The sequence below is a fragment of the Butyrivibrio sp. WCE2006 genome (assembly GCF_000701985.1).
In the GTDB taxonomy this organism is placed as follows: Bacteria; Bacillota; Clostridia; order Lachnospirales; family Lachnospiraceae; genus Butyrivibrio.
The window spans coordinates 115,343-230,685 of the sequence record NZ_JNKH01000002.1 but is presented as its reverse complement, the minus strand read 5'-3'; the positions used below and the strand labels follow the sequence as shown (position 1 = coordinate 230,685).

98 protein-coding genes and 1 pseudogene (2 of these 99 running past the window's edge) are annotated in these 115,343 nt (G+C 37.9%); 8 read left to right on the top strand and 91 right to left on the bottom strand.

All coding sequences use genetic code 11. The features are described 5' to 3' along the window. The 9 genes from T501_RS02930 to T501_RS02885 all read right to left on the bottom strand — a co-directional run. A protein-coding gene (locus tag T501_RS02930; RefSeq protein WP_044913155.1) for a heparinase II/III domain-containing protein crosses the window boundary here: on the bottom strand, positions 1 to 93 show its 5' portion. 1,509 nt of this gene lie to the left of the window's left edge; the window shows 93 of its 1,602 coding nt (coding positions 1–93); the start codon lies at positions 91 to 93; its stop codon lies off the left edge, out of view. Beyond that, the gene (locus T501_RS02925; RefSeq protein ID WP_197027906.1) at positions 90 to 1,241 is read right to left on the bottom strand and encodes a glycosyltransferase family 4 protein; all 1,152 of its coding nucleotides are present in this window, start codon (positions 1,239 to 1,241) and stop codon (positions 90 to 92) included. Before T501_RS02925 ends, T501_RS02930 begins: the two co-directional genes overlap by 4 nt. Positions 1,242 to 1,598: 357 nt before the next feature. Next, positions 1,599 to 2,009: a hypothetical protein gene (locus tag T501_RS02920; protein ID WP_044913153.1), complete on the bottom strand. Its 411-nt coding sequence runs from the start codon at positions 2,007 to 2,009 to the stop codon at positions 1,599 to 1,601. A gap of 15 nt (positions 2,010 to 2,024) precedes the next feature. After that, on the bottom strand, positions 2,025 to 2,240 hold the full coding sequence (locus T501_RS02915; RefSeq protein WP_044913152.1) for a hypothetical protein: 216 nt from the start codon (positions 2,238 to 2,240) through the stop codon (positions 2,025 to 2,027). 206 nt (positions 2,241 to 2,446) lie between these two features. After that, positions 2,447 to 4,201 (bottom strand): AAA family ATPase, encoded by a 1,755-nt coding sequence (locus tag T501_RS02910; protein WP_050008096.1) that lies wholly within the window; start codon positions 4,199 to 4,201, stop codon positions 2,447 to 2,449. A 323-nt stretch (positions 4,202 to 4,524) separates the two neighbouring features. After that, positions 4,525 to 5,004 (bottom strand): hypothetical protein, encoded by a 480-nt coding sequence (locus T501_RS19885; RefSeq protein WP_050008095.1) that lies wholly within the window; start codon positions 5,002 to 5,004, stop codon positions 4,525 to 4,527. Positions 5,005 to 5,063: 59 nt separating this feature from the next. Further along, on the bottom strand, positions 5,064 to 6,014 hold the full coding sequence (locus tag T501_RS02895) for a hypothetical protein (protein WP_044913150.1): 951 nt from the start codon (positions 6,012 to 6,014) through the stop codon (positions 5,064 to 5,066). Positions 6,015 to 6,334: 320 nt separating this feature from the next. Then, entirely contained in the window at positions 6,335 to 7,369 is a 1,035-nt protein-coding gene (locus tag T501_RS02890; RefSeq protein WP_044913148.1) for an aldo/keto reductase, read from the bottom strand. A gap of 326 nt (positions 7,370 to 7,695) precedes the next feature. Beyond that, the gene (locus T501_RS02885) at positions 7,696 to 9,069 is read right to left on the bottom strand and encodes an exopolysaccharide biosynthesis polyprenyl glycosylphosphotransferase (protein WP_050008094.1); all 1,374 of its coding nucleotides are present in this window, start codon (positions 9,067 to 9,069) and stop codon (positions 7,696 to 7,698) included. Positions 9,070 to 9,654: 585 nt separating this feature from the next. Here T501_RS02885 and T501_RS02880 point away from each other — a divergent pair. Beyond that, entirely contained in the window at positions 9,655 to 10,518 is an 864-nt protein-coding gene (locus T501_RS02880) for an Rpn family recombination-promoting nuclease/putative transposase (protein WP_044913146.1), read from the top strand. A 117-nt stretch (positions 10,519 to 10,635) separates the two neighbouring features. Here T501_RS02880 and T501_RS19880 read toward each other — a convergent pair whose 3' ends face one another. The 21 genes from T501_RS19880 to T501_RS19870 form a co-directional block, all read right to left on the bottom strand. Further along, entirely contained in the window at positions 10,636 to 11,568 is a 933-nt protein-coding gene (locus tag T501_RS19880) for a FliH/SctL family protein (RefSeq protein ID WP_050008093.1), read from the bottom strand. 238 nt (positions 11,569 to 11,806) lie between these two features. Beyond that, on the bottom strand, positions 11,807 to 12,562 hold the full coding sequence (locus T501_RS19875; protein ID WP_050008092.1) for a class B sortase: 756 nt from the start codon (positions 12,560 to 12,562) through the stop codon (positions 11,807 to 11,809). 42 nt (positions 12,563 to 12,604) lie between these two features. Next, positions 12,605 to 13,657, bottom strand: a complete 1,053-nt coding sequence (locus T501_RS02865) for an LCP family protein (protein ID WP_044913143.1) — start codon at positions 13,655 to 13,657, stop codon at positions 12,605 to 12,607. Positions 13,658 to 13,660: 3 nt separating this feature from the next. Continuing rightward, positions 13,661 to 14,218 carry a hypothetical protein gene (locus T501_RS02860; RefSeq protein WP_044913141.1) on the bottom strand — a complete coding sequence of 186 codons (558 nt, stop codon included), beginning with the start codon at positions 14,216 to 14,218 and terminating at the stop codon, positions 13,661 to 13,663. An 11-nt stretch (positions 14,219 to 14,229) separates the two neighbouring features. After that, the gene (locus T501_RS02855; RefSeq protein WP_026510613.1) at positions 14,230 to 15,093 is read right to left on the bottom strand and encodes a polysaccharide biosynthesis tyrosine autokinase; all 864 of its coding nucleotides are present in this window, start codon (positions 15,091 to 15,093) and stop codon (positions 14,230 to 14,232) included. Between the two features lie 79 nt (positions 15,094 to 15,172). Beyond that, positions 15,173 to 15,895, bottom strand: a complete 723-nt coding sequence (locus T501_RS02850; protein WP_044913139.1) for a YveK family protein — start codon at positions 15,893 to 15,895, stop codon at positions 15,173 to 15,175. Between the two features lie 54 nt (positions 15,896 to 15,949). Next, entirely contained in the window at positions 15,950 to 16,678 is a 729-nt protein-coding gene (locus tag T501_RS02845) for a CpsB/CapC family capsule biosynthesis tyrosine phosphatase (RefSeq protein ID WP_026510615.1), read from the bottom strand. A 154-nt stretch (positions 16,679 to 16,832) separates the two neighbouring features. Further along, positions 16,833 to 17,015 carry a DUF4250 domain-containing protein gene (locus tag T501_RS02840; RefSeq protein ID WP_026510616.1) on the bottom strand — a complete coding sequence of 61 codons (183 nt, stop codon included), beginning with the start codon at positions 17,013 to 17,015 and terminating at the stop codon, positions 16,833 to 16,835. Positions 17,016 to 17,201: 186 nt separating this feature from the next. After that, the gene (gene clpB / locus T501_RS02835; RefSeq protein ID WP_044913136.1) at positions 17,202 to 19,787 is read right to left on the bottom strand and encodes an ATP-dependent chaperone ClpB; all 2,586 of its coding nucleotides are present in this window, start codon (positions 19,785 to 19,787) and stop codon (positions 17,202 to 17,204) included. A gap of 214 nt (positions 19,788 to 20,001) precedes the next feature. Beyond that, positions 20,002 to 20,640, bottom strand: coding sequence for an HdeD family acid-resistance protein (locus T501_RS02830; protein WP_044913134.1), 639 nt, complete (start codon positions 20,638 to 20,640; stop codon positions 20,002 to 20,004). 105 nt (positions 20,641 to 20,745) lie between these two features. Continuing rightward, positions 20,746 to 21,357, bottom strand: coding sequence for a ribosome biogenesis GTP-binding protein YihA/YsxC (yihA, locus tag T501_RS02825; RefSeq protein WP_026510619.1), 612 nt, complete (start codon positions 21,355 to 21,357; stop codon positions 20,746 to 20,748). 57 nt (positions 21,358 to 21,414) lie between these two features. Then, positions 21,415 to 22,689, bottom strand: coding sequence for an ATP-dependent Clp protease ATP-binding subunit ClpX (gene clpX, locus T501_RS02820; RefSeq protein WP_026510620.1), 1,275 nt, complete (start codon positions 22,687 to 22,689; stop codon positions 21,415 to 21,417). Between the two features lie 32 nt (positions 22,690 to 22,721). Continuing rightward, positions 22,722 to 23,327 (bottom strand): ATP-dependent Clp endopeptidase proteolytic subunit ClpP, encoded by a 606-nt coding sequence (gene clpP / locus T501_RS02815; protein ID WP_026510621.1) that lies wholly within the window; start codon positions 23,325 to 23,327, stop codon positions 22,722 to 22,724. 176 nt (positions 23,328 to 23,503) lie between these two features. Continuing rightward, complete coding sequence (tig, locus tag T501_RS02810; RefSeq protein ID WP_044913132.1) at positions 23,504 to 24,952, bottom strand: trigger factor; 1,449 nt, start codon at positions 24,950 to 24,952, stop codon at positions 23,504 to 23,506. Positions 24,953 to 25,243: 291 nt separating this feature from the next. After that, the gene (locus T501_RS02805) at positions 25,244 to 25,798 is read right to left on the bottom strand and encodes a CYTH domain-containing protein (RefSeq protein WP_044913130.1); all 555 of its coding nucleotides are present in this window, start codon (positions 25,796 to 25,798) and stop codon (positions 25,244 to 25,246) included. A gap of 161 nt (positions 25,799 to 25,959) precedes the next feature. Next, positions 25,960 to 26,511, bottom strand: coding sequence for a DJ-1 family glyoxalase III (locus tag T501_RS02800; RefSeq protein WP_026510624.1), 552 nt, complete (start codon positions 26,509 to 26,511; stop codon positions 25,960 to 25,962). Positions 26,512 to 26,551: 40 nt separating this feature from the next. Further along, positions 26,552 to 28,126, bottom strand: coding sequence for an extracellular solute-binding protein (locus T501_RS02795; protein ID WP_044913128.1), 1,575 nt, complete (start codon positions 28,124 to 28,126; stop codon positions 26,552 to 26,554). Between the two features lie 98 nt (positions 28,127 to 28,224). Next, positions 28,225 to 29,265, bottom strand: coding sequence for a LacI family DNA-binding transcriptional regulator (locus tag T501_RS02790; protein ID WP_026510626.1), 1,041 nt, complete (start codon positions 29,263 to 29,265; stop codon positions 28,225 to 28,227). Then, the gene (gene malQ / locus T501_RS02785; RefSeq protein WP_026510627.1) at positions 29,258 to 30,793 is read right to left on the bottom strand and encodes a 4-alpha-glucanotransferase; all 1,536 of its coding nucleotides are present in this window, start codon (positions 30,791 to 30,793) and stop codon (positions 29,258 to 29,260) included. The genes T501_RS02790 and malQ overlap by 8 nt, the downstream gene beginning before the upstream one ends. 45 nt (positions 30,794 to 30,838) lie before the next feature. Then, entirely contained in the window at positions 30,839 to 31,765 is a 927-nt protein-coding gene (locus T501_RS02780) for a carbohydrate kinase family protein (protein ID WP_044913123.1), read from the bottom strand. A 36-nt stretch (positions 31,766 to 31,801) separates the two neighbouring features. After that, a complete protein-coding gene (locus T501_RS19870) occupies positions 31,802 to 32,404 on the bottom strand; it encodes a TetR/AcrR family transcriptional regulator (protein WP_049945788.1) in 603 nt (200 codons plus the stop codon). Positions 32,405 to 32,590: 186 nt separating this feature from the next. On the opposite strand from T501_RS19870, the gene T501_RS02770 reads away from it, so the two are divergent. After that, positions 32,591 to 32,941: a hypothetical protein gene (locus T501_RS02770; RefSeq protein ID WP_050008091.1), complete on the top strand. Its 351-nt coding sequence runs from the start codon at positions 32,591 to 32,593 to the stop codon at positions 32,939 to 32,941. Positions 32,942 to 33,006: 65 nt separating this feature from the next. On the opposite strand, the gene T501_RS02765 is transcribed toward T501_RS02770, so the two are convergent. From T501_RS02765 to T501_RS02745, 5 genes are all read right to left on the bottom strand, one after another. Then, complete coding sequence (locus T501_RS02765; protein ID WP_044913121.1) at positions 33,007 to 33,873, bottom strand: DUF2225 domain-containing protein; 867 nt, start codon at positions 33,871 to 33,873, stop codon at positions 33,007 to 33,009. A 42-nt stretch (positions 33,874 to 33,915) separates the two neighbouring features. Continuing rightward, positions 33,916 to 35,577 carry a glutamine--tRNA ligase/YqeY domain fusion protein gene (locus T501_RS02760; protein ID WP_044913119.1) on the bottom strand — a complete coding sequence of 554 codons (1,662 nt, stop codon included), beginning with the start codon at positions 35,575 to 35,577 and terminating at the stop codon, positions 33,916 to 33,918. Between the two features lie 118 nt (positions 35,578 to 35,695). After that, positions 35,696 to 38,362 carry a bifunctional diguanylate cyclase/phosphodiesterase gene (locus T501_RS02755; protein WP_044913118.1) on the bottom strand — a complete coding sequence of 889 codons (2,667 nt, stop codon included), beginning with the start codon at positions 38,360 to 38,362 and terminating at the stop codon, positions 35,696 to 35,698. A 265-nt stretch (positions 38,363 to 38,627) separates the two neighbouring features. Beyond that, entirely contained in the window at positions 38,628 to 40,082 is a 1,455-nt protein-coding gene (guaB, locus tag T501_RS02750; protein WP_026511912.1) for an IMP dehydrogenase, read from the bottom strand. A gap of 14 nt (positions 40,083 to 40,096) precedes the next feature. After that, a complete protein-coding gene (locus tag T501_RS02745) occupies positions 40,097 to 40,606 on the bottom strand; it encodes a DUF6106 family protein (protein ID WP_044913116.1) in 510 nt (169 codons plus the stop codon). Between the two features lie 213 nt (positions 40,607 to 40,819). On the opposite strand from T501_RS02745, the gene T501_RS02740 reads away from it, so the two are divergent. Continuing rightward, on the top strand, positions 40,820 to 41,572 hold the full coding sequence (locus T501_RS02740) for a hypothetical protein (protein ID WP_026511910.1): 753 nt from the start codon (positions 40,820 to 40,822) through the stop codon (positions 41,570 to 41,572). A gap of 65 nt (positions 41,573 to 41,637) precedes the next feature. Here T501_RS02740 and T501_RS02735 read toward each other — a convergent pair whose 3' ends face one another. The 17 genes from T501_RS02735 to rpmG all read right to left on the bottom strand — a co-directional run bounded on the left by T501_RS02735 (position 41,638) and on the right by rpmG (position 60,073). Continuing rightward, a complete protein-coding gene (locus T501_RS02735) occupies positions 41,638 to 42,957 on the bottom strand; it encodes an aspartate kinase (protein ID WP_044913114.1) in 1,320 nt (439 codons plus the stop codon). A 51-nt stretch (positions 42,958 to 43,008) separates the two neighbouring features. Beyond that, a complete protein-coding gene (locus T501_RS02730; protein WP_026511908.1) occupies positions 43,009 to 44,214 on the bottom strand; it encodes a homoserine dehydrogenase in 1,206 nt (401 codons plus the stop codon). A gap of 127 nt (positions 44,215 to 44,341) precedes the next feature. Next, positions 44,342 to 44,794 (bottom strand): ACT domain-containing protein, encoded by a 453-nt coding sequence (locus tag T501_RS02725; RefSeq protein ID WP_026511907.1) that lies wholly within the window; start codon positions 44,792 to 44,794, stop codon positions 44,342 to 44,344. Between the two features lie 229 nt (positions 44,795 to 45,023). Beyond that, entirely contained in the window at positions 45,024 to 45,890 is an 867-nt protein-coding gene (gene dapF, locus T501_RS02720) for a diaminopimelate epimerase (RefSeq protein ID WP_044913111.1), read from the bottom strand. A 369-nt stretch (positions 45,891 to 46,259) separates the two neighbouring features. Then, positions 46,260 to 47,621, bottom strand: coding sequence for a hypothetical protein (locus tag T501_RS02715; protein ID WP_044913110.1), 1,362 nt, complete (start codon positions 47,619 to 47,621; stop codon positions 46,260 to 46,262). Between the two features lie 172 nt (positions 47,622 to 47,793). Then, a complete protein-coding gene (locus T501_RS02710) occupies positions 47,794 to 49,917 on the bottom strand; it encodes an NAD(+) synthase (RefSeq protein WP_044913108.1) in 2,124 nt (707 codons plus the stop codon). Between the two features lie 106 nt (positions 49,918 to 50,023). After that, a complete protein-coding gene (locus tag T501_RS02705) occupies positions 50,024 to 50,977 on the bottom strand; it encodes a class I SAM-dependent DNA methyltransferase (protein ID WP_044913106.1) in 954 nt (317 codons plus the stop codon). Between the two features lie 341 nt (positions 50,978 to 51,318). Then, positions 51,319 to 51,813 (bottom strand): COG2426 family protein, encoded by a 495-nt coding sequence (locus tag T501_RS02700; RefSeq protein ID WP_197027909.1) that lies wholly within the window; start codon positions 51,811 to 51,813, stop codon positions 51,319 to 51,321. Between the two features lie 196 nt (positions 51,814 to 52,009). Next, entirely contained in the window at positions 52,010 to 53,068 is a 1,059-nt protein-coding gene (hisC, locus tag T501_RS02695; protein ID WP_044913104.1) for a histidinol-phosphate transaminase, read from the bottom strand. Between the two features lie 268 nt (positions 53,069 to 53,336). After that, positions 53,337 to 54,584, bottom strand: coding sequence for a hypothetical protein (locus T501_RS02690; RefSeq protein WP_050008090.1), 1,248 nt, complete (start codon positions 54,582 to 54,584; stop codon positions 53,337 to 53,339). Positions 54,585 to 54,757: 173 nt separating this feature from the next. Then, positions 54,758 to 55,786: a tetratricopeptide repeat-containing glycosyltransferase family 2 protein gene (locus tag T501_RS02685; protein ID WP_026511783.1), complete on the bottom strand. Its 1,029-nt coding sequence runs from the start codon at positions 55,784 to 55,786 to the stop codon at positions 54,758 to 54,760. A gap of 118 nt (positions 55,787 to 55,904) precedes the next feature. Then, positions 55,905 to 57,329 (bottom strand): CapA family protein, encoded by a 1,425-nt coding sequence (locus T501_RS02680; protein WP_050008089.1) that lies wholly within the window; start codon positions 57,327 to 57,329, stop codon positions 55,905 to 55,907. A 341-nt stretch (positions 57,330 to 57,670) separates the two neighbouring features. Continuing rightward, entirely contained in the window at positions 57,671 to 58,360 is a 690-nt protein-coding gene (gene rplA, locus T501_RS02675) for a 50S ribosomal protein L1 (RefSeq protein WP_026511781.1), read from the bottom strand. 14 nt (positions 58,361 to 58,374) lie between these two features. Further along, on the bottom strand, positions 58,375 to 58,800 hold the full coding sequence (rplK, locus tag T501_RS02670; protein WP_026511780.1) for a 50S ribosomal protein L11: 426 nt from the start codon (positions 58,798 to 58,800) through the stop codon (positions 58,375 to 58,377). A gap of 178 nt (positions 58,801 to 58,978) precedes the next feature. Next, positions 58,979 to 59,524, bottom strand: a complete 546-nt coding sequence (nusG, locus tag T501_RS02665; protein WP_026511779.1) for a transcription termination/antitermination protein NusG — start codon at positions 59,522 to 59,524, stop codon at positions 58,979 to 58,981. 132 nt (positions 59,525 to 59,656) lie between these two features. Continuing rightward, positions 59,657 to 59,875 carry a preprotein translocase subunit SecE gene (gene secE, locus T501_RS02660; RefSeq protein WP_026511778.1) on the bottom strand — a complete coding sequence of 73 codons (219 nt, stop codon included), beginning with the start codon at positions 59,873 to 59,875 and terminating at the stop codon, positions 59,657 to 59,659. A 48-nt stretch (positions 59,876 to 59,923) separates the two neighbouring features. Continuing rightward, on the bottom strand, positions 59,924 to 60,073 hold the full coding sequence (gene rpmG / locus T501_RS02655; RefSeq protein WP_022760828.1) for a 50S ribosomal protein L33: 150 nt from the start codon (positions 60,071 to 60,073) through the stop codon (positions 59,924 to 59,926). 383 nt (positions 60,074 to 60,456) lie between these two features. On the opposite strand from rpmG, the gene fliD reads away from it, so the two are divergent. Then, positions 60,457 to 61,752: a flagellar filament capping protein FliD gene (gene fliD, locus T501_RS02650; RefSeq protein ID WP_044913102.1), complete on the top strand. Its 1,296-nt coding sequence runs from the start codon at positions 60,457 to 60,459 to the stop codon at positions 61,750 to 61,752. Between the two features lie 208 nt (positions 61,753 to 61,960). On the opposite strand, the gene T501_RS02645 is transcribed toward fliD, so the two are convergent. The 3 genes from T501_RS02645 to T501_RS02635 all read right to left on the bottom strand — a co-directional run bounded on the left by T501_RS02645 (position 61,961) and on the right by T501_RS02635 (position 65,979). Then, positions 61,961 to 63,241, bottom strand: coding sequence for a UDP-galactopyranose/dTDP-fucopyranose mutase family protein (locus tag T501_RS02645; RefSeq protein WP_044913100.1), 1,281 nt, complete (start codon positions 63,239 to 63,241; stop codon positions 61,961 to 61,963). 319 nt (positions 63,242 to 63,560) lie between these two features. Beyond that, positions 63,561 to 63,893: a hypothetical protein gene (locus T501_RS02640; protein WP_026511775.1), complete on the bottom strand. Its 333-nt coding sequence runs from the start codon at positions 63,891 to 63,893 to the stop codon at positions 63,561 to 63,563. Positions 63,894 to 64,251: 358 nt separating this feature from the next. Then, a complete protein-coding gene (locus T501_RS02635) occupies positions 64,252 to 65,979 on the bottom strand; it encodes a glycosyltransferase family 2 protein (RefSeq protein WP_044913097.1) in 1,728 nt (575 codons plus the stop codon). 359 nt (positions 65,980 to 66,338) lie between these two features. Here T501_RS02635 and T501_RS02630 point away from each other — a divergent pair, with 359 nt between their 5' ends. After that, on the top strand, positions 66,339 to 67,481 hold the full coding sequence (locus T501_RS02630; protein WP_044913095.1) for a DegT/DnrJ/EryC1/StrS family aminotransferase: 1,143 nt from the start codon (positions 66,339 to 66,341) through the stop codon (positions 67,479 to 67,481). Here T501_RS02630 and T501_RS02625 read toward each other — a convergent pair. The 4 genes from T501_RS02625 to T501_RS02610 all read right to left on the bottom strand — a co-directional run bounded on the left by T501_RS02625 (position 67,478) and on the right by T501_RS02610 (position 72,338). Continuing rightward, entirely contained in the window at positions 67,478 to 68,350 is an 873-nt protein-coding gene (locus tag T501_RS02625; protein WP_044913093.1) for an N-acetylneuraminate synthase family protein, read from the bottom strand. The genes T501_RS02630 and T501_RS02625 overlap by 4 nt on opposite strands. Before the next feature lie 42 nt (positions 68,351 to 68,392). Then, complete coding sequence (locus T501_RS02620) at positions 68,393 to 69,808, bottom strand: acylneuraminate cytidylyltransferase (protein WP_044913092.1); 1,416 nt, start codon at positions 69,806 to 69,808, stop codon at positions 68,393 to 68,395. 2 nt (positions 69,809 to 69,810) lie between these two features. Beyond that, positions 69,811 to 71,274, bottom strand: a complete 1,464-nt coding sequence (locus T501_RS02615; protein WP_050008088.1) for an ATP-grasp domain-containing protein — start codon at positions 71,272 to 71,274, stop codon at positions 69,811 to 69,813. A gap of 191 nt (positions 71,275 to 71,465) precedes the next feature. Then, positions 71,466 to 72,338, bottom strand: coding sequence for a Uma2 family endonuclease (locus T501_RS02610; protein ID WP_044913089.1), 873 nt, complete (start codon positions 72,336 to 72,338; stop codon positions 71,466 to 71,468). Positions 72,339 to 72,634: 296 nt separating this feature from the next. Here T501_RS02610 and T501_RS02605 point away from each other — a divergent pair, with 296 nt between their 5' ends. Further along, a complete protein-coding gene (locus T501_RS02605) occupies positions 72,635 to 72,928 on the top strand; it encodes an AAA family ATPase (RefSeq protein WP_044913088.1) in 294 nt (97 codons plus the stop codon). Positions 72,929 to 73,065: 137 nt separating this feature from the next. Beyond that, positions 73,066 to 74,610, top strand: coding sequence for a glycosyltransferase family protein (locus T501_RS02600; RefSeq protein WP_044913086.1), 1,545 nt, complete (start codon positions 73,066 to 73,068; stop codon positions 74,608 to 74,610). 179 nt (positions 74,611 to 74,789) lie between these two features. Here the strand turns inward: T501_RS02600 and T501_RS02595 are convergent, their stop codons facing one another. From T501_RS02595 to T501_RS02580, 4 genes are all read right to left on the bottom strand, one after another. Beyond that, a complete protein-coding gene (locus tag T501_RS02595) occupies positions 74,790 to 76,628 on the bottom strand; it encodes an AAA family ATPase (protein ID WP_207641175.1) in 1,839 nt (612 codons plus the stop codon). 230 nt (positions 76,629 to 76,858) lie between these two features. Beyond that, the gene (locus tag T501_RS02590; protein ID WP_044913083.1) at positions 76,859 to 77,602 is read right to left on the bottom strand and encodes a glycerophosphodiester phosphodiesterase family protein; all 744 of its coding nucleotides are present in this window, start codon (positions 77,600 to 77,602) and stop codon (positions 76,859 to 76,861) included. 150 nt (positions 77,603 to 77,752) lie between these two features. Continuing rightward, positions 77,753 to 78,763, bottom strand: coding sequence for a metallophosphoesterase family protein (locus T501_RS02585; RefSeq protein ID WP_044913081.1), 1,011 nt, complete (start codon positions 78,761 to 78,763; stop codon positions 77,753 to 77,755). A 242-nt stretch (positions 78,764 to 79,005) separates the two neighbouring features. Next, complete coding sequence (locus tag T501_RS02580) at positions 79,006 to 80,760, bottom strand: AAA family ATPase (protein WP_044913080.1); 1,755 nt, start codon at positions 80,758 to 80,760, stop codon at positions 79,006 to 79,008. 412 nt (positions 80,761 to 81,172) lie between these two features. On the opposite strand from T501_RS02580, the pseudogene T501_RS02575 reads away from it, so the two are divergent. After that, positions 81,173 to 81,625: pseudogene (locus T501_RS02575) on the top strand (transposase); the annotation flags it as partial. Positions 81,626 to 81,659: 34 nt separating this feature from the next. Here T501_RS02575 and T501_RS19865 read toward each other — a convergent pair. The 28 genes from T501_RS19865 to T501_RS19825 form a co-directional block, all read right to left on the bottom strand. Then, on the bottom strand, positions 81,660 to 82,457 hold the full coding sequence (locus tag T501_RS19865) for a hypothetical protein (RefSeq protein ID WP_050008087.1): 798 nt from the start codon (positions 82,455 to 82,457) through the stop codon (positions 81,660 to 81,662). Continuing rightward, positions 82,450 to 83,553: an AAA family ATPase gene (locus T501_RS02565; protein WP_044913079.1), complete on the bottom strand. Its 1,104-nt coding sequence runs from the start codon at positions 83,551 to 83,553 to the stop codon at positions 82,450 to 82,452. The genes T501_RS19865 and T501_RS02565 overlap by 8 nt, the downstream gene beginning before the upstream one ends. A gap of 69 nt (positions 83,554 to 83,622) precedes the next feature. Then, positions 83,623 to 83,961, bottom strand: coding sequence for a hypothetical protein (locus tag T501_RS02560; protein ID WP_044913078.1), 339 nt, complete (start codon positions 83,959 to 83,961; stop codon positions 83,623 to 83,625). An 84-nt stretch (positions 83,962 to 84,045) separates the two neighbouring features. After that, on the bottom strand, positions 84,046 to 84,810 hold the full coding sequence (locus tag T501_RS02555) for a LicD family protein (RefSeq protein ID WP_044913077.1): 765 nt from the start codon (positions 84,808 to 84,810) through the stop codon (positions 84,046 to 84,048). Between the two features lie 14 nt (positions 84,811 to 84,824). Next, a complete protein-coding gene (locus T501_RS02550) occupies positions 84,825 to 85,736 on the bottom strand; it encodes a DUF6270 domain-containing protein (protein ID WP_044913076.1) in 912 nt (303 codons plus the stop codon). A 98-nt stretch (positions 85,737 to 85,834) separates the two neighbouring features. Further along, positions 85,835 to 87,433, bottom strand: coding sequence for an AAA-like domain-containing protein (locus T501_RS02545; RefSeq protein WP_044913075.1), 1,599 nt, complete (start codon positions 87,431 to 87,433; stop codon positions 85,835 to 85,837). A gap of 127 nt (positions 87,434 to 87,560) precedes the next feature. Beyond that, positions 87,561 to 87,695, bottom strand: a complete 135-nt coding sequence (locus tag T501_RS21985) for a hypothetical protein (RefSeq protein WP_442856333.1) — start codon at positions 87,693 to 87,695, stop codon at positions 87,561 to 87,563. Positions 87,696 to 87,739: 44 nt separating this feature from the next. After that, positions 87,740 to 88,750: a LicD family protein gene (locus T501_RS19860; RefSeq protein ID WP_050008086.1), complete on the bottom strand. Its 1,011-nt coding sequence runs from the start codon at positions 88,748 to 88,750 to the stop codon at positions 87,740 to 87,742. A 183-nt stretch (positions 88,751 to 88,933) separates the two neighbouring features. Further along, entirely contained in the window at positions 88,934 to 91,210 is a 2,277-nt protein-coding gene (locus tag T501_RS21980) for an adenylyltransferase/cytidyltransferase family protein (RefSeq protein WP_242845472.1), read from the bottom strand. A 28-nt stretch (positions 91,211 to 91,238) separates the two neighbouring features. Continuing rightward, complete coding sequence (locus T501_RS02525; protein ID WP_044913073.1) at positions 91,239 to 91,535, bottom strand: SGNH/GDSL hydrolase family protein; 297 nt, start codon at positions 91,533 to 91,535, stop codon at positions 91,239 to 91,241. Positions 91,536 to 91,574: 39 nt separating this feature from the next. Continuing rightward, entirely contained in the window at positions 91,575 to 92,744 is a 1,170-nt protein-coding gene (locus T501_RS19855; RefSeq protein ID WP_081843010.1) for an acyltransferase, read from the bottom strand. A 20-nt stretch (positions 92,745 to 92,764) separates the two neighbouring features. Then, positions 92,765 to 94,057 (bottom strand): glycosyltransferase family 2 protein, encoded by a 1,293-nt coding sequence (locus tag T501_RS02515; RefSeq protein ID WP_050008084.1) that lies wholly within the window; start codon positions 94,055 to 94,057, stop codon positions 92,765 to 92,767. A gap of 47 nt (positions 94,058 to 94,104) precedes the next feature. Further along, entirely contained in the window at positions 94,105 to 95,250 is a 1,146-nt protein-coding gene (locus T501_RS19850) for a glycosyltransferase family 2 protein (protein ID WP_050008083.1), read from the bottom strand. Between the two features lie 9 nt (positions 95,251 to 95,259). Further along, positions 95,260 to 96,711: a CDP-glycerol glycerophosphotransferase family protein gene (locus T501_RS02505; protein WP_044913072.1), complete on the bottom strand. Its 1,452-nt coding sequence runs from the start codon at positions 96,709 to 96,711 to the stop codon at positions 95,260 to 95,262. A gap of 116 nt (positions 96,712 to 96,827) precedes the next feature. Continuing rightward, the gene (locus tag T501_RS02500; protein ID WP_044913071.1) at positions 96,828 to 98,300 is read right to left on the bottom strand and encodes a CDP-glycerol glycerophosphotransferase family protein; all 1,473 of its coding nucleotides are present in this window, start codon (positions 98,298 to 98,300) and stop codon (positions 96,828 to 96,830) included. Further along, positions 98,300 to 99,793 carry a glycoside hydrolase family 99-like domain-containing protein gene (locus tag T501_RS02495; RefSeq protein WP_050008082.1) on the bottom strand — a complete coding sequence of 498 codons (1,494 nt, stop codon included), beginning with the start codon at positions 99,791 to 99,793 and terminating at the stop codon, positions 98,300 to 98,302. Before T501_RS02495 ends, T501_RS02500 begins: the two co-directional genes overlap by 1 nt. 57 nt (positions 99,794 to 99,850) lie before the next feature. Further along, entirely contained in the window at positions 99,851 to 101,041 is a 1,191-nt protein-coding gene (locus T501_RS02490) for a glycosyltransferase family 2 protein (protein ID WP_044913070.1), read from the bottom strand. Between the two features lie 10 nt (positions 101,042 to 101,051). Beyond that, positions 101,052 to 103,436 carry a CDP-glycerol glycerophosphotransferase family protein gene (locus tag T501_RS19845; protein WP_081843009.1) on the bottom strand — a complete coding sequence of 795 codons (2,385 nt, stop codon included), beginning with the start codon at positions 103,434 to 103,436 and terminating at the stop codon, positions 101,052 to 101,054. A 20-nt stretch (positions 103,437 to 103,456) separates the two neighbouring features. Next, positions 103,457 to 104,716: a polysaccharide deacetylase family protein gene (locus T501_RS02480; RefSeq protein WP_044913069.1), complete on the bottom strand. Its 1,260-nt coding sequence runs from the start codon at positions 104,714 to 104,716 to the stop codon at positions 103,457 to 103,459. Continuing rightward, on the bottom strand, positions 104,713 to 105,357 hold the full coding sequence (locus T501_RS02475) for a hypothetical protein (RefSeq protein WP_081843008.1): 645 nt from the start codon (positions 105,355 to 105,357) through the stop codon (positions 104,713 to 104,715). Before T501_RS02475 ends, T501_RS02480 begins: the two co-directional genes overlap by 4 nt. Continuing rightward, on the bottom strand, positions 105,354 to 106,610 hold the full coding sequence (locus tag T501_RS02470) for a glycosyltransferase family 4 protein (RefSeq protein WP_044913068.1): 1,257 nt from the start codon (positions 106,608 to 106,610) through the stop codon (positions 105,354 to 105,356). Before T501_RS02470 ends, T501_RS02475 begins: the two co-directional genes overlap by 4 nt. Next, the gene (locus tag T501_RS19840; protein WP_050008080.1) at positions 106,564 to 107,751 is read right to left on the bottom strand and encodes a glycosyltransferase; all 1,188 of its coding nucleotides are present in this window, start codon (positions 107,749 to 107,751) and stop codon (positions 106,564 to 106,566) included. The genes T501_RS02470 and T501_RS19840 overlap by 47 nt, the downstream gene beginning before the upstream one ends. 239 nt (positions 107,752 to 107,990) lie before the next feature. After that, on the bottom strand, positions 107,991 to 109,208 hold the full coding sequence (locus T501_RS19835; RefSeq protein ID WP_050008079.1) for a glycosyltransferase family 2 protein: 1,218 nt from the start codon (positions 109,206 to 109,208) through the stop codon (positions 107,991 to 107,993). A gap of 19 nt (positions 109,209 to 109,227) precedes the next feature. Continuing rightward, a complete protein-coding gene (locus tag T501_RS02455) occupies positions 109,228 to 110,892 on the bottom strand; it encodes a glycosyltransferase family 4 protein (protein WP_044913067.1) in 1,665 nt (554 codons plus the stop codon). 235 nt (positions 110,893 to 111,127) lie between these two features. After that, positions 111,128 to 112,204 carry a glycosyltransferase domain-containing protein gene (locus T501_RS02450; protein ID WP_044913066.1) on the bottom strand — a complete coding sequence of 359 codons (1,077 nt, stop codon included), beginning with the start codon at positions 112,202 to 112,204 and terminating at the stop codon, positions 111,128 to 111,130. Between the two features lie 223 nt (positions 112,205 to 112,427). Then, positions 112,428 to 113,519: an FkbM family methyltransferase gene (locus T501_RS19830; RefSeq protein ID WP_050008078.1), complete on the bottom strand. Its 1,092-nt coding sequence runs from the start codon at positions 113,517 to 113,519 to the stop codon at positions 112,428 to 112,430. 61 nt (positions 113,520 to 113,580) lie between these two features. Further along, positions 113,581 to 114,489 (bottom strand): TylF/MycF/NovP-related O-methyltransferase, encoded by a 909-nt coding sequence (locus T501_RS02440; protein ID WP_044913065.1) that lies wholly within the window; start codon positions 114,487 to 114,489, stop codon positions 113,581 to 113,583. Next, positions 114,486 to 115,343: the 3' portion of a glycosyltransferase family 32 protein gene (locus T501_RS19825; RefSeq protein WP_050008077.1), read on the bottom strand. It continues 234 nt past the right edge of the window; only the last 858 of its 1,092 coding nucleotides appear in the window; its start codon lies beyond the right edge, outside the window; its stop codon occupies positions 114,486 to 114,488. Before T501_RS19825 ends, T501_RS02440 begins: the two co-directional genes overlap by 4 nt.

Sequence of the window (115,343 nt, the reverse complement as noted above, 5' to 3'; positions counted from 1 at the left end):
ATTTTTATATCCCAAAAATCTATATCTCAATTGGTAAATAATTTGTATAGGTTTTAAATATCTTACTGTCCACAAATATCTGTTCAGATTCATTCTTTTGCTATTAATTGCTCCATCTCATCAACTAAAAAGACTGCTGACTTTTGCAATGAATACTCTTTATGAATCATATCCATTGCTTTACCTCTATTTTGCTTAATTTCATCTAACGAAGAATACAACTGCAAAAAGCGATCCCACATGATATCTTTATCATTGGGTGTGACATCCATTCCAAGTTTTACTTCCCTAAGAATGTCTGCCGAATCCCCTTCAGCAACTAAGAATACAGGGCATCCGACGCCCAAAGCTTCATATAACTTAGTTGGTACGCTATCCTTCAAATTAGAATTTACTAATGGTACAAAACTAATGTCAGATGCTTCTAAAACCGTTCTCATGTCTTTGTTAGGTAATCTACCTTCAAACGATATATTGACAAGGCCTTTGTCTATTACATCCTGTCGAAGCTTCTTTTCCTCGACACCAAAGCCATACACAGAAAAAAAAATGGGCAACTTCGATTCTCTACTTTTTTCAGCTAGATAAATAAGTTTATCAATCCCCTGCGCCAGACCTATATTGCCAACATATGAACAAATAACTTTCCCCTTAGACCTTATTCTTTTAAACAATTCTTGATTCATACTTATACTTAGAAAGTTATTATTGAATCCATTAGGTACACAAATCACTCTTTTTTTTGTATAAGTCTCTAGCTTCTTCACCTTCCCGGGGCTTACAGCAGTAACAATGTCTGCCTTTTCCAACATATAATCTCGCATCCATCTAAAAGTTTTTGAATATATACTATTTTCACTAAAACTTCCCATTTCCAGCGCAACATCAGGCCATATATCTCTTACATCATATATAAGTTTTGCATTAAGTTTTTTAGCTATCTTTGCACCAGCTAAATTATTAATTGGTGGAGGACATGTAGTAAACACAATATCAATATCCTTAAGTTTTATTCCATTCCTATAAGAACTCAGTGCCAGACATCCTTGATTCTTTATCCTTTCCCAAGTTGTCTTTTTCTTAAGTTCAGGCGTGCTACAATATATCACCCCTTCTTTCTTTTCTATTCCCGGTGTATCTGGCGCCAAAATTATAGGTTCATGCCCACGTTTTTTTAGTTCTTCATATAGTACATTTATTCTTTTTGAACATGGATTTTCCATAGTATATGGATCACCCATATGTAATATTATTCGCATAAGTCTGCCCTATACTATTTTCTATAAGAATGGTTCTTGTCACATTAGCATTATATTTTTTGTTCACAAGCAATTTCTATCACAATAATTTTTTCAAATACTCACAAATAAAACAACGGCAGCCACGTCATGAAGCATCACAACGCGCTGCCGCCCAATTAATCGTTATTTATGCTCCCCAATATAAACTCTTTTCATAAAGTTTATGCACTTATCCTTTCAAGTGCTTCTCATAAGAAAAATCCCCACAGAGCCCCTCAGCTCTATAGGGATATTATACGCTAAATATGGTAATTTGTCATTGAATAATGCCGCTGAAAAATATCTATATATAGCCATTTATAACAATACTTCTTCTTTTAAACCTATCACATTTTTATACATTTCTATTCCATCAAAAAGAATATTGATAATAATATGATCTGTTCTTTCCGGAATCTCTATAGGAATTTCAAAGCCACATGAGCAGCCATAGTCAGCAGTCCTTTTCTGCTCTTCATTGCTTAGGACTGCACCCGTTCTATCACACATTGTCAAATGTATATCTACAGCAACTTGAGCAACTTCGTATTTACGCTCTGCAGGTGTATCAAAATCAATATCGAGAACACTCCCATGAACATTAACATTATTTACAAACAGTCCATTATAATAAAAGCATTCGAAATCAGCTTTGACATAAATAATATTTTTATACTGGTTAAATACATTTTCGTTTCTTTCTCTTCTAAGAATCTTTCTGTAATCCATCTCTAACACACTACCTTAAGCAGCATTGAACATATAGGCATTTGGTTTGTCAGTATATCTCATGCCATCTTTAGATACATATAATTTATTTGCATAATTCAGCTTTTTCATCAATCCCATTAGTGGATATATTACGGCATTATCTTTCCTTACTGCATCTTCCTTAGAGATGATTTTGGCATTTCTAATATAATTCCATGCATGAATTAATACAGTTTCATCAACCGTCAATGAATCAAGCTGGAGCGAATTGTCTGCATCAAGTGACCAGGATTTATTATCATCAACCAGTACCGGACCATTTTCCTTAATATATGAAATGCACTTATGTACAAATATTTGATATCCTTCTAGCGAAAATATCTCCTTTAATATATTTAATCATGTCTATCAACCATCTTTCCAAATAAGCGTGCGTTTTGTTAATAAAACCTTATTCACCGCACAAACTTCTCCACTATACAACTCTTTTTGCAGAAGCATATTCCATAAGAAACTACCCCTAAATAGCCATCTGCCAGTATTCCTTCCTCATACTTCATATCGTGAATCTGTGCCAGTGCTTCCTTAATTCCGTCATCCATCTCGTCAAATTTTTTTCTGGTCTTAAGTTCAAATAAATAGGCAGGATCCTTTGGTCTGTCCGGAAATAATACTATGTCAGGTCTGCCTTGCCCTTCCTCGCGATTTGACCTTGGCTTATAGCCAGGCATTCCATACAAGAGTGACAAGAAGAATCCATGATAAAAACTCTCCTCATTATCAAAATAGCTTATGCTTTTTGATAATAGTTCTGACACAAAGTCTTCAATACGACGTGTATCCTGATCTAGTATTGCCTTATGAAATTCAGACAAATCCACAGTTTTTACTTTTGCATCAAACCAATCTTTTACCTGAGTTTTAAATAAAGATCTGATTTCTCTGTTTGGAATCTTCATTGTAAGAAATGTCAGATCATCATCAAGTCTTGTAGATACAGCTTTCATGTAGCCGGTAAAAAATAAGAAATTCCACAAACTGTCATCGTTTGTATCTATATCATCATATGTTATATCTTCATGGATTCTTTTTTCTATTGTTCCGCCTGAAATAAGAGTATCAAGCTCATCCTTTACAGAATCATCTGCTCTTTCTATCATTTCTTTTATTATTGAATTTGAAGAAGTATTGGACCAGTACGCTTCCGGCAGCCTATTCATATCCGAAATATGATCATCGACATATTTTATTACGCTCCAGGGATTATAAACCTCTGTATTTCCAAAAAGGTATCCATCATACCATTCCTTTACTGTTTCTGTACTTCCTGCAAGGCCATAATTATCTAGCATTTCATCCGTTTCCTGTTGCAAAAAGCCGAAGTACTCACCAAAATCAACATCTCTGATAGAATTGACCTTTAGATTGTTTAAGCCTGTAAATATACTTTCCTTACTTATCCTAAGGCATCCCGTTACCACTGCAAACTCCAGCGCATTATTTGTTTTTAGTACTGACTCAAACAGTGATCTGATAAATCCTGTCATATCATCATAAAAACCGCGCCTATATGCATTTTCAAGCGGCACATCATATTCATCAATTAAAACGATGGTCTTTTTTCCATGATGCTTTTCTAAAAGTTCTGATAATGTCTTAAGTGCAACCGCATATTTTCCACATTCTCTTCTAAAGGCACTCTGCCTGTCACTGTCGTTTTTAAAACTTTTCTCCAGTTCTCGCCATTCTATCTCACCATGCTCAAGACTGATAAATTCCTGTTTTTCAGAGTCAGAAAGCTTGTCCGAATCAGCCAGGTAAATGTGTCTTGTAAATTCACTAATAACAACCTTTCGCAATATCATGAAGGAATTATAAAAATCATCCTGCTTTCCGGATTTCAAAGAAAGATTGATGACTGGATATTGTCCCTGCTTGGAAAGCAACTCATCATCACATGTCATTACCTTCTTACCGGTAAAATATCTCCCTTTATCAACAGCATTTCCACCCTCATCTCTTTCTTCCTCAAAAAAAGTCTGTATCGTTGAAAGTGCAAGGGTTTTACCAAAACGCCTGGGACGGGTAAAAAGAGTCACTTTACCACCTTTTTTCACTATATCTCTAATGAGCAGAGTCTTATCTACATAGTATAGATCATTATCAATAAAATCTTTGTAATTTTCGTATCCCACTCCCAGCTTCTTCACAAAAGACCTCCACATCTTTTTGACTGTATCCACATTGCCAATTTATATTTAAAGTCTACCATATCATCAGCAAGATTCAATAATACTATTTTGCTCTTAGGGCTACCACAAACCTCTATCTTCTTTGTAAGTCTCCCATAGCTATACGATTGATTTCTCGTAGTAATTTACTGTCATCTTCTTCATTAATCACATAAGAAAATCCCCATAGAGCATGTAACTCTACAGGGATATTATGCGCTAATTCAGGCATTTGTCATTGAGATAATCTGTATTTGGAGTTTCGGTTAAATATTTCTAAATATCCTTCTAACCACTAATAATCAGCAAATCTTTTTCTGTATTTTCTCAACTTCTGATTCAAGATGATTTACTCTAAGCACAAGTGTTTCGTATTCAGATCTGTAAGTAACCACTTCTGCAAGATGTCTTTGCAGATCCTGATGCCCTTCAGCAACTCTCTGAATATTGGGAACAATTTCATTTTCAATCTGGAGTTTTATACTTGTAACATCATTTTTGACATCACTCATATCTTTCTCCAAATTAGATATCTTACCGTCCATTACATCGAGTCTGCCATCCATTACATCGAGTCTGCCATCCATTGCATCGAGTCTGCCATCCATTACATCGAGTCTGCCATCCATTACATCGAGTCTGCCATCCATTGCATCGAGTCTGCCATCTATTGCATCGAGTCTGCCATCTATTGTATCGAGTCTGCCATCTATTGTATCGAGTCTGCCATCTATTGTATCTAATTTATTTAGTATAATTTCGAATTTTTCATCAGTATTCATTCTGTATCCTCCAAGCTATTATTTTTAATTAGCTAGTACTAAAATATTATCACGTAAAATCATGTTAATCCATATGACATATTATCCAAAAAACAAGCACACATAATATAAACTCTCCTCCATCCTTTCGATGACACCTTTGAATTATTCTTTTTAGGTCGCGTAAATTTGATTGTCCCACCTGATATTTTTCCGCTTACAGACTGGCGGCACTCAGAACAAAGAATTACTATTCTGCCGGTTTTCTTAGTATGTTTGTAATAGTATTTTCCATTGTCATGTTTGCCGCTAAAGGATGCTGTTGTGCCTGATGCTTCCCTGGTGTTTCTACCACAAGTCTTGCATGAACGCTCCTGAACCACCTTAAGTTTCTTGCCTTTTACCTTAACAGACTTAACTGACCAGTCTCCATATTTATGTTTACCTGTGGGTGGGATAGACTCTGTCTTTGTGACATTGCACATTGTACAGGTCCCGGTTTTTATGCCACAATCTGCGCAGGTGGCTGCCCTTGTTACCTTCCATTTATATCTGTGTTCTATCCTGCCACCTGATTGCTCCGATGTAGAAAAGCCGCAAACACTGCATGTTCTTTCAGTTATCTTTGGTGATCTGCATGTTGCACTTTGAGTTTTAGCTCTTGCAAACCTATGCCCTTTTGCCGGTATCTCTTCTGTTTCTATTACCTCGCTACAGTTTTTGCATATGTAGGATTTCACCCCCGGCAAAGTGCATGTTGGTTCTTTGGTTCTTTCCCATTTGCATTTGTGATCAAGCTTGGGAATAATCTCTGTTTCAAGAATTTCCTCACAATCCTGGCATAGCCTTATGTCTTTACCGAATCTGCTGCAGGTTGGTTTAATCACACTAACCCATTCATATTCATCGTGCATGCAATTTTGAGCATGCACTGTGGTAGTCGTCATAACCAATATGTATAGAGATAAAACTCCCGCAAAAACAATAGTTACAGCCATACGTCCACTCTTCCTGGCTGCTTCAATATTCATATAAATAAAAACCTCCTGTACTAATTTTTTCTGTTATATAACAAATTAAAATATCCTGGGATATCTTCTGCCATTTGTCTAACGGCAGACCTCGTCAAGAATTGACGTGAGTATGAAAATATCACTTTTCAAAAGTAAAAACAAGTGCCTTAATATATTCTTAAGAATATCTTCAACAAATCTTAAACGTCTGACAAAACTGTTAGATGGCAATGGCATAAAGCATTAAAAATAATCTTTGTCAACGTGACCCTTTCCAACACAAACATGAAGGCTAATTCCTATATTATCCCGGAATTAGCCTTTAACTATCATAATATTCACACTGTCCTGTTCCCGGCCAGTACTTCCCTGTAATCCTCCAGATTTTTCACAAGTAGATCAGGTATTTGTAACTCATAAGGACATTTTGACAAACAAGCACCACATCTTACGCAGTCCTCAATCTTGTTCATCTCTGCCTGCCAATGATCGGATAACCAGCTCTCACTGGGAGCACGGCGTAGCATCAGTGACATTCTGTTGCACTGATTAATCTGAATTCCCACAGTGCATGGCATGCAATAGCCGCAGCCTCTGCAGAAATTACCCATGAGCTCTTTTCTTTCACTCTCGATAAATGCCTTGATTTCATCTGTCATCACAGGTGTTTTATCCATAAATGACAGCCACTCATCAAGCTCCTTTTCTCTTTGAATTCCCCAGATCGGTACAGCGCCGTCAAACTGACTTACAAATGCCATAGTAGCTTCAGAATGGGTTATAAGGCCGCCTGCCAGTCCTTTCATGCAGATAAAACCGACATTATTCTCATTACAGATTTTTACAAGCTCTTTTTCTTTATCATCAGCAAGATAGCTAAAGGGATACTGAAGTGTCTCGTATAGTCCTGATTCAGCAATCTCTTTTGCAACACCAACCTTGTGTGCTGTTCCGCCAATATGTCTTATCTTGCCCTGTTTTTTCGCCTCAAGCATGCACTCATACATGCCTGTTCCATCACCTGGTTTCCAGCACTGTCCCATAAGATGGAACTGATAAATATCAATATAATCCGTTTTTAGCTTCTCAAGTGAGGTTTCAAGATGCTGCCAGAATTCTTCAGGAGTTTTTGCCCCTGTCTTAGTAGCAATTATTATATCTTCTCTTTTTACATATCCATCTCCAAAGGCAGCTCCCACTTTCTCTTCACTGTCACTATACGCTCTTGCGGTATCAAAAAATCTCATGCCGCCGTCATACGCTTTTCTAAGAAGTTTTACCGCCTCTTCCAAAGATACTCTTTGAACAGGAAGTGCTCCAAACCCGTTTTGAGGGACGGTTATGCCTGTACGTCCCAATACTATATTTTTCATAATACATCCCTACCTTTTTAAGAATTATTAGTTCTAATCGAATTAATTATATGTTCTATATAAGTCGTGTTCAATTAAATTCTGAATAAAAAATTCAAACATTCTCATGTACAACTTTTCCAATATAAGAAAAACATATCATAATAAACAAAACCAGGGTTAATCAGTTGTTCAAACTGACTAATCCTGGTTTTTTCTATTTAAACTCAATAATATATACAGTCCCCCCAATAACCACTTTGCAATCCGTTCTTCTATTACCTATTCCAACTAATATTTCTTCGAATAATACATTGTCCTACAAATATCAGACTCAAGAACTTAATTTACCCAACCCGCCTGGCTTTCCTGTTCATCAATCTTACCATTTCTTTTTCAAACCCTTCAGTACTCTCTCCCTGGAACATAACCTTAACAGTCAACATAATGAGCCTCAGATCCAAGCTAAATGATTGATTTTCTATATATAGAAGATCCAAACGCAGCTTATCAAATGCTGAAGTGTTATATTTTCCAAATATCTGAGCATATCCTGTAAGTCCGGCTTTTACTTTCATTCGATACTTAAATTCCGGAAGTTCTTTGGTATATAGTTCTACATGTTCAACACGCTCAGGTCTTGGACCAACAAAACTCATATGTCCATACAAAATGTTAAATACCTGCGGCAGTTCATCAAGTCTGTATTTTCTTATAACTCTTCCAACTTTGGTAATTCTGGGATCGAAATTTATTGTAGGTTGAAGTCCTTTTTTCTCTGCATCTACTATCATGCTTCTAAACTTCAGAATGTTAAACACTTCTCCATCAAGAGTACACCTTTTTTGCTTAAAGAACACGGGACCTCCGTCCTCAAGCTTAATTGCGATTGCAATTGCAATCATAATTGGTGCAAAGCCTAATGCAAAAAACAATCCAAAGCACAGATCAAATATTCTCTTTGCATTGAGTTTCTTCTTGTCATTATAAACATAATCATATTTCATAAGTGGTGTATCCAGCAAATGCCTTGTAGAACACCCCTGGAGGATTATATCTTCAATTCTGGGTGTAAAATAAAATGTTTTGTGTTCATCAATGCAGTGCTGCATATAAATTCTTCTTTGTTCCACAGAAAGTCCATACATTATTACTGTGCAACAATCTGCTACCCTTTCCTCAAAAATTTTAGGACTAATATCCTCATATTCAATGTATTTAAAGTCAAACAGATGACTATATTTTTTTAATATTCTTTCCTGAAATTTATTTGCTTCCTCATTCGATACCCATTTTCCAAGAATAAGCATAGTTTTTGCCGGCTCTACACATGTCATAAAGTATCTTTTTGATAAAGTAATTATCAAGATGGTTCCAATTACTTGAAGCAGCAAAACAACTGCTCCCGGAATAATACTGGTATACCTGTTGCGAATAAGATTACATTCAATATACAGTATTAAATCAGCAAGCCCAAAGGAAATCCCCTGAGAAAGAACTATCTCAGAGATAGAAGATGAAGCAATTCTAAATGCGTTATATAGGTTACAAAGTCCATTATAAATAAACACATAAATAATCACAGACATTATTCCACCGAGAACATAGAATGTCTGAAATGCCCGCAGATTATAAAATCCGCACCATACAATAGCAAATAAGCCAATATTCCAAAGCATTGTCAGCACTTTGGCTGTATGTGTAACTCTCTTGCTCTTCAATTTTTATCCCCCTCAGTTGGCAGCTTTATGATTTAGTCTCCCAATATCACAAATATCTACCATTCACGCAAAACCATAACTAGATTTTCAGCATCAGTATTACCATTACACATAAACATTGCATTTTACTCATTTTCTGAACACATCAGAAATAATGAGCATCGTATGGCCTACATAATATTTATCGGTAAATATATTCAGATAATTAAGATAATGTTGTAATTTTTTTGCATTATTTCTGTCTGCTAATAGCAAAAAAGCAGCAACGTCGGGCATTCCAACGCGCTGCCAAAATACTGAAATATATGCCCCGACAAAACTAATCTATCTAGTTTAACTCATAAGAAAAATCCCCATAGAACAACCGCTCTATAGGGATATTATATGTTAATAACGTATAGCAAGCAACATCATTGTAAATTAAATTATTTTTGTATTTTTTACTTGATTTATGATTTCAGATATGTTACTTTACTCTAGCATCATTTCTGATGCCTCCGATTTGAATTCATTCATTCGGAATTCCCAATAAATATTATTTGTGCACAATAATGGACTATTACAAATTATGACAAAGGAGATTTTATGTTATATGAAGGAATGGCTTCTACCCTTGAAGTTCAGTATCAGTACATGAACGCAACGGGAGAAGTAAGATACAATATGACCAATGACTATATGTTCCGTATGGTTTTGCAGCGCGATAAAAACACTCTGATCAATCTCATTAGCAGTGTTCTCGATATTCCAATCCATACAATCCAGGATGTGAAGATTGAAAATGTAGTTGAACCCGGAGCAAGTATAAATAACAAGGAATATCAGCTGGATATATTGGTTATGCTAAATGGGAATACTTATATCAATCTTGAGATGCAGGTAATTAATTACGACAACTGGACAGAACGCTCTCTGTCATACTTATGCAGAAGATTCGACAATGTCGCTCGAGGCAAAGACTACTCATTAGTCAAACCCGTTTATCATATTGGATTTCTTGATTACACTCTATTTAAAGATCACCCGGAATTCTTTGCCAAGTATCAGATAAGGAATGCACAGGACGGCTACCTGTATACTGACAAATTCAATCTCTATGTGATAGAATTAGATAACATAGATTTATCATCCGAATACGATAAGCGTCTCGGAATTGACAATTGGGCAAGGTTATTTAAAGCAACCACATGGGAGGAAATACAGATGATCGCAGAAGACAATCCTTCAATGAAATCTACAGCTGAATCCATTTTTCTTTCTAACTCAGACTTTGCCATTCAGGAACAATGTCGCGCAAGAGAAGACGCTATAGCTCATGAGAAGCATCAAAAGGAACTCATTGATTCTTTGACAGACGAAAACAAATCACTTACAAATGAAAACAAATCTCTATCTGACGAAATAGCAAGACTTTCAAAACTTCTTGAAGAGAATAACATAGCTCATTAACAAATCTAACAGGATCAAAAATAATTTATCTTGTGCTCTACTTAACTATAAAAACCTCCCTTGCGTCTGCAAAGGAGGTTCTATACTTTTTATAAATCAACTTATCACCACACTGTCTCAATTCATCTTAATAAATGCAAATGTTCCAGCCTTAAATACTGTACATACTACATGACCATCTCGAACCTGATCTACCTGGATTTCCTTCCATGTTCCGTTTGGTCCAAGCTGATATACTCTGTAAATATCACCATTTAATGCACCATATACCTTAAAGTCTACCTGAGCTGTACTGAAACGAACTCCGGGAGCATAGGTCTCAACCACGTTCTTAACCTTACCGCCAATGCCTGCTGCCAAAACCTGAGCTGAAGATACTTTTCCGCTTGTTGACTCTCTCATTGTAAAGGTAGCTCTTGTGGGCTTCCCATTAAGGATAAGTCTGCCACCCTGACCTACAGGTGTTGTGCATCCAAGACCGGGAGCATTAAGAACTGTATGTACGAAAGGTGGCTCTGATACAGAATTTCCACTGTTTGAAGCAAGTACCTTTTTAACAGTTACCTTTGGCTTTTTATTGTTGCCATTTGCCTTTACTGTCACAGTGATATTGGTCTGCTTATTAGACATCTCAATCACTTTATCGTAAAGCTTATTAACCTGGCTCTGGAGTTCAGTCACTCTTCTGTCCATCTGAGGGATAACAGTATTTTCATATACATCTACCTTACCCTTAAGTTCGCCAAGTTCTTTACCGGTCTGATAACCTTTATTGTATCCGGCATCTTCACCTCGGTTATAACCTGAGATGTCGCCCATCTCCTTACCCTTGTCATATCCATCTTTGAAGCCGTCTTTATTACCGCGATTATAGCCTGTTGCTTCGCCTGCAGTCTGGCCTTTACCATAACCATCTTTAAAGCCTTCATTCCTGCCATCTATATAGCCCTGAGCATAAGGCGATTCAATCTTATTATCAGCTGCAATTGCCGCACTCGGAGTAGTTATAATAATTGCTCCCGCCAACATTAAAGCAAGTATTCTTTTCATAACAGTTCCCCTTTCTGTACCTAAGTACAAACTCATAAGAATAACCTTGATTTTATTTTATCAAAAATCCGACACATAATCTAATTAAATAATTATAAACTATGCATATATACTAGCTTTTCATTAACTTTATAACGATTAATAGGCGCACTTACTCTTGGAAGCTCTTTCCGTTATTTTATGCAGGTTCAAAGCTTACTCACCAATGATATTTAAGTTATTACACGACCAATTTGGCTCATTCTTCAATATTGTTATCTGTCATATCACGATTGATGGTTCCTGCCTCATCTCCCACAAGGCATCCCACAACAACCCACTGTTTATCAGGATTCTCTGGATCAACCGTCGTCAGGCTGACAAGAAAATTATCCGGGGTCGCACCCTTTTCCCAGCCATCTCGTATATTAGTTTCTGAATTCCAGTCCTTCTTCATATCATCCAGATATCTCTGGCAATCAGCAGTATCAGTAAAATCATACTGAAGCATAACATCATTATTATCCCTTGAATACGCAGTCCATACTTCATATGTAAGAGTATTACCGGGGATTGCAATCATAAACTCCTCATGCTTGTTGAAAAAATCATCATCAGCAAAATTCCAAAGCTCGGAGAACATATCTCCATCCTTATTTGTGGAGCCATGAATTATAGTATTAAAATCACACATATCCATAAGGTTACAGGATTCAATATAAATCCCACCCTTTTTGCTCTTCTTTTTTCCTGTGATATCATGGGTCTGATAAAAAGTATCATCCCCATCAATATTCTGAGCAATAGGATAATCAATATTCGTATCAGGAACTATCAGCCATCCGAAAATATCAGGATTTTCCTGAATAAGTTCCTCAGACACCTTTTTCTTATCTTCACTATTTAATGAACGATTTGCGCAAGACGTAAGAATCACCGCCATGCTCATACCTATGAGAAAAAATCCCCCACGCTTTAGCATTTTATATGCTGTCCATTCTTTATTTCGGCTCATACTGTAAAAACCTTTAGGGCAAAAATAAAATTTCCCCTTCCTTTACATCTTTACTTTTTCATAAAAAACGTCCAAAAACATATCGTACATATCATCTTCATCCGGATAAAACTCTTCAAATCTCTCTCCAAGTCTTGTCTCACCCTTCAAAAGAATAAGGCTGTTTTCATCGAACTTATAACCGGAAACTGTAGATGCTATATATGAAAGCTGATCTGCTGAAACATCTGTTACCATCTGCTTACTGATTGCCTGGTAAATATCTACCGCGATGGTAGGGTGTTCTTTTGTCTCATCTATCACTTTTGAAATAAATGCTGTCAGGTATTCCTTCTGTCTGGTAAGCCTCCTGTCTGATGATCCAATCTGAGTCATATCCCTGCTATGTAAAAATGCAAAGGCAGCCTCACCGTCTAAATGAGTCTCTTCTCCGGCTTTAAAGGTGTAATCACCGCTCTCAAAATCTTTATCAGGTACCAGATCAACTCCGCCTACTTCATCATTAATCGTTTCAATTGCGCTCATATTTATTGCAGCATATCCATGTATGGGAAGCTGATAAAACAGATTGCTCACCGCTCTTTTCTGAAGTTCACATGAACCCTCGACACCGTCTCCAAAGCCATGCTGAACAGCTATCTGTGCTTTGATGGTATTTATAAAATTCCCATATTCATCATACATCTCAACATCAGCCATCGTATTTCTGTTGACAGCAATAACCTTCGTCGTTTCATTGTGCGGATTAAAGACAACAAGAAAAAGTGCATCCGCCTGTCCACCGTTAATCTCACCATAAACAGGGGTCACTTCTTCATCTCTCTTATCTATTCCCATAATGAGAAAAGTCAGAATGTCATCGTTATAATCATAGATTTCCCCATTATGTTTAACCCAGTCGTCCTGCCACTGAATCGCATTTTCCTCCTTGGTCAGCACCTCGGTACTGGTAGTTACCGGCGCACTTACTGCATTTTTCTCCTTAAGGCCGGACTTACCAATCACCCTTGTAACCTCAAAGATTCCAAGGCCGATCAAAACCACAGAAACCACTATGCACCATATAAGCAGGATTTTATTAACGTGATTTTTCATACCTTAATTACCTGTCTGCCCGCTCTCCTGTGTATCACCGGATTCGCCATTTTCAGAATTTTCACCCTGAGATTCGCTTTCAGAAGTTTCCTCCTCAGAGTCTTCACTGTACTGAGTATATCCCTCTGTATCAAAGCCGCCCTGACCAAAGCTCTCATTTGATGCTTCTCCGGCAAAAGAGCCAAAGCCTTCTGAATCTGTCATTACACCGCTTTCCAGCCCGTCCAGTTCAGCAATATTTGCATTGAAAATTCTTGACTGTTTCGTAACATTACCGGACCTGTCGCTGACTGCATAATAAACAACAGCAGAACTCTGCTCCTTATTAAGAATTGTCTTCTCAACAACTATGCGGTCAGTGATATCTCCATCAACTGCATCATAGGCCATGACACCATTTAGAAGATCAGCTTCCTTCGTGGTCCCATCGTATACCATATCAAGTGATGAAAATCTCATTTCAGGCGGATTTTTGTCTGACATGTTATAAAACCAGACTATAAAAACAGCCATCACTATACTTCCCATTGTGAAGAAAAACGCCAAAATATTACTTTTCACTTAGAACTCCTTTAGTCCTTTCTGACTACGCCTTCTATATAGTCAAGTTCATCAAGATCGTTCTTAGAACTTGCAGGTCTTTGCACCGGCTTTTCATTTACTTTTTGAGGCTGAAGTGTCCTCTTGGGATTTCCTCCGGTCATGCTTGCATTTCCCTGAGAGTCATCTTTCCCATAATATCTGCCGTAGTACTTACCATAATACTTACCGTAATATTTACCATAGTGACCGTATACGCCTCCGGTCATATCGACCTTATTGAGCACTGCTCCGATGACCTTAGCACCTGCCTTGTCCAGCTGACTCTTAACCCTTTGGGCAAATCTGTAGCTAATTGCATTATCCTCTATAACCATCACGGTTCCATCGCACTGCTTGGCGATAACAGCAGCATCAATAACGCTTCCAAGAGGCGGCGTATCGATTATGATATAGTCAAAGACATTTTTCATATTGTCAAGGATCTTGCTGAAAATCTGTCCTCCCAATAATTCACTGGGGTTTGGCGGAATCGGCCCTGAAAAGATAACATAGAGATTTGGTGTATCAGTTTCGCATATGACATTTGAAAGCTTCTCACGCCCTACGAGGCAATGTGTAAGTCCAAGTCTTACAGACCCGGTCTTATACCTTCCCACCATAACGGACTTTCTCATATCAGCGTCCACCAGAACAGTCTTTTTCCCTGCCTCAGCAAAAGCTCTTGCCAGCGCCATTGACACACTGGACTTTCCTTCGCCCGGAGTACAGCTTGTTATTGAAACCGCTCTCACATCCTGACCGCTGAATTCCACATTACTTCGAAGAGTTTTGTATGCTTCCTTTATCTGATAGTTGTTTTCAGATTCGCTAAAATGAAGTGTTGTTTGTTGCATAGGCCCCCTCATACGTCAACATCACTGACATTTTCTACATTCTGCATTAAAAACCAATAAAACTGTAAATTTCATTTAATCACTTGGACTTAGATTTACTGCGCTTCTTTTTATTTGTCTGTTCGTCAGAAATCGCAGGAATCATGGCAAGTGTACTAAGTCCAAGATAAGCCTCAACATCATCACTAGATTTTATGGTGTCATCCATAAGATAGTTGAGGATAATAACAGCAGACACCAATACTACTGCTGCCAGTCCACCGATAAGTGTCCATTTTTTTGTACTCGGACTGTATTTTTCTGTAGGCATGTTTGCAAGCTCAGCGATATTAATGGCATCAATATCCATAACATTCTGAATATGTTTTGATGCAACCTCACGAACACAGTTGGCTTCCTTCATCGCCATCATCGGATCTGAATCCCTGACAGTTATCGCAACTATTCTCGTATCGTCCGGCGTGCTTATTGAAACATGCTCATTAAATTCATCATAATCAACATCAAGGTGAAGTGTCTGAATAACCTCTTCAAGCACATAACGGCTTTTTATCAGCTGTGCATAATCCTGTGTGAGCTGAGTTGATATCTGCACATCCGAATAAGTTACTGTCGCACCCTCTTCCTTGTTCAATATATATATTTTCGTCGTGGAGGAATATAAAGGTGTAAGTACAAATCTACTTACAAAAAGACATAACAGGGCAAAGAACACGCCCGAGCTCAGGATAAGCCATGCTCTCCCCAGCAAAACTGCGAACAATTCGCCAAGATTAATTTCGATAACATCATCTTTTCCCATACGCCCCTCAATCGCTAAGCCATCACCTGGATATGATGAACTCAGACTAAAAAATCAGTATATTACTTCATTTCGCAATACCTTCATTGCATTGTCATGAAAAATCTGAAGCGCATATTCCTCACCAAGCTTCCCCTCCACAAAATCTCTGCAATCAAGAAGATGTGGCGCCCGGGATCCGTTATCATGCGCATCTGTTGCTACAAAATGCACCATGTGGCGCTTTAGAAGCTCCCTTGTAAAATGTCTGATTCCCAGGCCATACTTTCCCATGACACTATTTGCATTCACTTGAATGTAAATTCCCATATCCAAAAGCTCATCCACATATTTCACATGTTTAGCCATATCAGCATAACGCTCCACATGTGCCAGAATCGGTGTATATCCGGCCGATTGGACCGTATACAAAGCATTGTGTATCGTCTTATACATATCTGTAGGATGAAACTCTATCAGTACATATCCTGAATCCGCCAGTGTAGAAGCTCTGCCGCTTTCAAGATCTCTTACTGTGGAATCGCTGTAATATATTTCATTTCCGGGGAAAAGTTTAACATTGATGCCTTTTTCATTTGCTCTGTACATAAGCTCATTCGTATACTCAATCAAATGTGAAGGACTCACATTGTGATGCATCGGCTTATGATGCGGCGTAAGAATCATACCCTTAGTGCCCTCAGACAGCGCAGTCTGCAGCATCTTAAGACTGGTCTCCATATTTGGAGAGCCATCATCTACGCCCGGCAGAATATGGCAATGAATATCAATTGATGGAACCACGTAAAACTCCCCACAAAAAGTTGTACTTATACATAATTTATTTTACAACATATGGATTTCCTTATCAATAGAAACAAGCAGTTGCTGTCTGAACAGTAACCAGTAACTACAGCATCCCACACAGCATGAATACACTGTGTGGGATGTTGAAAATTTAAACAAATTTATTCTGTTCTTCGCTATAGGTATAGCCTATGTTTTCCAGCTTTTTTACAATATCATCAAGCTCCTGCTGTCCAATATCAAGACCTTCTGATAAATCTCCAAGACTTTTATAATTATCTCTAAGCTGTGTATTTATGTAACTAAGTAACATAACCGGATCCTTGGGAATCATATTCTGTTCCTTTCTACAACAAATCCTAAAGGGTACCGCCTAAGGTGATTCAACATGAGGAGGGGGCCATTTATGGGAAGAGTCCTGATGTCAAGGTCCCCTTTTGGACGGTTCACCGTTTCCATAATTTGCTTTACACTACCCTATAGTTTACTTACCAATCCTCGCAGTAAGCTACCCTACAATTTACTTAACAGCCCTCGCAGTAAGCTTATCACCATCAACATCTATCTCTATTGTATCATGAGGTGATACCTTATCTGCAAGTATGAGTTTGGCAGAAAGTGTCTCAACATGTTTCTGGACAAATCTCTTGACAGGTCTTGCTCCGTAATTTGCATCATAGGCATTATCTGCAACGAACTTTTCAGCTGCAGGTGTCAGGCGTATGCTTATCTCTCTGTCTGAAAGTCTCTTGTTAAGATCATCAACTATGAGCTTAACTATACCACTGATGTTATCCCTGGTAAGTGGCTTAAACAGTATCATCTCATCAAGTCTGTTAAGGAACTCGGGTCTGAAATGAGCATGAAGTTCATTCATTGTCATATCCTCTGCTTCCTTGCTGATACTGCCGTCTTCCTGTATTCCGTCCAGAAGATAAGGTGCGCCGATATTTGAAGTCATGATAAGAATTGTATTCTTAAAGTCTACAGTTCTGCCCTGTGAATCAGTTACACGACCATCATCCAGTATCTGAAGAAGTACATTGAACACATCAGGATGAGCCTTCTCCACTTCATCAAAAAGCACTACAGCATAAGGTTTTCTTCTAACAGCCTCAGTCAACTGTCCGCCTTCCTCATATCCTACATATCCGGGCGGTGCTCCGATAAGTCTGGACACACTGTATTTCTCCATGTACTCACTCATATCAATTCTGACAATGTTATTTTCATCATCAAATAGTGCCGCAGCAAGGCTCTTTGCCAGCTCTGTTTTACCTACACCTGTAGGTCCAAGGAACATAAATGAACCTATTGGCTTACCCGGATCCTTTATTCCTGCCTTGGAGCGCATGATTGCCTCTGAAACCTTTGTAACTGCCTCATCCTGTCCGATTACTCTCTTATGAAGCTCATCCTCAAGATGAAGTGTCTTGTTGCGTTCACTCTCTGTCAGTTTAGCAACGGGAATTCCGGTCCATCTGGATATTATCCTTGCAATCTCTTCGTCGGATACTCTCTCATGAACAAGGGACATATCTTTTTCTCCGGCCTTGCGTTCCTCTTCCTCCAACTGTTTTTTCAGCTCGGGAATTCTACCGTATTGAAGCTCACTTGCTTTTTCAAAATTGCCATCTCTCTGTGCAATTGACAATTCACTATTTGCACTTTCAATCTGTTCACGGATTATAGCCAGCCTGTCTACAGCTTCCTTCTCATTGGTCCACTGGGCTTTTTGATTATCAAAATCAGCCTTAAGCTCAGCAAGTTCCTTCTGAAGATTAGCCAGTCTCTCCTTGCTGAGTGAGTCATCTTCCTTCTTAAGAGCAGTTTCTTCAATCTGCAGCTGCATTATTCTTCGGTTGAGCTCATCAAGCTCTGCAGGCATGGAATCCATCTCTGTCTTTATAAGTGCACAGGCCTCATCCACAAGGTCTATTGCCTTATCCGGAAGGAATCTGTCGGATATATATCTGTTACTGAGAGTTGCTGCGCTGACAAGTGCAGAGTCCATGATCTTAACGCCGTGATAAACCTCATAGCGCTCCTTAAGTCCTCTCAAAATACTGATGGTATCTTCAACAGTAGGTTCTGATACCATTACAGGCTGGAAACGTCTCTCCAGTGCCGCATCCTTCTCAATATACTGTCTGTATTCATTAAGCGTAGTTGCGCCAATACAGTGAAGCTCTCCTCGTGCCAGCATAGGCTTTAACATATTTCCGGCATCAAGCGCTCCGTCTGTCTTACCTGCACCAACTATGGTATGCAGCTCATCAATGAAAAGAATGATCTCGCCGTCAGATTCCTTAACGTCCTGAAGAACTGCCTTAAGTCTCTCCTCAAACTCACCTCTGTACTTGGCTCCTGCAACAAGCGCTCCCATATCAAGTGAGAAAATCTTTTTATCCGCAAGTCCCTGTGGCACATCACCCTCAGCAATTCTCTGAGCAAGCGCTTCCACAACTGCTGTCTTACCAACGCCGGGCTCACCTATCAAAACCGGATTGTTCTTTGTTTTTCTTGAAAGGATCCTTATGACATTTCTTATCTCGGCATCTCTTCCTATTACGGGTTCAAGCTTTTGTGCTTTTGCCTTTGCCACAAGCTCAGTGCCGTATTTTTCAAGGGTGTCATAGGTTGCTTCCGGATTATCAGATGTCACCTTCTGATTACCTCTTACTTCTGACAGAGCCTGAAGAAATCTGTTCCTGTCTATTCCAAAAGCCTGGAATATATTTATCATCTCTCTGTTTGGATAATGAAGCATTGCAAGGAAAATATGCTCAACCGATACATATTCATCTCCCATTGCCTTCATCTCATCTTCACTCTTAAGAAGAACCTTGTTAAGGTCTGCTCCCACATAAGGGCTTCCTCCCTGAACTTTGGTCCTCTTCTTAAGTGCTTCATCCACCCTTGCAAGGAATACATTATTATCAATTCCCATCTTCTCGATGAGCTTTGGAACAATACTATCCTCTATTGTCAGCAGGCTATATAAAAGGTGCTCCTGTTCAATCTCCTGATTACCATAATCAAGAGCTACCTTCTCCATATTTTGAATGGCTTCAATTGATTTTTGTGTAAATTTATCTATTTTCATAACAACTACCTCGCTACTGCAGCTATTTCTAATTACCAACGATAATCAAAAATACTGCATTAGATAACGTTTGCGTTCTGTTCTACAACTGTTATAACATAATTATTAGCACTCGTCAACTGTGAGTGCTAATAATGTGTAAAGAAAAAAAGCGGCTTATCACAGAATATTGAATTACTGAAGAAATTCTATATTCAATGATAAACCGTTAATCTCAATCTATCTCTTTACCCTGGACATCGATTACTTCAATTCTTTCAGATGTCCCATTATTTACTTCTTTACTGTCAACATCAATGATTTCTTTTTTATTTACCTTATCAACCTTATGAATCCTTGAGATTATCCACAGATTAGATGCTCCATTATAAGCAAGTGCTGCTCCTATAATCTGCACAACATATTGCATGGAAGCTATTGGATTAAACAACAAGAATGCTCCTGCAGCTATTGTAAGCACTGCAAGGATCAGCGCTACCCACCAATTTTTATAGCTGTTTCTTCCAAGGCTCAGGGTTTCTCCAAGATTCATCAATCCGCTAAAGAGCATTATCACCCCGGCGATAACCGGAATAATTGATTCAAAGAATCCGGGATTAATTAATATCCACGCACCTACCACAGCCACTACCAGGCCGAATCCAAGAGAGCTGTTTCTTGCAAGAACATTCTGATTCTTAGACAAAAAGCTGCTGATTATCGAAATGACTCCGGCAGCAAGAACCATTATTCCAATAGCCTTAGTCAGAATATTTAGCGTAGTTCCGGGGAGGAAAATCAAAACTGCGCCGACTATTATCAGCACAAGCCCATCCAGTACAAAATTTCTTTTAAGTTTTACAAAAAATTCCATAAGAATCCCCTTTGACAGAATTATTTTTAATAATTTGATTCCTGGTTTTGCTCAGAAATTAGGTACTCTAAGAAATATCGAATCTCTGACTTCGGATGTAATACCTTACTCTTCAGAATCCTCCGGTTTACATTCCTCAAGAAGTGCATCCATAACTTCGTATATTTCTTCTCTTCCATCCTTACTCTGTGCAGAGAAAGGAAGAAGCACTCCATCCTCAGGCATTCCAAGAGTATCCTTTATCATGTTGAGATGCTTCTCAATCTGACTCTTTTTAATCTTGTCAGCTTTTGTTGCGATGATGATTGGCTTTGCTCCTGTAGCAACAATCCAGTCATACATCATCTTATCATTTGCAGAAGGCTCATGTCTGATATCTATCAAAAGAAAAACCTGCTTCAGCATCACAGATTTATTAAGATAGTTCTCAATCATCTTGCCCCACTGCTTCTTAACAGAATCAGGTACTTTAGCAAAACCGTATCCCGGAAGATCGACAAGATAAAACTCATTATTTATATTGTAATAATTAATTGTCTGAGTTTTACCGGGTTCCTGACTGACTCTCGCATAATGCTTACGGTTCATCAGACCGTTGATCAGTGAAGACTTGCCCACATTACTCTTTCCTGCGAAGGCGAATTCAGGCTTGTCATTCTGCGGCAGCTTGCTTGTAATACCTATAACTGTCTCTAAATTTACGTTCTTTATAACCATATAAACCTCTATATTTTTGAAAAAGGCAGAGATGCATTGCATCCTCTGCCTTAAATTTTACTTTGCTGGTTTAAGCCTCTTAGCCTCATCCTTATAGACAATGAGAGGACTTGAGGTTCCATCTACAGATTCCTCAGTGACAACACACTCAGAGATGCTATCATCTGAAGGGATCTCGTACATTACGTCCATCATAGCTTTCTCCATAATGGATCTCAAACCTCTTGCACCTGTCTTTCTCTCATGAGCAAGCTCTGCAATCTTGCTGATAGCATCATCCTCAAAGGACAGCTTAACATCATCGAAATCAAACAGCTTCTGATACTGCTTAACAAGAGCATTTCTGGGCTCTGTAAGAATACGTACCAATGCCTCTTTATTCAATCCTTCAAGTGTAACGCATATCGGCACACGTCCTACAAATTCAGGAATAAGTCCAAACTTTGTAAGATCCTGAGGTGTAACTTCCTTAAGAACCTCGCCAATCTCACGCTCACTCTTATCAGCGATCTCAGCATTAAATCCGATTGAATTGCGGTCAAGTCTGGCCTCAACAATCTTATCAAGGCCATCGAATGCCCCACCACATATGAATAATATGTTAGATGTATCAATCTGGATAAGCTCCTGATGAGGATGCTTACGTCCACCCTGAGGCGGAACACTGGCAGTAGTGCCTTCAATTATTTTAAGAAGTGCCTGCTGTACACCCTCACCTGATACATCACGGGTTATGGAAACATTTTCGCTCTTCTTTGTAATCTTATCGATCTCATCGATATAAACAATACCGTACTGAGCTCTCTCAACATCATAGTCAGCTGCCTGAATGAGCTTTAACAGAATGTTCTCAACATCTTCACCGACATATCCGGCTTCTGTAAGAGTTGTAGCATCAGCAATAGCAAAAGGAACATTTATGATCTTTGCAAGTGTCTGTGCCAGATAGGTCTTACCTGAACCGGTAGGTCCTACCATTATTATGTTACTCTTCTGAAGTTCAACCTCGTCATCAGCGTTGTGAGACTGAGGTGCCATAACACGTTTGTAGTGATTATATACTGCTACGGACAGAACCTTTTTCGCTTCATCCTGACCAATAACATAATCATCCAGGAAATTCTTAATCTCAACAGGCTTCAAAAGATTAATGTCTTTATCGTCATGTGAGATAGGTTCATCCTCGAACTCTTCCTCGATAATATCTGCACAAATGTCTACACACTCGTCACAAATATATACACCCGCAGGGCCTGCAATCAGTTTTTTTACCTGATTCTGTGTCTTGTTACAAAATGAGCAACGAATTTCACCGTTGTTTTTTCCTGCCATAATTTGTTTTTCCTTCTAAATTTCTAATTAAATTACTTATCCTTATCTTCGTCCTTAGGTCTTGACTCGATAACAGAATCGATAAGTCCGTATTCCATTGCTTCCTTAGCTGTCATCCAGTTATCACGCTCTGTATCAGCAGCTATCTGCTCATAAGGCTTACCTGTATTTTCGGATAAAAGTGTATTCAGTTTTTCTTTTGTACGGATGATGTGCTTAGCAGCAATCTCAATCTCCGTAGCCTGACCCTGAGTACCGCCAAGAGGCTGGTGAATCATTATCTCTGCATTGGGAAGAGCCATGCGCTTGCCCTTTGCACCGCCTGCAAGAAGAAATGCACCCATACTTGCAGCCATACCGATACAAATAGTGCTGACATCGCACTTGATGTAATGCATTGTATCATATATAGCCATACCGGAAGTAATCTCACCACCGGGGCTGTTGATATACATATGAATATCCTTGCTGGGATCCTCTGCTTCAAGGAAGAGGAGCTGTGCAACAACTACACTCGCGGAAACAGAATTAACTTCTTCACCAAGGAAAACTATACGTTCCTTTAAAAGTCTTGAATAAATATCATATGAGCGCTCACCACGACTCGTCTGTTCTATGACATAAGGTATTAAACTCATTTAATCGCTTCCTCTCTATCTGTTATTATTTACAAATATACCAATCTATTATAACCCATAAAATCAATTTTACGCAACCTTGGAACAAACGTCGCATTTTAGCGGAATTTTTTGCAGAAAAAACAACCCCCACCGATAAATAACCGGTAGGGGTAAGTAGAATCACAGTATTTAAATTACTCTTCTTCCTTCTTAGCTGCTGTCTTACGTGTGCGCTTCGGCTTCTCCTCTGCTGCTGCATCTTCAGACTTCTTAGCTGCAGTCTTGCGTGTACGCTTCGGCTTCTCCTCTGCTGCATCATCAGACTTCTTAGCTGCTGCCTTCTTAGTCTTCTTAGTTCCAACTTCCTTAGCATTGTCAACAAGGAACTTAGCTGCCTTCTGAACAAGAAGATCATCCTTGAGAGATTTGATCTCACGGTCGCCCATGAGTTCCTGAACCTTCTCAACTTCCATGTTGTACTGCTTAGCCATTTTCTCAAGCTCTTCCTTGATCTCGTCCTCAGCGATCTCAAACTTCTCAGCTGCTGCAACTGCCTCAAGTACAAGTCTTGACTGAATACGCTCGATAGCCTGGGGCTTAACCTGCTCCATAAGCTGCTCTACAGTATTGCCTGTGTACTGCATGTACTGCTGCATATTCATGCCCTGATACTGAAGTCTCTGAGCAAACTCATTAACGATCTGACGCTGCTGAGTCTCTACCATCTTCTCAGGAAGCTCCATCTCTGCATCCTCGATAACAGCCTTAACTGCGCTGTCCTCGCGCTCTGCCTTAGCCTGAGCCTCTTTGCGCTCTGCGATCTTCTTCTTTACATCTTCCTTGTACTCTGCAACTGTCTCAAAATCAGAAACATCACTTGCAAACTCATCATTAAGTTCAGGAAGCTCTCTTGTCTTGATGCCCTTAACTGTGCACTTGAATGTTGCAGCCTTGCCTGCAAGATCCTCTGAATGATAATCCTCAGGGAATGTTACGTTAACATCGCCCTCTTTACCAATCTCAAATCCGATAAGCTGCTCTTCAAATCCGGGGATGAAAGAACCTGATCCGATTGTAAGAGGATAATCTGTTCCCTTACCGCCTTCGAAAGGAGTTCCATCTACAAATCCCTCAAAGTCAAGAGTTACGATATCATTGTTCTCAACCTTACGATCTGTAACTTCGATTGTTCTTGCGTTTCTGTTACGCTCCTGATCGATCTCAGCATCAACTTCTTCGTCAGATACTTCAAGATCCATCTTCTCAACTTCAACGCCCTTATACTTACCAAGCTTAACTTCAGGCTTAAGTGCTACTGTAGCAGTAAAGATGAAAGGCTTGCCTGCCTCAAGCTGTGTTACGTCGATATCAGGATTTGATACAACGTCCTCACCGCACTCCTCAACTGCCTTAGGATATTCCTCATTGATGATGTCATTTGCAGCATCCTCAAAGAAGATCTCCTTACCGTACATACGCTCGATCATATGACGGGGAGCCTTACCCTTACGGAAACCAGGGATCTGAATCTTGCCCTTCTGCTTGTTGTAAACCTTGTCGATTGCCTTGTCAAAATTCTCAGATGCAACTTCGATTGTAAGCTTAGCCATGCTCTTCTCGAGCTTTTCTACTGATACGCTCATTGAATTATTATTCCTCCTATACTACCTATGAAATAAATCGTTTACACAACTGATTATTGTGCTGTTTTATCTATATTAAAGCGACCTGCGCTATAGACTTCGGCACAGTCGCCTAAAGATTATAGCACAGGTCTTTTTCTTTTTCCATATTAATTTGATTATTTGTAAGATTCCAAATTTCTAAAAATAAGAATCCGTAATAGCCTGTCCATCGCATGATGAAAACGTGTCTGACTCTTTAAAGCCAGATTTTCGAATAATTTTCCTTGTTATCGTTCGGAAAGTCCTACCTCAGTTAACGTTTTCTCTGCTCATGTGTGCGTTGCTGTATCTTACATCATCAGTTACATCCTCATCAAACCAGTCTGCAGGATTGTAATTTCTTGCCATATCCTCATTTGGGAATTCAACCTCAGCAAGAATCCTTCCATCAAAAGGAGTCTCGAACACATCAAGCTCTATTTTAATACTGCCTTCGTCAGCAAGCTTTTGCACCTCAGGATGTGCTTTTTTATATTCCGCAGTAAAAGCATCGCTATTTATCGGTATCAGATATCTCTTTTTTCTTATGACATTGCCATCTGACTTCTTCACGAGATGCTCGTAGGATTCTGCATCCAGAGGCATGTTATATTCTGTCTTGCCGATATCATCACTGCCTTCTGCATTAGCAGCCAGAAAATCTTTCTTTACCTTATAGGTCATATAGTAATGATTATCTTCACGTCTCACCCTTATAGCAGGGACAACATTAAGGTATCCCTGTTCGATAATATGCACCTTATACTTATCAAGATTTTCAGGAAGCTTTTTGACCGTGAATTTTCTTTCAATTTCTACTCCCATTTTATGCCTTGAAATTTATCTCCTTTTTATTTCTACACTCACACTTATGCCTTGGAAACTATCGTAATATTTCTACTCGCACTTTATGCCCTGTAAACTATCATAATATTGCTACTCGCACTTTATGCCCTGTAAACTATCGTAATATTGCTACTCGCACTTTATGCCCTGTAAACCACTTTCTTTCCAAGTTCATCTGCAGTTTCTTTTCCGCAGAAGCGTTCAACTATCGCAAGTCCAAATGCCAGAGCGGTTCCCATTCCGCGGCTTGTAAGAATATGACCGTCAACTGTTGTCTCCGTCATCTGCACATCAGCACCCTTAAGCTCTCCTTCAAGTCCGGGGAACACGCAGGCTTTTTTGCCATTTAACAAACCTGCTCTACCAAAGATTCCGGGTGCAGCGCATATTGCGCTGATATATTTTTTTGCATCATCAAAGGCTCTGATCTGCTCCATAAGCTTATCTGTTTTTTCAAGGTTAGTAGTTCCCGGCATTCCACCCGGAAGTACCAGCATGTCCATCTCATCAAATTTCACATCGCCTATCAGCTTATCAGCCTTAACCTCAATACCATGGGAGCCCTTCACAAAAACATCTTTCATAACTGAAACCATATCTATTGTGAGTCCCGCTCTTCTGCACAGATCCACCACTGTGAGAGCTTCAATCTCCTCAAATCCATCTGCCAGAAAAATTGCTATTTTTGCCATATTGTTCCTCCTCCATAAATGATAAGTCATATATTTGCTTCTATCTGACATATTCTCCACTATCGTAACACTTGGCACGTTCCTCTAAAACTTCTTCAAGTCCAAGCTCCTTTAGTCGTTTATATTCCATTTCACTTGTTTCCTCAAAATCATCTCTTGGACAGCAAATCAGATTGTATGCATATTCAACCAATGCTTTATCAAGATTTATCTGATATTTTGCTTCAGATTCAAGAATTGTACTTGATACAGGAAAGGTAAAACGGTCTGTCACGCAGATATTATAAAAATTCTCAAACCATTCATAGTCCTCCCACTCACAGCTCTCAGCCCATGTTGAAATCTGAGCATTCTTATCATCCACAAAATCAAAATGAGCGTTAACTATGCAGTAATCATTCGGGTTCCCGGGATATCCATGTGAAAGCAGGTCTTCCCTGGACATAGCCATGGCTGCTCCGCTTTCTGAAGTAAGGTGATCCGGTGTAAAATTCACCATTTCTGCATTTTGTGGATCAGAGAGCCAATTAAGATATTTCATTGCGGCATCCGTCTTATCCCTGCTTGCTGCAGAAACCATGATATACATTCCATGATCAGGTTCCGTTACATTCCGATATTTCCCGTCTGCTCCTTCAAAGCACAAAACCGGTACATATTTTGCCGAAGGATCCTTTTCCTTCAGCTTTGAAATAGAAGAAAATGGACGAGTGGAATCATCCACAATAAATCCGGCTCTGCCACTCTCTACCGCGCTCATAAATAATGAATTGTCCCTGTCAGCCGTAAAATCAAGGGTAATCAGTCCATCATTATACAGCCTGTTCAGTTCTTTTAATCCCTCAAGGGCGCCTTCTGCTACAACCATATATCTTTCTGAGTATATGAAAGCCTCCCGCTCAGTAAGCTCACCCACAAATGAGTTCACAAAACTCTGATAGAATTTTTCTGAACTTATATCTCCGCCCATAGCCCACGGAATCACATCACTCACTCCGCCGGGATCATTTTTCTTTACAGCATATAGATAATCTATAAGCTCCTCTTTGGTTGACGGCACATTCATTCCAAGTGCATCACACCAGTCTTTCCTTATATAAGCAACATGTCTTGGTGCCTTGAAACCTCTGCGCTTAAGTATCGCCACCTGATGATCATTATAAATTCCCATATGCTGGATATCACCAATGTATTTATTAATATCCTTCCCATATTTCTTATAGGAATCTGTAAGGTCTGCAACTTTCCCCTGCCTTGCTAAATACCCAAATTCAGAGGGTGTATAAGTAAAAAGTATATCCGGTGCGGTGCCATTATCAATCATCCTGTTGATCTCATCATCAGAGTTTTCACGTTTAACGCTTACAAAATGCAAATCTATGCCGCATTCTTCCTTTACTTTTGCCCTTATCCAGTTAGCAAGAGTATTATTATCAGCATCATAGCCAGCAGGAAAGTTGCCCCTGTCCCAGACCATGCAGGTAATTGAATTGACATCCCTATCAGCAGGAGAATTTATTATTTCCTCCTGTTTTGGTTTCTCCGAACATCCGGAACTAATAAATAATGAAATCGCCATAAATAAAGCACTGAAAGCTCTGATTTGTTTCACCATGGCATACCCTCATAAATCACTTGTGTACTGACAATTTGGTTAATTATGAGTGAGACAGCACACAAGTCCCACCAGATCAATACACCGCAATTAAGTTTTCATCCCAAACGCTTTGCCGTTGACTCCCCGACCGAAAGCTCTGCGGGAAAAACAATATGACGGTGACTGCTTCTGGATTCAATTATGTCAAATAGAAGCTTAACGGTTTCTCTTGAAATCTGGTCGAGAGGTTGCCTGATCGTCGTAAGCCTTGGATTTATGTATCTCCCGATCTGCATTCCGTCAAAACCGCAAACACTGATATCCTCAGGCACTCTCAATCCGGCGTCTGCTATTGCTCTCATCGCTCCTATTGCAAGCAAATCCGTCGCACAAAAAACCGCAGTGAATTCCTTTCCCGAGGAAAGCATCCTCTGCATTGTTCTGTATCCGTTTTCTACTGAAAAATGCTCCATGTTCTGATCAACGTAGAAGATCAGATCATCATCCACCGGCATCCTTCTGTCAACAAAAGCATCTCTATATCCTTCAAGTCTCAGATGTCCTACAGACCTTCGACCCATTGCTTCCGTAATTATAGCTATTTTCATATGTCCCAGGTTCATCAGATACTGAGTCATATGCATTGCTTCGAGCCTGTCATCAACAGAAACTGTTGAAAACTCCGCCCTGTCTCCTTCTCCAAGATATGAGGCGCCTATCGTTGAAAACACCATAGGTATTTTTAGCTCACTAAGCTTTGCTCTTGACTGCTCGGAACCGCCTCCAAGAAATATGATTCCTCTAAGTCTTTTCTCAGTTTCAAGCTCCATCGCAATATCTGCTTCTTCCTGATCAGCCTCCACATGCCTTAAAACCAGAGCATATTTCTGTCTGTCTATTTCCTGCTCAATGATATCTATCATCGGAGAAAAAAAGGGATTAGTAACTCCCTTTATAAGTACACCGATGCATTTAGCATCGGTGCGCTTTAAATTTCTTGCGCTGTCATTAGGAACAAAACCTGTTTCTCTAATGACAGCCTGTATTTTTTCACGGGTCTTGGCACTGACATCCGGATGTCCATTTATAACCCTGGACACCGTACTGACGCCGACTCCGCATTTTTTTGCTACATCAACAATAGTAATTTTAGACATTCGCACTTCTTCCGTAAGTCTTAGCCATATCAAGCATGCGCTCAGCGAGCTCATCAGTACATGCATCGCTCTTCATGCGCCATGTCCAGTTATTGCCAAGAGTTGACGGAGTATTTATTCTGGCTTCTTTTCCAAGTTCAAGATAATCCTGCATAGGAATAATTGCAGTATTTGAAACTGAGGAAAAGCATGCACGTATAAATTCCCAGACTACTCCTTTGTTTGACTTGATATTAAGGTACTTCTTTGCAAAATTCTTATCAGTTCTCGGAATAGTGTTATACCATCCAAGAGTTGTATCATTGTCATGTGTTCCGGTATAAACAATACTATTCTGAACATAGTTATGAGGAAGATAATCGCTCTCTTCTCTTGCATCAAAAGCAAACTGCAATATCTTCATTCCCGGGAACTTGGTTCTCTTAACAAGAGCTATAACAGAAGGTGTGAGGTATCCCAAATCCTCAGCAATAACTCTGAGCTCTCCCAGTTCTTTTTTCATAACTTCAAAGAGCTTGTAACCGGGTCCCTTAACCCACTTGCCGTTCTCTGCAGTAGGTTCGCCAAACGGAATTGAATAATATTCATCAAAACCGCGGAAGTGATCGATTCTTACCACATCATAAAGCTTGTAGCAGCCTTTAATACGATTCATCCACCACTTAAAGCCTGTTTTCTCATGATATTCCCAATCATATAAAGGATTGCCCCAAAGCTGTCCGGTTTTACTAAAAGCATCAGGCGGGCATCCCGCAACCGCGATGGGCATATTCTCCTCATCAAGCTGGAACAGCTCCGGATTAGCCCAGGTATCAGCTGAGTCAAAGGCAACATAAATCGGAATATCGCCTATAATATCAATGCCTTTTTTGTTGGCATAATTTTTTAATTCAAACCACTGTTTCATGAACAGGAACTGGATGAACTCATGCAGTCCTATCATGTCTTCATATTTCTTTTTAGCTTCCGCAAGTGCCTCAGGTTTTCTGAGTTTCAGATCCTCGGGCCACTCGATCCAGCTAAGTCCGCTGTAACGCTGCTTTAATGCCATATACAAAGCATAGTCAGGAAGCCAGTCTTCATTTTCCTTTACAAAAGCATCAAACTCTGTCTTAAATTCAGGGACAGGCTCCTTTGTAGAGGTTGTAGACAACCCCGCATTCACATATGCCGAATAAAGCACTTCATATCTTTTCTTGAAAAGTCTTTCATAATCTACGGATAATTCATCAGCACCAAAGTTAACCTTATCTACTTCTTCCTTTTTCAGGAATCCCATGTCGATCAGCTTTTCAAGGTCTACATAATAAGAATTTCCCGCATAGGTTGAAAATGACTGATAAGGTGAATCACCATAACTTGTAGGACCAAGTGGTAAAAGCTGCCAGTAACTCTGACCTGCTTTTGCAAGAAAATCCACAAATTCGTATGCTTCCTTTGAAAAGGCGCCAATTCCGTATTTGGACGGAAGACTGAAAATCGGCATAAGCACGCCGCATGCTCTTTTATTTTTTACTTTTTTAGCCATGTCCCTCATTCCTTTTTTTCAATCAGATTCAAGAAACCAAAAGAATTATAGTCCGTTATCTCTAATACCCCATATCAGGTTACGCCACTGCTCCATCTGCTCTGTAGTCATGAAGCCATTGGAAGTACCCATATATCCAATCTTGTAGGATGAGAAAAGAAGGGCATTCTTAATAGAGTTGACTGAATCCTCCGTCTCCTGATAATAGTGCAGAAAACATGCAAATAATGCATTACCTGCACCAACCGTATTAACTATTTCATTTGTTTTAACTGTTTTATAATCAGCGATAAAACCGCCCTTTTTGTCAAAGAGAATAACACCCTTGGATCCGCGACCCATAATTATTATCTCTGTTCCATAGGTTTTGCTGATTCCTCTTATAAAATCGTAGGGATCTTCCTCAAGCTGATCATCCGAAAAATAAAGTATGGATGCAGCATCAAGAAAATCTCTGTTATACTTTTCTTTTTCCCTGCAGAAATTTCGAATATTAACAGCAAGCTTTTTATTATTCTCAGCCGCTGCAACAGCAAAAGGCCTGCAGAAATTGGCATTTGCAAGAACTACCATATCAGCCCAACCTGCAAGAGGTGCGAACATGGACATATCGTAAACCTTGTCGCGCAGATCCTTGATATCCTCAAATATCTGTCTTCTGCGCTCTTTATCATAAAGAATTACACAGGTAGGGGTCTCCTCCATCTGCTGGACAACGTAATGTGTAGAGAGTTCAATCTTAGATCCGGGCGGATTAAGATCATCGACAGATTTGTCACGCCCTATGATCGACATAAACTCAACCTCATCACCCAGCCATCTGAGTGCCAACGATTCATTGTAAGCATCACCACCAAGTCCAGTGTAAATGGAATTAACCTCAGTTGTAAGCGGTGCATACTCTATCGGAACCTTGCTGACTCTAACGATTGTCTCGACCTGCGTGATACCTGCTACGACGAATTTTCCCATGTGTGCCTCCTTTGAAACCCGGTTTTAAACCGTTTGTTAATCGTACGACATCGCACGAAGCATGTTCATGTATTTCAAAACCTCTTCATAATAGCCATCCGGCTGGAAAACACCCTCCCGGAACATTCTTTCGAGAATTTCCTTATTTACCATCTGTATCATGTCATCAATAATCTGATAGTTCACTTCCGGTTTAAATCTTGTTATATCACCTCTGTCGAGAATACTGCGTATCATCGCCTCGTAGTTCTGCCTTGTCTGCAATATGGCCGATGCAGCTTCCGGCGTATCCTCAATCCCTGCATTATATAAAAAAAGCTGAATATACGGATACTGTCCCATGCAAATTGATAATACTCTTTCAATTTCCTCTCTTATTTTGAAAAAATCGGTGATATCCCTCGATACTCCTGTCGTGATCTCCAAATTAATAACACGGATACTGTAATCATAAATAAACTGATACAATCCAAGCTTAGTCTCAAAATAGTGAAAAATAAGTCCCTTGCTTATACCTGCCATTTTGACAATATCATCAGTGCTGGCGTGCATATATCCGCCAAGGGCAAACGCCCTGAGTGCAGCATTAATGATACGATCCTGCTTTTCTTTTTTAAGATCAAAAAATTTTTCGTTCATGAAAAACGTATCTCCTAAAATTGACCGGACTAGTCCATTTCAATATAGCATTTTAAGTGTATTTTTTCAATGATTTCGCTTCAAATGCTTTTCTTATCTGATAAATTGTATTAAAATTTAAAAGACAGAACCAAGTGAAAATATTTATTTAAATACTTCCAATATTTTCATATGAAGGGAGATAACATGGCTAAGCATTTAGGTAAAGTGTTTTTATTCGCAGCTGCTGCAGGCGCTGCCGCCGCAGGTGTCTACTACTATCTTACTCAAAGGGATAATGATTTATCAGATGGCTTTGATGATTTTGAAGATTTTGATGAATTCGATGATTTTGAGGACGATGAAGCTGTCGGACCTTTCAAGCGTCGCTACGTAAATCTGTCAAACAGTGAATCAGAAAATGCTGATGATAGTTTGTCCGATGACTCTGAGCAGTCTTCTTCCGAAGAACCTACTCCTGATAAGACAGAGGAATTCTTTGATGATGACGACGACGATGATGTAAATGACCTGAAAAAGCTCGACGGAGCAGTTTAAAGGAATTCTGAAGAAATTTCTTTATCATAAAAATGCCGGAAGATTAACTTCCGGCATTTTTTATATTACGATTTTTCCTTTTCTTCTTTTGCTTTCTGAAGAACTACATCTTTTAAATCTCTGGCTTTATCCTTAATTCTGGAATTTGCCGTTCTGGAACCGATTATATTCCCCAGCAGTTTGACTGAAAGGTCGTAATTTCCAATCTCCAATCCCAGGGCTGCCATAAGATAATCTAATGTAGCTTCATCCATCCCTTCAATCTGGGCTTCTTTCATTCTGGCAAGTTCAAATCCATCAAGAGCTTTTTTTAAGAATTCCTTCTCTTCCTCCTGATTGGATTTCTTTTTTTCTTCATACTCAGGACTTTCAGGATCAAGATGTTCCGTCTCTCCTCGAATAAGCCATGCCATTTTCAGGCATAAATATGCTTTTTCTGAAAACTTGGACTTTTTGACCATAGCAGTTGCAATGGCAAGCTCATAACGGATTCTCGCTTCCTCGTAGGAATAGATCGGATCTTTATATTCCTTTCGCTTATAGTTCTCGCTGATCTTGCCTCTTACGGCATCAGTCTGAAATTTAGTCAGATTTCCAAAATGCTTTGCCAAAACCGAATAGCCACACTCGGGGCAGCTTACTATGTCATATTTTATGGGATCAATTTCTTTATAAACAGGCCTTAAATCCACATCCTGCCTGCTCATCCTGACCTTTCCTGATTTAAGAGTTTTGGCCACAAACGGTGCCTCACATATCGGGCAGGTATACTTTCTGTCATAAACAAGCGTGGATTCATCAATGGTTGAAACAGACTTAGGAGGCTCTTGCTTTTTTGGCTCTACCTTCTTTTTTGGTTCTTCAAAAAGTTCTTCCTCTTCCAAGTCCAAAGCGCCGAGACCAAATTTTTTTAATCCGTCCAAAAATCCCATGACATTTTCCCTCATATAAACACTATGTTAAGAATTCAATATTTATGCCTTAGGTAATACGAATGAACTCTTGAGTGAAACTATTCTGTTGAATACAGGTGCTCCATCCTTAGAGTCCTTGTTGTCAACACAGAAAAATCCGTTTCTTACAAACTGGAATTTATCATAAGCCTTTGCTTCCATAAGTTCCGGCTCAAGCTTTGCATTTTTAATTATTGTGATGGAATTAGGATTCAAATTAAGTGATCCATCATCATTGTAAACGCCCTTAGTCTCATCAATGATGTTCTCATAGAGGCGAACCTCTGCTTCACCACATTTATCAGCAGATACCCAATGAATTGTACCCTTTACCTTTCTTCCATCCGGGCTGTCTCCGCCCTTTGTCTCAGAATCATAGGTGCAGTGAATCTCGGTAACAACACCGTTTTCATCCTTAACACATCCTGTACAGGTCACGAAATAAGCATTCATGAGACGAACTTCATTGCCGGGGAACAATCTGAAGTACTTCTTCGGAGGTTCCTCCATGAAGTCTTCACGCTCAATCCAGAGTTCCTTTCCAAACGGAATCTCTCTGCTTCCAAGCTCCGGGGCTTCCTTATTGTTCTCAATGGGAAGCATCTCAATCTGTCCCTCCGGATAGTTGTCAATAACAAGCTTAACCGGATCAAGGATAGCCATCATTCTCTTAGCCTTGGGCTTTAAGTCTTCACGGATACAGTACTCAAGCATAGCGTAATCCGCTGTGGAATTAGCCTTACTTACTCCGCAAAGCTCAACAAATTTCTGAATTGATTCAGGTGTGAAACCGCGGCGTCTTAAAGCAGCTATGGAAACAAGTCTGGGATCATCCCATCCATCTACTATTCCGTCTTCAACAAGCTTCTTAATATATCTTTTTCCTGTTACCACATTCTGAAGATAAAGCTTGGCAAACTCGATCTGACGCGGAGGATTCTCATATCCGCACTCAATCTTAACCCAGTCATACAGCGGTCTGTGATCTTCAAATTCCAATGTACAGATGGAATGTGTAATTCCTTCCACAGCATCCTCGATGGGATGAGCAAAATCATACATGGGATAAATGCACCACTTATCACCGGTACGGGCATGTGTCATATGTGCCACTCTGTAGATGATCGGATCACGCATGTTGATATTAGGTGATGCCATATCTATCTTTGCTCTGAGTGTCATAGCACCATCCGGCACACTACCGCTCTTCATTTCTTCAAAGAGTCTTAAGTTCTCCTCTACACTTCTGTCCCTGTTAGGATCATTTTTACCGGGCTCCGTGAGAGTTCCTCTGTACTCTCTCATTTCATCGGCAGTAAGCTCTGAAACATATGCCTTGCCTTTTTTAATGAGTTTAACAGCATTCTCATACATCTCATCAAAGTAATCAGATGCATGATAAAGTCTGTCCTCATAATCAGCCCCAAGCCACTTCACGTCCTCAATGATAGCGTCCATGAATTCTGACTTTTCCTTTGTGGGGTTCGTATCGTCAAATCTCATATTGAACTTGCCGTTATATTCCTTGGCAAGTCCGTAGTTTAATAAGATACTCTTAGCATGACCTATATGTAAAAAGCCATTCGGCTCCGGAGGAAATCTTGTCACGACGTGATCGTAAACGCCCTCCTTTAAGTCCTTATCAATTTCCTGTTCAATAAAATTTCTTGATTCATCTGCCATGTTTGTAAATCCAACTTCCTAGTATAATTTGTTAAAATATCTTTTAAAGCCGCTGTGCATAAGGCTTCATAGCCTGATACCACATCGCAGCTCTTCAAATACTGCCATTATCATATCATTAAATATATTTTTTCTCAAACTCCTCAGAAGGCAAGGCTTTTCCGAAAAACTCACCCTGACTGAGCGGGACATTAAGTTCCTTGAGGATTTTTACCTGTTCCCCGTTTTCCACACCCTCGACACATACTTTAGCACCGATTGCTCCGGATAAATCCATCAAAGATGCAATAAGAGAACGGGCATATTCCTGCTTTCCAAGAACCGAGGAGATTGTCCTGTCTATCTTCACCGCTGCAAAAGGAAGAGCCCGGAGGCCGCTTATTGAGCTGTAGCCTGTTCCAAAATCGTCAAGACAAAGTCTCACTCCAAGCTTACTGATGTTTTCCATCGCTCCCTTAGTACGCTCAGTGTTGTTCATTGTAAGCGCCTCTCTCACATCGAGTATGAGTTGTCTTGGCTCTATGCCGGCATCTTCCACAGCTGACTTAAGCTTATCTGATATATCAGGCTGCATAAGCTGCACTACAGACATATTTACATGTATATTTATCTTCCGCTTTAACTTTTTACTCCATTTGCCACAGCACTTGGCTGCTTCCCTGAACACATGCTCTCCAATCGGATTGATAAGTCCCAGATACTCAGCAAGAGAAATAAACTCTCCGGGGCTCACATTACCAAGGATTTTGCTGTTCCATCTGACAAAAGCCTCTGCAGCCACAAGTTTTGGCTTATTCCCCAGAATATCCATCATTGGCTGGAAGTGTACAGTGAATTCCTTGCAATTATCTTCAACTGCTTTATACATGGCTTTTTCCATGTCAAGGCGTCTTATCGTTGATGCATCAATGCTCTCTGAATACTGTGAGATCCTGTTCTTTCCGGACTTCTTGGCCTCATACATTGCAATATCAGATTTCCTTATAAGCTCCTCAACCGTATCACCTGCAGTAGGGAATTCAACCGTACCCATACTCATAGTGCAGTAATACTCGCCATCCTTCAGATACCAGGGCGTCGCAAAAACTCTTCTTATCTCCTCCAGAATGCTATCGAGCTTGTTATAGCTCTCCGGCGGAACTATGATTACAAATTCATCGCCGCCCATCCTATAGCATGAATTCTGAACTCCATCGATACTCTTTATCGCAGAGGAAATATCCTGTAAAAGCACATCGCCATACTGATGTCCCAGGCCATCATTGATTTTCTTGAAATCATCGAGGTCGAGATACATCAGCATACCCTTGGAATTATTCCTTTTAGCCTGATCAACATAGGTTACAAGGTCCCGTTCACAGCATAGTCTGTTGAAAAGTCCTGTCAAAAAATCGGTGTAAGCCTGTTGTTCGATCCGCTTTTGATATATTTTTTTCTCGGTTATCTCATAAATCGCACACAAAGAAACAAGTCTTCCATCAACCCATTTTATCCGGGTGTAATAAAGATCATACCAGCGTTCCTTTGCTTCGTAATAAATCTCATAGTTCCCGCTGTGGGAACGAGGAGGAATATTTCCCTCAAACAATTCTTTAAGTGTGTTTTTCTGCAGTTCTTTTGCAAAATGCTTTTTAAGACTTCTGTTGGCAAAAAGAAGTTCATCCGTTTTCATGCAGCGGACATAAATTGAACTTCCCACATTATCAAGGACAGCTTCCAATGACTGAAAAGAGCTGGCTATTGAATTCTTCTGAAGCCTCTTCGTTATGATGTTCTGAAGGATTTTGATAGAATCATTGATAAATTTTATGTCATCAACGATCCAGTCTCTGTTCCTCTTATCCTCTCTTGTCTCAGCAAAACATGCATAAAAAGGTGTCTGATCGGATATTGAAATCGGAACCGACACAACAGCCTTGATTCCAAGGTCTTCCAACTGTTCCTTTTCTCCGGAATTCATAGTGGTGCTCGGTGATACCGCAACCATATGATTCCTGCCCAGGAACCAGCACTTCTCAAGATCCCTGTCCTCTTCAAACAATCTGTATATATCCTGCCCTGTCCACTGAACTACTATGTCCATCAGATCATCTTCAGTGTGCATCCGGCAGATAAAAGCATTGCTTATATCAAGATATTCGCAGATCTTCATAAGTATCTGCGTCATAATATCCTCTATCTCATCATCGCTATCGAGAAGTGATACGATTTCCGTCATGAGCTCAGCTCTGTGGAAGGAAACCTTGAAATCCTCCGTGCGTTTAAAATTCTCAGCAGTTGAAGCTGCTGCCTGATTCTCGGATTTCAGAGCCCTGACAACTGCAAGCGATGTGACACGCAGAAAATCAAGTGAGTTATAGAATTCTTTCTCCGTTGTCATATATGAAAAATCTGTTATAGGTGACTCAGTATATAACTCCGGCTCATATTCCGCATCCTTTAAAACTGCGCATACGATCCACACAACCTGCGCCTTACCATCAAGCTTGGCAGCCACGGCTGCGACCCGTAAATTAGGAATGGTGGTACGCTCTACCGCCTGATCCTCCAGGTCTCCTTCTGTCACCCTCTGAAAAATATTCCTGATATGAATATCATCCACTGCTCTTTTTATAGTCGGGATTTCCAAAAGATCTCCTGAATAATCAGTTATCTTTTCACCTTTAGAATCAAGGCAGCACAAATACACTCCAGACATGGCAGCAAAACTATCCTGCCATCTTCGAAGCTCTTTATCCTTAATCTTTATATAATTACCGGAATTCTTTGTGCTGGCTGGCTCCAAAAGATGTACTCTCCTTAAGATTCTTTGAAGTCTATTATACCACTTCTTCAGAGATAATCGATGACTTAATTTTTGAGAACAAAGAGTCGCTCGCGACTCTTTGCGCGCTGGTGCGCGCAAGCTTTAGCTTGCAAAATTCATCTGCGCACCAGTCGCATCCATAGCGGAGCGCTTTTTATTCAATAGGAAATCCGAAGGAATTTCCTATTGAACAAAAAACGCCTTCTTCCATAACAGAAGAAGGCGTAAAATATCAAAATTAAAATTATTCGTCAACGCTATAGTTAGGTGCTTCCTTAGTGATATGAATATCATGAGGATGGCTTTCCTTAAGTGCAGCGCTTGTCATCTTGATGAACTTTCCGTTTTCATTAAGCTCAGGGATAGTCTCGCATCCGCAATATCCCATGCCGGCTCTCAAACCGCCGATAAGCTGGAATACTGTATCTTCAACAGTTCCTTTGTATGCAACACGTCCCTCAACTCCTTCAGGTACAAGCTTCTTAGCACCTTCCTGGAAATAACGATCCTTAGAGCCGTTCTCCATAGCTGAGATTGAACCCATGCCACGATATACTTTATATTTTCTTCCCTGGAAAAGTTCAAAATCACCGGGAGCCTCATCACAGCCTGCAAACATTGAACCCATCATTACAACGCTACCGCCTGCAGCTACTGCCTTTGTGATATCACCTGAGTACTTGATACCACCGTCTGCAATAATCGGAATACCGTATTCTTTTGCTACAGAATAGCAATCCATAATAGCGGATACCTGAGGAACACCAATACCTGCAACTACACGGGTTGTACAGATAGATCCGGGTCCGATACCAACCTTAACTGCATCAGCGCCAGCCTCAATAAGTGCCTTTGTAGCAGCTGCTGTTGCAACATTACCTGCTACAACCTGAAGATCAGGATATTTCTCCTTGATCATTCTCAGACATCTGAGCACGTTCTCAGAATGTCCATGAGCTGAATCAAGAACTACACAGTCAACCTTTGCATCAACAAGTGCACCTACACGGTCAAGAACGTTGGCACTGATTCCGACACCTGCTCCACAGAGAAGTCTTCCCTGATCGTCCTTTGCAGCAAGAGGATACTTTATTGTCTTCTCAATATCTTTGATTGTAATAAGTCCTACAAGATTGTAATCATCATCTACAAGAGGGAGCTTCTCCTTCTTGGATTTTCCAAGGATCTGCTTTGCTTCCTCAAGTGTGATACCAGCCTTTGCAGTTACAAGATTTTCACTAGTCATAACTGCACGGATTTTCTGATCAAAGTTCTGCTCAAACTTAAGATCTCTGTTTGTAATAATTCCAACAAGCTTTCTTCCCTCAGTGATCGGAACACCTGAAATACGGAATTTTGCCATAAGTGCATCAGCATCTGCAAGTGTATGATCGGGTGAAAGTGAAAAAGGATCAGTGATAACTCCATTTTCTGATCTCTTAACCTTGTCTACCTCATCAGCCTGAGCTTCGATTGACATGTTTTTGTGAATAATACCGATTCCGCCCTGACGAGCCATAGCAATAGCCATTCTATGTTCCGTAACAGTATCCATACCTGCACTCATCATAGGAATGTTCAGTCTCAGCTTCTTTGTGAGATGTGTACTAACATCAATCATATTAGGTACCACCTGTGAATATGCAGGTACCAAAAGTACGTCATCAAATGTAATTCCTTCGCCAATAATCTGTCCCATTATTATCTCCTTTTTCAGTCAGTGAATACTTTACGTGGTGCAACGTTTTTCAACGCATCAATAAGCTCTTTGTTAGGTTCAAGTATAACTTTTTCCCTACCGTCATAATACATTGTATATGTTACATCAGGCTGCTGCACCTCACCTGATGAAAAATCAAGTTTTCTATAATTGTCTTTATTACGATATTCGTCCAGATGATAGGACCTAGATGGCGCTATAACTTCCATACGCTCTGTTTCGAAAGTTGCTACCCTTTTTCTCTTACTCTTGTTAAGAATTTTATCGACTGTAATCTCTCGCTCACAATACTGATATTCAAACTCGATCGATGCATTGAGTGAAATAAAATATGCTCCCACTGCAAATGCGACAAAAAGGATCATGAATAAAATATTGCCGCTCAAGAACCCCAAAAGAAATGAAAATACTGCCATTAGAATTGTCAGATACTTAAGAAATACCATAAGTGGCTGAGACTTTCTGGCAATCAAGAGCTCAACATAGCTATTGTCATTCATCATTTTTTTGCACTTTCCCTTCCATATTTTTTAAACGTTATGATATATTAACTGTAATCGCTCGTCAAGAATCGAATTTAAAGTTAATGAAAAAAATTCCTGACAGGGTGTTTTTAAGGAGCCGGCCATTAACAAAATGTGTAGATAACGGTACTGGCATCCTATCGGAGTTAGTCATATAATAGACTAACGTTAGTTTAAGGAGAAACAGAAAAAATGAATATCAACGAAGAAAAACGAAACCAGTGGCAAGCCTTGAAAGGTATGGGGTTTAAAGCTCACTGGGATTATTTTTGGGATTACTACAAGATTCATGTAATTGTTGGAGTTATAGCACTGGCTACAATCATATCACTTGTACATGATATTACATCTCAAAAGCCCTATGCACTTTCAGCGACTTTTGTAAACACCGCAAGCATGGAGGAACCCGATACTCTGATAGCCGGCTTTGCTGAATATGAGGGTATCGACACAACAAAATTTAATATTTCAATTGACGCATCATCGACAATAGATATGCAAAATCCCGACCAGTATACCATAGCAAATTCAGAGAGAATCTACGCTATGATTGCTGCCAAAGACCTGGACCTCATAATGGCAGACGAAACTATTTTTGATAACTATTCTAAAAATGAAATGTTCGTTGACTTAAGAGAATACTTTACAGAAAGCGAACTGAACGCCCTTGGAGATCTGGTATTTTACGTTGATCCCGCGCAGTATCACAGCAATCAACCCTATAGTGAATTAGAGAACGATGCCTTAAATCCCGAATCATCAAAAAAAGAGGATCTTCCGGTATCTGATCCGTCAGAGCTTATCCCTGTCGGAATCATACTTAAGGATAACCCGCATCTTACTGCCATTTCCTACTATCCCGGACAAGCTCCCATAATAGGACTTGCAACAGCAAGTGAAAGATCAGAAACCGCAGCAGATTTCATAAGATATCTTTTAAAATAATTTTTCCAAAATCATTTCAAAAAATCAGGAGCACCCAATAAAGGTGCTCCTTTTTATGTTCGATATTAAAGCTGTGTCATTACGAAAATATCGTATATAGCTTTTATTGCTTTTTCAAAATCACGATTCTCAACTCCAATGATGATGTTAAGCTCTGAAGAGCCCTGATCGATCATTCGGCAGTTTACATTTACATGAGCCAAAGCTGAGAATATTCTTGCGGCTGTTCCGCGCTGTCTCTTCATTCCACGGCCAACCACTGCGATGAGGGCCAGGTCTGATTCAATCTCAAGAAGATCAGGTTTTGCAAGGCGATGGATCTCAGAAACAACAGCCTGTTCCTTGTCTATGAATTCGTTCTGTTCAACGAAAACTGTCATGGTGTCGATTCCTGACGGAACATGTTCAATGGAAATGTGCTGATCTTCAAATGCCTGAAGAACCTTTCTTACAAATCCTATCTCAGAGTTCATCATATCCTTAAGGATATTCACACAGCAGAAGCCTTTTCTTCCGGCAATACCTGTGATTGTAAACTTTGACTTCTTGGCAGTTGACTCAACGATCCAGGTTCCACTATCCTCCGGTCTGTTTGTATTTCTGATGTTGATCGGAATCCCCTCTTTTCTTACAGGGAAGATTGCATCCTCATGAAGAACCGAAGCACCCATATATGCAAGCTCTCGAAGCTCTGTGTATGTGATTGTCTCAATCTGAGCAGGTCTGTCAATGATTCTCGGATCTGCTACAAGGAATCCGGAAACATCTGTCCAGTTCTCATAAACATCCGCATGTATTGCTCTGGCAATGATTGATCCTGTTATGTCTGAGCCACCCCTTGAGAAAGTCTTGATTCTTCCATCTTCATAAGCTCCATAGAATCCTGAAACAACCGCATTCTCAACACCTGCAAGTCTCTTTGCCATTCTGCGGTTTGTGATTTCGGCATCAAAGCTTCCGTCTTCATCAAATAAAACAACTTCAGCAGGATCAATATATTCAAATCCAAGGTACTGCGCCATTATCTTACCGTTTAAGTATTCACCTCTTGACGCTGCATAGTCGCTTCCGGCTTTAGCCTTAAAATTCTTTTCAATTTCCTCAAACTCCTCTTTGAGAGAAAGCTTTAATTTAAGACCTTTAATAATCTCATTGAATCTGCTCTCGATTGCTGCAAGTTCCTTTGAAAAATCCTTTCCTTTTTCAGCCAGCTCGTAAGTCTGATAGAGCATATCCGTAACCTTTGTATCAAGGTTTGTTCTTTTTCCCGGAGCAGATACAACCACATATCTGCGCTCCTTGTCAGCCCTTACGATATCACCAACCTTCTGAAACTGCTTTGCATCGGCGCATGAGCTACCACCGAATTTTACTACCTTGCTCATTTTTTCAAAAATCTCCTCATCTATAAATAAAAATTTTTAATTCATGCAAAATCACAATAATCTAAGATAGCTCTTTGCTCCATCAAGCTTCTCGAATTTTTCCCTGAAGTCTTTTTCCTTCATCTCAGGTGTGACAAAAGCAAATTCACCTTCAACGTTTTTAGCAGTTACTGCATTAACTTCTCCGAAAAGCTCTTTAGCACTATTTTCGCCGGATGCATCACATCTTACAAAGAAGACTCTGATATCATCATTTATTGAAGCCACCTCAGCAGGAACGTTTCTGAGATTCCAGTCAATGTGCTTTCCTTTATGTCTTACGATATCAATCACATCCGCAACCACCGCTGATGCTGTTGCTTTCTTACCTGCGCCTTTGCCGTAATACATCACATCACCGAGCATGTTCCCATGAAGACTGATTGCATTGAAGACTCCATTAACATTAGCGAGCGCCTCATCAAAAGGAATAAGGAACGGAGCAACCATCGCAAAGAACTTATCATCCTTTCTTCTGCAGCTTCCAAGAAGCTTGATCGCCATATTCATGCTTCTGGCATACTCGAAATCTTCACCGGTAATTTTAGTGATCCCCTCAGTGTAGATGTCCTCGTATTTTACAAACTGTCCGCTCATAATTGATGCAAGGATCGCTGTCTTTCTGCAGGCATCGTATCCTTCTATATCTGCCTCGGGATTCCTTTCAGCATAGCCTTTATCCTGTGCTGCCTTAAGGACGCTGTCAAAATCAGCTCCCTCCTGATCCATTTTTGTGAGAATGTAATTGGTTGTACCATTGAGGATTCCGGTGATGGAATCAAGTCTCTCATGTCTTATGGAATCATTCATTGAACGAAGAACGGGTATTCCGCCGCCTACACTTGCTTCGAAAAGATAGCTTACATTGTTCTTCTTCGCAAGCTCCACAAGCTCAGGTCCATGAGCAGCTACCAGCTCTTTGTTGGAAGTGCATACGCTCTTGCCGCTCTCAAGCGCCTTCTTCTCAAAAGTAAAAGCAGGCTCTATACCTCCCATAGTCTCGCAGACAACCTCGATCTCAGGGTCATTCAGGATTACATCAAAATCGTGTACAACCTGGCTCTCATGCTTATCCCCGGGAAAATCACGAAGATCCAGTATATATTTAATATCTATTGCCTCACCTGCGCTATCCTCAACACAGGCTCCATTAACATCCAGAACCTCAGCGACACCGCTTCCAACCGTGCCGTAACCTAATACTGCAATCTTTGCCATTTTGATTTCCTCCTGCTAGATAATTTTTTCATCCTCATATATTGTTATTGAGCGCAATTCTTATTGCATTCATGAAGTTGTACCAGTCCTGCACAAATCTGCATAAGCGCTCCGAAGCTTCAGTTTCTCAAACCTCTGCATTTCTTCCGATTATCTGTACGTTATGTACTTTTGATGCTGACTGTAATTTGCCAATCATGTCAGCCATATCGCTGGTGGTGGGTAAAACCTGTATTCCAACCGACAACGCCGCAACCCCGTTATAGGGAATCGCCTGATGCACCGTCAGGATATTGGCTCCGCAGCCTGATATTATCCTAAGAACATCCGACAGAACTCCCAACTCGTCATCCATCTGGAGATTTAACGTAAGTGTTGTTCCCTGCAGACTGTCGTGGAATTCGTATATATCGTCTTTGTATTTATAGAAAGAGCTTCTGCTGATACCAAGCCTCTCTGCTGCCTCATTAACCGTTTTGCATTTACCGGTGTCTATAAGCTTCTTAGCTTCAAGCACCTTTAGCAAAACATCCGGCACAGCCTGCTTTTTCAGCACGTAGTATGCTGTTTCTTCTTTCATAATAATATTTCCTCATGGAAGATTGTTGTAAGATTTACCACGCACATATGATCAATATGTCTGAGTCAAAAACATTTTTGTGTTTTGTTTTTGTACCGCGGACATTTGTGCGTCCATGAACGATATTATCACATAACAAAATACAATGCAAGCACTTTAACGTTTTAAATTGTTAAAATACGAAAACTTGTCAAAACATTTTCTCGCAATGGATAAAAAAGGAGATGCATTACACATCTCCTTCAAATACAGTAGTTGCAGGACCGGTCATGTAAACCACATTCTGTTCCCTGTCCCATTTACATTTTATTTCTCCGCCTCTGACATGAACTGTTATATTGTCTGAGGTATGGTCGTTAAGCACACATGCAACAACAGTTGCGCAGCACCCTGTTCCGCAGGCAAGGGTTTCTCCCGTACCACGCTCCCATACACGCATATGCACGTTTTCACGGTCATCTATGGAAACAAACTCTGTATTTATCCCCTTCGGAAAGAAAGAATGATGCTCAAATCTGGGGCCAATTTTTTCAAGATTCAATGAATCTATGTCCTCACCTCTGTTAAAGAAAACAACTGCGTGGGGATTACCCATAGATACACATGTCACTGAATATTCCTTGTCCATTACTTTGATGGGATAATTGACAACTTCATTTTTCTTCATGGCCTTTTCGTCAGGAAGCTTTACAGGAATCTCTGAAGGTGTGAGTATAGGTGCACCCATGTTTACTCTGACACTTGTAACCATACCATCCTCTGTCTTAAGATCAAGGATTCTTACTCTGCCTCCACTTACAATGCGCAGCTTTTTCTTGTCTGTAAGTCCCTTATCATAAACGAATTTTGCAACGCAGCGGATTCCGTTTCCGCACATCTCAGAATATGAACCGTCTGCATTGTACATTTCCATCTCAAAATCAGCCTGCTCATCCCCTATTGTGTTTATGAAAATAACGCCATCTCCGCCGATTCCAAAATGTCTGTCACTTAACAATCTGACAAGATCAGGCTTATCTTCTTTTTCAACTTTTTCCTTGCTGCCATCTATGTAAATATAATCGTTTCCGCAGCCGTGCATTTTTGTAAAGTGCATAAATCAATTCTCCTCATCTTAAATAAAAGTTTTGTCTGATCAAGACCTATCTGCTGCCAGTACAGTCACTCAGTCATGCTTCGCATTCCCGGACGGTACCGGAACATTATTTCTTAAATAACCGGATCACTTTCTTGCCTGTTTACCCCCAAAAACCTCTCCGTAGCCCGTGTTCTAAGCAAATCCTACGATATCCGATGCTATACTTAGCTACGATTATACTCGTTACATTTTGGTGATGTCAAAGAAAGCTCCCAAATTTCCATCAGAATTTTGCCTGACACCAGGGCATTAATAATCCCCGGACCATAAAGCCCGGGGATTATCCACCCAAATCGATTCCTCTATTTCAAGATAAAACAGATAAGTTCAGCTTGTCTTTAGTCCAATTATGGAACCCACGTTATCGCCTGATGTAACAGATCCATGACACATGATACGTCTGTCCTTGTCATACTCAAAGGTCAGTACCATTGAAAAGTTTTCCTCCTCAACAGTGCATACACCTGTTGTTTCATCGTAATTTGTAAGGTCCTTTTCACCAAAATACAAATTCTCACCTGTATCTTTTGTGGTTTGTCCTGATCCGTGAACCAGTTCTAGTGTCATGGTATAAAGCCCGACAACCTCTGCCTTGGTAGGAACATCTTTTTTCTCTGTCTCGCCTTCAGTATTATTGGTGCCGGCTTTTCCCAAAGGCTCCTCCAAAGCCTTTTTATCAGTACCTGCTGTATCAGCTGTCTTATCATCAGCTGGAGCCTCATCTATTTTTTCTGCGCCTTCATTGTCAGCATTCAGTTTCGTACTATCTGCCTCATTTTGAAAACTTACATTTTCAAGCATTGCGGGGATCACGCTCTTAAAGGTCTCGGTAGAAAGATACGGCTGAGTGCATCCAAGATAATAACAGTGATCATTTGCAATTGCCATTACACTGTAAAGGCTCATGCTGCAAGGCAGCTTTTCATCACTGAAAGTAGACTCCACTATAGCACATCTCATGCCGCCGATATTTGTTCTCTCGTTTTTGAAAACCGTATCATTGTTATCTGTATAAACACTGACAAAAGTGTCTAGAATAGTATCCTCAGAATATGATTTATATACCGGGTCACTGAGATCCTCCGCATGAAGCATTATAAAAGCAGGTGTCTGAGCATCAAAATAATAATAATCCGTTTCACTGTCGCCCTTTTGCGTAAATGATGAGGATGATTTAAAGTTCATGCCGTAGTATGTCTTTTCCGTATCCAAATCAGGCATTCCAATAGCATAATCGAGGTAGGAAATTCTGAAATCGTTATCGGTAGATTCAAGTCTGTAAGCCGCCTCTATTACATTGTCATAAAGGAAATTAACCCGAGGAATATTAAGTGATTCATCAATTCCCTGATATTTTCCAAAGACTCTTATCTTCTTTCCCGGAACCTGCTTTATAAGCTCTTTAAAGCTCTCAGTGCCATCCTTTCCACAATATACTGACCAGTTACCGGAATCGGTCTTAATGATGATAGAATTTGATGCCTCATCATAGCCCTTAGCATCGCCTTCAACCCACACATTAGTATCAATAAGGGATTTATCCCCTGCAGCATATTTTTCATAATCTGAAGCCTTTTCAAAGCCATCTGTGTACATTGCTTCTGTTACATTCGCAGCCTTTACAGATACAGGTATAAATAAAAAGGCTATCATCAATGTCAGCACAGCCGGGTAAATTCTTTTCTTCATAAGCGCACTCCTTTACATGGCGGTGCGGGAAACTCCCTCCCCACTAAACTACGGGTTTCTGTGCAGTCATTATAGCATTGTACACAACAAAAAAGATGCGTGTCACAAAAATGTCATGTACATTTAAGGGACACGCATAGTTTTTTTATATAAATTTAAGATTCGGAAAAAATCACATCCACAGCGCAAAACTTGCATCTGAAGGCATCCTCAGATCACCTCTTGGAGACACTGCAACCGAGCCGACTTTGGGGCCATCAGGAAGACAGCTTCTCTTAAACTGCTGTGTAAAAAAGCGTCTGCAGAATATATCAAGCCACTTGTCTATGGTTTCATAGTCATAGAATCCATCTGTATTTTCTGTATCTTTTTCTCTGTTCTTAACATCATCGCAAAAGGTCTTATATGCTATCCTGCGTATCTTTTCCTTGGTAAATCCGCATCGAAGCATATAGTAAAGGAAAAAGTCATGAAGCTCATAAGGGCCGACAATCGACTCAGTTTCCTGGGAAATTTTCCCATCGGTAGGCGGCAACAGCTCAGGACTTACAGGTGTATCCAGAACGTCAAGAAGGACCTTATTTACCAGCTCCAGCTGTTTTATCTTCTGAGCAGTCTCTTTATCTGCAATCTTCTTATCGGATGCCTTTTTATCCGATGACTTTTTACCTGAGGCCTTCTTTTCCTGTACTTTGCTATCTGCCTTGAATCCTGAAGCCAAATCAATGCAATTGTCAGCGTAGTACTTAACCAGATGTCTCACAAGTGTTTTGGGAACACCTGCATTGACTCCGTACATGGACATATGATCACCGTTATAGGTTGCCCATCCAAGCGCCAGCTCAGACAGATCACCTGTTCCTACGACCATACCGTTCATCTTGTTTGCAATATCCATAAGCACCTGAGTGCGCTCTCTTGCCTGACTGTTCTCATAGGTCACATCATGCGTGTTCATATCCTGTCCAATGTCCCTGAAATGAGTTGTAACAGCCTCCTTGATATCAACCTCCTTAAGGGTTGCTCCAAGAGCTCTTGCAAGCTCACAGGCATTCTGATAAGTCCTGTCTGTTGTACCAAAGCAGGGCATGGTAACAGCTATTATTCCGCTGCGATCGAGGAATAGCGCATCAAAAGCCCTTGTGGTAACAAGAAGTGCCAGCGTTGAATCAAGGCCGCCAGAAACGCCAATAACGGCCACTTTCGAGCCCGTATGCTCAAGTCTCTTCTTTAATCCCATCGCCTGTATCGTTAATATCTGCTCACATCTCTTTGTGCGCTCAGACTCTGACGAAGGGACAAAGGGTTTAGCAGGAAATACTCTGCTCAGCCTGGTTTCTTCGAACTTAATTTCACAGGATATGTCAGATATTTCCTCTTCTTTTTTCCTTCCGCCAAAGGTCGTGGTTTTTCTTCTTTCATGCAGGATTCGGTTTATATCAATATCTGCATAGGTGATTCCGTTTTCAAAAAGCTTCTGCTCCGCAAGGATGGTTCCATTCTCGGCAATAATATTATGTCCACCAAAAACGAGATCCTGCGTGGATTCTCCATCTCCTGCAGAAGCATATATATATCCTGCTATGAGACGGCCGCTGGTAGATTGCACAAGATTTTTCCTATAAGTGTCTTTCCCTACAATGTCATTGGAGGCTGAGAGATTTACAATCAAAGTAGCTCCCTGAAGGGCATATTCTGTTCCAGGAGTATTGGGAACCCATAAATCCTCACAAATCTCGCAGCCGATTTTAAGGCCTTTAACAACATCGGAAAGATCTATTATCTCCTTTCCAAGTTCGCACCAATCCTCATCATCGTCATCATCACATCCGCCTTCATCACAATCAAAGCCAATAGCTTTGTAAGACACCAGCACAGTGTCATCTCCCAGAGAGTCAGCACTCTCAAAATGTCTCATTTCATAGAATTCGCCATGATTAGGTATATAGGTCTTGGGAATCAGTGCTGTTAATTCGCCGTTGTTTATAACAGCCGCACAGTTATACAATTTCCCATTGTATTCAATAGGAACTCCCACGAAAAACACTCCGTCAAGGCTCTCGCTGTGCTTTACAATTTTCCTGAGAGCCGCCAGCGCCCCTAGTAATAAAGTGTCCTGCAGAAAAAGATCCCCACAGGTATATCCTGTCACACAAAGCTCAGGGAAAACCACGATCTTTGCATTATTCTTTACAGCTTCATCCATCTGCTCGATTATTCTCTCAGCATTATAAAAAGGATCTGCAACCTTTATCTTAGGGGTTGCCGCTGCTACTTTAATAAATCCGTCCTTCATATTGTATCTACCACCTCTATTAACGTTAGTTTATATCTGACCTGAGTCCATTCGGATAAGGATACCGTAAGCGCCCAAAGGTCGTGCGCTAACGGTAACCGGCTCTTTAATTGTTAACATCTTTTCCATGCTCTCTTGCAAGCACATAAATTCGTTCACTGTTTTCCGTAGGCTCCTCGTGAGTATCAGCATCTATCGCAGTGATAAAAGTCATGCCTGCCTGCTCAATAAACGCCTTCATCTCATCAAGTGTATATCCCCTTTGAAGATGAGTTTCTATTGACCTTTCAAAGAGATCCTCAGCCATAATTCCAGCAGAAGTTTCATCACTCCCTGAACTCTTCTTGTGCTTTACAAACAAGGTCAGATCATATTCATTTATGTTCGTATCAATATCAAAAAAGTTTTCCCAGATAAAGCTGCAATTCTCTCTGTTCTCGGCAATTGTCACATTTCCGATAACATCCCTGTATTTATGAAGCGTATTAAAATCAAATATAAAAAGCCCGCCCGGATACAGATAATTATTAACTTTGGTGAATGCCTTCCTGATCTGTTCATCCTCAATAAGATAATTAATACTGTCACAAACACTGACTATGGTTCCTGCCGTACAGAACAGATCAAGATCACACATATCCTGTTCAAGATACATGATATCATGGCCCGACTCTTCCATCTTCTTCCTGGCAATTCCAAGCATCTCTCCGGAATAGTCGATTCCTATCATGTCATAGCCAAGCTCTGCCATCTCCTCTGTAAAGCTTCCTGTCCCGCAGCCAAGTTCAACAACGAGATTCTGCTCCTGCAAAAGAAGGGCATCCTCATCCTCCCCGGAAGCTTCATCAACTCCGTCATCATATAAACCATCTTCAGATGCTTCATCTCCGGTCGAACCATCCACATTGCTGTCAGAATTATTGCTACCTGTTTTTTTCTTATAAGGTGCTGAAATGCCATATGCAGCTATGAGCTTTGAAATATATTCCGCCCAGTCATGATAAGGCGTTTCATCCATAAATTCATCATATACCTTCGCAAAATCGGTGTATGCTTCCATAATCCGGCTCCTTAAATCAACGCGCACCCTAAAGTTGAGTGGTCATATTTTTCTCGCTAAGTGCAATGCACAGTTCATGCGATTGCTTCAATATCATTCAATGATGTAATGGTCAAAAAGGCATGCTGTGATTTATGCAAGCATAATCGCATTATGGCCTTTTAACCTATCATCATTCTATTACAATATAACTAAAATAACTATGGTTGAATTATGAGAGAAATTTAATATTTTATTAAGTTAATGATATTTCATATGCATTTCCTCGAAACTAAAAAACGACTAAACCATTTAACCAGAAAAGGTAACGGTTTAGTCGTCCTATAAAGCATATTTACATGTTAGTGCGCTAACCCAAGAATAGCACTGGTAGTCAAAAAGCTGACAATACCCATAATTGTTCCGGCAAGTGCAATTCCACCTACAACCGCAAGAACGCTTTTCTTGAAGTCCATATCAAGAATACTTGCTGCAAGTGTTCCGGTCCATGCTCCTGTTCCCGGTACAGGGATTCCTACGAACAAAAGAAGCGCAAAGTATAATCCGCCGCCTGCTTTCTGCTGGAGCTTCTTTCCACCCTTCTCTCCCTTTTCAAGGCAGAAGGTAAAAAAACTTCCGATAAGCGGTTTATCTTTTCCCCACTCAAGTACCTTTCTTGCAAAGAAGAAAATGAAGGGCATCGGAATCATATTCCCGATAGCAATAATAATATATCCTAAAACCAGATTGAAATGCGTTGCAGTCTGTGCAAATGCATGGGCTGAAGGAACAGCACCTCTAAGCTCTACAAGTGGTACCATGGACAATAAAAAGCAAAAAATGTACTGACCAATCAGTGATCCTTTTAAAAACCTAAGCATAAAAATAGCCTTTCCAAAATAGTACTGCTGATGTCCCGGACATAAATCACGGTTATCTGCTAAAGAAACTTCCTTAAGCCGGACTATCTGTTTAAAAAAATACAATTCTTTCATCTTGAGACATCAAAAAATTAACACTCCAGTGCACAATTTTACCAAAAGGCTATAAATACTACAAGTATTTTTGCAGGAAAGAAATAAGCTTATCCATCTCCTCATCAGTGCCTATCGTGATTCTAAGATAATCATAAATTCTGTCAGCATTCCAGTGCCTTACATATATTCCTGCATTTTTCAGTGCAAGAAACAGCTCCTCTCCCGTAAGCTTATCATGCTTTGCAAAGATAAAATTAGCCTTTGAATCAGGGAAAGTAAAGCCAAGCGCTGACAGCTCCTTTTTCACGCGCTCTCTGGTAGCTATGATTTTATTGCAGGTCTCCTTAAAGTAAACATCATCCTCAATAGCAGCTATGCCAAGCTCAAGCGAAGGTCTGTTCATGGTATATGAATTGAATGAAAACTTTGCATCCTGCATATACTTTATCAGTTTCTTAGAGCCAAAGGCATAACCGATTCTCATACCAGCCATAGCTCTTGATTTTGAGAATGTCTGCACTATCAACACATTATCATATTTCTTTATAAGAGGCAGCGCACTTTCTCCGCCAAAATCAATATACGCTTCATCGATAATGCATACCGAATCAGTGTTATGTGCCACTACATCTTCGATTTTTGATACAGGTTCGTAAATACCCACAGGAGCATTCGGATTGGCTATAATTATGCCTCCATTTGGCTGCTTATCACCATAATATTCAGTAAAGTCTATGGTAAAATCGTCCCTTAGCGGTATTTTTTTATACGGGACCTTATACAGCTCTGCCCACACATCATAGAACGAATAAGTGATATCCGGAAAAAGAATCGGATTATCTGAATTAAAAAAAGTAAGATATGACATTGACAGTACATCATCAGATCCTACACCAACGAATATCTGATCCTCCGGCACATTATAATACCCGGAAAGAGCTTTAATAAGACTGCTTGCTTCCGGATCCGGATAAAGCCTCATATCCTCATATCTAAGACCACTTATCAGCTCTCTTACCTTTGGAGCCGGCGGATATGGGCACTCATTTGTATTAAGCTTAATTATATTTTTATCCTTTGGTTGCTCCCCAGGAACATATGGCGTAACTCTTCTAACAGATTTTTCCCAGCTCATAATAATTCTCCTCAGATTTCAATTATTTAGCACTTTACCATAATACTACACTAAAGTGTTTTTATACAAGTAAATTTCATAATACAAGTATCAGAAGAGCTTTGTAAGTTACTGTTCACACCTTACGGTGCTCACAGCAACTGGATTTGCCCATTCCAGTTGCCTTCGGCAAAGGGGCAAATCCTATATTCAAGACGTAGAACATTCTCACGCTCAGCGCAGCAAGTGCGCAGAGCTGTCTGGACAGTAACCTATATAAACCAATATACTAGAACACTGCCCTGACATCCGTTATCTCGTTGTTTTCAATCCTGAAGCTCCATACATAATGCCCCGGGAGACGGTGCTCTGTCAGGAAAAAAGTATCATCAATTTCCGTGATATTATAGGGAGTTCCACCGCCAACAAAATAGTCAGAATATATCTCTTCAAAATCACCTTTCATAAGTCCCTTCAGATCCTTTGTTCTGACCATTGTTGCAGCATTCTGGTCCCCTGCCACATCTGTAGACACAGTGATGTAGAAATAATCCCCTTCCTTAACCATAGCCACCATTCCTGCCATGGAATCAGGTACTTCTATCTTTTCCTTAATCTCAAGAGTATCCTTATCGCAGATAAGTATACCGGACGGCCTTCCATCAGCACCAATTCCGGATACAAAATAAATGTCGTCATCTTTTATATAAAAAGACCTGATGTATGTGCCATCAAGCGTGCTTTTATCCCCACCTCCGGCCTTTCTTATCTCTGTAAGATATATCTTAGAGCTGCCGTCCTCATGCCTGAAAATATACATCTCACCGGTGGTTGAGCTCCAGACATAAAATGCTTTATCTTCCTCATCATAAACCGTATAATGTGGCCTGTTTCCTATTCCATCAAAAATCTGTGTATTAACGTACACGCTGTCCTGTTTTTCAAAAACAAGAACCCTGTTGTTCTCCGTATCATCCACAAGTATAACTTTTCCATCAGACGCCATGGTATGAGGCTGTTTTGCATCCTTCGTGAGTACCTTCCACTCATATAATGGAGCCGACAGATCTTCACTATAAATAATCTGATCATGATAGCAATCCACAATAAACCAGGTATTATCTACCTTTGTAACATAAGTAGGAACGCTAAGGGAACTCTCAGAATTCTGCACCTCCTCAGCAGCGGTGTTTGTCGTTTCAACAGATGCATTTATATAACCGTCTTCAACTGACCAGTTTCCAGCAGGATTTTGTTTTGTTAATTCATTACTGCTCTGCCCCGATCCTGATACATTCAATGACTGATTATTGCTGCAGCCTTCCGTGCATGTCAAAATAAGCGACAGCGAAAAAGCAGCTAATAACCGGATAACTCTTTTGTTTATCATATGAATTAAATATTTTCCTTTTCTATGTGTATGTGAGCAGATGTTCTGCTCAGCAAGCTCCACTAAGCTCGAAAATACCTTGCTAAGTGGACTTGCATGGCTCTCACTAAGCTCATAAAAAACTTCGCTAAGTGCTCTGCTCAGCAAGCTCCACTAAGCTCGAAAATACCTTGCCAAGTGGACTTGCATGGCTCTCACTAAGCTCATAAAAAACTTCGCTAAGTGCTCTGCTCAGCAAAAATGGCAAGCTTTCGAAAGTATCGTTTAAGCCTGCCATTAGTTTTTTACTTCATGAATACGACTCCGATAATACCGGATAATTACTCATTTGAAGGTATCTGCCAGTTATTTGCGGCTGCCTCATAATCCTCAGCCTGTTCAAGATTACCAAGTTCCCTATAGCATTCGGAAATCTTATGAAGTGCCATGTCTCCGCCTCTGTGGATTTCAAGTATAGGTGAAGTCTCATATGCCGCATTGTAATACCAGATAATCGCCTCAATAAGATCCCCTTTATTCCTGTAATAGTTACCGAGTTCATAGCACATTTCACTCGATGGAATAGTTGTAAGATCCTTTAAGCAATACTTCAAAATCTCCTCGGTCTTCCCATCCAAAACTGCTATATGAGCCAGAACGCACGCTGCTTCCTTAATCTGATCAAGGTCTCTTCCGTTATCCATTATGGACTCTTCAAAAAATTCCTTTGAAAGCATGAAATCTTCGTCAGTCCCCACCATAAACAGCTCTCTGGCATACATATTGTGAAGTCTTTTACTTATATATTCGCCTTCTCTTATAGCTCTTCTAAATGCGGCTAAATCCCTCTCCCCATGGTCCTCAGTAGGATTATGCTTAACTTCTACATCGCTGTTACAAACCGTGGAGTCAAGCTTTATCATTTCATGTATAGGATCATGCCACACATATTTCCTAATTCTTCTAAAAAGCTTAGGACGCAGCTCTTTGTCATAATTATAAACAGTATTATGACTTAGCTGATTACAGTAATACATCTGAACCACATCAATATCCAGTTCATCTATATCTTTTTTTAACTGCCTGAATCTCTCCCTGTTTTCCTCATCAATCGTCTCATCAGCATCCGCTGTATATATAAAGTCACATGTGGCCTGCTCGAAGGAATAATTTCTGGCATCCGAAAAACTGCCGGTCCATTCAAAATTATAAACCTTAGCGCCGTAGGACTTTGCAATCTCAATTGTCTTATCGGTAGATCCCGTATCAACGATTATCATCTCGTCAACCAGATCTTTGATGCAATCCAGACAGGTTGGAAGCTTTTCCTCTTCATTTTTTACGATCATGCATAAACTAATAGTAATCATAGAACGCACCTCTCACATTCTTTGCCATACTACAATTATCGTCTATTTTGCACTATCTTCTCGAAATTCCGATAATCCTCCATTAATATGTTACTCAAAAGTAAATTAAGTGTCAATATCATTGAACGAAGCCTTCTTCATCAATAGAAACGCCAGGTGAGATTGCACGCATATGGTTAAGTATCGCTGTTTTCCTGTCACCGGTTGCTTCAGCTACCGTGCAGCCACTCTGAACAGCCGGAACAAACTGCAGCTGCGTATGGCCGTCTGTATAGATATTTACCCTCAAAAGCCCGGTATCCAGCTCTTTTGAATTAAACAGATAATTTCCAAGACTGTAAACCACAGGTATTCCATTTATATAACCTATTTTCTGCAATATGTGAGGATGTGCTCCAACAATCAGATCTGCACCGGCATTAGCAATTTCAGGTCCCTGCTTTTCCTGCCACCAGTCGATTTCTTCTTTATTCTCAGTTCCCCAGTGTATGCAGACAATTACATAAGCTCCTGTGCTTTTGGCTTCCTTTATTCTGCTTACAAGCTTTGTTATATCAAGACATCTAAACACACCCGGAGAGGAATCAGTTGCCCCTTTTGTATCAGGATTATCAATCCTCTCTATCTCCGTTGCCGCTATTATTGCTATTTTCAACCCATTTGAGGCCATATAATACACAGGGTGAGAAGCTTCATCCAAATTAGCTCCAGCGCCGACTCTTGCCACTCCTACACTGTCTATTGCAGATAATGTATCCAAAAGGGCTGTCTGTCCATAATCATACGCATGATTATTAGCCAGTGTAGCTACATCAACCCCCATCTGATTCAAAAGCTCTGCTGATGATGGTTCTGCTCTGAATGTAAAGGTCTTCCCCTCTGTCGGAGTCCCTCCGTATGAATATGGGAATTCATTATTCACAACCATTATGTCGGCACTTCTCATATAAGAAAGAAGACTGCCTCCAATAACCCCATCTATGCCGCCGCCATTCTGCCTTATCTTATTCATGATGGCATATCCCGGATCAAATAAAATATCCCCTGCAAATGCGAGAGATACATAGTCAGCGTTTTGTGGTGTTATCAGGTGTTCCCACTGAGGATCCGTTATCGAAGCTTCATCTACAACTGCTATTTCTTCAGAATTATCCTCATTATCATCTGCATTTGCGTCGCCAGCCTCAGAATTATCTTCAGTATCATCTGTCTGCTGATTCTCAGCCCCCTCCAAATCTTTCGCATTTGGATCATTAACAAACTGATTAGATTCCAATCCACCATCCGCTTTAGAACTATTATTCAAGGCAGGGTCTTCAATCTTAGTGGCTCCGGGAACCCTCGCCTGCGTATCACTTTCAAGTGATTCCTCTTCCGCTATATTATCTATATTCCTATTCTTTGCACCCATTGCAAACAACACAATGGCTCCTATTGAAAGTGTTAGCAGAAAAGCAATCACCGACGCAATTACAGCTGCATTTAGTCCGGTTGATTTTTTCCCATTCTTATTGCGTTCATCATTATAACTATCTTTTTTCATAATATTAACGCAGAGATTTTAATCTCATCTCTGCCTCATCTCCCGTAAATATCGTAAACGATATTAGAAATTGCCTACTGTCGTTGGCAGCACCGGATCTTGCTCACCGAAGTGGCATATCCCCTACAAAATCCGCATAAGGCCCTATAGTAAGCAGCAGGCATATCTGCTGTTTACTATAGAATAACACAAATATGTGACTTCTTGTGGGCAAAAAGGGAAGGTTAGATTCCTGTTTTTCTGAGAAAAACAAATACCTTTAGTTTTTGGGCAGAAAAAAAGCGCGAAACCATTAACTGATTTCGCGCTTTGTATACTCATTAACAAATATCAACTATAAATTAATATCTGTTTGCAACTACCTTGACACCAGGGCCCATTGTTGTTGCAAGTGAGATGCTCTTAAGGTACTGACCCTTAACTGTTGAAGGCTTAGCCTTAACAATAGCATCCATAAGAGCTGTAAAGTTCTGCTCAAGCTGATCCTCTGAGAAAGATGCCTTTCCGATAGGGCAGTGGATGATGTTAGCCTTGTCAAGACGGTACTCAATCTTACCAGCCTTGATATCGTTGATAGCCTTTGTAACATCCATTGTTACTGTACCAGCCTTCGGGTTAGGCATAAGACCCTTAGGTCCGAGAACCTTACCAAGACGTCCTACAACACCCATCATGTCAGGTGTAGCAACTACAACGTCAAAGTCAAGCCAACCTTCGTTCTGAATCTTAGGAATAAGCTCCTCACCACCTACATGGTCAGCGCCGGCAGCCTGTGCCTCATCAAGCTTTGTTCCCTTTGCAAATACAAGAACTTTAACAGTTTTACCTGTTCCGTGCGGAAGAACAACCGCACCACGGATCTGCTGATCCGCATGACGACCGTCGCAGCTTGTACGAATGTGTACTTCAACAGTCTCATCAAATTTTGCAGTAGCAGACTTCTTTACTAAAGAGATTGCTTCTGCAGCTTCATACTGCTGTGCTCTATCAATGAGCTTAGCAGCTTCAACATACTTCTTTCCGTGTTTCATCTCTTAGCCCTCCGTCAGTCTTCTACTACAATACCCATGCTGCGTGCAGTACCAGCGATCATGCTCATAGCACCTTCGATATCAACTGCATTCAGGTCAGGCATCTTTGTCTCTGCGATTTCTCTGATCTTGTCCTTAGAAATTGTTGCAACCTTGTTCTTGTTCGGAACACCGGATGCCTTCTGAAGGTTACAAGCCTTCTTAAGAAGAACTGCTGCAGGCGGAGTCTTTGTGATGAATGTGAAACTTCTGTCTGCATAAACTGTGATGACAACAGGAATGATGACATCACCCTTGTCAGCGGTCTTAGCGTTGAACTGCTTTGTGAACTCAACGATGTTTACACCGTGCTGACCAAGAGCCGGACCAACCGGCGGTGCTGGTGTTGCTTTACCAGCCTGGATCTGTAACTTAATGTATCCTTCGACTTTCTTTGCCATAATGGCACCTCCTAGAAATAATGTGGTCAGGCGCATTCCATGTGTATATCAGCACCTTCGCCATAAAAACCAGCGAAAGCAATACACAAATGCTCCCACTCCAGTTCCCATGAATTGAAATATCTTAATTTCAACCCATCTATATATAGTAGAATATCTACGATATACCTTAAAACAATTAGCTTGTCACTTTACGGACTTCTGTAAATCCGATTTCAACAGGCGTCTCTCTGCCAAACAGATTAACATTGATAGTCGCACTCTGCTTGCCAAAATCCATACGCTGAACAATACCCACTGTACCATTCCAAACGCCTGCAACAACTGCAATCTCGTCGCCTACACCGAAATCAACAGACATGTTCTCAGTCTTGATTCCAAGAGGCTTAATCTCAGCATCTGACAACGGTACCGGCTTGCTTCCCGGTCCAACGAATCCCGTAACACCTCTGGTATTGCGGACAACATACCATGTATCATCATTCATGTCCATATTTACAAGGACATAACCAGGGAACATTTTGCGGCTCACTGTTTTGCGCGCACCATTCTTCATCTCAACTACATCCTGAAGCGGCACACGAACCTCAAAAATCTGGTTCTCCAAATGACGATTTTCAATAGTTTTTTCGAGGTTTGCTTTAACCTTCATCTCATATCCTGAATATGTATGAACAACATACCAGTGAGCGTTCTGGTGAGCAGGACTCTCTGTGGTCTCCACGCCAGCCTCAGTTGCATCAGCAGTTTCCTCAGCTACAGCCTCGGCAGCATCTGTGTTTTCTTCTTCAGCAGAGCCCAAAGTCAGATCGAGTTCATTTTCATTCTGCATCTCTTCTGCCATAATACTCCTTTATCAAATCTTGGTAATGAAGTTAATCACATAACCAAAAGCATAATCAAACACAGCTATAAGAGCTCCCACAATAACAGAAATGATAACCACTGCAGTTGTCTGCTTCGTGATATCTTCTCTTGAAGGCCATATAATCTTATTGAATTCAGCCTTTACACCCTTACAGAAAGCAGAAAGTTTGCTCTCCTGTGCTTTTTTTGCAGCATTATTATCGCTCATATCTAAACCCCCTTAAACTCAAGGACTTTCTCCATACTTATAATGGAATTACTTTGTCTCCTTGTGTGGTGTGTGCTTCTTGCAGAAAGGGCAATACTTCTTAATTTCCATTCTGTCAGGATGTGTCTTCTTATCCTTTGTTGTATCGTAGTTACGGTTTTTGCACTCTGTGCAAGCAAGTGTGATTCTTGTACGCATTGTTCATTCCTCCGTGCGTTATTCTATCGATTTTACCGCCTATTTTAAGGCATAAAAAAAAGACCTAAATTTTCTGTCGCTTGTATAATATAGCATAGGTGCTTTAGAACGTCAACTGTATTTTTTAATTTTTGAATTCAGGATTCTTAAACACTTTTCCTTAGCGCGTTCAGGAAGTAAAATCACCATACTCGGCAAATCCTAAAAATACTTTAGCCTTTTTCTGCTTTTTTTACAATATGTTTATACTTATTTAATTGACGCTATTGCGTACCGGATGATAATGTTAAAGTAATAAAACATGTCTTTGTATGCCCTCGTGTCGGTTGCCAATGGAATGGCAGGAGCACTCGCACGACATCAAGGAAGAAAGGAGGGGCAGCATGGCAGGCATTAGTATTAATGAAGCTTATAATCATTTTGCATCCACTTACGTTGCAAAAGAAAATGCGAATGTAGACAAGCATAAAAAGAGCGAATTGCAGAATGTTTACAAATCTATCGCGAAAATCAATAAAAAATCCCCTCTTCATGTTTTAAAACAGGATGATAATGCCCAGGCGGAGGCCGTGGGTATAAAAGAGCGCGCCCGTTTTCTTAAGAGTCAGCTGGAATCAATCGGAAACGAAGAAAACACGACTCTTGGTAAAAAATCAGCCGTATCTTCTCAACCTGATAACGTAACAGTTGAATATGTGGGGAAACATCAAAGCAACACCACAGAATTTAATATAGAAGTTTCTAATCTGGCAACCAATCAGATAAATGCAGGACATTTTCTTAAACCAGACGAGCCCGTGGATCTTCCAATAGGAAGTTATGCTTTCAACGTGGGCATAAACGGTCACGATTACGAATTTCAATATAGTATCAGAGAAGGCAATACAAATTATGATGTTCAGGCTAAGCTGTCCCGCCTTATAAACAAGGCAGGCATCGGTCTGATAGCCGGAATGCAGTCTGATGATGAAGGAAAAACCACTCTGATAATCGGATCCAGTGATACCGGAGTAAAACCGGGACAGAATCTCAGATTTGAAATAACAGAATCAAAAGCTTCCGAAAATCCTCACAGCGTATCCTATTTCGGACTGAATCTGATTGCACAGGAGCCTGTAAATGCAAGGTTTTCACTTAACGGCACAGAACACACCTCTTCTTCAAACAGATTCACAGTAGGCAATGAGTTTGATATAACCCTTAAAGCAGCAACCGCTCCGGGAGAGCCCGTTACTATCGGTGTACAAAACGAAAGTGATACACTTGTTGAAAACGTCAGATCACTTATTGATGGTTACAATAACTTCCTGGATAGCGCTGATAATATTCAGAGCACCGGTTTTAAAAACACAAAGCTTGTAAGCGAAACCAAAGCAATCGCAGAAAATCACATTAAGGGAATTGAAGATTATGGAGTTTCCCTTAACGAAAACGGTCGAATCAATTACGATCCACAGCGTCTTCGCGATAAATCCGTATCAGGCCCGCCAAAAGGTGTGGTTGTTCCTCTGCAGGAATTCGCAAAAGCTCTTCAAGAAAAAACAGATGAAATCTCTCTGGATCCTATGAAATATGTAGAGCGACCTGTATTTAACTACAAGGATCCTCATGGTGGTGAGGCTCCATCTCCTTACATAACCTCCGAATACAGCGGAATGATGTTTAATAATTACTGCTAAGCTTTTCAAAAATAACAAACATAAAATATCCCGTTCCTATCTCGTGCACGCTGTGCATAATAGATTGGAACGGGTTTTTAGTTTACTTTATTTTTTTAACATCAGGATGAATGTAATGCAGTGACATCATTTCCATACAAAGCAGACAAAACAAAACATTACTCCATCCATTAAATGCCACGAATTATTACGACTATCGTTTGGTTAATTATGAGCGGGTCAGTACATCAGCAGACATATCCAGGGCAGCTGCTATAACCTGATCCATATTGTAATATTTATACTGGCCAAGTCTTCCTCCAAAGAGTACATCACCAAATTCTGATGCAAGCTTCTGATACTCTGCAAAAAGTGCATTGTTCTTCTCATCATTCATCGGATAATAGGGTTCATCCCCTCTCTTCCAGTCAGCGGGATACTCTCTGGTTATTATTGTTCCCTTGCCGGTTCCGAATTCAAAATGTTTATGCTCAATGATTCTGGTGTAGGGAATATCACGTTCAGTGTAATTCACAACCGCATTTCCCTGATAATTATCAACATCAGGAAGGTCCTTCGTTTCAAATTTCAATGATCTGTACTCAAGATTACCAAGCTTATATCCAAAGAATTCATCGATCATTCCTGTGAAAAGAATTTTATCAAAGCTATCCCCATCCACAGACTCAAAAGGTTTTACAGGAACATCGCCATTCATTTTCATAAATTCTTTAAACTCTGTTTCTGTCTTAACCGTGATGCTTCCACTGAGCCCATTTTCAGAAGCGCTCTCAGACTGTTCCTGAAGAAGGAGCTTTTTGACAATTGCTGTGTAGCCACCAATCGGTATCCCCTGAAATCTGTCATTAAAATAGTTATTATCAAAAATAAATCTGAAAGGAAGTCTTCTTATTATAAAAGCAGGAAGCTCTTTGCAATCTTTACCCCACTGTTTTTCTGTGTATCCTTTTACGAGCTTTTCAAAAACATCGCGTCCCGCAAGGGAAAGTCCCTGTTCCTCAAGATTAGCTGCTTCAAAGCCCTCTCTTATATCCTGGCCGCTGGCTGCTGACACTTCCAACTGTTCAGATGCACTTTCATCACCGTTAGCAGCACGCTCCTTGAGAATTCGCTTTACTTCCTTTTTAGCCTGCTCATCTATGATCGCACGAGCTTCATCGGGAGTGCGTATTCCCCAAAGCTTACTGAAAGTATTCATATTAAAAGGAAGATTATAAAGCTCATCATGGTAAATTGCCACAGGTGAGTTTATATACTGATTAAACTCGGTGAAACGATTGATGTACTCCCATACTTTTTTATCGGATGTATGGAAAATATGAGCACCATACTTATGAACATTGATGCCCATTCTGTTTTCAGTGTAAATATTTCCACCAATGTGATCCCTTTTATCTATAACCAGAACCTTCTTGCCCGCTCTTGCCATCTCATGAGCAAATACGCAGCCAAAAAGTCCTGCTCCAACAACTAAATAATCATATTTCATCCTTTTCCTCCTAGATAAAAGATAGTTTATATCTTATTTATTACAATCGGATACAGATATCGCAAGCCATCAATAGACGTGTGCTAACGGTATCCGGCTACCCTGTAATCGCTGATGCACACCACAGCACCAGTAATATACATTATATTATGACTTTCCGAACGATAACAAGGAAAATCGTTCGGAAATCTGGCTTCGCCAGACACATCGTTACTGTTCACACCTTACGGTGCTCACAGCAACTGGTCCAATGCAAAATCCCTACAATATTAAAAAACCCGGAAGCTTTCACTTCCGGGAGAATAGTCAATTTAAAAATTTAAGCGTGATATTTTTCAAGAGCTGTCAGGTCACCCATATAATCGAGAACCTTCTTACGTCCTACCTTGTTAAGCTTTACATACTGCTGCATTACACGATTTTCAACGATTTTATTTCCAAGGTCTGTGCCTTTTTCAAGAGTACTGAAATCAACCGGGTTAAGATTTAGCTTATCACACATTCTAATCACCGTCCCGTAAGCCATACCTTCTATACCTCTGTCCAGTGCTGTAACCAATGTACTATATGGAATTGACATATCTATCGCGAACTGTCTGACACTCTTGTACTGCGCTAAAATTTCTCTTTTAAGTATTTCAGCCTTTGTCATTTCCTTACCTCCTTCTTCATACTACATGATATTACGTCTTACTGTAGCAAAAACAAGTATAACGTATGAACGTTTTTTCGTCACTTATTTTTTTCTTAAATTTTGTAATAAAATTAAATAAATAAATCTTCGATTTTTGGACATAATGACAAAAAGTGCATAAATTCTGAACATTTTGTGTCTTGTCCAAAACTCATGCACATTTTTTCGTGTTTGAAATATTCACTCATTCGACAATATTTAAAATGAAATTTTAGAAAAATTAGAAAATTTCAAAATATTAAACGAAATTACATACAAATTATCCGAAAAATTTCGAAATATTTTTTCGTTATTCCGTAATCTTAACACTAAGCGTTTACAAAATTCTGCCATTTTTAGCTAAATATTTTCCTAATTTTTCAAGTAGTTTCTCCGGATTCTGAGCACCGGCAACCGCACCACCTGCCAGAATATAGTCAAAACTGTGCAAAGGCCACGGGAAAGTTACAATCTCAGGATCCCCGGAAATCATGTCATCTGCCATGAATCCAGATAGGCCTGCAAAAACATCCACTTTTGTGATTCCGGCGGTGAAGCTGTCAGGCATCTGATATTTAATGGCAGAAAGCGTGGTCCCCATACCTGCTTCCAGATCAAGAATACGCAGTACACGATTGTAGAGTCGCAGTCTGATTTCCGGCCGCTGCGCATTATCGGTTTTTTTCTTATTATCTTTTGCAGTATCCGAATTATTTATAAAATCAGTCGCATTTTTATTAGAAGAATTATTGGCACCACTATCACTCTGCGCTATGGCATCCATCAAAGCGGCAATTTTATCATCCTCGGGAAGTGTATAATTCCAGATATCGAACCCCCACTTTTCCATGAACTTCTTTCTGGAATATTCCATGGCGTCCTTCTTTTCAGAAAATCCGCTGCCTCCATGATGATATATAAAGGCATTATGGCATAAAACCTGTCGCCATCCGGCAAGGCACAGACGGATTCCAAGATCGTCATCCTCAAAATAAGCCGGGGAAAATCTTTCATCAAAAAGGAGCTTTTTCTCGCCCGCTGAATCACCTGTCTTAATTAAAAGGTTATTAACCGCCTCCCTTCTTAGTAAAACAGCAAAGCCTGTGAGTCTGCAACGCACCTCGGTGGGATTCCACATAGGCACATTATGATCTTTAGCATATCTTTTAGCGGTTTCCAATGCACTATCCAGACTTATCGTACGCCACCAGCGATGCTCCGATGGCAAAGCTTCTGAATTGATAGAATCGGCAATATCCTTAAGCCTTGAAGAGCCGTTCCATTTTCCTTTCGCATCAATGACGTTAGCAGTAAAATCAACAAGCGGCCGTGCTCCCTCAACAGCAGATGCTGCCAGATAAGGCTGCACAGATTCCATAGAAACTTCCTGAGAAGGCGCACAGTTTGTGACAGCTCCTGCTGCCCCGTTTCTCTTATCTGCATACAGTCCCATCTTTAACCAAAAGAGAGCATTAGGCATAAGAACCGCATCATTGTTTAAGAAAAACACATCATTTTCAGGATTTGAAAGTTCCAGCCCCTCATTACAGCCAGCTGAAAATCCCTCATTTTTATCATTTATTTTAAGCTTAATGTGGCTATCAGAATCTGCCTGCTCTTTCAAAAGCCTCAAAACAGCATCATCGGTGGATGCATTATCTACAAGTATTACTTCATAACCATTTTCAGGACAATATCTCCTGATCGCTCGAAGGCATTCCCTTAAGAGTTCATAATCATTATATGAAACTATTACTATAGAAGTTCCTCGCACATTTGATCGGTCGCTTATATCCTCCAGGGCTTTACGAATGACTTTTTCATCCTCGGGCTCATCGCAAAAATGCAAAGCATTTTCAAAGCAGAGATATGCCTGATCAGCATTTCTATATCTGTAATACAATCCGAGCATAAAGTACAACTCGTAATTGTCGTAGTGCGCCCTGAGCCCTTCAATCAGAACTGCATACTCATCTATGCTGCTTCCGAGCTGCTCAAATTCACCTGCACGTAATATGAATGATTCCGCCGATTCTCTTTTTTCTTCCGTAGCATGAGCCGTCATAACATCCCCCTATAACAAAGTGAAGTCACTTTATCTTCTTTCCAATATATGACGTAAGAGCCAAAAGTAATTTTTGACCTTATCATCATTATATTAACACTATTTCATTTATATGTGTACGGCTGCCTAAATAACCATAAAGTTATAGTTTTTTTATTTTTTTATAATAGTTTTAAAACAGTCAAAACTTTATAATGTAATTAATCGTAAATTTATTAACAAAATCAAGCACAGATTAGTTTCATTCAACTCTACTCTTTGCGATGAAATGGGTAATGTCAGAAAATCACTAAACTGTGAATCGTTATAATGGTCAGTCATAAGGACTACTCTTTATGACCTTATTCAGGAGCAAACATATGGAAACAATTCATGTTACCAGATCATCAATGCCCTCATATGAAGAATATATCGAAGCCATCAAGCCTCTTTGGGACTCGCATTGGCTGACAAATATGGGCAAATACCATAAAGAACTGGAGAAACAACTACGGGAATATCTTGATGTTCCATATGTTTCCCTTATGGTTAATGGACATTTGTCCCTTGAACTTACCCTTCAATCCTTCGGATTCCCGGAAGGCTCTGAAGTTATAACCACTCCTTATACATTTATTTCTACAACTCATGCTATTGTAAGAAACAGACTTGTTCCGGTATTTTGTGACATAAAGCCTGAGGACGGCACAATTGATGAGAGTAAGATTGAAGACCTGATTACAGAAAAGACTGTCGCAATAATGCCTGTCCATGTATACGGCAACATATGTAATGATGAAGCAATCGCAAAAATCGCATACAAATATAACCTGAAGGTCATCTACGATGCGTGCCATGCTTTTGGAGAAAGGATAATATCAGAAGATACAAAAGGAAATAAGACATATCGCGGTGTCGGAAATCTCGGACATGCCTCGGTATTTAGTTTTCATGCGACAAAGGTATTTAATACAGTTGAAGGCGGCGCTTCAGTTTTTAAAGATCCGGAATTATATGAAAAGCTATATAATCTGAAAAACTTCGGAATCCGCGGCGAAGAGCTTGTTGTGGCAGTCGGTGCAAACGCTAAAATGAACGAACTCTGCGCCATCATGGGATTATGTAACTTAAAGCACATTGAAAATGCCATTGCAGCAAGAAAAAAATGCAATGACAAATATACGAGCGCTCTGGTCAGCGTTCCCAGAATAAAGCTGCTCACTCCCAGAGAGGACGTAACAAGAAATTATGCCTACTATCCGATAATAGTGGCTGATGGCTATAAATGTACCAGAGATGAATTATATCTGAAGCTTAGAGAGCATAATATTTTCCCCAGAAAATACTTCTATCCCATCACTTCAGATCAGGCATGCTTCAAGAATAAATATAAAAATTGCAAGCTGGATGCGGCAAGAGATATGGCTGACCACATTCTTATGCTTCCGATTTTTGAAGATCTGTCTCCGGAGGACCAGGACAGAATCCTGGATATAGTGCTTAACCCAAACAAGATGCATTAGTGCTTTCTATATTTTAATTTCTTCCTCTGCTCCTCTTCGATTGGAAGAATCTCAGTATCTTTATAGTGAAGTGCTTCGTATACTGCATCAAGATTTCTCTTTAACTTACGTATTCCATCCGGTTCAAGGGATGCTGCATGATCCGTGCCTTTCCAGGTACGGTCAAGGGTATAATGTCTCTCAATATAGCTTGCGCCAAGGGTATACGCTGCCACATCCACAGCTATCCCAAGGTGATGTCCGGAAAATCCGATAGCCTTAACCCTGTCCTCATACTGCTGCCTCATACGAGTAATCTCAAGAAGGCATACATCCTTAAAAGGCACAGGATATCCAGAAGTACAGTTGTAAAGAACCAGATCCTTTGCACGTCCCTTCTTTTCAAAGAGCGATACTATCTGCTCCTCTTCTTCACGCTTTGTCATTCCAAAAGAAAGCTGCATCTCGCCCTCATAATTGTCACAGAGCCATTCAAGCATTTCATAATGTGTATTGCAGGCGGAAGGAATCTTAATAAATCGGGGATTTAAACCTGTAATTTCTCTGGCACTTGTCATATCCCACACTGAAGTTGAATAAATTATGCCAACTTCCTCACACCACTTCTTAAGTTGTGCGTGCTGGTCAACATCAAACTCAAGAAACTCCCTGTGTTCGCCATAAGTCTTCCCATAGGAATTGTAAGGATTTGGATGAGGTGCGTTATATTGTTCCTCTGTCAATAGTTCTTTAGGACAACGCTTTTGAAACTTGATTGCATCCGCTTTACAGAAATACGCGGCAACATTTATAAGTTCATGGGCGATATCCATCTGCCCCATGTGATTACAACCTGCTTCTGCTATAACTATTGGTTTTCTATATTCCATATTATCCTACCTCTATAAACGCTGATTTATATCTGACTCAATTCAGTTGGATGCGGATACCAATAAATTATTTTCAAGTATATAGTCTATTATGTCTCTTACGGCACCGTGTCCACCTGGTTCCTTAGCGATATATTTTGCCACAGCCTTAACGCTTTTATGTCCATCTGCTACGGTACATGGAAAACCCACGTTTTTCATGACCTCAAGATCATTGACATCATCACCGACAAAAGCTACATTTTGCATATCAATGCCGTGTTCCCTGCAAAGTTGCCTTACGGTTCTGAGCTTATCCTTGCAACCGGATTCATAAATATTAAGCTTTAGCTTCTCGACCCTTCTCTTATTTATATCGACATTTTCCCCCGTCACAATACCCACAAGCACACCATTTTCTCGAAGGAGTTTCATCCCCATTCCATCCTTGGTGTTATATTTCTTTAAAAAATCGCCTTCAGGAGAATAATACATACCTGCATCAGTAAGACAGCCATCACAATCTGTCAGGAACATTTTTATTTCAGGAATATCATTGTCACATATTTCTGAGGAAGAGGCATTGTCGCATTGTTTTATTAACTCAGGATTATCAATGATTTGCATTGAAGTCTTATGATTGCCATAACCAAGCCTTTTCTTCATAAGTCCCTCGATAATCTCCCAATCTGAGGGCTCATCTATCTCAAAAAATGTATCATCAGGCATCTCTACCGCCTTAATATTTCCGGATAGACGATTTTTACTTTTAAGTAAATCTTCTCTTGATGTGATATAAAACGCACCATTCTCGACAAGATATCCATCAAAATCCTGACGTCTCGGTCTTTTGAAAACATCATAATTAGTCGGATGCGCATATCCATTATCGTCTATGCCCCAGTTGAATCTCTTTTGTCTTACCACAGAAAGCACACTGTCAACGCCCTGCTCGTCAAATGCTTCAAATCCTTTGTCCAGATCATCAGAAGACAAAAGAGGAGATGTAGCCTGAATCAAAACCATATTGTCAAACTCATGGCTTGAAGCAAATTCAAGCATTGCAAATTCTGTAGAAGCTGTGTCAGTAGCAGATTCCGCAGAGCGACCGATTATCTCTAATTTGCCAAACATACCACTTTTCTTCTCGCTTATGCCTCCGGCATTTTCCTTCCCTTTACCGGCATCGCGCTCAGATGATACACCAGATTCATTGCTGCCATGATTTCCGTCATTATAACCAGTGAAACCATGATCGCCACCATTATGACAAGTACAAATATTATCTTCCCTGCAACATTCCAGAAGCACTTTCTTAATCTCAGAACTGTCTGTCGCAACATAGACTTTATCAATATACCCGCATTCACAGGCCGCCTTCACCGTCCAGTAGACCAATGGTTTTCCACATATCGGTTTAATATTTTTTAAAGGTATGGATTTACTGCCGCCTCTCACAGGAATAAATGCAACGTTCATATCTACATTCTCCAATCAATAAGACTCTCTATCATATCAACATCAAAAACCGGTATCCCACATTTTTCCTTTATCCTCTTCCGCTCAGCAAAAGAGTCATCAATAAAAATTGCCTTTTTATCGATTATATGATCACTCTTATCCTCTTCCCTAGAAAGGACAATGATTTCATCAAATAACTCTTCCGATATTCCCGCATTCTTCAAATCCACATGAAGGTCTGTAGAATGTTTACTTAAGAGAATAATTCTCTTTCCGGCATTCCTTGCCTGATACAGAAACCTCATGGCATCAGCGTTTACCTTATCCTCAAGCGTGAGCGTATCATCATAATCAAGGTAAACAGTATCGTATTCTATTCCAATCCTGAAAGCGCTATAAAAAGCTCTGTCCAGAACTATATCGTAGTCATTATCTATTATCGAAACCGGATATCCCCAAAAAGTAAAAAGCGTCAGCATAGGAAAATTAATCCCGCAGTTTCTGTAAAGTCCGGCTGTCCCGGGAATCCTTGGCGAAACCTCCATTAACCTGTACTCGCCATCCACCTTCTTTTTAACCTGGAAAAACCACGCACCCTTGAAGCTAAGCTTCTCATTTAGCTTTTCCGCGATCATCATTACATAGTCATCCGTAGACATACTTCGAGAACGAACACTTATCCCTGTTTTTATCCTGTCTCTGCTGCGCTGCCTGCAAAATAAAAGTTTCCCATCTAAATCAGTAAAACAATCAACTGTATATTCATCACCGGGAAGATATTCACAAATAACCATTTTTCCATCCGAGTTATCCACAAATTTCTCATCAACTATGTGTATTTCTCTGTTTTTTCCAGGGGAAATATTCTGAGTATGGTTTTCACCCTTTGATCGAAAGTCGTTTTTTACATCAATACCGTTTAACTTGTTCACGCGGGAGTCTTGCGCATCATTACATTTTTGTCGGTCCACCTTGGAGTCTTGCGCGGCCAATATTCTCTCAAGCTCTTCGCGGTTATTGATTTTCTTTACTCCAACAGAACCCTGGCCAACCGCAGGCTTAATAAACACAGGATACTCATCAATATCATCAGGGGTATCATATGTCCTTGGAATAAATACCTCCCCGTCGAAGTATTCATAGGTTCTCTGTTTTGACCTGCATATCTTAGTCGTGTGCTCATCAGTAATTATTACCTGCGCATGAATCTCTTCTGCATGTTCACTGAAAAACAGACACACACTATCATGGGCCGGATATACGCAATCTATATCATACTCATCAATCACTTTATTAAGATAATCCAGGAAACCATCATCATTCACATAGGGAAAACCACCAATAAGACGCTCATAAGTAAAATCCGCGTGATCAGACGTACTGCTTCCACCGAACAATCTTACAAACTTCGAATACTTCAAAGAATTCTGTATTTCAAATGCAATCTCAGTCCCCGCAGGGAATATCAATATATTTTTCTGCAAAATGTCCCCCCTCGTAAAGCACATCGCATAATTATTATTGCACTAACAGATATACTAATTTTAGTACATTATCATTTAAATAACCAGCATTGCGGATTCTTTCTTAATTATCATGTGTAAATATTTAATCCAATACTATTATTAAATTATCAGATGAAATTCAATAATCTTTGGCTTTCCTGATGTCATTATTATTCAGCAAATTCTTTAATAATCCTGGAAATCTCATCTAGATTAAGCTTGAGCTTACCTTCATAAAGTGATATTTCATACTCTCCCTTAAGTGGCACTGTTACAGGAGTGACATCCTCATCCATAAAGTTATAAGAAATCAGCACCCTCTTTTTGGGATCGATCATCAGGTACTCCTTAACACCGGCTTTGCAGTATTTATCACTTTTTACAAACATGTCTCGTCGCCTGGTATCAGGGGCAATTATCTCCATTATAAAATCAGGAGCACCAAAGATTCCCTTATCTTTTACCTTGTTCCTGTCACACACTATAATAATGTCCGGCTTAACTACTGTCTTATCATCACCTTCAAACTGCACATCTACAGGTGCGTAGATAACTATGTCCGGAATATTGTTTTTCCTGATAAAATTGTGAACACACTCAAAAACCAGACCGCTTATCATCTGATGAACCGGGCCCGGAACAGCCAGATCATATAAACTCCCATCAATCAGTTCAACCCACTTATCTTTTGACAGAGAATAATAATCGTTTACTGTATAATCGCCATCCTTTTTTCTTCGAAAGCCGGAAACACTTCTGTCACCGTACACAAACTCTTTCTCACTAAGTCCTGCAGTGGCCTCCTCATATTCCGGATAAGACACACTGCTATTTTGCTCGTATGCGTAGGCACGCCCGGTATATACGGATTCATCTCCCATAAGGACTTTCTCAATTGCATCAAGAGTAGCCTTTCTGGGATTCCTGGTTGCTCCTGCAAAAATCCTTTGAAGTGTAACAACCGGAACTCCGGTATAATCCGAAAGCTGAGCAAAACTATATCCTCTTGATTCCTTAATCTTATTCATCTCTTCTATTGTCATAGATAATTATCTCCAATCCACGCAGAATACCCGTATTAAATCAAGCCCCCGCAAATCATAGTGATATCAAAATCAGCATCATTCATTTTCACATTATATCGTTTCATATCTTAAGTCAAATTTTCAGATGTCTCAGTTTTTTCGCGCATCCTCTAATTGATTGCCAGATGTCTCAGTTTTTTTGCGCATCCTCAAATTGAAATAGAATTTGTATAATCTAAGTATATTCTATCACACACATGCACTCACACATTATGATATACTAAAAGCAGTAAGAATCTGCTTGGGAGGTTGGCATGGGTATTTATATCAATCCCGGAAACGCGGGATTTGAAGCAATCATTAATGGTGAATACATCGACAAAACAGGGATGATAGCCCTTATAAATAGAAACATGGGCAAAGCCAAGAACCTGATATGTATCAGCAGACCCAGACGATTTGGAAAATCGTATGCTGCACAAATGCTCTCAGCTTACTATGATTGTTCCTGCGATTCATCAAGACTGTTTGATGGTTTTGAAATTGCAGGCGATTCCAGCTATTCCACTAATTTAAATAAATATACAGAAACTACCCAGCCGGCCTGAAGGAATATGGCAGTGATATTCTTCTTGTAGGCATCAACTATGATAAAGATGCCTCAACCGGTAGCCAAAATTATAAACATCATACATGTAAAATAGAGAGAGCCTGAATCATTTTTCTCACGATTGGAGGGGGACAGATGAAGAACTTTGAAAGTCTATGTGATCTGATTTCAGACGTTATCAGCGCTGATTATCCTTATAGAACCGAAAACTACGAGCCACTCACAAAAAAACTGGGTGACACCATTAAAAATGATGGCTGGACTGCGGATGAGCTGCTGCCTCTTTTTGACGAAGCCTTTGCAACAGATCCCCAGTTATATATGATGGTACTCTCTGCCGTTTATTGGGCTGCTCCTGACATAAAATACATGTACAAGGTTGAAGAAGTCATAATGACCGGTGCTTTCAATATGAACATGACAGCTGCTGCCCATTTTCAGACCTATCATCAGCGATTTCTAAACGGTTGTCTGGATGATTATGCTATAAGAAGAACCCTTCACAGATATATTTCCAAGAGATATATGAAGGAGCTTGATGTAAACATCAACATGATACCTTATGAAAAAAGGGATCATAAATTCGCAATTGTTACAACCTATCAGCTTCTCGGAAGCAGACACGCGCCTACAAACATAGTGCTTTCCATATGCCATCATCTTCAGAATTTTTTTGGATATAAAGTGCTGCTGGTAGTCATAGGTGAACCAATAGATGACGACGAATTTAACAAAATCTGGACCGGAGACATTGTCCTTCCAAATTATTCTGACAACTGGGGCTCTTATGCCATAGATTTTCACGACCAGATTATCCACTGCTACCAGATAGATATAAACAAAGCTTCAAGAGATGATATGATCTCATTTATCGGCGAAATCTACGGAATGCGTCCTGAATTTATCTGGCAGATAAACGGACTTCCGCGTATGGATCAGATATGGCGCTCCATAACCACCTATGTTGCAATGCCGGTGACCCACGGACATGAAGTATCAGATGCCCACCTGCTTGCCAGATATCAGGCCGGAGACATTTCACCTTCAGCCGACGAATATGTAAAAGCCTGTGGACAGAAAACCATCCACTTCCATATGAGCGGTTTTGGTGCAACAGAGGAAAAACAAGCCATAGACTACTCCAAGAAAGGCTTTGAAATACCTGAAGACGCATTTACAATTGGCATCATAGGAAACAGAATCGAAAGAGAAATCACCGAAGAATTCAAAAATGTCATGACATCCATCGCAAATCGGAACGAGAAAGCATATTTTGTATTCGTAGGTGACTTTACACAAGAACTTCCTGAAATAGTTGAAAGCAGATCCATAAGGCTTGGTTACCGAAAAGACTTTTTAAATATTTTAAAACTAATTGATCTGTTCGTTAATCCCAAACGTTCCGGCGGTGCAGGCGGCGCCACAAGAGCAATGCGTCTTGGTATCCCGGTGACAACACTCCCTGACAGCGATGTTGCTTCTTTTGCAGGTGCGGATTTTGTCTGTGAAAATTACGATGAAATGATTGATGATGTAATACATTACATCAATGATCCTGAATATTACAAAGAACAATCAGATAAGGCAAAAGGACATTTCGGAACCCTGTTCTCTCACGATATTAAGAGTGATCTGCAAACCGTCCTTGATAAGATCGAAGAAATAGCCAAAGCTCAGTAACCATAGTAGTATTCAAAATATCAATTTCACTTTTTCTTCAAATTATCATAATAGCATTCAACTCTTCTTAATCCTACTAAAATAAGACGATTAAGAAGAGTTGAACTCCATTTTCATATTTAATTCATTTACTGCTATGCTTGCTGTGACTTCCTTAGGCCAGTCCAATGTTATCATATTTAGTTTGACACTATCCCATTCACGCTCAATAATGCTTTGCTGCATACTTCGCATCTCTTCTTATAAAAAGCAACTCCTATTGCCCTAACCTCACCTGTTAATCCTGCTATATAATCCTTATCTTCAATCTGCTTTATAGCTTCCGCCGCCTCTTTAACAAGTGCTTTAGACTCATCAAAATTCTCATCTTCTTTCTTTATAGCTTTAATCTCTATAACAAAATGCGGCATCGCGCCATCCCTTGCTTTAAGTCTGATATCATATCTGCCATCGCCTGCTTCTCTATTAGACATGATTTCATAGCTGTTATACAGCATCGCACTAAGACCTAATAGCAACCCATGATAAAATCCTTCTGCCGCCGCATCATGATAACTGATAACCTCTCTTAAAAAATCCTGCAATAATTGCTGAAGCTTGACTGAATCAGTAAGCATCAACGCCGTTTTAAATTCTATTGCATCACTCTGTGTGACAAGGCTCCCCTTTCTTGACAGGATTTCTTTTTCATATACAATCAAAATTTCTTTATTAGGAATCTTTAGTTCGCACATAGAATTGCCATCATCCATCGGTATGATCTTTTCTATTGTGAGATATCCGCCCATTAACAAAAAGCTGTACACACTTGAAATATTTTTACTTACCTCAGGATATATAACAGCCGTATCAACATATACTGTCTTAGATTTACCAAGCAAAAGCTCTCCCATTTCTTCAGAAAGAGACTGATTTCCTGCATTTATAACTTCGCCTATGATTTCATTGCTGCCCGTGGATTGCCAATAAGCTCTGGCCTCGCATCCGGAATCAACGTAATTTAACATAGACCATGGATTATAAATATCCTGCTGCCCAAACTTATATCCGTCATACCACTTTCTGGCTTCTTCGAACTTATCTGCATAGCCGTAGTCTTTTAAAAGCTTTTTAACTTCCTTTTCTGTAAATCCAAAATACTCACTATATCTCTTTTCCAAAACAGAATTGGAATTAAGGTTATTTAGTCCACTAAAAATGCTCTCCTTAGCTACCCTTAAAATACCCGTAAGAAACGCAAACGATAAATGTTTATTATCCTTAAGTCCTCCAGAAAGAAAATTTCTCATAAATCCTATAATCGCATCGTAGAATCCATGAGCATGCCCCTGCTCTATAGGGGTATCATACTCGTCCATAAAAATCATGGCTGGCACTTTAAAAGCTATATGAAGCATTTCCGATAAACGACCAAGTGTTGTACTCCACAGGGCATCATCTAATTTCCCACTAAGCACATCCTTATAAAAAGTAATATCAACTTCATTTAGGTCTGCATAGTCCAGTATTTCTGCATGCCTCTTGTACTCCATCGTAATTGCATTTTTCAGGTTGATAAAAGTATCGTCCCAACAGGAATACTTAATATCTTTAAAAGTAAGAAAAATTACCGGATACTTCCCCTGCTCATCTTTATACTTTTTGCTCTGCTTCCAAATATTTGTTCCACTGAATAATTCAGCCTTACTTACCTCATTTTTCTCAAAGTAAGTTTTAAGCATATCCATATTCAAAGTCTTGCCAAATCTACGAGGTCTTAAGAACAAAGAAACTTGCGGTCTATAGTCAATAATGTCCTTGATAAGCATAGTTTTATCAACATAGTAATAATCAGATATCGCCAGTTCAAAGTCAGATATACCTATTGGAAGGGGTGCCTGGCTAGGTTCACTTCCCACTTCCCACTTTGCATCTGCAGGAATCATCCACCGATTGCCATCCTTACACGCACCTTCAATAAGTCCCTTGGCACAGCAATCATTGACCCATCTCTTAGTTTTCCCTATTCTGTTAGCCATTTCCAATGATGTTATAAATTCCATAGTTAACCTTCCTCTGGAATTATTATAATATAAAATCGGGAAGTGAGATAGTTTTTTACTTCCCACTTCCCGTCTTTTTTCTAATTCAAATATATGACATTTTCAAGGCAAAAAACAATTCAACTCTTCTTAATCTTACAAATATAGCACGATTAAGAAGAGTTGAACTCCGTTTTTCATATTTATCTCATTTACAGCTATTACTATCAGTACACTTCCGGCTCATTTATAAAAACATCCGTCACCCCGGCTTTTGTAAATTTATCAAAATCCATTCTTCCGCCGGTTGGTTTTGAAGGATAAAGATGTCCTCCAAACCAGGCTCTGACTATTCTGCCCTCCAGCATATCCAGAGAGATATCAAGTCCTCCACCTCCCGGATGAAGAGCTATACTTCCTTCAGACAAATTCAATATTTTCTCCATTCCCTTTGCTGCAAATAAACAGTTGGAAAGCCACGAATTTAAAACTCCAAGCTTAGCGCCGGGTTCTAAGTCATGCACATTTAAAAGAGATCTTGGATAAAAACTGGAATACACAATAGAATCCTGCACACCATACTCTGACACAAGCTTTACTATTTTTGCTTCCATCCCGGGGTATTGATAAATACTGTTTTTCAGTTCGATATTCAGCTTGAATCCATTTAGGAGTTTTGGTTTTAATAAATCCAAAACTTCCCTCATTGTAGGGATGTGCTCCGGCTCATCCTTACCGGTTCTTATGTGAAGAGTCTTTAATTCCCTGAGCGTAAAGTCCCTGACAAAGCCGATTCCATCAGTGGTTCTATCCACCTTTTCATCATGGATTACTACCAGTTCTCCATCTTTTGTAAGCTGGATATCCAGCTCTATCCCTGTAACTTTATCAACATTCATAGCCTTCTCAAACGAAGTCAATGTGTTTTCAGGATAGTTCTGGCTACAGCCTCTGTGTGCCCATATTTTCATGATTATCCCCTCGTTTCTATATTCTCAATTTTAGATTTCATCCAAGTACACAGCGAATGTTTACAAATGGTCCTTCCAGCCTTTCCGCCTAAGTGCACTTTCGCATGAATGAAAACTACTACAGTTGAAAAAATTACCTATGCTAAGACACTACACCCAGTACGCCTTGTGATTCTCCACATATCTGTCACTTCCGGCGCCGAACCTTGTAAAATATATCTTTCTCTTTTTAACATCAACCTGCATAATATCAAAGCTCTCCTGGGTTCTGTCCCCAAGTCTGCGCTCAGGAACCACAGCCCCTTCCGGCTTGTGCTCAAGAAAGTATTCACACTTTGCACAGTTAATGGAAATAATCGGGAACTGTCCATTATTCAGGTCATTAAAAAGATGATCACAATGATTGTGTCCGTTTATAAAAGTCAAAATCTTTTCAGCATGTTTATTCAGCACTTCAATTAAATGCTGCCTGTTTCGAATATCCTTTGCCCATGCCTGAAGTCTCACAAGAGGCGTCACGTGTGAAAAAATAATAGCCTTATAATCATCAGGCATCATATTAAGCGCAGCATCAAGCCAGTGGATGCAGTACTCTGTAAAACCGTACCGAACTGCTTCCCTTGGATCAAATGAATCAATGAATAGCATTCGCAAATGCATATCCTCAAAGTCAACGTAATACTGAGGCCTGTCAGGATATTTCACCTCCGGATTCCCACGAAAATAGTTATAATCATGATTCCCCGGAACTATGTAGAGTGGTACATTAAGGCTTTGCATATCCTGAATGCATCTACTTTCAAACTGCCTTGTTTTTTCAAGAGGCAGGAGCCCATCTGTCAGATCTCCCAAATGAATAATCCCCACAATAGAAGCCTTCTTACTCCCGGTTATGCGTTCGCTTAACGCCATCATACTTTTCATAGTATCATCCCAGGTTCCATTGATAACATAATGAGAATCTGACAAAAGGATGTAGCAAGGTAGGTCCTCCTGAAGCCTTTCAGTTACCGCACCAGCCTCTTCCTGAATCCATGCGTAATCAGCAACTTCGCTGCGCCACTCATCCCAAACAGAATCAGGCGCATAGTCATAGGTGTATATCCATTTGTAGTTTTCTTTTATCCTGATACTTATATCATCCATACTATTTATTGACATAGAACCATTCCAATAATTAAAATTTCACTTCCTACTTTACATCAGCAGAAATCATCTAACGGTTACTTTCCTAGTATTATAAAAGTGGGAAGTAATTTTGTATTTTCACTTCCCACTTCCCGATTTTTTGCATCGTTACAATTCAGATACAATGCTTAGATGCCTCTGATCGTTATTCCAATTACTCTCCTGAATAAAATAGTAATGCAAACGCATACATAATCTAATATGAATATCAAAACTCACTTATCAAGAATTCCAACCAAACAGCTTTTCTTGCAAAAGCATATTCCATATGAAACTGCTCCAATATATCCGTCATCAAGAATGCCTTCCACATACTTTTTCTCAACTATCTGGTTTAGAGCCTCCTCCAAACCATCTTCCATCTCGCTGAATTTCTTTCTAATCTTCAACTCAAAAATATAGGCAGGATCCCTGGGACGTTTGGGGTAAAGAACAATATCTGTTCTTCCATTTCCCTCTTCACGATTTGATTTTGGAGTATAGCCCGGCATCCAATAGAGAAGAGATAAGAAGAATCCATGATAAAAGCTCTCCTCACTATCGAAATAACTTATACTCTTAGATAGTAATCCCGACAAGAAATCTTCTATTCCTTTACTATTCTTCTTTATTATTGCATCATAAAATTTAGTATAATCAATTTCCTTTATTCTATTTTCAAACCACTGTTTAATCTGATTTTTATATATACTCCTGACTTCCTTATTGGGAATAGTAAGTGTCATATAAATATTATCATCCTGCAGTCGTTCTGATACCTTTTTCATATATCCGGTAAAATAGAGAAAATTCCATAAGTTGTCTTCGTTGTCATAGATATCCCCATACGTAATATCCTCATGGACAACCTTTTCTACATTCCCTCCGGAAACAAGAGTATCCAGATTCACCTTCACGGATTCATCTGCATTCTCAATCATATCCTTTATGATTGAATTAGATGAAGTATTAGACCAATAGGCTTCTGGCAATCTTGATGGATCCAAAACATGATCATATACATACTTTGTCACGCTCCAGGGATTATAAACCTCACTATTACCAAAAAGGTACCCATCATACCAGTCTCTTACCAATTCTGCATCATCAGACAAATTATAATCCTTTAGCAGCTCATCAGTCTCTGCCTGTGTAAAACCAAAGTACTCTCCGAAATTCACAGCTCTTATTGAATTCATTGCCAGATTATTTAAGCCTGTGAAAATGCTCTCTTTACTAATCCTAAGACAGCCTGTAATGACTGCTAATTCAAGGGAATTATTTGTCTTAAGTGCAGATTCAAATAATGATCTCACAAATCCAATCATCTCATCATAAAAGCCAAGCCTATATGCATTCTCAAGCGGAACATCGTACTCATCTATTAGTATTATAACGTTCTTCTTATGATATGCCTTAAGCACTTCAGAAAGAGTTCTGATGGATGTAGAATACCTACCAGCCTCTGTTTTTATAGACTCATCTTTTTCCTCTTTTGTCTTAAGAGTCTTTTCTTTCTCTGTCCAATCAGCTGGTCCTTTCTTCAAATCCACAAAAATGTTCCTGACATTCTCATCAATTTCTTCAGACTGTTCTACGTAATTATGTCTGATAAACTCTCTTACTATTTCATCACGAAGCTTAAGAATTGATGTATAAAAATCGGCCTGCGCTGCACTTTTGAGCGAAAGATTTATTACAGGATACTGTCCCATTTTTGATAAGATATCCTGACCACAGGACATGATTTTCTTTCCCTTAAAATAGGGCATCTTATCAATAATCCTGCCATCGAAGTCTCTTTCCTCTTCAAAGAAAGTCTGAAGCATTGATAAGGCTAGTGTTTTCCCAAATCGTCTTGGCCTGGTAAAAAGTGTTACTTTGCCCCCTTCTTTGACAATGTCTCTTACCAACAGTGTTTTATCTACATAGTACAAACCATCAACGACAAAGTCTTTGTAGTTTTCATATCCTATACCAATCTTTTTCATAAACTAACTACAACCGCCTTTATTATCGATATTTACTATATTCTATTATAATCTACCGTTAATACATGTTCAAACAGTATCATAAAATTGCTCAAGGCAAAATATAAACTAAACCTTGAGCATAATTACATTTTAAGCAAATGAAATTGTATTTGGTTCTTGTATTCGTACACCATTTAGATATGTGCCATTTTTTTACATTAATATCTGCATAACAATCAATTTCATAATAGTCTTTATAATATTCATACGCCAACTTTCCATATTTTCCAGGTAGTGTCAAATTAACTACCCATTTTTAGTTCTAAAACCTTGATTTATCGAGAGTTCAAAATAAAAAGAGCATTGACCTCCCTTTTTGGTATAATGTCAATCGCCAAACCAACATCCGCAAAAAAAGGAATCAACGCTCATGGACATTATACTTTATTTACTTCAACTCATTCAACAACTCTATCAACAGAATTGCTGGCTTATTAACTTCATCTGCAGATATATACCGCTCAAACAGTGGGCTTTCGATGACTCACATTCTCCCAAATATCAAAAGTTCAAAGTGGACGAACTTCCTAAGATTGTCTATTATCATCAGGACTGGGACTGGAAAGATCTCAACAACTACTACACTCAGCGCTATGGAAAACCCGTTAAGCCTATCAAAAGACGTTCTGAGTGCGACATCCCGGAGGATTGCACCTGCCCATCATGTCATGCTCCTCAGCCTTATCTCTACAAAAACAACGGCAAGGCAGGTCAGATACTGTGTAAGATCTGCCAAAATGCATTCACTCCCGGTGATAACAGATTTGATAACCAGTTGTCCCTAAAGTGTCCGCATTATCAGCATATCATCTTCGTAAAACAGCACGGAAACAATTAGTTAATGCGTTCATTGGTATCTATTCACAAGACATTCCCTTACCTCTATTGGTAATAGTTTTCTTAATCATATTATACCAGAATGGATCACGATTATAATCTAACAAAAATTCCGGAAAAGCCGATAATACAAACACATCATTATACTCAAATCTCTTTTTCTGAAAATAGTATATCTCCAAAGGAAAAACAGAAGCTTTATATTGATCATAAGACATAACTGCTGTCAAATTGTTTAAACAAGCCAATTTTAAAGCAAATGCCGTTATTATTTCTCTCCAATCCTCTATAGTATATCTAGACTGATTCTTTGTATTTTCACCTTTTGAACTAATACGTTTATAGTCTCCAATTCTATCAATTGGAATATAGCATCCTCTAATGCTACGACATTCTCCAACAACAATATCCCTTAACGCCTCTACCATTGGGTAGCTGATGTAAAGCTTTCCTGCTTCAGTCTCATTATCAAATGTTCTAAGCATTTCTTCTATAACATCACTTTCAGCTTCATTATCATTGAGATTATTCTGATGCCCATCATAATCAAAGAAAAGATATACTTCTGAAAAATCATCTCGCTCCATATCTTCAATCTCAGAAGTATCAACACTTGCATCTTCCTTTAATACTTCTATTATATCGGTTTCAAATTCATCATTTTTCAATATCTTCCATAGCATATAGATATTTTTAGACGCAGGGATTGGAATAATCTTTATCTGGGATTTTTTGAAAAACACATTCCTGATATTATCAACTATTCCCATCTCTCTAACAGCGCCTTCAACTACAAACAGAATGTTTTCTTTATTCATTAAAAGCACCTGCTTTATACATCTTTTGTAGATTATGAGCTTTTCTTAAATCCTTTTCTGTTTTATCAGCCAAACATTCAATCTTTTTATTTATTTCGAAATAACAATCTGGTCGAAGAAGATCATTAGACATAATATCCGTATTATGCGTAGTCAAAAAAACCTGTGTGCCAGTTAATTCTTTTAACATTCTTACAATATTTTTTGACAAACTAAAATGATAGAAAGCATCAAATTCATCTATAAACACCAACGATGCCTCTTGCATCTGAATATACCAATAGTAGAATAAAGCAAGAGTGCTTGTTCCTGTTGATGCTATTGAAAAGAAACTCACTATTTTCCCATCAAAATTGCAACAAATCTGTTTTACTCCATTTATTTCCATCTCAATTAAAGAATAATCTATATCATTTTCTTTCAAAAAAGATTCAAAATCCTTTAGCTTCTTACGGCGTAAAATACCATCGTTTATGCTTGCCGTTCCAGTTGTAAATCCCTGATACCCTCTTGTTTCCAAAGAATAAAATAGTAACATCCTATTTACAAAGGTACCAAACTTAAGAAAAATCTTGTTTATTTCATTATCTTCCAATAATGCAGTATTTAATATATATTTAACCCTTGAGGTATTATTAGATAAATTTCCACTTAATGTAAGATTTTCAGTTCCTTTTAATTTAGTGAACCCACTATTATCCTGATAATCATATGCAATTAGCTCTTCGCCATCTATTATTACAGATTCCTCAACCAACTCATATAAGCTATATTTTTTATATGAATACACTAGTGGCTTTCCATCAAAAACGAACTCAAATTTAAATGAAGCCTTTTTCTTTTTGCTATTCAAATTGGTATAAATTGAATATTTATCCAGGACTTCATTGTCTGTAAGATGTGCTACCAAATCAAAAATAGCAAGTCCTAAATTAGATTTGCCGCTCCCATTCTCCCCATATATTATTCCTTTGGTAATACAGCCATTTTCTTTTGAAATAGCCTCTTGATTAAATTCATATTTATATTGATTACTTAAATCAAATACAACATTATTGAAATTTTTAAAATTATCTATTTCAACCCTTAATAGCATCTCACATGCCCTCCTAATAAGGTTAGCATAACGCATTCGAATATTTTATTCAATATTGCCGTAATTTTTTTACATCAAATCTCCAATATCAGTATCCCTCCCAAAGAACCTGTCTTCGACTGTAATACTCCAGATACTATCATCAGTTATTTTAACTTTTTCAATTAATTCAAGAAAAGCTTCGTCCAATTCTTTGTTTACATCTTCTTCACGAACTTCCCTTATTATTTCTAAGAAATCATCAGCATATGCCAATATTCCTTCTTGCATTTGTCTAACACATTCCATCTCCTCAGATGAACGAGTTTCCACAGCATAAACAGGCTTTCCTTGATCATCAAATTCCAGTACTTGTGGATCCGGAGATGTGAGAACTGTTTCTATGATATAATAATTTTCATAGAGCATAATTACATTTTAAACAAACAACAGCAATGTTTTGATAAAACGACAGTTTCTCATTAGAGTGTCCCAGTTCAATTCTTTTTCACCTTATAAAAAGATCACAGAATCAAAATGTGAAACCTGCATTTCTATTGGTGGTATCTGCATATAATCTCCATACCAATGCCGTAGTATCTTATCCGCATTCTTAGGACCAAAAAAATCAGAATTCTCAAACTTATATTTTTGCAAAGGAAACAGATCATCCAGTTCCATGCTCCATAGCGAAGTGTAAATATTTGCATAGACTTCTCTTTGCAATGATTCTTCTGTTTCATTTGGATAAAGCCTGTTAAACGCCAACGTTATCTGATCCAGGCGTTTTTCCCTGATTTCCAATTCTTTTGTATCTATTAGCCCAAGTTCCTTACGTCTATTAATATAAATCTTTCTTTGCTCAAGAACACAAGAAGGTATGTCACCAAGCCGCACCCTCTTCATCTTATATAGATCAATCGATAACCCATTATGAGCATACGCATTATCATGTGGATATTTCTGGCTAAACGCCTCTGACTTTAGATCCTTAACATGAGACCAGGAATGAAAATACTTAGGCTCTGTTTTCTCGTTTTCCAAAAATAAATCCTTAGGAAGCTCCAACTCCAAACACCTCTGTGCATCATCATATGCTTCTTCAAAAACGCAAAAATCAAAATCATCATCCCAGGGTATAAAACCTTTATGGCGAACAGCCCCTAACAGCGTTCCATAAACAATAGAATGCTGAATATCATGCCTTTCAAAAATATCCGCAATTATATTTGCCATAGTCAATAATCTATCCTGACTTTTCTTAACATTCTGATTCATTAAACCCTCGTACCCTATTCCTTCATACTTCCTGAAATAATATTTTCACAACCAGTCTTAAGCTCAGCCAATAGCTTTTTCTCAGCATCATTATCTCTGCAGCAGCTATTGTCTGTAATCGCATTTACAGCATCAAGAGCATAATCATAATATTCCATCGTATAATGCAGGAGATTACGCCCCCACTTATGATTTGGATCAATCTTAACGTTCTGCGGAAACTCAACAACATGAATTCCCGGCATATTATCCTTAACTACCTCGTATGCAAACGACATTCTCTCATTAAAAAGCTTTGCCGTCTCTATCTCCGCCTTAACCAAAGGATCTCTATCCACAGTTGTATAGGGAAGCCCCGCTTTTATTTCAACCAATATCAGCCTTTCAGGTGGACAAATCCCCAGTAACGCCTGACTAAAACTATAGAGAAAATCGAGGCACATTGTCCTATCCATCTCCATCGGATTTATTATTTCATATTCTGATGGCACGACTCCTGATTCTATATATCTTTGAAGAAAACTCCTCAAATAATAATTCTCAGAGAACCATCCCTGATTCTCTGAGAAATATAAAAGCTTTCTTCTGAATTCAGCAACATCAAAAATCAGATAATCAAATGGTTCTTCAGCAATATATTCCAATACTCTCTTTTGAAGCTCCAGCTTCTGGCACTTCCCCCAAAACCTGCTTTTACCATCAAAAAGCCAATCATACTCATCTGTTAGAGGATGCAATAACGGAGATTGTGTAACCAGTGATATTGGGCTAACATCCTGAACAAAACGCTTAACAAAATAGCCTCCATCATTATCATGAAGTCCAAATATATCCCTTATTACACAACAGCCTAAAAGACTTATTTTTATCTCGCTACGAATATGCATCTCAACGTCATCCATTCCACTTGGGAATTTCCAGCTCACCTTTTGGTAAGTTCTCTCTGCGAACTACCTTATTACCCACCTTTTCATCATAATAATTGTCAATATAATAGTAATAATTATATTAAAGGCACTGCCAATTAAACAGTGCCTTCAAATAATACCTTATTACCAATACTAACTCGTTCTACCCCAGACTTTTTCTTTTTATTGAAATTAAAGCTAAGCATATAGCCTGTATCCAAATTCCAATAATCCAAATAATCCCTTATCTGTTTTTCTCCATCTGAATTGTATCTCTCACCACGCCAGATTTTCAGTTCAATAATATATCGTCTTCCCAAATAATGAATTACCAAATCCATGCGCTTATGATTCCTTGTCTGCGGCTCTATATCATAGGTCCCAGTCCCATTAATTATTGGAGCAATGTAGGTTATAAATCTCTCTCGGCCTTCTTCCTCAAGGAATTTTGCTGTTTGCTCCCCATGTATACGATTATGTTCAATAATGAAATGTTCCATTATCTTTCTGATATCCAATAAGCCGTCATCATCAACAAAAACCGATTTGTTAGCCGCTGCAATCTGTCTTAGATCATTATTCTTATTGCTCTCGCCAATGAAATAGTTATACAAACGCATCTCAAATATCTTATTCGCAACAGCTACCGTGTTATGATTATTCACTATAAATCCATACATGCGAAGCTGCTTTTGTTCGTCATCATCAGGCTGGTGTGCAATTACTTCACCCCTAAGCAGGACTCTTCTTAATGAACTTTTTAAGTTAGGATAATTCTCAAGCTTGCCAATTAATGACTCAAACAAAGTACTCTCTTCTGAAAGTATCTTTTTAATAGCCTCATCTATGCCTCTATCTGTCCATGCCTCGCTCAGAGAATCAAATTTATCCGGAATAAGATTGTTATCAATTATCTCACAGATGCGACTCACAAGATATGGATAACCATTGGTGTAATCTCTAATCAGATGGGCAATCGCATCCGTATCCATTCCTGTATTATGATCCGCCTCATACTCGTCAAGCATCCCCTTAATACCATCTTCTGACAGACTCATATCTATGTCAAAATCAGCTGCTATATTCCATGGACTGTTAACCTTATGCTGGTCTTCCTCTCTAATCTTGCTCTTTAAATGCTTAACATCCGTTACTCCTGCAAGAATTACAGATTGAAATGTTTTAAACGCAGCGTTTTTTTGATGCTTTATATATAAAGCCCTTAACCCTGCCAAAAAGTCCAGAAATACCTGGTTATTAGTAGCACTGTCAACTTCATCTATTATAAGAATTATAGCCTCTTCAGACGAATTGCACCACCTGCTAAAAATGCGAAACAGTTCATCCATCTTAACCATTTTAGAATCCTGTGAATCAAGATTTTTGAAAGCTCCATAATACTCATCAGGGATTCTTGTCTCCATAAAGTCCCTTGCATCACAAATAATCCTCGCCATTCCCTGAACAAATGAACCTTCTGTTTCAAAAACAGAATCACTGATCTCTTGAAAATCGAGACTCATAACTAAATATTTCTTTTCAATTTTCCTTATAAGCGCTTCCAGTGTAGTAGTCTTACCATATTGTCTTGCTCTATTTATAGTGAAATACTTTCCATCATCAATTAGTTTTTCAATTCCCTCAATCTTGTCTGAAAGATCAACCATATAATGTTTTGATGGAACGCAAACAGCAGTAGTGTTAAATTTCTTCATAAAAAACTTTGTCCATTCGCTCTATAGTAATATATAAAAAATGCACTCACGAATTACCATGCATATATTTATTATAATTTGCCGGGCTTAATCAGCCAACCCCTTGCTTATTAGCGCATTACGCCCTTCATATTCCGTCTTTACCAATGCCGTAGAATCTTATCTGCATTCTTAGACCAAAAAACTCAGAATCATTATCTCTGCCGCAGTTATTGTCTGTAATCGCATTTACAGCATAAAAAGCATGATCATAATATTCCATCGTATAATGCAGGGGATTTCTCGCTACGAATATGCATCTCAACGTCATCCATTCCACTTGGGAATTTCCAGCTCACCTTTTGGTAAGTCCTCTCTGCGAACTACCTTATTACCAATTTTCTCATCATAATAGTAATCCACATAAACGTAATAATCAGTAATTCCCATCTTCTCTAGTTGCTTCCCAATCTCCTGATGCCAGATACTAACGATGATCAATCTACTATCTTCATCAAGAACATCTGCGATTTCTGCAGGGTTTTTTATTTCAATTCCATAGCTTTTCTTGCCCCATTTACCCTTATCATTATCAAAAGTACAGACTACCTGATCCTTCAGATCAAATCGCTCAAGCCAGACGCGCAAACTGTCAGCAGCACCGAATACGTATATTTTCTTCCCCTTTATTCCATCAAGCATTCCCGTATAACGCTTAATATAGACCTTGTAATCCGTTTCGGTATCAAAAAACCAGAATGAAGGGCAGCAACGCTGAGCGCCAAACGGCCAGTCCCATCCTTTATATACCTCAGTCAAAATCTTCCTATGTTTAGCAGGCCTTCTTAAAGTAATCCCCTCAAATTGAATCTCACCGGCAGGTTCAAACCACTCCTTTAAATAAACAACTTTTTTCTTAAAAGAAGAAAGTGTAGGAGTCTGATAACATCCACTTCCAGGTAACTCTGCAAGTGGAATTATATCTATCGGGATTCCATGATGTCCGCCTTTCTTCAGCTCTTCCGCAAAAGCCCCTCTGAATGCAGTTGTTCCATCCTTACGAAGTTTTGCAATATTAGTTAGCCCTTCATCAAGGGGAGTCTGTAAAAAGAATCCTTCTTTAAACCACTCTTTATGCCTGCAAAGCTCCAAATAATCTTCTATTGGCATGGCAACATCAACATCATCATCCCATGGTAAATAGCCTTCATAACGTACTGCCCCCAAGAGCGTCCCTAAAAAGGCATACCATTTAAGATTATGCTCTGTGCAAACCCTCTTAAACTCCCTTAGTAATTCAAGTTGAACTTCTCTAAGTTTTGTTACATTATCAATCATTCTCTCGCCCCTCATTAAAAGTAATCATTATATTAAAGACACTGCCAATTAGACAGTGTCTGCAAATAATACCTTATTTCATATTCATGCTTTTTCAATAAGTTCTGCAACCTTCTGCTCATCACATTCCCATGTAGCTTTCTACAAGAAACAGTATATCATACTGTATTACAATTCGAGTGGCTATTCCGCCAACCCTTTTTGAATCAGAGCTTTTAAATTTGTAGAACAAGTGCTCTGAGTATAAGGGAAGAAAACAAGATCCGATCCATTTTCCCTCAGAAACTTCTGCTTGTTCAGCCAGCTTTGATTATTAACATAATCACTTCCCGAAAATTGAACATCGAAATGATACATAGCAAATGCATCCTTAGTATCATTTTGATCAACAGGAATTTTTACCGCTTCATCGACATATCTGCAGGATCTGACCATCTCAAATCTCTCCTCGAATGGAACAAATGTCTTCTTATGATTGTGCTTAGCTGCTCCTTCATCTGTTACCACTCCGACAATCAGGTAATCACACTGCTCTTTAGCACGCTTAAACATATTGAGATGACCAACATGAAACAGGTCAAAAACTCCGGCAATATATCCAACATGATACTTCTTAGGTTCAGCAACTACCTCACTCTGTTCCTCTATAATAGGATGCTTTCGCTTTTTATAATTCTTCTCAGGATCATAGATACAGTATTCTGTTATACCCATCTCATCGAGCTGTCTCATAATTGGCACAAAATTCTTTACACATATTAAAACCTGATATTCCCCATGTGACAGTTCCTGCAGATAATCGGGAGAGTGAATCGTAACACCGTTTAATGTCTCTCCCCACTTATCCTGATTGTTATCCACAATCGCAAATGCAGGACGATCACTCTCATACATATTTATAAATCTGTCCGCATATTTACCGGAACCAAATATTATAAGTTTTCTATTATCAAGCCTGTCAAAAATATCTACAAACAGCTTATAATAATCATCCCGTGAATAATTCATTCGCTGCCTATTGGCCTCGACCACAGTGGCATTTCTTCTGACACGCTTATAGTAATCCTTAAGTATGCCATCATTTCTTAAATCTGATAAAAAGGCACCTTCCATCTTGCGCCATTCCTCTAATCTGGAAGTAAGACCATATCTCTCATACATTTCAGCCTTGCTAACCGATCCCTGAAGATTTCCCATATAAAAAGTAGTAACCAGTCTGTATACTATTTCATTAGCGGGATAGTTGTCTTCCCTAAATTCCTGATCAAAGAAAACAAACTCTCCATCAATATAAAAACTATTTAAAGGTATCAAATCCGGATATCCATACTTAAGAATTGCACCTGTTCCCTGTCCTATATCATCTCTAATAATCTTAGAAGAATTCATAATAATATCTCTGAATTTATCCATAGCCTTGAGATATTCATCTTTATCATTTAAAAAGAGATTTTTAAGATATAACTGTCCAACAGGAGCATCAATATATGGCATCTTAAGGCCACGCTCAGTAAGTTCCATACCTATAGTTTTAATGCCATGATCATTTAAATCCTCCGCATACTTAATCATATCTTCAAGATGCGTTCTTCCTTCCGGATAAACATTTATCTTCTCTACATAGTCATCATAGATAACTGTCATCATAGCATTTTGCGGATCTCTGATAGTTGTACTGGTAATCTGCAATGCGTCCGACAGTACGGCTGATTGATTAAATGAAAATTCCACCAGATAGGCATTGGCCATCTGATGGAACATATCATTCTCTATTAAAGATTTGTATAAATTTTCTTCCTCCAAAAATACTGTATCCGGAGAATTACAAATAGGATAAATTCTTGTAGCCAGATCCTCCTTGGGAATATATCCGTCTGCAAAGAGCATTATGGGATTGTCAAGATCAGACAAAACAGAATAAAACCTACTCTGTACTACTCCGCATTCAGCAAGCATCTTCTTAATCTCTGACTTATTATACATTCTGCCTTTAAAGCTATCTGTTTCAGAGTTATATGCATGCTTATATCCATCAACTCCATCAAAAATCCTGTCTGTATATAAATCCCTATCACCACAGAAATATCGTATTCCCATACGGTTATTCATACCAAACAGACAGATAGCGTCTTTATTACATACAGTTTTGACTGCAGCAAAAGTATTCTGTAAATCAGGTGCCAGTTCTACAGTCCCTACGCTTATCACATAATCAAATACACCTCTATATTTCTGACAAAACTCATACGAAATAGCTTGTTCTATCGGTGCAATAACAACAGAGAGGTTCTGACCAATCTGATTTCCCTCAGAGTCAAAAACCTCTCCCGTTTTAGAAATAAGATATTCTGCTGCAGCGTCTGTTGCGCCACCTATATACAGAATCTTAGAACCCGGTTTGAAATCATACCAGGATATAAGGCCTTTTTTTAGTTCTTTTAAAATGTATGTCTCATTCATATTCACCAAATTGTCCTAAACTAAATTATTAAACATTTGAATTAAGGCCAAAAACGACCTTAATCTCTCTATGAACATCCAGTATCTTGCCATCCAGCCGGTTATTTACATATCCAATTTTTCGCTCTATGTTCTTACCTGTATCGAACATTATCTTCAGAATAGCAAACTCTTCATCATCACAAAAAAAGAAACATTCTACTGCCCTGGGATATCGATATTTCGCCGCCCTAATTAGAGCTTCATAATATATACCAAAATTCTCATTTATATCATTCTGACCATAGCAAATAACAATCAAATCATATTCAATCTGATTATCCAAAGACGTAATACTGACAATAGTCAAAAAGTATTTTATATCTCAAATGTACTTATGAGCAAACCTATTTTTCTTTATACCTGATTCTAAATCTATCAAAAAACCAAGTCGCTTTTCTGCTGATGTACACTCATTTAGTTTCTTGTCTATTTCATCATAATCCAAGCTTTCATCTTCATTGTATTTGTACACAAAGTCATCAGCATTCTTTTTTTCTGCGCCTATATACTGTAAATAATTATCAAATGATAATGAAGCATCTGTCATTTCCTCTTTCCATAAATGCACAGAAGGTCTATCCCATAAAATATTTTCTCTGATTTTTCGAGCTGGGTTTCCTGCCCACACAGTGTTGGATGTCACATGCCTAGAAGCAACCACAGAAGAAGCTCCTATCACACTTCCAGAATCAATTTGTGTTCCTTTTAAAATAAGGCTATTTTGCCCAATCCAAACATGATCGCCAATATAAACGCTTTTTGATAAATTAATTCTTCTTTTAGATTCAGTATCATACAATAAATGTGGATCAGAATCTCTAATCATGACCCCCCATGATATCATATTATCTTTTCCAATTATGCAATGTCTTTGCTCAGATAATATCACTACCATTTGATTATGTATGGAACTATCAGCACCAATTTTAAACACACAATCATTATAAAGCTCTACTTTAAGTTTATAAGAACCTCTACTTTTACCCAAATACACCAACGAGTTGTCCCCATTGAAATTCAATGTTGCATTCTCTAAAACAACACCAGGCTCACAATACAAAATATTATTTCTACCTACAAAGTTAATTGAAGAGTTTATAATCTTAGATGGATCCCCAAGTATACTATTATGATCCTGCGAATTACTCTCTGTAAGTAAATCCATTAAAGAAAACACTCTATCACCTTTAATGAAAGTGCATAAGGCAGTTTTAATTTCCTTTTCCACTTCATATTTTTCTGTTGTGACCAGAATAGCCGCATCTGTATCACATCTTTGAAACTGTTCTATTGATATTACTTTGGCATTGTATTTACATACTTCATTATCCACAATGTACACGGGGTCTATGCCAAACACCCTATGGAGAACATCCTCTACCAAAAGACCTACCGTGCCATATGGAATAATAACAAATTTGGTATAACCACAGTCAACCAACCTTTTCAGTTTTTTTCGAATATCTCGCTCATACATAACACATCCATTCATGCTCCATTATATTCCATCTCTCAATAAACAGAATAAAATGAGTCAAATATATCATCACTCTCCACCATTTTTTCCACACCTAATTTTTTCAAGACCATCTTCGCTTTCTTATTATCTTCATCATTCTTTTTATATCCAATAATCACAATGCCATCCTGCAAATTCACAGATGGATCAAAAGGATTCCAAACCCCAACATTTCCTATTTGAGAATATATAATCCAATAAGTTTGAACATATCCACATACCTTATGCTCATAATGAATATTTGTTAATACCCTTTGCACCTTTTGCCCAGGGAACCCTGCACCATAAATCCAAATTTTGTCATTTTCATCAAATACCTTTGTTAGTTCTTTTTTCATAGCTATATGTTCATCACAAAAAACTTTTGGATCCTGTATGAGATTTTTATACCAATTATCAATTTTCGACCCATATTCCAATGCATATTTGTATTTTTTGTAATCATCAACTATGGCACTTGCAAATTCATATTTATGTTCATCCGCAATTCTTAAAAAGTTACCATAATGCCTAATTAGTCTATAGCGATGACAATAAATGAGTAAATCTGGATTCAGTTCATGCCCCCTTAATCTATTTTCAATCCATTTATACTCCTCTAGCAATGCAAATACTTTATCTGTACTTTTAATTGAAGCCCCTTCGTTGTCCTGCCTATATAAATAATATTGCCCAGGCAGCCACATCACTCTATTAGCATAAAGCATTGTTTGCATCCAAAAACCATTATCCTGATATGAAGCTCCAGGTGATTCATTATGTCTAATTTCATACTTATCCAAAAAAGCTTTCCTATATATCCCGCTCCAAGTATTCATGATAAATCTAAAGAGAATTGACCTGTCTTCAGAGGTATAGACCTTCCCATAACATTCCTTCAATTCTTTAACATAGTAAGCAGATCTATAATTAAGGCTATCCCAACAATAAAAAAAATTCCCTTTTACAATATCTAAATCATTATCTTTAGCCGTGCGATATAATTCCTCATACATATTGCCTAATATAGCATCATCACTTTCAACAATACCGATATACTCTCCCCTAGCCAAATTCATTCCAAAATTCATAGAATAACCATACCCATGGTTAGTATTGTGAAATACCCTTATCCTATTATCAATTCCTGCATACTGATCTAGTATTTCAGAACTTCTATCAGTTGATCCATCGTCAACACATATAATCTCTATATCGCTTAGGGTTTGTCGCAAAATGCTTTCTAAACAGTCTGATAAATATTGCTCAACATTATATACGGGAACAATTATAGATACTTTTTGCATAAGAAAACTCCTTCATTGCTGAATCATTCCACCGTATTTGGTATTTTTTATCGTCTGCACCAAACAATTTTCTCTGGATCAACTCCCAGTTCTTTTAATTCAGTAGTTATCTCTCTAGCAACCCTCTCAGTTCTAACAGTTATAAGAACATAATCATAATCCATATTTACTACCTCCTCTGGTAGACTCACCTCGCGTCCAGGAGGAATATCAGGAATATTCTTATCAAGCCACCCAACAACAGTTGCATAATTACTCGATGCAATGCGACGGTAACAATCTTTTCCAAATTTTGCTGCTCCATATAATACAATCCGTTTTCCCCAAGGCAATGAATTACAGGAAAAAGGCTCCTTTAAATACGAAGGATTAAAGCCGTATGTCTTCACCGTAACTCTGGTAAGCATATCAGAAATATATTTATCTATCTGTTCCTGCATATCTTCCAATATTCCTACACTTTCAAAATAATCATTTAAGTAATTCCTTGCCAAATACAATGATTCATAGTTTTGTAGTGCTTTGGCATGCATTATTGATGCTCCATGTTGGACGTAATGATATCCCATATAATGTGTAACTACCAGCTTCTTACATTTTTCAATATATGGGTAAGTTACCACAGCATCCTCCCCAATCGTTATTCTATCGTCCACATTTTTCATGGAATCCCAAAGTAAATCCTTTTTGAAAATCTTAGATCCCAGCGTTGGCAATATAGCTCTCCTGTCCGTCCTGATTTCCCACATTAGTACAGGTAATATTTCTTTTCTTATTCTCCTATAATCGTAAATTCCTTCTCTTGCACAAACATGCACATCTATTGATATGCCATTTTCATCAACGATATTATTTGATGTGACCAAATCAACATCATCCTCTACGAAGCTGAACATAAATTTGAAATAATCACGTTCAATCCAATCGTCAGAATCAATAAACGCAATAAATTCCCCCTTCGCATGCTCAACTCCTATCTTTCTAGTGGCTGCTAATCCCTTATTGTCTTGATGAATAACTCTAATCCTTGAATCTTTACCTTCATACTCATCACATATTATGCCACTACCATCAGTTGATCCATCATCAATGAGTATTACTTCTATATCTTCATAATCCTGGAAGATTATACTATCAATACATTTCCTCAGAAATTGTTCAACATTATAAACCGGTACAATAACAGATATCATATATCCCCCTCATTCTTTAATAAGCTCTGCAATATGATTTGCCACTCTCTCTGAAGCATGTCCATCGTCGTAGGATTTATATTCTTTTAAAAATTCTGAAACATTATTTTTATATTTCTGTTCATTAAATGATTCAATCTCCCTACATAACTCCTCCGTTGTATGTCCTTTGGGATATGGAAGATCATCTGGCCTTATATAAAATCCATAGTCTCTCTCTGCTTCTTCTGCATCATTAAAATATAAAAATATAGGTTTTAAAGTTAATGAATAATCCCAAATTGAAGATGACCAATCTGTGATTAAAATATCTGAAGCAACCAATAATTCCTGCATGTCTGGATATTTGGTGACATCTAATCCTTCAGAATAAAACCCTCCTACATCGATTAACCTATATATATATTGATGAAACCTATAGGCCACAATATATTTGCCACCAAATCTATGTTCCAGAGATGCTTTTACTTTTCCCAATTCGAGATTATATGCCTCAGCTACCGTTTTACTCTTATTTCTTATAGAGGCTCTAAATGTTGGTGCAAATAATGCCAGCTTAACATCATCTTCTATATTAAACTTTTCTCTTACTCTTTTAATTATCTTTTCCGAATTTCTAAAAAAGACATCATTACGAGGATACCCCCATGGTTTAAGAATTCCATCATATTCCAACGCCTGTCTATAATTTATTTCGCATTGCCTACATGCTGCCACTGCTAAATCAACATCACTGTAATTCTGCTTCATTATCTGATAGCTTTTAGTATCATTTTTTAATTCATAAACAAATTTACCTATCTTTTTAAATGGTCCTGTGCCATGCCATGTATTTATATAATATTGGCCTGCCTTCTTCTTAAATCCTGTAGCTGTATTCATGTTTGTAATCACTATATGCGAAGAGTAAAATGCTTTCTCATATTCAATACTTCCTCTTTTAACCGGAATAATCTGTTCCGGGAACTCCATATTTGCATCATCCGTAATATCCCAAAACATTTCAACATCAAGTTTTTGCCTAATAATCTCTTCAGCAATATATTTAGGATTACACATATATCCAAGGCCCCAAAAAGTATCAAAAAAGATCCGGTTATTTCTGATAAGCATAGATTCTTTTATTTTGTTTATTTCCTGATCTAATTCCAATATAAACTGTCTTGGAATGACTTCGACACTTCTTGCATTTGATTCTTTTAGTAAATTACATATATCTTGGGAAAACTTTGGCGATACTGCCACATACACATGGGAATCTGATAATTCTTTCTTTATACTATCAAACCTAATAACTGGTTTATCAAATAAACTATCCGGTTGGTCAATACTGTCCGTTACTACAAAAAAACTTACTCTATCTTGCTCGTCTTCATATGTAAGATACCTATATAACTCATGTGCATATTTACCTGCGCCATATATGACAAGATTGCATAATTCAGGAACGTTAAGCCTCATCAGCACTCCTCTCTCATTAAGATGATTCCACTACTTTTTTCGTTTATCATCAATAATCCCGATCATTCTAATCCCTTTTTCATAAATCTTATATGTATAATCATGTAAATCATAAACTATAACTTATTATACTTTTGAGGATTATTTATTACGTCCATTATTCTATAGCTCAAACGTTCGCATGCATGCCCATCATCAAATGAAGGATCTTTTTCAAAAAATAAATGTAGATCTCTTTGATATTTATCATTATCAAAATCTTGAATTATTTTGCAAAGTTCCTTATTTGTTTTGGCGCGTGGGTAAGGCCATTCTTGTACTGGCCAATAAAAACCTCGTTCACTATTTAAGTAATCATCCAAATCTGGTTGAAATAAAAATACTGGACGTTTCTGCAATGAAAAGTCCCACATAATCGATGAATAATCAGTAATAAGTATATCTGAGATAATAAGTAATTCCATCACATCTGCATAATCAGTAACATCACAGCATTTAGAACTATTATCAATTATCTTTTGGCTAATCCCTTCGTATTTCACCCAATAGTGGAATCTGTATAACATCATTACTTTTTTCTTAAAACGATCTGATACCACACTTATAATTCTTGCCACATCCAAAATTTCATTTTCATTATCTTTCGAATTTTCCCTAAATGTTGGAGCATACAATATGACTAAATATTCCTGATCTATTCCTAGCCGTTCTTTTATCTCATTAATATAATTATCATTTTTTTGAAAAAGCACATCGTTTCTAGGCACTCCAAATTCTTCAATTTCTCCTTCATACAAAAACGATTCGCGAAACATACATGTATTATCAGCTGAATTAGATACAAAAAGATCTACTCGATTGAAGTTCTTCCTATCCCATATTTTAGATGATTCTGATGCATAATCTATGGATGCAAATACTTTTTTAAATGGTCCAGTTCCATGCCATGTATCAATTAGATATTGTTGATCTCGCTTTTCTAATTCCTCCTCAGCCCTATCATTCGAAATAATTATTCCAGAAGTATATAATTTCACATAATATTCAGGAGAAAAGCGTTCCACACAAGTAATACCAGATGGTAAATTATTAAGAATTCCTTTTTTTAAATTCCAAATTAACTCAACCGGTAATTTTGCATCAAGAATAAACTTAGCTAAATATTTACAATTACAACTATAGCCTTCGCCTTGATAACAATCAAAGAAAACTCTGTTTCTTTTTATTGGCAATTCCCTTAGTCCTTCTTCTATTAATCTCGACAATAATAGATAGTCTTCTTGTGTTATCTGCTTAACCTCTAATATATCCATTCTTTTTAAAGTCTCATAAATCTCCTGTGACTTATTTGGAGATATCGCTAAATAAACAATTTTATTTCTCAGAAACTTATTTATCTCACTTACCTGATAAATCCTTTTTTCATAAAGATATTTTTCACACTTTGATTTATCAGTTACCACAAATCCGTTTACACTATTCTGTTTTCCCAGAATACATAAATAAAAATACAATCGTTTTGCATAATTTCCTGCACCATATATGTAACAATCCTTATGATCCAATTCATCATAGCTCATAGCATTCATTATGTTTCCTCTATGCTATCCAATAATTCGCTAACAGATATTATCCTTTTGATATTGTCATTTCCCGAAAATTCATTATAAATCAACTCGTAGTCATCAACTGTTGTAACTATAAGCATATCAATTCTTGGTAGTTTATATGATGGAGCATATACAGGTATTAAATAATCTATCTTGCGTTTATCGATTGCATACCTAATATCTGCATTTTCAGCAATCAATCGCTTTGTAAGCGTTTTCCCAACAACCCCCATACCATATATCGCAATGGAATATTTTTTTTCAAAATATTGTGAAATCGTCTTCCCTTTATCCTCAAGAGTCAGAATTCTATTAATCAACCGCAGCACACGTGCCTTATGTTGTAATACTTCGTAATCCTCTGGTATGCATATTCCTTTTTTTCTCTTTCTATCTATTATTGATATTATTTGCTGCTTTTCTTTTTCGGAAATATTCAATGAATCCTGCTTTGCATTATAAACCGCTTCAAGATAGGCATAATGAAATTGTTCATCTGGCTCTAAATACATGCCTTCTCCCCATTCGTTCCATGCATTTATAAAGGTATACTCATTACCTCTAATTCTTCCCAGATAATATAAATACTTCATCTGAAGATAAAAAAGCTCTGGCGAACTTCCCAGAAAAGCTGTTCCCTTTTCGCCTCTTCTTGGTGTGTCATCATATCCCGGAAAGCCACAAAAAGCAGTGTTTTTCTGTGAAAAATAAGCATTAGATATTAACTGTTCAGATATATCCTCATAATCATGGAATAACTCTTGATATAAGCTGGAAGAGTAAGCTGGTTCCGATTGTATATTGATTTGGCATTCTTTACTGTATCCTTTTTGTCCAATGTAGTATAAACCCTCCAATCCTTTTTTTCGGGCCAAATTCTCCCAAAAACTTACCATTTCTGAAAGCATTGGTATATTCTGCGGATAATATATCACGAAAATTGGTTTTCCATCTTTTTTCAAGTAACGATCATCTAAAAAGAACGGGAGTAAATAATTAAAATGCACTTCCCATTCGTTTTTGTTTCCATAAACTTGGGGGATAAGTATCCCATCATCCATCCCCTCTTTTGTAGCGCATCCCATGTTCCAAGTGTTTCCGCTAAATTTACTCCAAGACCTAATCCAGCTCTCATTAGCCCAACTAAAGCAAAATGGCATATCAATATCTGTCCATTCAAGCAAATTCTCAGCTGGTTTCTCTAGTATTTTTCGTCCATTACCAAAATAATAATGATAGAAGCACAACCCATCTATTTGATATTTATGTAATAAATCTGCCTGCCATTGCATTACAGTTTTTTCTAATAAGTTATAATAATTTTTTTTGTAAGGAATATGTGGTTGTACGTGTCCCTCCGCATATGATTTTCCAGCCTTAACAGCAGTCCATTCTGTATAACCTTCTCCCCACCATGCATCATTCTCTGGTATGTTATGAAATTGTGGTAAGTACATTGCAATTGTTTTCATATACTATCAACCAACATCAAATTCATGATTATAATAAACTAACAGTCAAAAGAAAGCTCAGTCATAATATGTAATTACTTTCGGTGGCAACCAAAAAATAACATTCCTCGGCACTCCAAAAGATACTAATTCATCTTCAATATTCTTATGCAACCTATTACCAACAGATAAAACAATAATATCATACGAAGTGCTCTTTATTGTATCCATTCCACTAATTGGAGGTATAGATGGAAATATTATGTCTTTATAATTTTTATCTATCCAAGCAACAATAGAGAATTCATTTTTTTTCATTATTTCTTGGTAATAATCAATACCTACTCTACCAGCTCCATACAGGATTACTCTTTTACCAATGAATTTGCCCCAAAAAGGAAATTCATAAACAGGTCTAGATATCAGTTTATTAAATTTCAGATAATGTGGAGCCATTTTTAACCGAAAATATATGTATGATTCCAACTGAAGCATCAGCTCTTGTTCCAATGGATTACCTGCAAATTGAAAAGACAAACAATTATATATGCGTTCCAGACTATCAAGAAAACGATCCATCTTCTTATGTGTAGCTGAATCATACCTATGACAATAGTTATAGAAAGCCTTATCTGTTATAGTAATTCGCTTGCATCGAACCAAATATGAAAAAACAAATACTACATCCTCTCCAAATTGGATATTATTATCTATTTCTTTAAATACTAAGCTAGCCAAATCTTTTTTGAACAATTTGCCAACCATATATGTAAGCATTCCCCGATAATTATCCCTTGGGTTTGCATAATTATATATCATATGTGAATGAACAAATCTGATTGCTTCCTCTTCCTCGTAATTTCCGGGCGCAAAAAAATCCTGCTCCTTTAATTCCATACCATTCGTTAGCACCCAGTTACATCCACTTGTACAAACGTCCGCCTCTTCAATTTTTTCAATTAGATTAGAAACATAATCCCTCTCAACATAATCGTCAGAATCAACAAAACAGATATATTCTCCTTTAGCTTTTTGTACACCGTTCTTTCTGGCATAGTTAGCACCTTTATTCTTCTGATGAATTGCAATTATATTTTTCTCTTCTCTTTCGTAATCATCACACATTTTCCCAGACAAGTCAGTTGAACCGTCATCAACTAAAATTATTTCAATGTTTTTATATGTCTGATCTCGTATGCTTTCAACACACCTATCAAGATACTTTTCAGTGTTGAAAACTGGAACGATTACACTAATAAGCGACTCCATATTACAACCTCTACTCTGGTATCAAACTACTAATAAACTCCGCTGCACGCTTTGCAGCCTTACCATCTTCATGAACTCCATATTTATCAAAAAATGCTTTTATATCCTTAACATAATCCACCTCGTTGAACTTCAATATGTTTTCTCCGAGTTGTTCGTTACTTTTCGCAATCATAAATGGCAGTTCATCATAATCAATATAAAAGCCTCGTTCTTTTGACAAATACTCTTCTTTATCCGTTGCAAACAAAAAAACCGGTTTATTAACATACGCCGGTTCAAACATAATACTCGAATAATCTGTTATTAGCGCATCTGATACTCCTACAAGTTCTTCTCCGTCATAATAATCACTTACATCTATGACGAAATCAGGCATTTTTATGTTTTTGCTCTCTTCACTTACAAATGGATGTAGTCTAAGTAATATGCCCCAATCTCCACCAAATTTTATATCTAATGTTTCTTTTAACAATTCAAAATTTAAATCATTTGTAAAAATGCAATCATCTGAGTCGGCACTTTTCATCCTAAAAGTAGGGGCATATAAAAGATATTTCTTATCATTTTCCAGCGAATATTTTTCTCTTAACACACTATAATCATAATCACTATCAAAAAGAATATCCGATCGTGGTGAACCTACATAAATGGCTGGTCCATTATACTTAAATCCACTCCTACAGGTTTTCTCATCAAATTCGCTACCAACAAATAAATAGTCAATATTATCCCAACCATTTACTCCATGCGAATTCTTATTTTTGTCCCCCCTATACTCTAATTCATCATAACCAAACATTTTAAGAGTGATACTTGACCAATGCTTCATTTGAATTTTAATCTGACCATCTCGTACCACTTTACAACCTGTATCAGTTAAGTAATATTTTGCATTAAAAATATATTCATAAAATTCCCTGGGATGACCATGAGAAACATTGTATACATTATTCATTTGAACACCAACGTTATTGTTATCCTTCCATCCTATCGTAATATCTGGTCTTATTTTCAACAATTCCTTGACAATATTCTTTCCATGACCCGCATAATCCACAGATGTAATCAAGAGTATTTTTTTTCCATCCAATGGTTTTTCTTTACATTCCTTTGAATATATTTCCAAATCACTTTCAGCCAAAAGGTAATGATCGATATTATGTTCATCTAATGCTTTTATTACATCAAAACGGTATTTCTCAGTAAGTGCAACAACTATAAAATCTCCATTCTGAGGTTTATATTCCTCTATACCAGTTATTTTTTTTCCAAACATAGTATCTTTTCTATCTTTTTTTGAGACAAGAAACTCAAAGTTTGTTTTTTTCTTTTCAACTAGTTCTAATGCAAACTTCTTCCCCCAATTACCTGCCCCATAGATAATGATTCTATGTGCATTATTCAATAAATCATTGTGCTTACTCATCCATAGCGAAAACGTATTATTGTTAGTAAATGAAATATTGAAAATGTCCTTTAATTGAGCATTTTCAAGTTCTCTATTGTTATCTATAGTTTGGGGATTTGATAGTGGAAAAGTCATTGATTCAGTTCTGCTAATTGCATTATACAATTCATCCTTTTTAGAATTAAATTCATGTGTAGCATCCTCTGTAAGCCCTATGTACCTAACCAAGTTCTTATTAGGATAAAGATGTAACCCCTTTTCCAAAAATGAATTATATAAATATTGATAATCCCATGCAGAAGTAAGTTCTTTAGAAAAAACCCTATCAAATGATTCATACCAATACCTAATTACATCTCTGTCTTCAAATATTTCTGATAGATAATTTCTGTTAATCATCTCAGGAAAAGATTTTATCTCGAAATCATACTTTTCCCATGATCTCCTCCATGTAGCCCACCCCCATGTATTATTGATATGAGTAAAATAGTAATCTGCATCATCACTACTTGTAATGCCAAAATTCATCCCAGATACAGAAAAGATTCTCTCATCATCTTTATATTTGTTAAGCATTTCCTGACAAAATATATAGAAATCCTGCGATGGAACACAATCATCCTCTATAATTATTGCTTGTTCCTCGGTTTTAAAAACTTCCATTATTCCACTATAAGGTCTATATCCGCATCCCAGATTAATAGAAGAATATATCTTAGTGACTTCACAATCCCAGTCTACATTCTCAGCAATTTTCCTACACAATTTACATTTATGTTCATCCTCAGATACATTATCTCTAGGTCCGTCCGCTACAATATATAATTTACTTGGTCGTACAGCTCTTATACTTGCAAAACTTTCTGACACACAATCTGGTCTATTAAAAATAATATAAATTATTGGTGTAGTTAATTTAAATTTATCCATAATCATTCCATTGCCACAATCAAACATGTTTCTTCTGCTACAGCCATTCCCCATATTTTTGAAATCTCATCATTCTATTCAGATAATAAAACTAATTTCATCATCATTCTTTCAAGATTTCCTACAGTCATATCATTTTGAACCCAGTTTCTTGGAATTGTGAAATTATCAGAAGCTTTATCTGCTAGACCACTTTTCGTAGTAAATGCCATATCAATTCCACTGTTTTTCAAAATTGATATGGTTTTATACGAAAAATCATTTTCTCCACCAAAAGGGAACGAAAAGCACGTTACTCTTTTCCCTATTATTTCTTCCAGTTTCTTTTTAGATTCTACTATTTCATTTACTTGCTCATGCTCTGACTCATTTTTTAAGCAACTATGTGTTATTGTATGCGCACCGATATTTATATACTTTGATTTAGATAACTCTCTTAACTCTTCTTTACTCAAAATACGATTTTCATCATATCTAACACTCTTCACATCGTATTTCTCTGCCATCCATTTTAATTCATTTTCGCGTTCTACATGAGTCATCCCTTTTAGGATCGGATGCATTTCAAAGCATGTATTCAACTTACTTTCTACACTGTTAGTAATGTATTTCTTCCCTTTCCATTCAATAGCATCGGGAAGTATAGTACTATTACATATAATATGCTCTAATGTATCCCACCAAAATTCTTTTTTTGTATCTATATTACCGGTTGAAACAAAAATTGTAGCAGGAACATTATATTTCTCAAGTATAGGAAGCGCATAATACAAATTATCTGCATAACCATCATCAAACGTCACTGCTACAGAAGGTTCTGTAACTCCTTTAGTAATATCAGTTATACTAATTAAATCATAGTTATTCACAAGATATCTAATGTGTTCTTCGAACCGTTCTGGAGTAATAGAAAGCTTCCATATATCGCTTTTTAAATAATTAACCCTATGATAATATAATACCCAAATGGGATTGCAAAACTTGTTCCAACTTCTGTATGTCAGCTCTGACTCTATTTCACTTATCATATGTTCATAAACAATAAAACAGTCGTCTATATTCCTATGGTTAAGTTCGACCAATAATTGGTCTCTATACCTTTTACTTACTCCTATTATAATTCCATCATGTATTTTAAATTCAATATTAGAAACAGATATCACAGGAACATCTAATACTTTGTCATATTGATGATCATCCGTTACAACAAAAGCTGTCAGATCAATACCATTTTCTTGAAGAAAAGCTCGTATGAATCTTCCATACTTTCCCGCACCATAGCAGTATATCGTCTTATGTTTATTTACATAATTTAGTAATTCTCTGGCTTTCATCTCTTAAACGCCTTAACCCCAATAGCAATTGCGTATTCTGGATCAATCTGATTTAGTTGATTCAAATCCGGTAAGTCCTCCTGTGCTAATCCCTGAATAAAAGCTGTAGCAGCAAGTACATTTCCAAAAGGAAACACTTGAACATTTTCTTCTCCATATACTTCTGATACTGCTCTTCTAATTCCTTCATGAGTAAATCCCCAAAAATGTCCCCACCGCTCCATATCATATCTAGAAACCTGAGAAATATTTCCTGCAACAGTTGCAAGTAATAGTCCCCCATGTTTTAAGATTTGGAATGAACCTTCTATTGCAGCTCTATAATCATAAATAAAATTAAATGTCTGGGTACATATAAAGACATCATATACACTAGTTTTTAGTGTCTCAGGTCTTGTCAAATCCTGCCCTTTATCGTATCTAATAACGTCATGTGTCATAGCATTAGGAAAGCATTGTTTGCTATAAGTAGACTCACCAACTTCTAAGGTCATTTCTACCTTATAATCTGATGAAAATTTCAATGATTCATCTATTAAGAAGGAATCTATATAATATCTGTCTATCGCTGTTCCTCGATCAATCCCAAACTTTCTACTTATAGGTTCAACGTTTTGTAGAAATAACTCTGAATTTATCATACACTCACTACTTCCTTATAAATATTATAAAGCTGTTCGCTAACTGTTTTAGGATCATATCTCTTCCTTGCAACTTCATGCTCATTTAGCGATAATTCCATAGCAAAAGCATCGTCATCAAATATATGTTCAACACAACTAACAAACATATAATCTGCATCCATTTGATACAATAATCCCGTTTTTGTATGCTCTATAAGACTTGGTGTTCCTCCTGTATATGAAGCCACCACAGGAACCCCCAGAAGCTGAGCTTCCCCAATGGAATTAGAAGAATTCTCTATTGTTGAAGGAACCACTAGGATATTGGCGCTTAAATATCTTTCAATCATCTCTCCTGACTCAAGGGCCCCAATAAATTCAAATGTATCTTCAATAGCATATTTCTCCATTAGCGCCTTTAAATACTCGCTGTATGGATCTGTCACAATTGATGCAGTTTGGGATAACGACGAATTGCCGCTTATGAAAACTCTAATATCTGTATACTTTTCTTTCAACATTGCTATTGCAGGGATTATTAGATGTATTCCCTTGATAGCATATCCTCCTTGAGTAATAAAAATGGAATGCCGCTTACAATTTGCAACATCCCATCTACGATCATCTCTATAAAACTTCTCTCGTAAAACCTCTCCACAATATCTATATCGTATACTTTTATTTACACTTCTAATGTAACTTCTATCCCACTCAGTACGTCCTAATACATATTGGATTGCCTTCAACGTAGTAATTTCGTTCAGTCCGCGTTTTATCATTTGTTCATTATCGTCACTTATCTTACGTCCATTTCCTCCAATATGATTAATCCACTCCGATGGTATGGAAACTGAAGTGTATGGAACTATCGCTGATGCCAATCCCTGAATGTGAACAACTACTCTAGATTTAATACCAACTCTATCGCAGGCATTAACCATTGAGAGTGTGGCCCCATACTCACTCCCCCATATATGAACTACATCCGGTTCTGAATCTCTAATTATCCAGCTGAATCTTTCAACTTGCTCCTCATTACTATTATGTTCTATTCCAATTGAATGAAATGAATAAAATCTATAATCTGATGTTTCTCCATCTTTCATTCTTTCTAAATTACTAATCGGAACACATAAAGATAAATCAATATCAGCATATTGATTTATCGCATTGAGCATCCCTGAAATCCATCCCTCATAATATTTTTTTTTAAATCCCAGAATATCACAAATCTCTGCTGGAACTGTGTTGCAAAGCCATAGAATATTCATCTTTCGCTAACTCCGTTTGGAAAATCTTAAAATTGTAACTTTGCTTCTCATATTCAATCAAAATCTTATGGAAAACCCAAAATGGTATATCTACTAGGTTACTTTGCTTCTTTATGCATTCGATTATCTCATCACTATATTTTATTGAAGAAATAACTATAACTGTCCTATCATCCTTTTCCAATTTAGTCGGCGACATAACCTGAAATTTCCCCTTTTCTTTAATAGAAGGATTTGTATCAAGGTAACCAGCAATCTCGTATCCCATATCTAAAAAAAGCTTTTCTGCCGTTTCTCCATATTTTCCTGCTCCCCATATGAATACTTTAGACTTCATATCAATGACCTTAGCAAAATATTTAGCCACATTATCTATTTCATACTTATTTTCTGTAATACTCCAAAAAAAAACATTAAGTATAACGCTATCAATCGCCTTTCGCCTTGTTCCTAAATATAAATCTGGCATTTTCAGATACGTACTATATGTAAGCAGATTATTCTCTCGTCTAAGTGAGTCAATTTTTATTGATGAAACTCCCATGTCATCATAGTATGCTAAATTCTCATTAATCATTACAAATTTATAATTTTGCAAATATAAATCTATAAGCATCTTTCTATCAGCTACTATTTTGTATCTTGTATCAAATTCATGTTCTTTTTGTACTTCTGTTTTCACAAATACTCCTTGATGGCATGCAATCATCCCTTCTAAAATGTATGAAGGATCTTCACATATAGTTTTTATACCAACCTTTCTAAGATTATGAATTGCTGTCACATTTCCATAAACAATATCTGCATCCGTTTTACTAAATGTATCGATTACATTTTCAAGAGTATTATCATCATAATAATCTCCACAATTAAGGAATCCTATAATATATCCACTTGCCTTACGAATTCCCTTATTCATTGCGTCATATATCCCATCATCCAATTCACTCACATAATAGTCTATATACATTTCATATTCAGATATTATCTTTTTCGTCCCATCTGAAGAATTTCCATCAATTACTATATATTCTATACTGTTCTTCGTTTTAAGATTCTTGATATTTTCCAATGTAGTTTTTATGCTATTTTCTGAATTATAACAGACTGTTATTATAGTGACTGTGATAGATTGATTCATTATATTTTATCCTCAAACAGATTTTCTTGGAAAAGGGTATAACTTCACTATTATTTGTAATATGTTGTTTTTTATCAGTCGGTAATAATATGTAAATAATTAGGGTATGCTGAACAATAGCATTTATATAAAACAGTATACGATATATCGTTAATTTAATAGCCGTCTTAGAGTTGATAAACAGCTCCACCATGTGGCATCTGATCAAGATGCCACATGGTTTATATTAAGCTCTTTCATCATTCACAAAGTAAATTACAATCCACCCACATATAAGTACTAAATCCTTCTATTTCCAATGTCTTACAAATACTTAAACAATTTTTTTTAGCCGGCGTAATTATCACTAAAGCATCATCTTTATAATTACTATAATAACCAATATCTTTCACGGGTATTTCACAAATGCTTATTTTTTCTCCTTGTGCAGTAGTAGTAGCTATCCCTACTATCCTGTTTTTCAATAACTTCCCATATTTCTCCAGAAACCTTTCTGTATTCCTCCCAGCTCCATATATTATTATCAATCGGTTCTTATATTCAAGTCTTATAAGAGCATCCATATGTTCTGCTATCGCACAATAATCAGTAAATGAATTCACCTCCCATCCGCAAGTATCTATCATCTCATCAATATCTGCTGCAATTGTTAACAATACTGACTTGTCAGAAAAAATGCCATTTCTGTACTTCCCAACCATTCGGGTCACCATAAAAGGAGCGTTTATCATGAACATCTTTTTCATTTTATAATCTATCATCGCTTTTATGGTATCTCTCTGTGCCATAAAGATTTCTTGCCATGTATCTTTTGAAAAGACTTTCTGTTTTCCGCATCTATACCAATAGACCGGATAGTCTAATTCATATACTTTTCCAGCTTCTCCAATAGCCCTAATTATAAAGAATTGATCTTCAAACCTCTTGTAATTTAAATACCTAATCTCCATATTATCAATCAGTGACGTTTTATATATGTATCTCCAATGGCCATACATATAATAATACTCTTGTGCATCAATAAATCCGTTTTTAGTACTACTATCATCCCCCATTCCTGCTGAATAAAACAATTTTTCAGTCAGTCCATCATACTGTATAACATTTCCACCACAAACCTCAGCATTATTATCAACCGCTGCCATATATAATTTTTCTACACTATCGTTTCTGAGATACTTATCATCAGGATCTATAAAAAGCAAATAGTCTCCTTGAGCAAGTTCTATTCCCTTATTTCTAGCATTTCCAACTCCTTGGTTTTCTTGATAAATATAAATAATTCTATTCTGCGAATACTTTGAACTTATCAACTCACGCGTGTTATCTGTTGAGCCATCATCAATAACTATTACTTCATAGTTATCCAGTGTTTGTTGAAATATACTATCAAGACATTCACTAATATATTTTTCCATATTGTAAGTTGGAATAATGATGCTAACTTTAATATTCACTCAAATACATCCCCTCACTCTACATACTAGTAAAAACAGCATCCCAAGCCTTAACCGTATCAAAATTGATAAATCTTTGAGCATCTAACCAAGATTCCTTGGATTTTTTCACATACAGTTCATGATTTTCTTCCAGTTTAATAATCATCTCCGCTGCTTGTTCAGCATTACCTTGCTCAACAGATATAATGCCAGTATTCTTTTTTGCTAATTCCAAATAGTCTAATTGATACATGACTATAGGTATAGAAAACGCCTTTGCTTCTAGAATCACCATAGGAAAACCTTCTCCTGGAGAAGTAAATAACATAATACCTGCCTCACCATATATCTCATCTAAATCATTTTGAAATCCGCATAGCTCTATATTTTTATCTAGTTTTTCATATTCAATTCCACGTCTTAATTCATCCAGTACCGCTTGATTGACAGTAGCACCATACACTCTAAGTATCACTTTTGGGTCAATTTCTATCACCTTTTTCATTATTGGAATTATATCAAGGATCCTTTTGTTTTTATTATCCAACCTTCCTACCCATATGATATTGTATCTATATCTATACCTATTCTGATATGCTCTAATTAGGTTTGGATTTACTGGGTTAGGAATGTAAACACTTCTTATACCATATTTTGCCCAATATTCTCTATCGCTTTCAGACAACGTAATCAGTGTGTCATTGATTTTATAGATTTCATTATGCCTTCTAAGCCCCTCGCTTCTCCTCAAAAAATTTGAAACACTAGTATGCATCTGCGTTACCACCCTAAGGCCAATCAATTTACAGAAAACCGCTTTATAATAGTAATCCAACCCTTCATATGGTATATGAAAACAAACAGAGGTAATTCCGTTTTCCATAATAATTTTCATTAGTTCACACAAATATAAATACATATCTGTTTCAAAATTTATATAAATAATCTCTCTAGAAATCCCTGAAGCATATTGATAATCATTCATGCTCTCTGTTTGATTAATTAGTAAAACTCTATACCCCTCTTCAAACAATTTTGTTGCCATGATAGCAGTAACCCTTTCTGCTCCGCCAGTTGTCAATCTGTCAGAAATCAAAGCCACTGATTTTCCATAAGCATTATTCTTGCTCTCATCAAAGATTTGCGAAACTATATCATTGACTTTTTGAATCTCATCAACAAATAGGAATTTAAGTGCACATACAAATGCACAATAATCAAGATGTTTATTCTTCTGATATGTCCCATCTTGAATACTCTTTACATACATCAAGCACTTCTTCAAGTAGTTATTCTTTATAGCACCACTGTTTATAATATAAGAAATATTATTAATAACTATTGCATGAATATATTTGAAAAACTCTGTATAATCATACAAAGCAAAGGTCTTATCATGATACTCTTTCACAATCTGTTCGCGTATTTCCTTGTTGTTTTTGGGGCTAATGAAAATCCGGGGATTCTCATTTATTGATTTCAATACATCAGGCTTTTTTACACTCTTCCCCATGAACTGTTTATTTTGCTTATTTGCATCTGTATCTATAAAGAAATCAATTTCAGGAAGTAAGCCTTGAATATTTGAAGGCACATTATCAATTAAATTTCTTAACTCAGTCATTGCAACCTTGCAATTTCTTCCACATCCCCAAACTATCCATTTATTACGCTTCAATTCCAAAGAATCATTTTCTACCAAACCAATCTATCCTCTCCCAAATTATTATTGCAGCACTATTAGTATAATTAAATTTATTTGTACTTAAATCAAATGATTCATTAACTTAATATAGGCATTTTTTCATAAACTTTTTGCCCTGTCAGTCTATCTTACTTTTCATAACAAGACTTGTTTGGAAAAAGCTCTGCAAATGCTTCATTAATTATCTTCTTTACATTCTCGAACTCATTATCATATATATGTATCCCGGAATCTAATGAGTAACAACTTTTTTTGCTATGCTACTTTCTCTGACATCTCTCCCATCATCTACCCAGCCAATAGAATCTGAACTAATTCCATTTTTCCATAAAACATATGGTAAAGAAAATTGATCTCTAAGCTTATGTCTCATATATTCTTGATACCACAATTCTAGTATTTTATTGCCAAGTTCATTCTTATGATGGGAAACAATAATACTACATTCAAAAAGTCCATAATGGAGAGGCATGCCTTCCTTATAATATTCTTTAAATAAATTATTTAAGGCTCTGTTATCTACGATATTTCTTAATGATATTCTGATTCCCTCTTCATAAATACAATCGCGCCAGGGATGTTTTAATATTGCTAAACCGGTTGTGCCATTGCAACAATTGATATAGCTAGATATGTCTCCTATTATCTCTATACTCCCATCAATATAAATTGAATAATCATATTCTTTGAAAATTACATTCCCGTGCGTTTTACAATATCTATTCTTTTCTTTATTTGCTAATAAATGTATATTTCTAATTTCATCAACATCTAAATATCTGTAAATAGATGTATCATTTCCCTTTCTGTCACTAATGCAATAGTAATCACAATTATCAGAAATAAACTTAGGTTCAATTAGGTCATCATACCCTCCTGTTATACACGTATAAACTGCTATTTTGGGATTTGTTTCTATCCTCTTTTGTAAATCAAATCCATAAAACTTATTTATTACCATATCTTCTGAGATATAAGAATCCAAATCAATTATGTGTAAATACTTGTTTCTTTCTAGATTAGTGCATGCTTCTTTGACATACTTAACTCCCAAACATACAAAGACCAATATATCTTCTTTTATGCACAAAATTTCTTCCAAAGAAATCTTAATTACATCTCCCGTAAACGAATCAAGCACGTCTTTGTCTGCATCACAGACATAATTTGGCTTTAAATCCACATATTCCAGTAAACTATACCCATAGTTTCTACCTATTTTCCCAATGCCATAAAGGCAAACCTTCCAATCCTCGCTTTTTGCCATTGAAATCATTTTCTTAATATCTTTACGATTATTCTTATTCATACCCACCTCAAAACTGTACAAGCATTATATTATAGTCGATATGCTATAACCTATTACTGAGAATAACAAGTATTTCTCCGAATTCACAATCACACTTTTGTAGTAGTACTAGAATTCTAAAAAGGTTTATATTAGATCCCTTCATTATTTTCTAAATCACTGGTTTTGTTATAGTTGTTAATCAATTTAATTAAGAAAGATAATTATACTTAAACTGTTTGTTTTAAGGCAGCGCATATAATACTGTTTCAGATGAGTTACTACCATAATGTCTCATATATAATTTATATCCAAGATTGAGTGAAAGAATGTACTCTGGAATTCTATAAAAATCATCATGAAGATGATAAACGCAAATAGCTAGCTTAGGTTTATTTTTCATTATAACTTTCTCAGCACCTTTCAAAGCATGCAGTTCTGAACCCTCAATATCCATTTTAATAAAAGACACTTCATCTTCTAGCACTATTTCATCATCAATAGTTGTCGTCAATATTTTAAATGAACTGTCAATGTTCTTTTCTGTAATGTGATATTGACCATGACTTATATGAAAGTACACTTCTGTCTGCTTATCCCACAGACCTTTGGATATTATTCTATAGTCAGCTCCTATTGTATCTAATCTTTTCTTACATAATTCTAGATTATTTACCATAGGTTCAAATGCATATACTTTCTTTAGTTTTTCTTTTATTAACTCATGCAATAATAAACTTGTTTCACCGTCAAAACAGCCAGCATCTACAAATATCTCGTTTTTGTTCCATGTAATGAAGGGTAAATCAAAGTATTGATTCCTTAATGCTGTAAAAAAACCTTTTCCAATATTCAAAATATTATTCTTACTGACACCTTTTTCTAGCAACTGCCGTTCTATTTCTTCTCCATATTTTATTGAGCTAACCAAATATACTTTCGATAGGTTATTTTCAATATACTCACTTGCTTTGTTCACTTTTTTTCCATTTAAGTCTCCATTCTCAGGATTATTATCAATAAAGCATTCAATACTTATTTCAGGAAATAAATTGGCAATTCTCTGACCAATTTTACCCGCTCCAAAAATAACAACTTTATCTTTTTTCATAGCTGCTTGTATGATATTTCTAACATACTCATTATCTAAAATAAGTTTTCTAGTTGCTTTTTGTATTCCTTCTCCTACAGAAAAAGCTAACCTATCAATAAATATTTCTTTCGAAATATCGTCTTGCATTTTTGAATATATAGTACAAACACCATTTAATGTAATCTCGTTGTATCTCATTTTTTCCTGTCCCCAAAATAAAAATTCCGCTGTTCTGTATGTCATCTAAACTTATCCTTACCAAATCAAACTCCAATTATCAATCAAATCTATTCTAACAATTAGTCTATTTTATTATAGCAATACTACAATTATCACCTATAGGAAAACGCCTTAATCTCATATTGTTTTGCACTTCAAAATCTCTGACAGCCTTTCGTACACCTGAAAGTTCCTTGGAAAAATAGTCATGTAGAAGAATAATTCCCCCATCGACCATTTTATTATAAAAAAACTCCAATCCAGCAAGCATTGGTTTATACAAATCCATATCCAAATTCACAAAGCAAAACTCATCCTCTATTCCTCGACTACTTTCAGGAAAGTATCCTTTCCTTAAAATACAAAGCTCTTTATGTGGCATTCTGTTAATAACTATCCTCTCACTAGTAGCTTTAAAACCCTCTGTATTATTAAATTTACCATGCAAAAAATCATTATCTCGAATTTGACGTTCATGATCTAAATCTCGAATATCAAATCCATCAAAAGTGTCAAATAAATACAATTTCTTATATTTAAAAAAAGTATTCATATATTGAGCAAATTCCCCTCTATTTACTCCACATTCAGCTATTGACCCACGTATTTTTTCCTCTTCTGCATATTCTGCAAAGCGTTTTACCCATATAACACGTGGGTCTTTATTCTCATCATATCTATTATATAAAACAAACACTTTTTCTTTTAATTCTAAGTCTTCCATTAAAACTTTTATTTTGTTATTTGGAACCGATAAAGCTACTAGCTGTTTGAAAATATCATTACGTACACTTTCTTTTGAGTTACTTATAATAATCAAGTCAAAGCTTATTTCATTAACAACCTTTGGTGGAAAAACATTTACTCCATCTATCTTTTTTTTATCAGTAAAAGCATTATCCACAAAGCCTACTACCTCGACGCTATTGTCATTTTGGTAAAAACAATTTAATGCTCTCCCAAATTCTCCTGCACCAAATATCAAAACTCTCATTCGATTATTCTCCTAATTAGTAAAAGTGTTTTTTTTAAACCCTCTTTTTCAATTACGCTTTTCCAACTACCATGCTCTTTATGAATGGATACTGTTTTCTCAGAGAACATATCTGGGAAACCACTTATGGTCAATGGAGACATAACCTCAGAAGGATATATCACTACTCCATTCTCATTTTTACTATATTGATTAATTATTTGAAATCCATTTTTTCGTAATATTTTATTTAAAATAGTATGTGCCTGTTGCTTTTTCTGTTTACCATTAGAATCTACATAGTGTATAGAATCATAATATGATAACATTTCACCAATTACTTCATTTCCAGGTACAGCCCCAAAACCACATCCATTATTTATCCTATTTGCACAGCCCATATTAAAAAAGGCTTCATCATTCAGTAGTTTATCAAATGAACTTATTGCCTCAACATCAGTATCCAGATAAATTCCGCCATTTTCATAAATCACTTTTAATCTAATATAATTAGATGCAAATCCCCATGCTTTACACTCATATGCTTCTCGAAGATAATCACAATCTGAAAATGTCAAATTATTTTCATCCCATCTAATTATTTCAAAGTTCGGATTAAAATGTTTCCACGTCTCTATATTTTCCTTAAACTCGGTTGGTAGTTCCTTCTTTCCTAACCATACATAGTGAAGTTTTCTCGGTATTTTTCTTTGCCCTTTGCTAAAACTGTACTCCTTTATAGGCTCCCTAGTATTCCTAATAAATAATTCTAGAAAACATTCTAATCCATCCAACTCTGGTATTTTATCAAGTTGATCTATTATCTCCGCTGCGTAGAATACACTACTAATGAAACAAACATAATCATCAAGCTG

Excerpts from the sequence above, each read along its gene's own strand:
- T501_RS02925 (WP_197027906.1), bottom strand. The coding sequence starts at position 1,241 with ATGGGTGATCCATATACTATGGAAAATCCATGTTCAAAAAGAATAAAT.
- T501_RS02920 (WP_044913153.1), bottom strand. The coding sequence starts at position 2,009 with ATGGATTACAGAAAGATTCTTAGAAGAGAAAGAAACGAAAATGTATTT.
- T501_RS19885 (WP_050008095.1), bottom strand. The coding sequence starts at position 5,004 with ATGAATACTGATGAAAAATTCGAAATTATACTAAATAAATTAGATACA.
- T501_RS02895 (WP_044913150.1), bottom strand. The coding sequence starts at position 6,014 with ATGAATATTGAAGCAGCCAGGAAGAGTGGACGTATGGCTGTAACTATT.
- T501_RS02890 (WP_044913148.1), bottom strand. The coding sequence starts at position 7,369 with ATGAAAAATATAGTATTGGGACGTACAGGCATAACCGTCCCTCAAAAC.
- T501_RS02880 (WP_044913146.1), top strand. The coding sequence starts at position 9,655 with ATGTTATATGAAGGAATGGCTTCTACCCTTGAAGTTCAGTATCAGTAC.
- T501_RS19880 (WP_050008093.1), bottom strand. The coding sequence starts at position 11,568 with ATGAAAAGAATACTTGCTTTAATGTTGGCGGGAGCAATTATTATAACT.
- T501_RS19875 (WP_050008092.1), bottom strand. The coding sequence starts at position 12,562 with ATGAGCCGAAATAAAGAATGGACAGCATATAAAATGCTAAAGCGTGGG.
- T501_RS02865 (WP_044913143.1), bottom strand. The coding sequence starts at position 13,657 with ATGAAAAATCACGTTAATAAAATCCTGCTTATATGGTGCATAGTGGTT.
- T501_RS02855 (WP_026510613.1), bottom strand. The coding sequence starts at position 15,093 with ATGCAACAAACAACACTTCATTTTAGCGAATCTGAAAACAACTATCAG.
- T501_RS02850 (WP_044913139.1), bottom strand. The coding sequence starts at position 15,895 with ATGGGAAAAGATGATGTTATCGAAATTAATCTTGGCGAATTGTTCGCA.
- T501_RS02840 (WP_026510616.1), bottom strand. The coding sequence starts at position 17,015 with ATGATTCCCAAGGATCCGGTTATGTTACTTAGTTACATAAATACACAG.
- clpB (WP_044913136.1), bottom strand. The coding sequence starts at position 19,787 with ATGAAAATAGATAAATTTACACAAAAATCAATTGAAGCCATTCAAAAT.
- T501_RS02830 (WP_044913134.1), bottom strand. The coding sequence starts at position 20,640 with ATGGAATTTTTTGTAAAACTTAAAAGAAATTTTGTACTGGATGGGCTT.
- yihA (WP_026510619.1), bottom strand. The coding sequence starts at position 21,357 with ATGGTTATAAAGAACGTAAATTTAGAGACAGTTATAGGTATTACAAGC.
- clpX (WP_026510620.1), bottom strand. The coding sequence starts at position 22,689 with ATGGCAGGAAAAAACAACGGTGAAATTCGTTGCTCATTTTGTAACAAG.
- clpP (WP_026510621.1), bottom strand. The coding sequence starts at position 23,327 with ATGAGTTTAATACCTTATGTCATAGAACAGACGAGTCGTGGTGAGCGC.
- tig (WP_044913132.1), bottom strand. The coding sequence starts at position 24,952 with ATGAGCGTATCAGTAGAAAAGCTCGAGAAGAGCATGGCTAAGCTTACA.
- T501_RS02805 (WP_044913130.1), bottom strand. The coding sequence starts at position 25,798 with ATGGGAGTAGAAATTGAAAGAAAATTCACGGTCAAAAAGCTTCCTGAA.
- T501_RS02800 (WP_026510624.1), bottom strand. The coding sequence starts at position 26,511 with ATGGCAAAAATAGCAATTTTTCTGGCAGATGGATTTGAGGAGATTGAA.
- T501_RS02795 (WP_044913128.1), bottom strand. The coding sequence starts at position 28,126 with ATGGTGAAACAAATCAGAGCTTTCAGTGCTTTATTTATGGCGATTTCA.
- T501_RS02790 (WP_026510626.1), bottom strand. The coding sequence starts at position 29,265 with ATGTCTAAAATTACTATTGTTGATGTAGCAAAAAAATGCGGAGTCGGC.
- malQ (WP_026510627.1), bottom strand. The coding sequence starts at position 30,793 with ATGGCTAAAAAAGTAAAAAATAAAAGAGCATGCGGCGTGCTTATGCCG.
- T501_RS02780 (WP_044913123.1), bottom strand. The coding sequence starts at position 31,765 with ATGGGAAAATTCGTCGTAGCAGGTATCACGCAGGTCGAGACAATCGTT.
- T501_RS19870 (WP_049945788.1), bottom strand. The coding sequence starts at position 32,404 with ATGAACGAAAAATTTTTTGATCTTAAAAAAGAAAAGCAGGATCGTATC.
- T501_RS02770 (WP_050008091.1), top strand. The coding sequence starts at position 32,591 with ATGGCTAAGCATTTAGGTAAAGTGTTTTTATTCGCAGCTGCTGCAGGC.
- T501_RS02765 (WP_044913121.1), bottom strand. The coding sequence starts at position 33,873 with ATGGGATTTTTGGACGGATTAAAAAAATTTGGTCTCGGCGCTTTGGAC.
- T501_RS02760 (WP_044913119.1), bottom strand. The coding sequence starts at position 35,577 with ATGGCAGATGAATCAAGAAATTTTATTGAACAGGAAATTGATAAGGAC.
- guaB (WP_026511912.1), bottom strand. The coding sequence starts at position 40,082 with ATGGGACAGATTATTGGCGAAGGAATTACATTTGATGACGTACTTTTG.
- T501_RS02745 (WP_044913116.1), bottom strand. The coding sequence starts at position 40,606 with ATGATGAATGACAATAGCTATGTTGAGCTCTTGATTGCCAGAAAGTCT.
- T501_RS02740 (WP_026511910.1), top strand. The coding sequence starts at position 40,820 with ATGAATATCAACGAAGAAAAACGAAACCAGTGGCAAGCCTTGAAAGGT.
- T501_RS02735 (WP_044913114.1), bottom strand. The coding sequence starts at position 42,957 with ATGAGCAAGGTAGTAAAATTCGGTGGTAGCTCATGCGCCGATGCAAAG.
- T501_RS02730 (WP_026511908.1), bottom strand. The coding sequence starts at position 44,214 with ATGGCAAAGATTGCAGTATTAGGTTACGGCACGGTTGGAAGCGGTGTC.
- T501_RS02725 (WP_026511907.1), bottom strand. The coding sequence starts at position 44,794 with ATGAAAGAAGAAACAGCATACTACGTGCTGAAAAAGCAGGCTGTGCCG.
- dapF (WP_044913111.1), bottom strand. The coding sequence starts at position 45,890 with ATGCACTTTACAAAAATGCACGGCTGCGGAAACGATTATATTTACATA.
- T501_RS02715 (WP_044913110.1), bottom strand. The coding sequence starts at position 47,621 with ATGAAGAAAAGAATTTACCCGGCTGTGCTGACATTGATGATAGCCTTT.
- T501_RS02710 (WP_044913108.1), bottom strand. The coding sequence starts at position 49,917 with ATGAAGGACGGATTTATTAAAGTAGCAGCGGCAACCCCTAAGATAAAG.
- T501_RS02705 (WP_044913106.1), bottom strand. The coding sequence starts at position 50,977 with ATGGAAGCATACACCGATTTTGCGAAGGTATATGATGAATTTATGGAT.
- hisC (WP_044913104.1), bottom strand. The coding sequence starts at position 53,068 with ATGAGCTGGGAAAAATCTGTTAGAAGAGTTACGCCATATGTTCCTGGG.
- T501_RS02685 (WP_026511783.1), bottom strand. The coding sequence starts at position 55,786 with ATGATTACTATTAGTTTATGCATGATCGTAAAAAATGAAGAGGAAAAG.
- T501_RS02680 (WP_050008089.1), bottom strand. The coding sequence starts at position 57,329 with ATGAAAAAAGATAGTTATAATGATGAACGCAATAAGAATGGGAAAAAA.
- rplA (WP_026511781.1), bottom strand. The coding sequence starts at position 58,360 with ATGAAACACGGAAAGAAGTATGTTGAAGCTGCTAAGCTCATTGATAGA.
- rplK (WP_026511780.1), bottom strand. The coding sequence starts at position 58,800 with ATGGCAAAGAAAGTCGAAGGATACATTAAGTTACAGATCCAGGCTGGT.
- secE (WP_026511778.1), bottom strand. The coding sequence starts at position 59,875 with ATGAGCGATAATAATGCTGCAAAAAAAGCACAGGAGAGCAAACTTTCT.
- rpmG (WP_022760828.1), bottom strand. The coding sequence starts at position 60,073 with ATGCGTACAAGAATCACACTTGCTTGCACAGAGTGCAAAAACCGTAAC.
- fliD (WP_044913102.1), top strand. The coding sequence starts at position 60,457 with ATGGCAGGCATTAGTATTAATGAAGCTTATAATCATTTTGCATCCACT.
- T501_RS02645 (WP_044913100.1), bottom strand. The coding sequence starts at position 63,241 with ATGAAATATGATTATTTAGTTGTTGGAGCAGGACTTTTTGGCTGCGTA.
- T501_RS02640 (WP_026511775.1), bottom strand. The coding sequence starts at position 63,893 with ATGACAAAGGCTGAAATACTTAAAAGAGAAATTTTAGCGCAGTACAAG.
- T501_RS02635 (WP_044913097.1), bottom strand. The coding sequence starts at position 65,979 with ATGACGGCTCATGCTACGGAAGAAAAAAGAGAATCGGCGGAATCATTC.
- T501_RS02630 (WP_044913095.1), top strand. The coding sequence starts at position 66,339 with ATGGAAACAATTCATGTTACCAGATCATCAATGCCCTCATATGAAGAA.
- T501_RS02625 (WP_044913093.1), bottom strand. The coding sequence starts at position 68,350 with ATGGAATATAGAAAACCAATAGTTATAGCAGAAGCAGGTTGTAATCAC.
- T501_RS02620 (WP_044913092.1), bottom strand. The coding sequence starts at position 69,808 with ATGAACGTTGCATTTATTCCTGTGAGAGGCGGCAGTAAATCCATACCT.
- T501_RS02610 (WP_044913089.1), bottom strand. The coding sequence starts at position 72,338 with ATGACAATAGAAGAGATGAATAAGATTAAGGAATCAAGAGGATATAGT.
- T501_RS02605 (WP_044913088.1), top strand. The coding sequence starts at position 72,635 with ATGGGTATTTATATCAATCCCGGAAACGCGGGATTTGAAGCAATCATT.
- T501_RS02600 (WP_044913086.1), top strand. The coding sequence starts at position 73,066 with ATGAAGAACTTTGAAAGTCTATGTGATCTGATTTCAGACGTTATCAGC.
- T501_RS02595 (WP_207641175.1), bottom strand. The coding sequence starts at position 76,628 with ATGGCTAACAGAATAGGGAAAACTAAGAGATGGGTCAATGATTGCTGT.
- T501_RS02590 (WP_044913083.1), bottom strand. The coding sequence starts at position 77,602 with ATGAAAATATGGGCACACAGAGGCTGTAGCCAGAACTATCCTGAAAAC.
- T501_RS02585 (WP_044913081.1), bottom strand. The coding sequence starts at position 78,763 with ATGTCAATAAATAGTATGGATGATATAAGTATCAGGATAAAAGAAAAC.
- T501_RS02580 (WP_044913080.1), bottom strand. The coding sequence starts at position 80,760 with ATGAAAAAGATTGGTATAGGATATGAAAACTACAAAGACTTTGTCGTT.
- T501_RS19865 (WP_050008087.1), bottom strand. The coding sequence starts at position 82,457 with ATGAATAAAGAAAACATTCTGTTTGTAGTTGAAGGCGCTGTTAGAGAG.
- T501_RS02565 (WP_044913079.1), bottom strand. The coding sequence starts at position 83,553 with ATGCTATTAAGGGTTGAAATAGATAATTTTAAAAATTTCAATAATGTT.
- T501_RS02560 (WP_044913078.1), bottom strand. The coding sequence starts at position 83,961 with ATGCTCTATGAAAATTATTATATCATAGAAACAGTTCTCACATCTCCG.
- T501_RS02555 (WP_044913077.1), bottom strand. The coding sequence starts at position 84,810 with ATGAATCAGAATGTTAAGAAAAGTCAGGATAGATTATTGACTATGGCA.
- T501_RS02545 (WP_044913075.1), bottom strand. The coding sequence starts at position 87,433 with ATGAAGAAATTTAACACTACTGCTGTTTGCGTTCCATCAAAACATTAT.
- T501_RS21985 (WP_442856333.1), bottom strand. The coding sequence starts at position 87,695 with ATGGAATATTATGATCATGCTTTTTATGCTGTAAATGCGATTACAGAC.
- T501_RS19860 (WP_050008086.1), bottom strand. The coding sequence starts at position 88,750 with ATGATTGATAATGTAACAAAACTTAGAGAAGTTCAACTTGAATTACTA.
- T501_RS21980 (WP_242845472.1), bottom strand. The coding sequence starts at position 91,210 with ATGAATGAGACATACATTTTAAAAGAACTAAAAAAAGGCCTTATATCC.
- T501_RS19855 (WP_081843010.1), bottom strand. The coding sequence starts at position 92,744 with ATGAATGGATGTGTTATGTATGAGCGAGATATTCGAAAAAAACTGAAA.
- T501_RS02515 (WP_050008084.1), bottom strand. The coding sequence starts at position 94,057 with ATGCAAAAAGTATCTATAATTGTTCCCGTATATAATGTTGAGCAATAT.
- T501_RS19850 (WP_050008083.1), bottom strand. The coding sequence starts at position 95,250 with ATGATATCTGTTATTGTACCGGTTTATAATGTTGAACAATTTCTGAGG.
- T501_RS02505 (WP_044913072.1), bottom strand. The coding sequence starts at position 96,711 with ATGAGGCTTAACGTTCCTGAATTATGCAATCTTGTCATATATGGCGCA.
- T501_RS02500 (WP_044913071.1), bottom strand. The coding sequence starts at position 98,300 with ATGAATGCTATGAGCTATGATGAATTGGATCATAAGGATTGTTACATA.
- T501_RS02495 (WP_050008082.1), bottom strand. The coding sequence starts at position 99,793 with ATGAAAACAATTGCAATGTACTTACCACAATTTCATAACATACCAGAG.
- T501_RS02490 (WP_044913070.1), bottom strand. The coding sequence starts at position 101,041 with ATGGAGTCGCTTATTAGTGTAATCGTTCCAGTTTTCAACACTGAAAAG.
- T501_RS19845 (WP_081843009.1), bottom strand. The coding sequence starts at position 103,436 with ATGGGGAATGGCTGTAGCAGAAGAAACATGTTTGATTGTGGCAATGGA.
- T501_RS02480 (WP_044913069.1), bottom strand. The coding sequence starts at position 104,716 with ATGAAAGCCAGAGAATTACTAAATTATGTAAATAAACATAAGACGATA.
- T501_RS02475 (WP_081843008.1), bottom strand. The coding sequence starts at position 105,357 with ATGATAAATTCAGAGTTATTTCTACAAAACGTTGAACCTATAAGTAGA.
- T501_RS02470 (WP_044913068.1), bottom strand. The coding sequence starts at position 106,610 with ATGAATATTCTATGGCTTTGCAACACAGTTCCAGCAGAGATTTGTGAT.
- T501_RS19840 (WP_050008080.1), bottom strand. The coding sequence starts at position 107,751 with ATGAATCAATCTATCACAGTCACTATAATAACAGTCTGTTATAATTCA.
- T501_RS02450 (WP_044913066.1), bottom strand. The coding sequence starts at position 112,204 with ATGAATAAGAATAATCGTAAAGATATTAAGAAAATGATTTCAATGGCA.
- T501_RS19830 (WP_050008078.1), bottom strand. The coding sequence starts at position 113,519 with ATGACATACAGAACAGCGGAATTTTTATTTTGGGGACAGGAAAAAATG.
- T501_RS02440 (WP_044913065.1), bottom strand. The coding sequence starts at position 114,489 with ATGAGAGTTTTGATATTTGGTGCAGGAGAATTTGGGAGAGCATTAAAT.